The sequence below is a fragment of the Beijerinckia mobilis genome, from assembly GCF_000745425.1.
GTDB lineage: Bacteria > Pseudomonadota > Alphaproteobacteria > Rhizobiales > Beijerinckiaceae > Beijerinckia > Beijerinckia mobilis.
Genome location: NZ_JQJH01000016.1, coordinates 1 through 83,991 on the forward strand (window position 1 = coordinate 1; position 83,991 = coordinate 83,991).

Sequence of the window (83,991 nt, forward strand, 5' to 3'; positions counted from 1 at the left end):
ATGAATTCGAAAATGCCCTAACTGATTCAAGAGCGACGGCTAAAGCCTTCAAAACAGACCTTAGAACGCGTCGGCGAGACCCATACCGGGATCGCTGACCGTGTGACGGCCAGTCTCGACACGGCCGGCCAGGCGACGGGAGAAGCCCACGTCAGCGTCATTGGTCACGACGAAATCGTACCAGCAGCCGTTGGCGCCCAGATCCCAGAAAAGCTCAACCCGCCGGTGAGCCGGGACCGCCACCTGCCAGGAGGTCGTGGGGACCGGGCTCAGGGGATGCGCCGGAACGAAATCAGGAAGCGGAGCGACGAGCGGAATCGGGGCAAACCCAGAAGCCATCGGCTTGAACACAGGAACCGGGCAACCGAAGCCGACGAGCGATTCATAGATCTTGTTCGACTTCACCGTCAGATGTGCCGCACTGCCGCCACCGTTGCGGATCTGCATATAAAGCCCGCCACGCACGGCATCATAGCCGGAAGTGATTTCCGGATTAGCCGAATAGCCCGCCTTGGCAACGGAAATATTCCCCTTGAAGGAGCGGTGGAAACCGTTCGGGCCGAGCACCCAGAGGTCATAGGCGCCTTCTGACGACACCGTCCATTCGTCCTCAAGCACCTTTCCGGGTTCCACCGCATAGCGCTGTGGGAGGTTGGTGAGGTTCAGCTTGTCATAGACATGGAACACCGCACCGGCATAGCCGGTATTGGCGAACAGCAGCTTGACGGCATTTTTCGCCGGCTCGACGCAGGCCGAGGCATGCAGCGCATAAGGCAGAGAACGCGAGGGCCGAACACCCGTTACCTGCACCGGCAGGCCACGATCGGCAGCAGGCGTGATCTGCGGCAGGGCCTGCTGCGCCGCACGCAGCGCATCGGCCTCGGCCTTGGTCTTGCCGCCCGCAAGTGTGGGGAGCTGCTCGTTGTTCGGCGATACGAAGTTGAAAGCACTGGTGAGATCACCACAAACAGCACGGCGGAACGGGCCGATGAACGGATGTGTCACACCGAAGCGCGTCTCAAGGAAACGCAGGACCGAGGTGTGGTCGAAAGTCTGTGAATTGACCCAGCCTCCTCGGCTCCAGGGAGAGATCACGAACATTGGCACGCGTGGCCCTGGGCCATACACATTCCCGTCGGGTCCATGTGACGGCTGCGTGCTGGCGGCAAGACCCTCGGGTAGCGGATGGTTGTAATATTCGTAGCTCAGATCGTCGCTGCTCAGCGTGGCCTTGCCCGCATAGGTACCATCACCGCGTGGAGAAGGGGCCGAAGGCGACGGCACGTGGTCGAAGTAACCGTCGTTCTCATCATAATTGACGATGAACACGGTCTTGCTCCAGACCTCTGGCACGGCAGTAAGCGCGTCAAGGACCTGCTGGATGAACCAGGCACCCTGGACCGGGCTCGATGGTCCGGGATGTTCGCAATAGATTTCGGGCGGGACGATCCACGACACCTGCGGCAGCTTGCCATTCACAATGTCGCTGCGGAAACTATTCAACCAGGCGCCGGCGTCAGCCTCAGCCTGGCTCGACACCGGCATCGTATTGGCAATGCCCTTGACCAGGGGATTGCCAACGGCATCCGACGGCAAATAGGCCGGCTGGTCCGCGTAGCTGCCCGACGTCGAGATCTGGTGGGATGCGGGCAAAGCCTCATTGGCCTTGCGGTATTGCCGGAAGCACATCCACGGATTTTTATGGCTGTAGTCCGGGATATTCTCGTAGACTAACCAGCTCACGCCAGCATCTTCAAGACGCTCGGCATAGGTCTTCCACTGGAACCCCTCGGTGGATGGACCGGGAGAATACCAATAGTCGATGTTATTCACAAAGGCGACACCGGCTGCAGCCGGGCCGTTGGTGCCTTCCCACATGAAGTGACGGTTCGCATGCGTGCCGGTGTGGATGCCGCAATGATAGCTGTCACAGACAGTGAAGGCATTGGCCAGCGCGAACTGGAAGGGGATCTCGGCCTCCTCGAAATAGCCCATTGAGGCCGTGTTTTTGTAGCGCGGCCATTGATAGAGTCGTCCCCCATCCCAGGCATTGTGAGCATCGTCCCAGGAATGCGGTGTACCGGAAACACGCTGGGCATTACCCTGGGTCTCGTCGAGATGATAGGGCAATACGACATTGCCGTTGCCGTCGATCTGCTCCCAGACCTTGCGGCCATTGGGCTGCGGAATAGTGAAACGATCGCCGAAACCGCGGATACCTTTGAGCGTACCCAAATAATGATTGAACGCACGGTTTTCCTGCATCAGGATAACGACATGTTTGACGTCCCTGATGGTGCCGGTCTCGTTGAAGGCGGGGATGGCCAATGCGCGGCGGATGCTTTCCGGGAAAGCAGCCAGCGTCGCCGCCGCAATGCCGCCGGTGGCGGCACCTGAAAGAAATTGTCTACGTGTCGTCACGGTCGGTATCAACCTTTCATAAGACAAAATTGATCGCCGGCACACAATCCTCACTGTGTGCCTCGCGGATATCCGAAAAGAAATTGAAGCCCGACAAAACTGCCCGACCTATTATGATGCGGTCTCCAGGCAAGCCATAGTAAAGCCCTGTCTCCATGCATGCGCGGAGGCTGGCTACGACCACTTGAAAGGGAGGCCAAAGCACGCGGCACAATGGCCGCGACGATTGTCAGAAGTTTCGCACCAGCAAAAGCGGCCGATGAGCGCAGCTAGCAGCGGCAGAAGCAAAATGACATGCAGGCCATGCTAAGCAGCGAAGATGACAATTATTGGTAAGAAAAATTATCATATAATGACAATATATAACGACCGTGAGGCGCAAGGGTTATATAAAGAAATTGTGATCAGGAGCCTGGATATGAATGGGCGCGTTCGCCGAAATCATTATCATGCAGGGTGACGCCATTTGTAGCAATGGCTTCCCTCGACAGCCCGTGATGACCGGGGAAGGATGTAGCAATCACGTCCGGCATGACAGCGCCTCATTCGGCGAAAGCAGCTTGGGAGAGCGGTCTTGGATGCGGGTTTTGCCATTTCACCCGCTTTGTCGTCATGGCCCCTGCCCCGATTTCGATAGCTGGCAGCGGTCCCGCCCATTATAGTCTTGCGCCATGAACTGGCTCGACCCTTCGACGATTCTTACGCGGCTGCTGCCTCAAATCCATCCTCTGCCTTCGGCGGGAGGATCGGCTGCGCCAGCCGGTAGTGCCGTTTCCGATTCTGGCGGGCTCACTTTGCCGGAAGGAACCTGGGGTTTCGTCTTCCGTACCTGGCTTGCCGCGTCGCTCACCCTCCTCCTGTGCTTCTATCTCCAGCTCGAATATCCAGCGACAGCGATCGTAACGACCATCATCATCGCTCAACCTGTCGTCGGTATGGTGCTGTCCAAAGCGATCTACCGCTTCATCGGCACGATCATCGGCGCCAATGTCGCGCTGATCATGGCTGGCGCCTTCGTGCAGGACCGCACGATGATGCTGACCGCCTTCACGCTATGGATCGGGCTTTGCGCCGCCATAGGCACACTGCTGCGCGACTTTCGTTCCTATGCCGCGGTGCTTTCCGGCTACACGGTGGCGATCATCGCGATCGCTCATATCGATTCGCCGCTGCATATTTTCGACGCCGCTGTCGCCCGTGTCTCGGCGATCTCGATCGCCATCCTCTCGACCACCGTCGTCAATGAATTGTTCTCCAGCCACCATGCCTGGACCGATGTGCAGCGCGCCATCAAGCTGAATGTCGCGGGAATCAAATTACAGTTGCGCCAGACGCTCGATGAGGGAAGCCGCCCCGATGTACTGCGGCGGTTTTCCCTGGCGAGCACATTAATGCCGCTACGCAGCCAGCTCACTTATGCGGCGCCGGAGCTTTCCGACGGCAAATTGCGTATGGCCGGTGCCCGCAGCGTGATTCTCGCTTTGTTTGATATGGCCTCGGTCAATCAGGGTCTGGCGCTCGGCCTCGGAGAATTGCGCGAAAAGCGCATCTTCATCACCGAAGCCATCGCCATCGCACGCAAGGGGCTCGATCAGTCCTATCCGGAACATTTCCGTCCCGATCTTACAAAACTCATTCGCCGTCAACTCACCGCCGGTGATCTCACCCTCGAGGAAGCCTTCGTGCTCGACAGGCTCGACAGGCTGTTTGAACAATATGCCTTTCTGCGTGATGGCATGCGGGCGATGCGGCTAGGCCATCGGCCTATCCGCGACGTCTCTCTGCCCGTTCACCAGGATCCGATGACAGTTTTCCTGAATACTGTGCGCGTCGTTCTCGCAGTAGGGCTCACCTGTCTGTTCTGCGTCCTCTCCGGCTGGCCGGAGACGTCTTTCGCGCTCGTCAACACCGTATCCTTCATCGCGCTCGGGGCGGTGAGTTCCACGCCCATCCTCACCGGCCGCGCGGCATTGATCGGCTATCCCCTTGGAGTCTGCACGGCGACCCTTGGCTATTTTTTCCTCATCCCGTCGATCACTGGCTTTCCGCTGCTCATGGTCGTCGTCTTTCCCTTCATCGCACTTTCCTGCATCCTCATCGCCATCGGGCAATCTCAGATGGGCATGCTCTCCGGAATGGTCTTCTTTCTTTTGACCAATCCCGACAATCCTCAGACCTATAATCCTCAGCAGTTTCTCGATCACGCCATCCTTCTGGTCGTCGGCGGCGTCACCGTCTACATTTCGCTTTGGCTTGCTCTGCCCGTCTCACTCTCCCGGCGCATTTTGCGCGTCGCCTTCGCGCTCGGTGATGATCTCCATGCCATGCTACGCGGCGACGTCAGCATCACCGAGGAGAATGAAGTGAGCATCCAATATGACCGCTGGAGCCAGATCCATGGCTATGCGCAAGCCCGCAAGATGACTCTTGGGCGCAGAAATCTGTTGGAACAATTTGCCGCGATGGGCGATCTCAGCATCCTCATCCGCCGCGCCGAAGTCGCCCTGGCGCGCGCGTCAATTCCGTCAGCACTGCGGATGCAGGCGCAAGGAGCGCTTTTCAGCCTCGATCCGCAAGCCCTGCGACAGGCAGCGGAAGAACTCCTTGCGCATTCCAAACGCCATCCGGATTTGCATCATTTCACGATCCTGCGGACGGCGGCGAGCCTTTACTCGATCACCCTGCAACTGCGCAAGGCGGAGCGCTTCCTGCGTCATTTCAAGCTTTATGAATCCTGGGCGAGCCGGCCCGAAAGTGAAAGCCCCAGCGCCGCCTTACCCCCACAATCGGGTGGTAGTGGCTTGACGCCGCAACCGCTTGCATGATGATCAAGGCGGACATCGATTTTCGGCGGAGAGAAGACACACCATGCGCGAACTGGTTCTCGGGGAGATTCTCGTCGCCCCCTTCATCCGCTATGTCTTCTTGGCGCTATTCATCTTCGTGCCGCTGCGCCTGATCCTCGTGCGCGTCGGCCTCATGCGCGCCGTCTGGCATCCTCGGCTTGCCGAGGCGAGTCTTTACATCTGTATTCTCGCTCTGCTCAATCTCAGCGCATGAATGCGTCCTGAAGGTTTCTCCACCGATGTTCAAGCGTTATCGCGATTTCGTCCGCGTTTCGATTACCGTCATCTTGATGATTGCCGCCTGCGCCGGCCTCTATGGATTGTTTGTCCATTATATGTATGCGCCATGGACGCGTAACGGCAGGGTCCGCGTGCAGGTGGCTAATATCGCGCCGGAAGTGTCGGCGACGATCGTCGGCGTGCATGTCACAGACAATCAACTGGTCAAAAAAGGCGACCTGCTCTATGAAATCGATCCTGCGGAATTCAAGATTGCCGTCGATCTCGCACGCGCCGTCCTTGCCAGCAAACGGGCTGATGCCAGCCTGAAACTAACCCAGGCGGAACGGCGTGCTGCCCTGACCACCCTCGCCGCCTCCGATGAGGAAAAGCAGATCTATGCCGCTGCGGCGGCTGTTGCCGCAGCCGACACGGGCGCGGCGCAGGCAAGCCTCGACAGAGCCGAGCTCAACCTCGAACGCACGCGCGTCCACAGCACGGTCAATGGCTATGTCACCAATCTCCTCATGCGCGTCGGTGATTTCGCCTCGACAGGCAAGGCGAATATCTCCGTCGTGGACAGCGATTCCTTCTGGATCGACGGCTATTTCGAGGAGACCAAGATCGAGAATCTTCATCTCAACGATCCGGTCTATATTCAGCTGATGGGCTATCAGCCGCTGCTCACCGGCCATATCGAAAGTTTCACGCGTGGCATCAACACCGCGAATGCAACACCCGGAACACAAGGGTTGCCGGATGTCGATCCGATCTATACCTGGGTTCGTCTGGCCCAGCGTATCCCGGTGCGCATTCACATCGACGACATACCCGAGGGTATCCATCTCGCGGCCGGCATGACTTGCACTGTCTGGGTCAAGGAGCGCCCCTTATTGGAGCGGATCAGCAGCTGGTTTCAACGTCACTGAGCTTGTGCGGCGCCTGCCGGCGCGGTGACGTCAGTTTGTGCGGATGGTGCAGGCGTTGATCCCCCGGGAGCCGATGCGCCCCCTTGCGCCGCAGGAATAGACGCGGCCGGCTGCGAGGTGGGCGTGGGAGCGACGTTAGCGCCAACCGGCGCCAGAGGTGTCGAGGCAATCGTATTGTCGATCGGCCTTTCGCCGAGAACCGCCTGGACATTCGCATCTTCGACACGGCTCTTGCCGAGCTCCGCACCCATATTGCGCACAGCCACCGGAACGCTGGCATAATTGCCATGATGCAGCAGATCCATCGACTCGCTGGAAAGATCCACGACCTTCACGCCTAATGCATCAAGCGCCGCATGATCCTCAGGTTTGTGCGGGTCGAGCGCCCCCAGGCGAGGCCTGTCGCCGGCGAGGGTGCGCGAAAGGGATAAAGCCCGGTCGTTAGCGGTGACGATCACAACGAAATGGGAGGGGTCGAGCCGTGCCATCTGCTGCTTGAACACGTTCAGGTCAATATCTGGCGCCGCCAGCATGACATCGCCGAGGCGTCCATTGAGATCCGGGCTTCCGCCGATTGCATTTTCCCGCAGCGCTTCCATGGCAAGCCAGGTACCCATGGAATGAGCAAGAATATGCACGCGGCCGACATCCGGCAGGGCCCCGACTTGCTGAATGAGCCGCGTCAGGGAATCGCGTGAAATGGTCGCATTTTCCTTCGCCGCGCCGTAGTCGAGCAGATTATTGGCGGAGGGCCATGTGAAAAGCACCGGCACACCGCCAAAACGACCGTCTTCGACGATTTGCGCCAAGCGATAGCGCGCATCGTCATAGGACGTGTTGAAACCGTGGACATAAATCAGAATGTCGCGATTCGAGCCGATCCGCCCGGAAAGATGCATGGCGATCGTATGCAGGAACTCGTCTTCCGCCAGTGAACGCCGGCCGGCAAGGACGATGTCGCGGTTTGGATCCTCGTCGCCAAGCGTAGGTCGCTCCACCTGCCCTGCCTGATGCGATGGCGGCACCGTAATGCCCTGAAGGGAAAACCGCGTCTTGTCCCCGGCTTCTTCCGACGCATCGCCGCGTTCCCCCTTGCGGCGCGAGACGACGAAGACGGAAAGCCGGTGCGGGCCCGCCTTGGCACTGTCCGGAAAGAGGGACGCGAAGGCCGTTCCCGGCACAGACACAGCCGAGAGGCCGGAATCCGCGCAGCCGGCGAGTCCGAAAGAGACCAGCCCCAGGCAAAGGAAGCCGAAACGGCGGGCGCATCGGACCCGAAGGCTGCCATGAAGGCGCCTGTGCTGAACGAGATGAGTGCGGTTCATGGGCAAGCGCTGCAAGCTTCCAGTCCTTTCAGCAGCTTTTCCGTCTTCCTGCGGCAGCGGCTTTAAGAATATGTCTCGTTGATGCCGGTCAAACTTGGCCAGATTGGGACAGATTTTGAGCCCTTCGTCACTCCGGGCTTATGACGTCAGTCCCGTCGATGCGCTATGCTCAGCTCAGCGAGCTGAGCAGGAAATGAATATAGGGGTCCGGAAAAACCATGCGACAACAGGGTGCTCCCGTTAAAATCCTCGTGACCGGCTTCGGACGATTTCCCGGGGCGCCCTATAATCCTACAGAAGCCCTCATGCAGCGCCTGGCCGTTTACCGCCCTCGTCTGAGGCGGCTCGGCATTCATCTCGACTACGCCGTTCTTCCCGTTGTTTATGCCGAGTTGGCGGAACGGCTTGCAAGGCTGTTGCAAGACCACGAGCCTGACGGCGCTCTGCATTTTGGTCTCTCGTCGCGGCGTTTTCATTTTTCCATAGAGACACGTGCGCTCAATCGGTGCTCGCCATTACGGCCGGACGCCGCAGGAAAGAAGCCCTGGAACTCTGAATGTCCCAGGAGCCATTTCCTTCAGGCAGGTGGCCCCATGATGATGGCAAGCCGCTTCCCGGCGCGAATGATCGTCGCTGCCCTCGATCGGCGCGGCATCCCGACACGACTTTCTCAGGATGCTGGCGACTATTTATGCAATATGGCTCTTTATCAATCTTGCCGATCTGGAATCGCAGCCACAGGCTTCATCCATGTCCCGCTGCGCATTCATATGCCGCAAGGCATAGGAACCCGGCGGGTGACTGCGTCCATGCTCGATCAGGCGGCTTTGATGGCGATAGAACTGACGGCACATCATTTACGCAGCACCCGCCAGTATAAAGTGTGATCAAAGGAGCGAAGGAAGCAATCGAGCCATTCAATGTGTGGCTTCGGCGAGACTCCGCAAATGCTCCAGCCCTTCGGTATAGAAAGCATCGACCTGGTTGATGGCTGCGGTTCTGGGAATGCCTTCGCGAACCTTGAAGGCCGAAGTCCAGATGACGATCGTCTTGCCGCCCGCTCCCGCGAGAACCTTCATTGTCGCGCGAAAATCCTGAACCGGAAGCGGGGATGTCAGCACATCATAGCTGAAAACATGACCGGCTTCGCTGAGATTGGTCAGCCGCTCGATGAAGATCGCACCGTCCTGTGACATCAGCGTGCGGACGGACACGTAATTTTCGGTGTCGAGCACACAGGATTTAAAAGCCGGATGCCAATCCTTGATGGCGCAGAAATCGCGCAACTTGGCCCACACACGGTCGACCGGCGCTTCGATCTCGATGCGCCGCATCGCCTGATCCGCTTTGCTTTCCTGAGCGCAAAAGGCCGCGACGAGCAGGAAGAGAAAACGCAACGCAAGGGACAAAAAGCGACCTTTCCCCTTGCCTGCGAGAGAGGATTTCTGGTTCAGGAGCGTTCTCGCTGATCAGGATGGCAGCCAGAGCCCAAGGCGGGAGACCGCCTCCACCATATCCCGCTCCGGCCCGGCAAACGACAGGCGGATAAAGCTGTTGCCCCGATTACGGTCGAAATCAAGTCCCGGCGTCACGGCAATCCCGGTTTCATCCAGCATGCGCCGGGAGAAGTCGAGCGAGTCGTTGGTGAAGCGAGAGACGTCTGCGTAAATGTAGAAAGCGCCATCGACCGGGTGGAACTCGGAGAGGCCGATCTGCGGCAGGGAGTTCAGGAGAAAATTGCGATTGGCGGCATAGCCGGCTTTGATCAGCTGTAGCTCATCGCGCGCGTCGAAGGCTGCCTCCGCCGCCACCTGACTGAGATAAGGAACGGAAATCGCCAGATTCTGCTGCAGGCGCTCAATAGGACGGACGAATTCCTCGGGCACGATGAGCCAGCCGACGCGCCAGCCGGTCATGCAATAATATTTCGAGAAGGAATTGGCGACGATCACCCGGTCGGAAAATTTCAGCGCGGTTTCCGCCGGCTCGCCATAAGTGAGGCCGTGATAGACTTCATCAGACACGAAAGTGATGCCGAGCCGATCGCAGACCGCGCAGACAGCCTGCAGGTCCTCCGGGCTCATCATCGTACCGGTCGGATTGGCGGGGCTCATCAGAAGCAGGCCATCGAGCGGCTTTTCGGCATGGGTGGCTTCGATCATAGCCGCGGTGACGACATGGCGGCTCGCGCCATTGGTCTCGATGACCACCGCCTCGAGGCCCAGAGCATCGAAAATATTACGATAGGCCGGATAACCTGGCGATTGGACGCCGATACGCGCTCCGGCGTCAAATCCCGCCAGGAAGGCCAGCATGAAGCCACCGGAGGAACCAATGGTCACGGCAACACGCTCGGGCGGAACTTCGACGCCATAGGTTTCCCGATAATGACGTGCGATGCGGGCGCGCAGGCTCGGACGACCGAGCGCTTCCGTATATCCGATGCGGCCGCGGGCGAGTTCTTCCTGCACGGCCTCGCGCACCAGAGCGGGCGTCGCCGCTCCCGGCTCACCGACTTCCATATGGACGATATTCTGGCCTTCCCGCTCGCGCTGGGTAGCCTGATTGAGAATATCGAGGGCCAGAAACGGAGCCATGGCGGAACGGGAGGAACTACGTCCGCGCAGAAATTGCTCCATCAAGCCTGTCATCCTTCCGACCTTTCGTCCTGATGTCTCCGAGCCAAACGGCAAAGATTTTGCTTATAAGCCCTCGCGTCGAAGAGACGTGGCTTAAGCTTTGTTGGTGGCGCGGAGACGTTTCTATCCTTCGCAGTCGAGACCCTTCCGTCTCTCATGCAATCCTTGGCGCTAAAAATTGGAAGCGAAGCCTCAAGAGTGAAAGCTCATGAGAGTGAACACTCGCGGATTTCGCGGTAAAGTAAGAGCAGACCGGAATCTCTGGAATCCGCTCCTATTTCAAACTCCTGGTGCCCTGACCCCAATAGACAGAAGATTGACTCGGCGAAGACGATCAATCCGCGATCCGTTCGAACTCTCAAGAACGTGCCTCCCGGGTCACCGTTTTGCTTAAGAGTTCAGCAAAGCGGCGGCACATTGCCGGAACAATAAAGGCATGGCAAGAACTGTCTTTCCGGATCGCATCAATTATCCTGACGTCACGCCGGAATTTCCTGCTAAAAGCGGGAATACAGCCCATTGCCGATGATCCAATTTCAGACCTTTTTCTTCACTAAAGCATGAAGCTGTAATCAAGTTTGCGCTATTATGGCGGAACTTGCCCAAAATCGTATCAAAATAAATTGGAAATGGAAATCAATTCCGCTTTGTTGCTAAGGGCTGCGCCATTTGGAGACAATGATGTTCGACAAGGACCTGAAAATGTCCATGCGTTCCACCGCTTCGGTCCTGAGACGTTCGGCGCTCGCCGGCGCCACGCTGATGGCTTTTCTCGCGCCCGTTTTGACGGGCGTAGGGGCCAATGCGGCGGATGAATTCACCGCCGCGCAAAAGGCCGAGATCGGCACGATCATCAAGAGCTATCTCCTGGAAAACCCGGAAATTCTCCGTGATGCCCTGACCGAGCTTGAATTGAAGGAACGGGCCGCCGCGGCGGATGCCCGCGCGAGCATCGTCGCCGATCCGTCGAGCCCGCTCTACACCTCCAATACGGGAGCGGTCGTCGGCAATCCCGAGGGCAAGATCAGCCTCATCGAATTTTTCGATTATAATTGCAGCTATTGCAAACGCGCACTCGGCGATATTGCACAGCTCATGAAGAATAATCCGGATCTGAAGGTCGTTTTGAAGGACCTGCCGATTCTTTCCCCAGGTTCCATTGAAGCCGCCAAAGTCGCCGCCGCATTCCGCAATCAGTTCTCTGGCGACAAATTCTGGGCGTTTCATCAGAAACTCCTCAGTTCGCGTACGTCGGTTGGCCAGGCGCAGGCGCTCGCTGTTGCAAAGGAACTCGGCGCCGACATGGACCGGCTCGAAAAGGACATGGCGGCACCCGCGGTCATCGAAGGCATCAAGGAAACGGATCGGATCGCCAAGGAACTGGACATCAACGGCACGCCCTCCTTCATTCTCGGGCAGGATGTCGTCGTCGGCGCGGTCGGCGAGACGGAATTGCAGACAAAGATCGCCAACGTTCGCAAATGCGGCAAGGCGCTCTGCTAAAAGGCTCCTCCCATGAGGGAATGCATTGCCGTCAGGTGATGCGCCCCTTATGATCGGGGTGATTGCGGCAATCGATTTGATTCCCTCACCCCGGACCACGAGCAGTTCACCAAGCAGTAGCGATAAGGCCTGCTCGTGGATCGCTTCCATTGCTTGCTAGCCCGGATGCGCGAGCGGAAATACGGCCCGCTAATGGCTGGACCGACTTATGCTTTATGATGCTAGCAGGCAGCGGCAAGCTGCGAACCAGCACGGGTGCATGGCAGAAGCAAGGTTTCCCGGAAGGCATCGGCGTTCGATCCGACAGCGTCCAGGAACCCGCATTGGACCGAGTGAGACATTCCGCAAGGCAGTGTTCATTAGGCCCGATGTTGATGCGCGCTCGCTCCGATTTGAAGCTTTGAGAATGAATTCTGTCCAGGCGGCGGTGAGGGTCAATCGATGAATGAAGTAATCAAACGCAAGGAACCCATGAACAAGGCGATCGTCGATGTCGACGCCGATCTGTTCGTGAAAAGCCTTCCGGGCTGGCTTGAAGTGACGCATTTCGTCATGGCCCAACGCGCTGGCAATGCGAAGCCGCTGAACGAGGACGGCTCTCTCCCGGCGTTGAGCAAGTCCGATCTGAACACCAGCGGCACACAGAAGATCGCCAATGATTCCGTCTTCTCTTTCGCAATCGCGGCGTCCCTCAAGGGTGACAAGGCTGCTTTCGACAAGGTCGAAAAGGAATTGTTAGCGCTCTATGGCGACAATTTCCCCGGCTCCTTCGCCTTCTGGCATTTCAAGCAAGAGCCGGATGCCAAGCCCGAGACGCTCGACGATTATGTCGGCATGATCGGCAAGACCATGTTGGAGCATGGTCATTTCGAGCCCAAGGATACATGGAACGCCGGCGTGCGCTTCCTTGAGAAAATTCGCGGTTCGAATTTCGTCGTGGAATTGACCACGCCGCTCGCGCAATGGCATCGCGATACCTGGACCAAGATCATAACCCAACTGAAATCACAGCTCGTCGATGCGGACAACAACATTCCGCCGATCAAGAAAGAGCTCGAAGAGACGCGTAATGATCAATCTTTCATTGCCGCTCTGCTGCTTTCAGCCGTCGCCGCAGTCGATCAGGAACTGACTGAAGATTATCAGGGTCTCCTGAAATCCGTTTCACGCCGCGTATAAAAACCCCAGGCACCAGGACAGGTTCGATCCATGATGGTGCCCACTGATAGTCACCATCTAGTCAGTATCTAGAGCAGCATCGCCCGGGAATTCGCTTCACCGGGCGATGCTCAATCTCGATGACATTTTAGAGAATCATCATTCTGTTTGCGGATTTGAACAGGCACCGCCATCGCACTCGTTCAAATTTTTCCATAATGGAAACAAAGTCGCATCAAGTCGGCGCCGCAGTGGACCATTCCGAGACAGACCGCAAACCGCGCCCAAACACCACAATCAATATTGATTAGATTCCATAAGGTGCGGATTATCTCCACCGGCATATACACCAGCAACAGATTAATGATCGCGTGCCAACAGGATCATATCATCCGAGAATGGCGCATGGCTGCGTGCGTTTTTTCAACAAACTCACTCGTTCTTCATGTGTCATCGGCTCCCACGGGACCAGCTTGTCAGCGAGGACATCCAATCTACGCAAGAGCGTCATTTCAAAAAAGAGATCCATAAAATCAATGTCGCGAAACACCAGAGAACCAGATGTTCTCATACGATCGGCGAGACGATCAAAATGCGCGGGCATTTCAGTCCAATGAAGGCCGGCACCATGGTGGTGACAAAGGTGATAACCTTCATTCATGAAATTCACTTCATCCAGGACAGTTACAGTGTGTGCGAAATATTCATCCGGATGATCGGGATCGTAGAAGGCGTGTTGGACCCAATTGATAATCGCGGTGATAAAATTCATGGCAAGCAAAGGAATCAATAAATACAAGATTCCAATTTGCCAATTATATAAGAAAACCACAAAGAAAAATGAGTAATATCGGACCATTCCCGATAGCATTCTTCGTTCATTTTTCACTTGGCCCTTGGCCTTGAAATAACGATAGGAAGCTATACCCACCATCGTCCAAAAGTTCTTGGTTAAATAGCCTGAAAAAAAGTCCCAGCGGCTCGTCCGATCGAAACGACGGGAATCGGATGTATCGTGAGGTCCATTGTGTTCTTTATGGTGAAGACGAACATGAGAGGTTCGATCCAGTTCAGGAAGACTCCCATAGAAATAAGCAAGGAAGAATTCGACATAATGGCCGAAGATCTTGTCGTAGCGATCCGAGAAGAAACCTTGCCGTCGATGGGCTTCCAGATGTTTAACGCTGAACATCCTCACAAAGCGGTTGAACTTAAGGCCATAGAGAGAAAGATAGAAGGCGACCACGAGTAACAGGTTGACTTTGTATAACACGAGCTGAGCGACGAAAATCGGCACGGTTGTGAGGGTGATCGAGACCATGAGTCGCAGTGCCGGAGTATCGCGCGAGTCCCTCAATACACTCGGGCCGATCCGTTCCAGCACCTGATCGTATGTCGACGAGAGGAATGCGTAGCCTTTGACAAGAGGAGAGATTTTGCCCAGCAGGATCGACAGTCCGTAACCTGCGAAGGAAACGGAAGCTACAGCGAGAACGGCAATCGTGCTCAAGAGAGCCATAAGAAGCTCGAAACAATAAGTCAGCATGCGGCGCAGGGATCTCTCGTCCACGACCCCGTTAGAACTTCCCTGCAAGAGAGATAGAGATGCATTGTGCTGGGAAGCTGTAATGACTTCTGAAACCTCGGCTTCCATTTACATTTCCTCCGCCTGATGACAAATGCGTCACACACACTCAACGACACACCAGGAACTTCGCTAAAGCGAAACACTATCATGTCACAATTGTATGTTGTTTTTATATACCGCATTCTGAATTTTTTATGCGTCGCAATCATTTTCCCTACGACAATATTAAATAAAATACGAATGTCGCTTTTTCTGTAAATCTTGATATATAGTCATTATAGCTATGAAATAGATATGTATAATTATCGGCAAACTCATATCATTGCCCGTTAGAGCGTTGAGGATATGACCAGAAACGCGCCAATCAAAAAACCAGAGCATCGTCAAGATTATGGAATCCTGAAGCGATTCGGCATTTTCGGAAAACGCTCTTGGAGCCAAACCAAGTAACTGACATTATTTCGCGGTCTCGACTGCAATCAATCGAGACAATCAAGACGACCTGGCAAAACACTGTTGCCAGCTCCACATGCAAGATGAAAAAGAAGAACTACTTGTCGTGAAAAGCAGACGAGGTTAACCGAAAAGGCCATCCTCGGTGAAATGTCATATAATTAGACTCATACATCACCCCTGAATGCTCTATCACGAAGCACCCAGAAAGCTTCCTCTAACACTGAAAGGATTAAGCCTTCTCAAGGAAACACAATATCACACGAGACAATCATATGGGTATTTTATAAAAGCAAATTAGTACAATATGATAATTCAAATTGTTAACGTCGCATATATCAACCGGAATATACTTCAAGAGGCCTCCAATATGACGCCGCTATCACATTTTCGTTAATACGCCGACTTCCAGCTCAGATCAAGCAAATTTATTGACATTATCAGCGTATCTACCCGACGATAGATCCAACCACGAACCAAAAAAAACCGCATCTTCAAAAGAAATGATCAATCATGTAATAAATATTATTAAATAAATTATTTCATCATTCTATTCACAAATCAATATATTTCCTGTATATAATATGTATGCATTACAATATAATATGAATATGATCGCTTAGTGCTTAATATTATTAAGCATGTTCTTTTCTGATTTGCAAAAATACATTGAGTTATATGTGTCTTGCATTCATTTTGCGACTTCATACAAATTTGCATGTTTCACACAGACAATCAATTATAAGTAATTGATTTACGAAGATGGTCATCGGAAATCCCTGAAATCCCTTTCAATCGCCTGTGCAGCGGCTTTCGCCGCATTGGGGAGCCAACCCTGCGGACACCGTTTGAGATCGGCGAGGATCGCCATTCTGGCACCGTCCTGATTGGCTTGGCAATTGGCGATTTCATGACCCATGGCTTCGAGCATTTTTGTCTGGAGCAGCTCTTCCGTCGATTTACCAACCTCGATCTTGCGGCTGTTCGGCGAAATACGGCGGACGAGGATCATATCCACCAGCCGGTAATGGGGATCAGGCGCGCGCCAATGCCCGTCGGCAATTTCCATCATATGAATTCTCTTGCCCGTTGCACCATAGTGCCGCGACCAGGCGGAAAGCACGATCGCCTTGGCTTCGCGGATCAAAGGTCCTCCCTTCCATTCGAGACGCGCAACGAAACGCGGACGCCCAAGGCTGCCGGTTCCGGCCGTTCTCGCGGCCATCAATGGCATGCCACCGCTCTTCGGCATCGAGGAAATAAGAACCTGCTCATAATCGGCTGGCGGTTTCGTCTCCTGGAGCTCCGCGAAACCCTGCCAGAATTCCGCTCTTTCCACTTCTGGGAGCATGACAGCCTTGCGCAACCATTTATGATTGCGCTCGAGTACGAACGGACAAGGTTTATCGATACCCTTCCGATAACCTTCCAGAAGCGGGGTACAAATCTCCTCGGGCGATAGGCCGGTCTTGCCGCGCGCAAGCAGGGCGCTCGTCGCGAGACGAACCAGGTCGAGCGGATAGGGCATCACGGCGGCTTCGTCGAAATCATTGACACCCCAGATCAGGCGGCTCTCCGCATCACGCCAGGTGCCGAAATTTTCAAGGTGAATATCACCTATAGAAAGCACCTCTGGCGCACGGGCGAGATCAGGGCAGATCTGAAGGATCGTCTCGGCCCAACGCCAATAGGTTGCCCGCAGGAAGCAAAAGACGTTCTTCTGCATCTTGCCATGTTTGCGGTCGAGATCGGCTTCGACGAAAGCCGGACCTATCTGATCGCGCAACCAATTGTCGTAATCGCGCGTCGATGCCACGATTGATGGCATAGCATCACCGGCTTGAGGTAATGGAGCTTGATGCCCCCTCATCCTCGCAGCGTTGGATGACACTATGTTTGCGGCCGTAGAAGAAATAGATCACCAGCCCGATGAATAGCCAGATGATGAGACGGATCCATGTATCCTTCGGGAGTCCACACATTAGAAAGACGGCGGACAATACACCGAGCGGCGCGACCAGATAGACGGCCGGTGTCTTGAAGGGCCGGTGGATTTCAGGATGACGGAGACGCAAAATGAGAACGCCGGCGCAGACGACGGCAAAGGCGAAAAGAGTCCCGATACTCACCAGCTCCCCGACAAGACCAATCGGAAGCAGGGCCGAGAGAACGGCGATCACGAGACCGGTGATGATGGTGGTTATATAAGGTGTCCGGAAAGTAGGATGCAACTTGGCGGCGAAAGGCGGCAGCAGACCATCCTTGGCCATGGCATAGAAGATCCGCGGCTGGCCGAAGAGAAAGACCAGGATGACGGAACTGAGCCCCAAAATCGCGCCCAGCTTGATCAACGCGGAGAACCATTTGAGCCCGATCGTATCGACGCCGAGAGCAATCGGGTCCGGCACGTTCAATTGATCGTAAGGCACAATGCCGGTGATGACGAAACTGACCAACACATAAAGCACCGTGCAGAACAGGAGCGACCCGAGGATGCCGATCGGCATCGTCCGTTGCGGATCATGCGCCTCCTGCGCCGCCGTCGAGACCGCGTCAAATCCGATATAGGCGAAGAAGACGACACCCGCGCCGCGAATAACGCCGCTCCAGCCGAATTCGCCTTGGCCCGAGGATGGAGGAATGAATAATCCGTCCGGATTGCCGGGCGTTACCCAATTGGCATAGGAAACGAAACCGATGCCGGCGGCAATGAACAGAATGACGATCGCCAACTTGATCATGACGATGATATTATTGACTCTTGTCGACTCGCGAACGCCAAAAACCAAAATGACCGTCATGAACAGAATGATGAAAAGTGCCGGCAGATTCAGGAGAGCGCCGGTATGCAGCCAGGCTCCCGTGGCAGGATCATAATCGAAAGGCGCGCGAGAGAGGCTGTCGGGAATTGTCAGTCCAAACCCCTTCAGAAAACTTGTGACGTAGCCCCCCCAGCCGATCGCCACCGTCGCAGAGGCGACGGAATATTCGAGAACCAAATCCCAGCCGATGATCCAGGCAATCAGTTCTCCCATCGTCGCATAGGCATAAGTATAGGCGCTGCCAGCGACCGGCACGGTCGATGCCATCTCTGCATAGCAAAGTCCCGCAAAAAGACAGACGATGCCGGCGATGACGAAGGAAAGACTCACAGCCGGACCGGCATAGGAAGCTGCCGCATGACCGGTGAGAACGAAAATACCGGCGCCGATAATGCCGCCAATGCCGAGCGAAAGGAGACTGACCGTCGACATCGACCGATGCAGGCCTTCGGAATCGCCAAGGCTGTCTTGAGCCTCGGCCTTCAGCATGGCCATGGATTTTCGGACCCAGATATTGCTCATGTCATTTCTTTCTTCGCCGCATCTACGGCGGAGCGGGACCGCGCGCCGGTCGTCACAATCGCTGCCGCCAATATGTTACATGGTCACGATGATGCGGCAAGCCGGAGGCACCGAACCGCAATCGAAGTCTCATGCTAAAATCGGGCAGAAAGCCGAGTTGCAGGATTGGAACGGACGATGCCGCTTTCTGAGAATGACCATTTTGACGTTGCCGTGGTCGGCGCCGGCGCGGCGGGCCTTGGCGCCGCCTTGCGGCTCGCTGCCTCATCCGCCCGCTTCTGCGTTCTGGAGGCGCGGACGCGTGCCGGTGGCCGTGCCTATACTTTGACGGACACTCCCTACCCCATTGATCTCGGCTGCGGCTGGCTGCATTCGGCCGACCGCAATCCGCTCGTACCGCTTACCGAAAACAGAGGATATACGATCGACCGTACCCTGCCCGCCTGGGGCACGCAGACCCTTGATCTTGGTTTCAGCGCGGCGGATCAACAGGATTATCACGCCGCTTCCGACCGTCTTTACGCGCGATACGCAAATTTCGGCGTCGACGAACCGGACGTGCCGAGTTCCGCTTTGCTCGAACCCGGTTGCCGCTGGAACCCGCTGCTCGATGCGGTCAGTACCTATCTCAGCGGGGCGGCGCTCGATCGTGTCTCCGCACGGGACAATCAGAATTATCACGATACGGGCGTCAACTGGCGGGTCATCGAGGGTTATGGCCGGGTGCTGGCGGATTTCTGGCCGGCCCTGCCTCTCCGGCTCGGCTGCGCGGTCCTCGCCATTGATCATTCGGGTGCCAAAGTACGCATCGAAACCAACGAGGGAATGCTGACGGCGTCAGCGGTCATCATCACTTTGCCGACCAATCTTCTGGCACGTGAAGCGATTCGTTTTTCCCCGCCGCTCCCCGACAAAATCGAGGCCGCGGCCGCGCTGCCGCTCGGTTTCGCCGACAAGGTGCTCATGGCGCTCGATCAAGCGGAAGACTGGCCGGTCGATGGTCATTTATTCGGCTCGATCACGCAGACCGACACCGGCAGCTATCATCTTCGGCCTTTCGGAAGGCCCCTGATCGAAGGCTATTTCGGCGGCGCTCTCGCCGCCGATCTCGAGGCGCGAGGTCCCGGCGCCTTCTTTGATTTTGCGGTCTCCGAATTGTGCCAGTTGCTTGGCAACACCATGCGCCATCGCCTGAAATTGGTTGTGGAAACCGCATGGGGGCAGGATCCGCTGGCGATGGGATCTTATTCCTACGCCCTGCCCGGCCACGCCGATGCCCGTGCATGTCTTGCCGAACCGGTAGACCAGCGCCTGTTCTTCGCCGGAGAAGCCTGTTCGTCCCACGCATTCAGCACTGCCCACGGCGCCTTCGAGACCGGTGATCAGGCGGCCCTGCAGGCGATCACTGCCTTGCGGGATCCAATTGCAGCAAAGGCGATGACGCCTCGATAGATTGCTGCATATGGTTTCGATATTGCTTGCCGCCCCATCGGGCTCTGTCCATTGTCGTTAAGAGCTAAGACGGCATAGTCTTTTCGATTCATGCCCGCACCCAAAGCCCGAATGTGAGCCGATGACATCTCCCTATACGATTCACATCGTCCAGAAGATGAGCGAGATCGATCCCGACGAGTGGAACGCCTGCGCCAATCCCGAGATGCATGCGCCCGGTGGGATCGGTCAAGCGGGGTCGTCCGCGCAAGGGCTGCCTCTCGACATGCTCCAGGGGCTCGGTGAAGCAGAGGCTGCGGTATCGGCGGCACCCTCGAAACATGAGATCGAGCGGTTCAATCCCTTTATCTCACACGCCTTTCTCAATGCGCTCGAAACCTCGCGCTCGGTCGATCCACGGCATGGATGGACGGCGACTCACGTCATCATCAAGGACCAGGAGGGGCGGCTCGCCGCGGCGGCACCGGCCTATCTGAAAACCCATTCCTATGGCGAATATGTCTTCGACCATGCCTGGGCGGATGCCTACCATCGCGGCGGCCTGAAATATTATCCGAAACTCCAGATCGCCGTGCCCTTCACTCCGGTCACCGGACGGCGCCTGCTGGTCGCATCAAATCATGGCGAAGAAGCGCGGCAACGGCTCATCACCGGCCTGCGCGCCTGGCGCGAGAAGATCGAGGCTTCTTCCATCCATGTCACCTTCTCCACGCGGGAGGATTGGGACAGTCTCGGCCGCGCCGGCTTTTTGCAGCGCACGGGCCAGCAATTTCATTTCATCAACGAGAATTACGCCGATTTCGATGCTTTTCTCGCCAGTCTCGCCTCCCGCAAACGCAAGATGATCAAGAAGGAGCGCAAGGAGGCCTTGAGCGCCGGCATTGAAATCGAGCTTTTGACCGGCTCCGATCTCCAGGAACACCATTGGGACGCGTTTTTCGCCTTCTATATGGATACCGGCAACCGCAAATGGGGCACGCCCTATCTATCGCGCGAATTCTTCTCGCATATCGGCGCCACCATGGCCGACCATATTCTCCTCGTCATGGCCAAGCGCGAAGGACGTTACATCGCCGGGGCGATCAATTTCATCGGCAAGGATGCGCTCTATGGGCGTAACTGGGGCTGTATCGAGGAGCATCCCTTTCTGCATTTCGAGGTCTGCTATTATCAGGCGATCGAATTCGCCATCAATCGCGGACTCGCGCGTGTCGAGGCAGGCGCCCAGGGCGAACACAAGCTCGCGCGCGGCTATGGACCCGTCACGACATTCTCGGCGCATGACATACCAGACAAGCGCTATGCCCTTGCAATCGATGATTATCTCAAGAAAGAACGCGCCTATATCGATGAAGCCATCGAACATTACGGCGAACTGACACCTTTCAAGAAAGGTCCGTGAAATAGGCCCTACTTGACCCTCGCCCTATCCTCACGCATCACTCGCGTCACCGGACAGATGGATCCGGGATAGGGCCGCGATCAGCGATCCATTCAGGTTCGAGCGGCGCTTCCATGCGGGGATTTGCATGAGCACGACGGTCTACGACGACAACAATATTTTCGCCAAAATCCTTCGCGGGGAAATCCCCTGCACCAAGGTTTACGAGGACGATGTCGCTTTGGCCTTCATGGACATCATGCCCCGCGCCGATGGTCATGTGCTCGTGATTCCCAAGGCGCCCGGCCGCAATCTTCTCGATATTGATGCCGCTGCGCTCAGCCAGATGATGCCGCGTGTCCAGAAAGTGGCGCGCGCGGTCAAAAAGGCGGTGAATGCGGATGGCATCACCCTGCATCAATATAGCGAGAGCGCGGGTGGCCAGGTCATTTTCCATCTCCATTTCCATATTCTGCCGCGCTGGGCGGGCGTGGAACTGCGGCCGCATACGGGAGAGATGGCCAAGCCGGAAAATCTGGAGACACTCGCGGTCAAGATCAGGGCGGCGCTGAACGAGGCCGGCTGATCAAGCGGCACGACTTGATCGTGCTCCGAGTATTTTCAGGTAATGTTGATTCGCCGAGAGCGTTTCGGATTCATCCGGCAACGCTCCACCCAGAAAACAAGAGCATTGTCAAAGAAACGGCATCGCGAAGCGATTCAAACTGATCGGAAAATGCTCTAGCGATTCCGCGACTTGAAAACGGTCAGGCTGGTGAGCGCGCCGGCTTGACTGGCCCGACATCGACCTGAATCTCGTCCCCCTCGATCCGCAGCGGATAGGGGTGAAGCGTGTTGCGGACGAGATGCGTCACGCATTTTCCGTTCACGGCGTCAAATCCCCAATTATGGATCAGACACGTGACCTTCTTTCCGTCGAAAGTCGTATTATCGAGTGGCATGTCCGCATGCGGACAGCGCCCGCGATAAGCCTTGAGTTCGCCACCTTTCGGCCAGACCAGAAGCACGCTCTTGCGGCCCGCCTGGAACAGGCCCGTGTTCCCTTCGCTAATATCACCTGTGTGACAGAGTGCGGTGAACGCCATCAGGGTCGCTTTCCGAAACGAATGTCTTGCATGGAATATCCTGGCGGAGCCAGCAAGTTATGGACCAGCACAAGCCCATCCAATCGAAGCGTTCCCGCCACTCGCAAGCTCAACCCGGTCTTGACTTGAGCCTTGCATGATTCTCTCCTCCAGCTTCGTCGTACGAAACCTTCGGAGCCAGCGGACACCATGACAGAATTATACAATAGCTATCGCAAGGATATCTATACGGAGCCGTCCGGTGTCGACAAGGACACGTTGAAGAACCTTGGTCCGCTGCGTCCCATGGCGGGAATTTGGCGCGGATCGAAAGGGCTGGACGTCAATCCGAAACGGGAGGGACCGGAAACGCAGGCTTTCGTGGAAAGGCTGGAGCTGCAGCCTATCGATCCGCAGACGAACGGGCCGCAATTGCTTTACGGGCTTCGCTACCATCAGCATATCGTCAAACCCGGTGAGATCGAAACCTATCACGACCAGATCGGCTATTGGCTTTGGGAGCCCGCGACGGGCACGATCATCCAGACGCTCACCATTCCACGCGGACAGACCGCAATGGCGGTCGGCACCGCCGCTCCGGACGCGAAGGAATTCGAACTCGTCGCAACCCGGGGTCTCACCACCTATGGCATTTGCTCCAATCCGTTTCTCGAGCAGGCCTTCCGGACCGATGAATATCGCATCAAGATCACGATCAATGACGATGGAACATGGGCCTACGACGAGACCACCACATTGATGATCAAGGGTGAAATGCCTTTTGCCCATACCGATAAGGATACGCTGATCAAGATCGGCGAGCCCACCCCGAATGGCGTCGCACGGCCGCACGAGGCTTCGTGAGCCCGTTGCGATATCGGGCAAAATCATAGGCTAAGAGTATTATGGGGCCATTCGGATCATTCGAATGGCCCTATTGGCATGATGAAACGCATGTCCGGTGCCGCGATTATTACCGTTCAGAAAATTTTAAATTTAATTTTAATATAGTGACATTGAATGGTGCGCAGATACCGCCCGCCGCGCCGCCCAGGTCGGCGCAATAATGCGGGGGTAATTTATGAAATCGGATAATAAGACATCGCGCCCGTCCGAACGGAGCTCGATCGATAATGAAACCGCTGGCATCGACCGGCCTGGACTTCATCCTGATTCCACCGGCGGACGCGCCCATAACGAAACCTTCCAGACGATCCTGGCGCGCAATCTCGCGCGGCGCTCGTTCCTCGGAGGAATCACGGCCGCTCTTCCGGTCCTGATGACCGGTTCTTCTCTGTTGAGCCCCACCCCGGCCAAGGGATGGCCTTTGAGCGCCGGCGAGACGGAAAGTCTCGGCAATGGTCAGTTAACCTTCAAGGCAATCCAGCCGTCGCAGGAGGATGATGTCATCGTCCCGGAGGATTACGAATATAATGTCGTGCTGCGTTGGGGCGATCCGTTGACGCTCTTCGCACCCGAATTCGATCCCACCGCCCAAGCCTCATCGGCCCAACGCCAGCAATTCGGCTTCAACTGCGATTTTCTTGGCTTTTTCCCGGTCCATGGTGCGCCAAACCGGGCACTTCTCTGCGTCAACCATGAATATACGACTGGCGAGGATATGTTCGCCAGTTATGTGCCAGGCGCAAATAAGGAAGTCGCAGATATCGAAATCGCGGCACATGGGGGCGCCGTCGTCGAAATCGAGCTCAAGACCATCAAGGGCCAATCCGAGTGGAAATATCTGCGCCACTCCCCACTCAATCGACGCATTACCGGCGACACCCAGATGCTCCTTACCGGGCCAGCGGCTGGCCATCCGTTGATGCGCACGAGCGATGATTCTTCGGGCCGCAAGGTGCTCGGCATGCTCAACAATTGCTCAGGGGGCAAAACACCCTGGGGCACGTGGCTTACTTGCGAAGAGAACTTCAACCAATATTTTGCCAATAGGTCACAAATCTCTGATTCACAGATCAAAGCGGCTCATACCCGCTATGGCGTCTCCAGCGGAGCAACGGAGCGCCGCTGGGAAAACTTCTATCCCCGCTTCGATACGGTCAAAGAACCGAACGAACCATTCCGTTTCGGTTGGGTCGTCGAAATCGATCCCTATGACCCGCATTTCGTGCCGCGCAAGCGCACCGCGCTCGGCCGTTTCAAACATGAAAGCGCGACCACCGCGCTCGCCAAAAGCGGACAGGCCGTCGTCTACACCGGAGACGATCAGCAGTTCGATTACGTCTACAAATTTGTGTCGGAGGGGCGTTACAACCCGCGCAACCGATGGGATAATTTCGACTTGCTCGACAAAGGCACGCTTTACGTCGCCAAGTTCCATGACGATGGCACGGGCACCTGGATTCCACTGACGATCGATAATCCCGTATTGCGGGCGCAATTCGCCGACCAGGGTGAAATCCTGATCAAGACGCGGCTTGCCGCCGATGCTGTCGGCGCCACGGCGATGGACCGGCCGGAAGATGTCGAGCCCAATCCGGTCAACGGCAAGATCTATATGGCGATGACCAACAATAATGCGCGGACTTCCGTCGTCGCCGATACCGGAAGCGCCAAGGCCAATCCCCGCGTACCGAACCCCAATGGCCATATTATCGAACTGACCGAAGATCAGGACGATCACGGCGCCACCCATTTCACTTGGAACGTGTTTTTGCTCTGCGGCAATCCGGAACTCAACCTGTTGACGCAGGAAAGCCAGCTCAGTCCCGGCCTTCCATCAAACGCGACCTTTTTCGCGGGTTATGCCGAGGTGGACAAGCTTGGCAAGATCGCTGCGCCGGACAATGTCGCCTTCGACAAGAAGGGCAATCTCTGGATCGCCACCGACGGTCAACCGTCGTCAGCGGATATCGGGCGCCCCAATGATGCGGTCCATGCCGTTGCGACTGAAGGGCCGGAGCGCGGCTATCTGCGGCAGTTCCTCAGCAGCCCTTCCGGTTCTGAAGTATGCGGTCCGGAATTCTCGAACGATGGCAACACCTTCTTCTGCGCGATTCAGCATCCGGGTGAAGGTGGCGGCGTGCCCAATAGCAAAAGCAACTGGCCTGATCGGGCCTCCTATACGCGTCCGAGTGTCGTCGCCGTGCGGCGCAAGGATGGCCGCTCCATCGGCAAGTAAACAAAAATCCCCCGGTTTTGCCGGGGGATCAAGTTTAGGCTCACAATGAAAGGGTTGGCTGAACCCGATGGTTCAGCCAACTTATTTTGTTTCAGTTCTTCGGTTCCTCGCTGATCACCGGCTCGCCGCCTTCGCCGTCAGGAGTATCCGTGCGCTCGAGATCCTCGTCCGGGCTGGTCTCGTCCGACTTGCGGCGGCTTTTAGCACGGCGCACTTCCGGTTCGGGGCGCACCCGCTTCTTGCCGGCTTCGACGATCTCCTTGTCGGGACGCGGCAGGATCGGGCCCTCCGGGTAGACGAAGCCGAGTTTTTTGGCACCCGCCTCGTCTGTCGTGACAACGACCTTGACGGTCCCGCCATTCTTGAGCCTGCCGAAAAGAACCTCATCGGCAAGCGGTGTCTTGATCGTCTGCTGGATGACACGCGCCATGGGCCTTGCACCCATCTGCTGGTCATAGCCGTGCTCGACGAGCCAGTTGCGCGCCTCGTCGGTCAGCTCGATCGTGACGTTACGTTCGGCGAGCTGCGCATCGAGTTGCATGATGAACTTGTCGACCACCTTGACGATCACTTCCGGCGGCAGATGCCCGAAGGTGACGATCGCATCGAGACGGTTGCGGAATTCGGGAGCGAACAACCGGTTGATCGCCTCGATATCCTCGCCTTCGCGCTTGTTGGACGTAAAGCCATAGGCCGCGCGCTGCATATCGGCGGCACCCGCATTGGTCGTCATGATCAGGATGACGTTGCGGAAATCGACCTGCTTGCCGCTATGGTCGGTCAGTTTGCCGTGATCCATGACCTGCAACAGGATGTTGTACAGGTCCGGATGCGCCTTCTCGATTTCGTCGAGCAGCAGCACGCAATGCGGATGCTGGTCGATTGAATCGGTCAGGAGGCCGCCCTGATCGAAGCCGACATAGCCGGGAGGCGCGCCGATGAGGCGGGACACGGTATGCCGCTCCATATATTCCGACATGTCGAAGCGCACGAGTTCGACCCCGAGGCTCGTCGCGAGCTGGCGGGCGACTTCGGTCTTGCCGACGCCCGTCGGTCCCGAGAAGAGATAGGAACCGATCGGCTTTTCGCCGTCACGCAAGCCGGCGCGCGCCAGTTTGATCGCGGCCGTCAGGGCCTCGATCGCGCTGTTCTGACCATAGACGACGCGTTCCAGCGTCTCGGTCAAATGTTCGAGAACCTCGGCATCGTCCTTGGATACGGTTTTCGGAGGGATACGCGCCATCGTCGCGATGGTCGCCTCAATCTCCTTGATGCCGATCGTCTTCTTGCGCTTGCCTTCCGGCAGCAGCATCTGGCTGGCGCCGGTTTCATCGATCACGTCGATCGCTTTATCCGGCAGCTTGCGATCATGGATATAGCGGGCGGAAAGCTCCACCGCCGCTTTGACTGCTTCCGTCGTATAGCGAATCTTGTGGAATTCTTCGAAATAAGGCTTCAGCCCCTTGATGATCTCGATCGCATCCGGGACAGATGGCTCGTTGACGTCGATCTTCTGGAAGCGCCGGACGAGCGCCCGGTCCTTTTCGAAATATTGACGATATTCCTTATAGGTCGTGGAGCCGATGCAACGCAGCGAACCCTGCGCCAGAGCGGGCTTCAGCAGGTTCGACGCATCCATTGCCCCACCCGAGGTGGCGCCGGCGCCAATCACCGTATGAATTTCATCGATGAAGAGAATCGCCTTCTTATGCGTCTCGATTTCCTTCATGACCTGTTTCAGGCGTTCTTCGAAATCGCCACGATAGCGCGTGCCGGCGAGCAACGTGCCCATATCGAGCGCGAAGACCGTCGCCTCGGCAAGAACCTCCGGCACCTCACCCTTGACGATCTTGCGGGCGAGACCTTCGGCAATGGCCGTCTTGCCGACGCCGGGATCACCGACGAGCAGCGGGTTGTTCTTGTGCCGGCGGCAGAGAACCTGAATCGTGCGCTGAACTTCGGCTTCGCGGCCGATCAGAGGATCGATACGGCCATCCTTCGCCTTCTTGTTCAGGTTGATGCAATAAGCATCGAGCGCACCTTCTTTTTTCTTGCCATCGGCGTCCTTGGCATCCTTCCCTTCGCGGCCTTCGGCTTCTTCCTCGGCGCCGCGGGGTGCCTTTGACGGATCGGACATGCCGGGCCGTTTGGCGATACCATGGCTGATGTAATTCACCGCATCATAGCGGGTCATATCCTGTTCTTGCAGGAAATAGGCGGCATGGCTTTCCCGCTCCGCGAAGATCGCCACCAGCACATTCGCGCCAGTGACTTCTTCCCGTCCGGACGATTGGACATGGATGACGGCGCGCTGGATCACCCGCTGGAAGCCAGCGGTAGGCTTGGCATCCTCGCGGCCATCGCTGACCAGATTATCCAGTTCCTGATCAATGTAATCGCGCAGATTTTTCTTCAGAAGGTCGAGGTCGACGGAGCAGGCGCGCAGAACGGCCGCCGCATCGGCATCATCGGTCAGGCTCAAAAGGAGATGTTCAAGCGTCGCATATTCGTGATGACGCTCATTGGCGATTGCGAGAGCCCGATGAAGCGATTGTTCCAGATTGCGGGAGAAGGACGGCATAGGCTCCAACCTCTCATTTCTTTTCCATGATACATTGCAGGGGATGCTGGTGCTTGCGCGCGTAGTCCATCACCTGCGTGACTTTGGTCTCGGCGACTTCATAGGTGAAGATGCCGCATTCCCCGACGCCATGCTGATGCACGTGCAACATGATGCGCGTCGCTTCCTCAGGCCCTTTGTTGAAATATTTCTTCAAAACCGACACGACGAATTCCATGGGCGTGTAATCGTCGTTCAAAAGCAGGACGCGATACATGCTGGGCCGACGCGTCTGCGTTTTCGGGCGGGTGATGACGGCCGTGCCCGACCCGCCGTCTCCGCCTTTCTGGTGATCCTTGCCAGCTCCGCGTATCCGCAGACCGGCGATCACCGCCTGGCGTGTGAACAGGGCCGGGCGACGGACTGCGGACAAGAAACGTCCCTGCACCCGGAAATTCGATCGCCGAAGAAGTCCTGCCGTCACGCCTAAGTCCTCGTCTTCTTCTCATTGTCCCGCTCTGATGGTATGAGCGGGATTTTGCTGCCTAAGGCCAGAGGCCCATACCTACTAGTGAACAACGTCATCGAGTGCAGGGCAAGTTCCAATCCGAGATCCCATCAAAGCATCGGCCGCGCCACTTTCTCTGGTTTCTGATTTTAGTCTGCGGCCCAGAGATCGGCCACACGTGTTTTTGTGCAAAAGCGCCTTGTCGCATTAAATTCATGCCAATGCCCTGCACTAAAGTTCTAAAAAATAGGCAATTTCAGAAAATCCCTCGGCGCCAGAAGCCTTTTAGCCAAAGAAATGGCGGCTCCCCGGTACATGGACAAGGGGAAGATTCGCTTCCGCGCCAAGCTGACGAAAGAGACGATCGCGGCGGGCCTTCACCGCCTCCCGCGAGACCGCGTAGAAGCGCATCTGTCGGGATATCCCTGAATGACTTCGAACAGGGCGGTAGCCGCAATAAGCGACCCACGTTGTTGATCTTGATCAGGGCCATCAAGTTATGAATATAAGTTGATGGAATAATTATTATTTTAAAATATATCGTCTCGGACGATGCCAAAAGTTTTGCCTCTGCACATCCCGCCACCAGCAGAGGAGAGACAAGCTGCCGCATGCATAAGCTTGTCGATTTATCAATATCTTTAGACAATTTATGAAATTATTTTCCTAATAATATCGATCAACTAATTGATTAAAAAACGCAGGGATCTCCCGGCTTGAAACGGCAAGCAAATGGAAGCTTGTCTTTAAACCTTGAGGTCTGCACGAAACGATCAACCTGGCGAATAATAGGCTGCTGGATCGATGGGGCAGGCAAAAGACAACAAAAAACCCGGCATAGCCGGGTTTTTCAGTGCATAGGATTCTGATAGTCGGTCGCTACGATTAAGATAGGCCTTCGCGCCTTAGTGTAATGGTGCGAGCCTGAGACACTTATTCAGCGCGCGACTGCACCTTCGCGATCACCTTTTCCAGCGGCTGGAAAGCCTCCTTGGCGAGGGCGGTGTAAAGCTCACCGAACTTGGTCGCCTGCGCCACAAAGCCGGCATAGGAGGTCTTGGCGAATTCGGATTGAATTTGAATAGCGGTATCGAGGGTCTTCGCGCCAAGCAGCTTCTCGAAGAAGGCCGAGCTGTGATCGATCGAACGCTTGGAATAGTCAGACGCTTCGGTCGCGATCGCCTGAACGTTTTTAGCGAAAGCCGAAGCAGCGGTGTTCACCGCCTCAAAATGCTCTTTACCGAACTTCTGAAAGTCTTCCAACCCAACAGACATTATCAACTCCCCATGCGGAAAAAGCGCCTCCGTAAACTCGATCGGGACTGTCGGACGATTGAGCCGAACAGACGGCATCCGAAAAACTTCGGTCCACCGCGACCCAGTTTCCTCAATATCCCCGGCGCAAGAAAGGTATAGTGCATTGCACAATTAGGAGTCAAGCGCGATATTGCGGTGCAGCAATTCAAAACGATACAATCCGCGCGAATTTCAAAACCACGCTTAACCAAAGCGTAACCGCACACCCCTACCATGCTGTTTCTATATCACCCTCCTCCAACAGCAAATCCGATCAATGGCAGATCGAGGGCACAGGATGACGAAGTTTCCTGCGGCAAAATGTCGCTTTTTTTTCGCAGGCGCACGAGGCGATCTTCCACCGCTTGCCCGCATGAAAGCCTTTGCCGCAAATCAGTCTGTCTTCAAGACGCGGGTCGATTTAAAGGCTTTATGCACAAACCCTTTTTCCGCATTGAGCCTCGCCCTGATCCTCGGAAGCATCGCCGCTGATTCCGGACTGGTTTCGTCCGCCGAGGCACGCCTGCGCCATGCCCATCATTCTCATGCTGCGCTGCACCATCGTTCTACTGCAGCGCACCATCGCCCGCATGCTACGTCATCGGGCGATTCCCTCGGCGTGCCCGCCTCCATCGCGGCGATTGTCGTGGATGCCAATTCCAGCCACACGCTCTATGCGCGAAGCGAGCACGAATTGCGTCACCCGGCCTCGATCACCAAGGTCATGACGCTTTATCTGCTGTTCGAGCAATTGGAGAAGGGCCGTCTGCATCTCGACAGCAGGTTGCCGGTCTCTCGTCACGCGGCTGCCCAGAAACCGACCAAGCTCGGTCTGCATGCCGGGGCGACGATTAGCGTCGACGATGCCATCAAGGCTATCGTTACGCGCTCCGCAAATGATATGGCTGTGGTGATCGCTGAGGCAATCGGCGGAGAGGAAGGGACATTTGCGGATTTGATGACCCGCAAGGCCCATCAATTGGGCATGAGCCGGACGCATTTCGAAAATGCTTCCGGTCTCCCAAACGATGCCCAGGTGACGACCGCACATGATCTCGCCATTCTGGGACGTGCCATTCAGGATCGCTTTCCGCAATATTTCCCTTATTTCTCCACTCACGTCTTCAATTATGCGGGCCAGTCAATCCGCAACCACAACCATTTGCTCGAGCAGGTTTCCGGCGTCGATGGAATCAAGACCGGCTATACCCAGGCGTCGGGCTTTAATCTCCTGACCTCCGTCAAACGTGGAGGCCGTTCCCTCGTCGCCGTCGTCCTGGGTGGCGCGAGCGCTGCCGGCCGCGACCGCATCATGGCCCGGCTGATCGAAAACCAGATCAGCAATGGTACGACCTTCCGTACCGCCGGTCTGTTGACGGAGAACACCGCGCATGACCGGCTGGTGAATTCCGGAGAGGAATTGCCGCCTGAATTGCGGCGCATCAATATACCCATGCCCCCACGCGCCAGCTTGCTGGGAGACGACAGAACGGCGAACAGCAAGACTGACCCGTCACCAGAGCCCATCCGTGTCGCATCGGCGAGCAACGAGGTCCCAATTGTAAAGCCGCGTCCAGCTTATGTCGCCGGGACCCCTTCCCTTCCCGACCGCTCTGCCGGTGAACAGATCGCATCGAAATCCACCGATGGCTCGACCGCACATGCAGCCGCATCCACCGGCACGACGAAAGCGGCGGTCACGCCGGCGTCTGGCCGGTATGCCCGTGCTGAATTGACGCAAATTCTGAAGGCCGAAATGACCAAAGCGGCCCGCAGCGAATCCAGCGAGAGTGCGGCCGACAAAGCGGAGGAGGCACAAAGTCTCGCGAATTCGGCAGTCGCGCCTCGCGGCTGGGTGATCCAGATCGGCGCCACAAGCGATTTGGATCAGGCGACGGCTCTCTTGTCCCGCGCCAAGACGAAAGGCTCCAAGGCTCTGGCCAAGGCGCAGCCCTATACCGAAAAGATTCACAAAGGGTCCGAGACGCTCTATCGCGCGCGTTTTGTCGGACTGGGTGCCGAAAGCGCGGAAGAGGCCTGCAAGACCCTGAAACGCTCAGGCTTTTCTTGCTTCGCAACAAAAAATTAAAACCGGCTTGGATCATCCCCATTCGGATCATCCACAGAGAACCACTCAATTTCCGGGCGCGTCGCGGCTAGCAGCACGTCCGGAAAATGCATGCACTCAACCAGCAGAGCAAAGCGCTTCAATGTCGAACTCAACGTCAGGACCCGTTGCGACAGGGTCCGTTGAGGGGGGCTCACCCTGAATTTCCGGTGGGCATTAACATAAAATTCTCAGTAGAAAGAAAATATAAATCCTTTCTCGTCATAATGGCTTCGATCGCAATGGATCGATAAATAGCATCGATCGAAGGTATAGATGCTTTTATTACCTGCTCTCGATCGAGCATGACTTGTTGCGCGTGGTCCGCTCATAGATTTGGCTTCTTCTCGCGGCCATTCTCAAGACGGGCAGCGGCTCTCAAACCCCTATGTTTGATCGCATCAGGTCGCGAGCAAAGAGACTGGTATCGATCGTTTCGCGATGGTTTTTTCCGATCCTGTACCGCACCTGCAATGGACTAAGCCTGATGACGCCGCATCAGAATATCTCTGGCCTCATTGACCCTCGCCGCCAGATCAGTCGTCCCTCCAAGATCCGGATGCAGTTTTTTCATAAGCATGCGGTGCGCACGAACCAGGTCCTCACGCGTGGCACCCTTCTTAAGCCCCAGAATCTCATAAGCTTCATCTTCGGACATCGCGCCATCGCTCGCCGCCGCATGCCGCGTGTTTCGTTCACCCTCACCTGCTGCACGCCATCGGGAAAATCGGCTGTCGAAATAAGCTTCCAGTAAACGGGCACCGGCAGGATCATTGGCGAGGCAGAAATGATATAAAGCCTCGCAAGTCGGCCAGCTTTGCCGGTCGAGCCATTGCCCTTCATTCGGTCCGGCGAGGATCAAGCCGCGAATAGTGCCGGTCGTATGGTCGATTTCCATTTCGATCATCGCCGAACGCAGCCTCGAGATTCTTCCGGTCTTTCTCGAGCGGGAAGAATGGCCCTCAATCTTCTTTTCTTTATAGAGAGAAGCATAAAGACCGAAACCCAAAGCCGCGACAACCAGCGCGAAATCGAACCTTCCGCGAAGCATCAGGAGCAGCGCCAGGGCAAAGAAAAGCGTCGCTACGATTTGTTTCATCAAGCGTATACGAGCAGCAGGTTCAGCACGCACAAATTTCTGACGGAGGACCAAGCCCGTCAAAATAATAAGAAGCCCCGCTAAAACAAAAAGCATGGCCTGCCCCACGGCATATGAAAACCATTCGCATCACACCATAAATGACCGGCCATGAGCCAATTCCACCGGAAAAACAAGCGGGCGGAAAATATATCATACTCACGAAACTGGTCGGCGCGGCAGAATAGAATATCCTCGATCAAATAGGCAGAATTTTTGAAATGCCCTCCGGCTTTATCGAAAAGACCGGCAGCCGGCAGCGCATCGATAGCGGCAACGCTGGCGCTCCTCGCCTTTCCCAGAGCACCAGGAAAGACGACCTTCGCGACAAACAATGCAGTGCGCGGCGATAAGAAGCACATCGTTCACGCCGCGAGAGGTTCGGGCAAGGCTCTAAACGGCCTCATATTTTTCTATAAACCAGCTTTCCTGCGCCGCGCCCTGCTCCCAATCGCGCCACGCAGGAAGGGCCATCATCGCTTCCATGTAGTCTCGGGTCGGAGCGGAGACCGGGACCTCATAGATGTGGAAGCGATTGACGATCGGAGCGAACATAGCGTCAACTGCACTGAAGGCGCCCGCCAAAAATGGCCCATCCTGCCCAAAGCGCCCACGCATCCTCGCAAAAGCCTCTTCCAATCGCGCAACTTCCGCAACGACTTCCGGAGTCAATTCCTTTGCCGCAGGTTTACGCCGCATGTTCATCGGCAGCTGGCCACGCGTGCGAAGAAATCCCGAATGCATTTCAGCAGCAAAAGAGCGGGCTTCGGCGCGCGCCTTTTCATCACGCGGCCAGACGGCCAAGTCAGGAAACTTTTCTGCTATATATTCGATGATCGCGAGAGAATCCCAGATGACGAGATCATCAGCATGCAGGACAGGGCATTTGCCGGTTGGTGAGTAGCGCAGAAAAATCTCTGTCGTATCAGCCTGACCAAGCGGAAGCGTAATGTCCTCGAAGGCGATGCCAAAGTGCCGCATTAAAATCCAGGGCCTGAACGACCAGGAGGAATAGGCCTTATTGGCGATGATCAATGTTAAGGGCACGGAAGTCTCCAGCTGACATCTCGGCACGCCGGCCCGAGCAAATCTGAAAATAGCCTCGTGGAATCGGCTCCGCGATCAGAAACGACCACCGTCACTATCCAATACGCTATGGCGCGGGAAACAAAGCAGTGGTCTTGCCGGTCAGATAATAGACGACGAGCCCGATCCATTCCCGGATACTTGAATCGAGCGTCTGCATCCGCTCCTGCACCGTCGCATAAGTCGTCCAATCGAGATCATTGCCGAAGGTCCGATAATCGGCGTTGTAAGGAATGACGTCGAATCCGACTTTGCGAAAAATACCGACAGATCGCGGCATATGGACTGCTGACGTCACCAGAAGATAAACCTCTCCCGGCTTAGGCTTCACCAGATCACGGGTGAAGACGGCATTCTCCCACGTATTGCGGGACTCTTCCTCGAATTCCATCCTCTCCGGAGGAACGCCAAGGTCGAGCCATAATTGACGCACGGTGGTCGATTCGACCGGCACATTTCGGTTCAGCGTTCCATTGCCGCCCGTAAAGATCAGTTTCGCTTCCGGAAACATCCTCGACAAAGTGACCCCACTGGTCAGACGCGATCCGGAAGCCGCCAGCACCGGCACGCCGCGAGTCTGCGCACGCCAGGGATCGAGCGCACCGCCAAGCACGATAATGCCGGTGGGATGAATTTCGTGAAGATTGGGATTAGGAAACCGGTCTTCGAGCGGCCTCATCACCAGCGTCGGCAGGGGAGTCAGAAAGGCTATCGCCATCAGGAGAATCGCCGCCGCGACCAGCCGGCGGCCGGTGTCCTTCCACCAGGTACAGGTCAGTATAAGACCGACAAGAGCAAGCAGAAGCAGGAAATTGCCGGGCTCCGCGAGAGTCCAGAAAATCTTCGACAGAACGAAGAACATCGTAAATCCTGATGTTCGAGCGGAACCGGTTTCCCGCTTCGCTCAAGCAAACGATGGGTGGCTTCAAAACGGAGGCGGGATCCGACCGAGCGAATCCGGCCGTTCTGCTATGGGCCAGACCTTGACTGTTTGCAAGCCTGGCACGGCCATCGTTTACACTTCAACCCGAACGAGACCATTCTCTCGGAGGATCACGGCTGACGGGGATTCATTCATCAGCACTTTCTTCCCCTTCCGGCGATGGCACCGAAGACGAATCACCGGCCACGACATAGCTGCCACTCAGCCAGCGGTGCAGATCAATATCGGCGCACCGTTTGGAACAGAACGGACGATAGGACACCATCTGCGGTTTCCCGCAGATCGGGCATGGCCGGGAAGACGCTGCTTCCTGTCCTTTATTGGTCTCGTCTTTCGCCTTCATGGATCGCTCGACTGCATAGGCCAAAGAGACGTGGCGGCGAATATAGAATTAAGCAAGCCCCGTCTTCCATCCCGCATGAACAGGAAAGCCCTCACCCGCCAGCAAGGCCATAGTCTCGTATAAAGGCAGTCCGACAACGCTGGGATAGGAACCGGACAGTTTGAGAACGAAGGCACCGGCCAGACCCTGAATCGCATAACCGCCAGCCTTGCCGCGCCATTCTCCGGATTCAAGATAAGCCTCGATCTCGCGGCGCGACAGGCGTTTGAAACGGACACGCGTCTCCACGAGCCTATGCCGCGCGCCGCCATGCGGCGTGATCAGGGTGACGCCTGTATGCACCCGGTGGGCGCGTCCGGATAAAAGTTCAAGGCAGGTCTCCGCCTCTTCCACCAGTTCGCATTTCGGCAGAATGCGGCGGCCAACGCTTACGACCGTATCCGCTGCGAGCAGATAGGCCCCGACACCGTCCGCTCTTGTCTTGGCGATTGCGGCAGCCGCGACAGCTTTTTCCTCGGCGAGACGGCTCGCGAGCTTGCGCGGCAATTCCCCCTTTTCCGGCGTCTCGTCGAGATCGGCGGGAAGCAAAGCATCTGGCTCAAGACCGATTTGCTGCAGCAAGGCTACGCGGCGAGGCGAGGCGGAGGCCAATATGAGTTTCGGCCGCGCGTGCTGCCCTGCCTTGCTTTCATTTTCAGAGGCCAATTCGGAGACCAAGCAGACGCTCTCATTTTTGTCGCTCATCACGGCGCGGCGCCCACAAGCGGAGATCGAATCATTTGAAGCGATAGGTGATGCGACCCTTGGTCAGGTCATAAGGCGTCATCTCGACAAGAACCTTGTCGCCGGTCAACACGCGGATGCGGTTCTTGCGCATCTTTCCAGCGGTATGAGCGATAATCTCATGTTCGTTTTCGAGCTTGACACGAAACGTGGCGTTGGGGAGCAATTCGACGACGACACCGGGAAATTCGAGTAATTCTTCTTTCGACATTTGTTTCCTTGTTGCAGGCCGCCAATTGCTCAATGCTTTTCGCAATTGTGATAAGCGGCAAGATTTGTTTCAGACACCCAATGTTCAATACTGCGGAGGCGAACAATCGCATCCACAGCGTTCAGAACGATCAAAAGCCGGATCACCCACACCACCGCGGTCAAGAAACGGCTCGTGAAAGGCGCCGGCAAATCGGTCGAAGGCGCTCGACAGCGTCGATCGGCCCGTTTTGAATTCGGGGACCCTAATCGAGAATGGGGGATTTGTGAACAAGCGAAGGCCGCTGGTCGATAAGTTCGTACCTTTTCTTTATGGAGACGGTGACCGCCCGCTGTCCGAGCGTGCGTTCCGGAAACGCCGAGAGGGAATCCTATGCCGCAGGAGCTATGGATCGAAGTCGATCATTATATCAATGATCTCTTTATAAAGCCGGACAAGGAATTCGATACAACGCTCGAAAAAGTGCTGGCACGCAGCACAGCCGCAGGTCTGCCAGCCATCAATGTCGCGCCGAACCAGGGCAAGCTCCTCTCCCTTCTGGCACAGATGATCGGAGCACGCGCCATTCTCGAAATAGGAACCCTCGGCGCCTACAGTACCATCTGGCTGGCACGCGCCCTCCCGGCTGGCGGCTTTCTCATCAGTCTCGAAGCCAATGCGGATCATGCCGCGGTTGCGCGCGCCAATATCGAAGATGCCGGATTTCAGGACAAAGTCGAAGTGCAGCTCGGCCCGGCACTTGAAACTCTTCCGCGGATCAAAGCTGAAGGGAAAGGCCCCTTCGACCTCGTTTTCATCGACGCCGACAAGCCCAGCACACCGGATTATTTCCTGCAGGCGCTTCAGCTTTGCCGCAAGGGCGGGATCATCATCGTCGATAATGTCATCCGTGACGGAAAGGTGATCGATAAAACGAGTACAGACCCCAATGTCCGGGGAATCAGGAAATTCAATCAGCTGGTTGCCGCCGAACCACGGGTTACAGCCACGGCTCTGCAAACCGTAGGATCGAAAGGCTATGACGGACTTGCTCTTATTCAGGTGATCGGCTGAACTGACTGTGCGGGAATAAGCATTGGACAATCAAGCGATTGGAATGAAACAGCCATGGTTTGGAACCATCTCATTTCGCAGCGGAATTGGATATTCTAATTGAGCCATGCAGGCCGCACGCCCTTTGGTTTTTCCAACACTTTGATTGTCAGAGGATATTTACCTGTCACTTTCAGGATACCTCCGCTGAGGGAAAGAAACGGGCTCTCAATGACAGGCCGCTCGGCATAAGGCATGATCTGTCCGTCACGAAGGATTTCGGGAAGGGCTTTCCAATAGCCCGGATGTTCGACATCCGGATTAGGAATTATGAATCGAACTTCCGTATTCCCATAGCGAATGCTGGGATGTTCACGATCATACGTCGGAAGATCTGCCGTGACCCTCTCCTGAAACTCTTCAAATGAGTCCTTTTGACTCTCGACTGCAATAAAAATTGCGGTCTTCGGCTCGCGTATCTTCAGCACGATGAATTCATCATCGAGAGTTTTGGGTAGATCAATGGCCTGTTCGAACAGGCCATTGAGACTGACGAGCGCCATAAAAACTTTGTCCTTACGGATAAAAGCCAAATTATCCTTCACGAGTAGTTGATCGACGGTTTTTGGAATCCGGCACTGTACCAGTCGAAGCAGATGATCCTGATGCTGGTCACGCTCGTTCGGATAATGATCACGGCTAGTAAAAGCCTGTGTGTTCGGCCAAGGATCCTGCATCGGAATCGAGGTAAGCAACACGGCATGGTGCTCATCGAATCGCGCAGTTTGCAGAAACGGCGACCAGAAATCCGTCGTCCAGGCATTCTCCCCGGAATTGCTGCGCCAATAAGGGTGCTGGCATTCAATCATATTGCGGGCAGCATCGGACTTGAAGGCAAGTGCGAAGCTTTGATTATGGTCGCTATAACCGAAGGGATTGAAAACGAAATTTCCCGTTGCCAGAGCGTAGTCGTGGTCGAACCATGCGTCTCCATAGGCAATCGGGAACGTCGGATCATCCCATTTTGTGAAGGCCGGAGTCCTTACCCGCAGCGCATATCCCGTGTTGGGCAACGACCACGCCGTTTGCGGCGGGCGCCAGCCTGAAAGCGCAAGCATCAGAACAAAGTCATCACCGTGATGGTCGGCACCGGAGGGACCTCTCAGACTGAGCTTGGGTTCTCCAAAATAATACCATAGTATTTGTTGTGTTATTGCTTGGAAACTCGGCCAACTTTTATATTTTGATACGTTTAGCTCGTCAGTATTCCTTCGGGTCAGTGGAGGCAGGACAAGGCCATCAAAGGAATCCACTTTGAGCGTCAAGACCTCAAGTGCCGCCTGTTCTTTTGCCATCTGGACAACTTCTTTATCCGCCGCAAAATCAATCAAATTCAGCAATGGGACAAGATTGACGGCGGCGTAAGTCGTCGAAAGCATTTCGTCCATACCGGATTGAAACAATCGCCAATGGCGTCTTTGCAAAAGATCTTTCAACTTTGTCATCACCTCCTGAGAAGTGAATTTATGGCCCTTACTGTCAGTCCAGGTCCTTTCCGGAAATAATTGTGCAAGCAAATACCATGAGGATTCTTGTGTTATCATCATATTTGAGGTTCCATGCCCGAACAATGGTCTGTGTCTCGAGACCAGATCTGAAGAAACCTCCTCCAATTGTACGTCACTGAGGCAATTTTTATATGTAAATAAATATCTAACTAATGGTGGCAGAACGAATAGCTCATCCTTATACTGACCAAGCTGTAACTTTCCAAGATCGGTCATGTATTTTGTATGATCGCTATTTTCACAGCCGAGCTTCGATATAGCACCCAAGATATTATAAGCCTTGAATTTATCGGCATCAATTGGGGCTGCCGATGGATACATATTTATAACATTTACATGTCGATGTGCGATGCCAAGCTTAGTATCATTTACAGAGTTGACTGATATGTTCATTCCTACAGCGTCAGGATTCTTTGGATCAGCGATTACAATATCTGATGAAAACAAGATAGCTAATTGAAAATATATAACGGCAGCAGAAGAGCGGAATGTCATCATGGCCGGGTCTCTGAGATTGCATCGAAGGTCGAGTACCGAATTTGCGTGCTTGCCTCACCAATTTACTGCGACACAACCCCTGCTCGACAAAAAAATGTGATACTCGTTTTTTCGCTAAAGCAATATTGTGCTTTCGCATATGACACTTTATAAACGATCAAAAGCACTGGCTTGTATGACAATAGAGTTGTCAATTGCTTGATAATTTCATCAGGTAAAGAATCAACTCATATATCACTTATGTCATCTCAAAGAAGATATTTTCCTAACTAAACATAATGTTATTTGCGCAATTAAAATAACTTAGCAGCATGTATATGTATATGTATATGCCATAATAAATATACATTTCTATAAATAAAAATATTAAAAATAAAAACATTCGCATTTCTTGCCAGAATTTTATGAACCGATTCTATATTTTATTTACGATGGGACTTTATAATGCAGAAAGATGTTTTGCAAGACACTAATAAATATGCACCTATTTCGATGAAATGGTTTATATACTTTTTTTATTTACATTGCTTCCAATATTATATTCTATAAATTTTATTCTCGTTTATATTATATATATATTTATGCTTAGCGCGATAATATTTTTTTATTTGAATACAAATAGGAAGTTTTTTCTTGAAGTTCCCTTGTTGATTTCCTGTAAGTTTATTATTATCGCTTTTTTATTTGTTATATATGCCTATAATACTTCCAGCGTTATGAATTTAGCTGCGATTTTATTTGTTGAATTTCTTACTATGATCATTGTATCTGGCCTTATTAGCCAATATAATTACATCAAATTTTTCCGCTATCTTGCTGCATTCTGTATTGCAGATGTTGTATTATATTTCATACTTTCATTGATCTTCTCGAAATTCCTAGAGATCGAGAACCCGATTGAGGATTTCCTTTCAGGTGAACGCGTCCGTCTCCTCGCCTGGAAGACAGGTCATAGTATATTAATAGATCTTTCTTTTATTTGTATGCTAATCGCATTATCTAATATTGCGCAATTGACTATAAAGCAAAATATAGTAATTATGGCATTCTCTCTTATTTCGATAATCGTGGCCAAATCTGGGGGAGGCTATCTACTCGTTGCTGTTACATTTTTTGTTTTTGCTGTCGAAAATAGCTTTCTTCCACCAATCATAAAATCATTTATTTATCTCCCGCTCGTTTTATTCATCGTGGCCTATTTCGTTGAACCAGATCTGCTCAACGATATCCTGCTTTTCATAAGAGTTAATTTACAGAATGCAGACACCGCGCGATATACAAATAATGATTTTACAGCAGGGAGGGCCGATCTAAATTTGCTTCTAATTGAATCGATAACGAATCATCCATGGTTCGGAGTAGGGCATGAAGATCCACTGATTCAATATGGTGTGAATATTTATTCTGCGCTCAGACTCGATGTGGGAAGAAACGCAACTACCGAAAGCGGTCTGCGCAACGCCGCAAAATATGGTTTGATTTACTTTACAGTCATAACTCTTTTCATGTTTCAACCACTCTTAGCGATCTTTCAGACCACAACTCGATCTATCCGTGTTTTTTCGGTCGGCCTTTCATTTGGTCTATTAACACTTTCCGCTGTCAATTCCCAATTCGAGGTCCCTCACGAACCTCAGCACATGATATATCTGGGGTTGATTACGTTATGTATCTTCATGCAGAAATTCGATCGAACAATGCCTTGCTCGGAAACAATGGTCTCACCCGGCACAAGGCGGCTTCAGCTCGCATATGAACGCTTTCTCAAATCCCAATCGCTTCATGACGTGAAATAGGTATAATCTACAGTTGATATCATACACGATTCATTGCTTCTTCAAAAGGGGAGTAACGCCTGAACATGGACACTTTCAGAAACCGGTGTTTTCCTCGACTTGAATTGATGAAGACCCTTTTCATGGTGGTTATTACCTGACTTCATGCGCCTATCGAGTGGCCTTTTCAAACATTATGAGGCCAGTTTCTGACCTTACGGACCTCGGGCAGACGCAATTCTCCTTTCGAGTATCCAGCAATTCATGTTGTAAGTTCATGGAAGCGATGTAGGCGGGATCAATCAGGCCTTCGCGCAAACACGACTGTCAAGAGCAGCAGTGTCTATGAATTTACACTGCTTCGGGCGGGAAACCAGCATGGCATCTAGGATCTATCCCGACCTGGACATAACACCAGCGGCGCTGATAACTGGCCGCGACATGCGCATAGATCGTCCAGAGTTCTCACCAAAAGCAACAGTTAAAACAAGCCTTCGATATTCCCTGCTGCATCCACGCCGATATGCCAAGCGGCCGGCTGGCGAGACAACCCCGGCATGGTCATAACATCCCCGCAGATCATCACGACAAAACCAGCTCCGGCAGAAAGCCGTATCTCACGGATCGGCACGATATGGCCCGTTGGCGCACCAAGGAGCTTCGGATCGGTCGAGAAGGAATATTGCGTCTTGGCGATGCAAACAGGAAAATGACCAAACCCTTGCGCCTCGATGTCCGCGAGTTGTTTCTTCGCTTTGCCGTCTAGGGAGATATCGTCCGCGCCGTAGATCTCTCGGGCAATGACGCGCATTTTCTCGATCAGCGGCAGCTGATCCTCATAGAGCATTTTAAAGTCCGCCGCGCCGCCTTCGGCCATGGCAATGACTTTTTCGGCGAGCGTCAGGGCCCCTTTGCCGCCTGCCGCCCAATGCCGGCATTCGATGGCCTCAACGCCGAATTCGTCGCGGCAGACATCTGCAATCAATCGCTGTTCCGCATCGGTATCACTGACGAAATGATTGATTGCCACCACAACCGGAAGGCCGAATTTCCGCACGTTGGCGACATGGCGGCCGAGATTGGCGAGCCCTGTCCGCAAGGCATCGAGATTTTCCTTGTTGAGATCCGCCGCCGCGACGCCACCATGCGCCTTCAGAGCGCGCGCTGTCGCCACGACGACGACAGCCGAGGGTGTAAGCCCCGCCTGGCGGCATTTGATATCGAAAAACTTTTCGGCACCGAGATCCGCTCCAAACCCCGCCTCCGTCACGACATAATCACCAAGCTGCATGGCGGCTTGCGTCGCCATCACTGAATTGCAGCCATGGGCGATATTCGCAAAGGGACCGCCATGCACGAAGGTGGGGGTTCCCTCGAGTGTCTGGACCAGATTCGGCATGAGCGCATCCTTGAGCAGCACGCTCATGGCGCCGACGGCCTGCAACATAGCCGCATTGACAGGCTTCTTATCGCGATCCTGTGCGACGATGATTTTCGCCAGCCTTTGCTGCAAATCCTCGAAATTCCTCGCGAGGCAGAAAATCGCCATGATTTCGGACGCGGCCGTGATATCGAAGCCCGTTTCACGTGGATATCCATTCCCCGCGCCGCCAAGGCCGATGACGGTCTGGCGCAAGGCCCGATCATTCATGTCGAGAACGCGTTTCCAAGCGATCCGGCGAGAATCGATCGGCGGCTCAGCATTCCAGTAGAGATGATTATCAATCAGGGCGGCGAGCAGATTATGCGCCGTCGTAATGGCGTGGAAATCGCCGGTGAGATGCAGATTGATGCGTTCCATCGGGACGATTTGCGCGAAACCACCACCCGTCGCGCCGCCTTTGGTGCCGAAACACGGACCGAGCGAGGGTTCACGCAAGGCGATCACGCAATTTTTCCCGAGCCGCCGCAAAGCATCACCAAGCCCGATCGTGGTGGTGGTCTTTCCTTCTCCGGCAGGTGTCGGATTGATGGCGGTGACGAGGATGAGCCGCGCTGGCTGTTCGGACTTCGGCAATAAGGACGTATCGACCTTGGCGACATGAACGCCATAAGGATGCAGCGCTTCGGCCGGGATCTTCGCCTGTTCGGCTATGGCTGTGATGGGCCGAAGCTTTGCAGCACGGGCAATTTCCAGGTCGGTCGGCACGTGAATCCCTCCTTGCGGCTCACAAGCAATGGCCCGCATCTGCGATTTATGGGCCGAACTGATCGCATATTTCGCGCAAGTCGGAAATTATTTCCAGCCACCACCCGACCGGCCGTCAATTTTACCGCGCTCCCACGAAATCAGAGCGTTTTCAAATATTCCACGAGGTCACGACGCTCTTCTTCCGAGAGGCGTCGTCCAATAACGCCTCCTCCGAGTGGTTTATCATCGAAGACATGTCCCTGATTGGAATTGCCGGCAATTGTCGTGTCGATCGGAGTCCCTCCAGGAAGAATATCATAGACAATTCCAACATTAACCGGATCGAATTCCCGGTGGCCGAGTGTGAATGATTTAGGCCTCTCCTTGTCTGTGTCCGGAGACAACAGAGCATAGAGTGTCGGCACGGAACCATTGTGGAGATAGGGTGCAGTTGCCCAAATCCCGTCGAGGGGACGTGCCTTATAGGCCAAGGGTGCCTGGATCAGATTGCCCCGGAAGCCATTCATCCAAGCCCGGACATTCTTCGGCACATTTCTGTCATCATACCAGCGGTTGACCGTCTTCTCGACGAGAACACCCAGCGCCTCACCAAAGCCCGTCTGATTGATCTCAAGCATGGGTGGCGTCGTGACCTTGCGCTTGTGCATGCCATCAGCCTGCGCGGGATCCGTACCCACTTCATCAAGTGAGATCAATTTGAGACGAAGATAGGATTCTCCGACGCCATTCGGCGCGGTCCAGAGATCAGGTGCATAAAATGCCGAGCTTCCAACCGGCGGTAAATGACAACCCTGGCAAAGTTCCTTGTAAAGTTCCGCCCCTTTCGCCGCGCGCGCGCGGTCTATCTTTGGCAGAATATTTTCGGGCCATTGCGGGGCTTTCAGTCCGGAAAACCCCTGGGCGCTATCAGGCTGTTTTCCAGCAAGCAAGCTCTCGATCGAAAACAGGCCGGCAACATTCACGGTGGAAGCAAACAGCGGCGGGTCGTTGGTGACCAGATTGACCAGAGCGCGTAGACCGAGCGCCTCCCCGGCATTCCGGACCATCGGCTGCATGATCGATCCGTTATATTGAACCCAATCAAACCAGGACGCATCCCAGACAGGCGGATAACGCACCGGAGCGCTTGTCGCCGCGTAATTGGCATTATTATCGAGATCGAGGCCGAAAACCTGGTTACCAATGCGATTCAAGGCATCAAGCCGGCCGAAACCTTCAGTCACCGATTGTTTTTCGACAGAAGCGTCCAGCTTTTGCACTTTTTCGACTTTGCGCAAGACTTCGAGAAGCCGGGTCCGTGTATCCGTCTTCGCCTTTTTGAGAGTCCCTTCCCCGAACAGACGCGTGACGAAACGGTCGAAACGGAAGGGAACATAACGCGTATAAAATAGCGAAATGGCTAGTGCCTTGCGCAGTTTGTCGAGCTCGATACGGGCATTCGCGCCATCAATATAGATTTCAGTTCCTTTGTATGTCAGGCGTCCCGTATGGCAGGCGGCACAAGTGAGGCCGAGGAATTTCATGGGTGCGCCGGTACGCGGATTGAGCCACGGCTTTTTCGTGGTGGGATCGACGTAATCTTCGCCCTTCGCAAAACCGACGGGAAGTTCCTCGTTTGGAGAGGGAATGAAACCGAACCGATCAAGATAGTCCTGATCTTTCAGAAGACCGGTTTCGCCAAGAGACAAGACGGGCTGTTCCAGCGCGACGAACCATTCATAAGGTATCCCGAAAGTAACGGAGCCCTGATCGGCATGATGATACCAATCGCGTTCCTTAGGGGTCCAATTCTGTTCGAGCCAAAGCGTTCGCTCTGGTTTCGGATAATCGGGAGTGACGATCCTCAATTTCTCCAGTTTATTGTAAAGAAAGATTGCGGCTCCGGTAGCCAGGACCAGCCCGACAAGAATCAAAATACGCCTAGCCTGCGTCATGGAAGAGAACCCTGTCAATTTGCTTCCGGCAAAGAAACCACAATCTGAAACTCACGAATACCGGACACTGAACGGAAAAACGAAACCCATCATCAAGACATGAATCATGCACTGCGCGTATTGACGCGAGCAAGTGACAACCCACAAGATATTATCTAACCTCACAATGGTACCTGATACCCAGACAATCGGATGATTGTCAAAAATTATGACATACACACCAACATGCAGAGCTCCCAGGAGAATATTAGCTCTTATCTAATAATATCAAGACAAATACTTGTTCCGAAGCATCTATACCATGCTAAAATTAACACCGCAATATAACGTACGCAAGTCAGCTTAAGATTGATTTCAAAAGATATACTTGAAGAGTCTCTTTCAAAGGCCATGGGGAAGGTCATTCCATGAAAGAATCGGAGCACACTGAATTTCACATCGGATTGACGATGTCGGGAGCCATATCGGCTGGAGCTTATACGGCCGGCGTATTCGATTTTTTGATTCAAGCCCTGGAAGAATGGGAACAGGCAAAACAAGCCGGCGCGCCGACGCTTGCGGCATCCGAGGAAAAAATCCCGCCCTACAGGGTCGGTATCAAGGTCATGTCAGGGGCTTCCGCAGGAGCGATCACAGCCGCGATCGGCGCTGTCGCTCTTGCCGACGCCAAGCAATCGCCCATTTTCTTCAAGGATCCCGCCACCGGAAAACAAAAAATCAAATGCTATCTGCCGAAGCTTTATGAAACCTGGGTTGAAAAACCCACGATGGTTGCATCCCAACAAGGCGATATTGATTTTCTGAGTTTCGAGGATCTCGACCCGACCCAGTTCGCAGGCGAAGCCGATTTTTCTCACACATCGGATTCCCGAGCATCGAACGCCACTATAGACAGCGTCGGACAGCCAATCGTTTCACTCCTCAACTCCCGGCTGCTCGATGTCATCGCCGGAACGGCCATTGATGTCGATACCATCAAATCGCCTCGTCCTTATCTGGCGAAGACTCTCCATCTCTATATGACGTTGTCGAACTTGCGCGGCATCCCCTACAAGGTGCCGTTTGACGGCGGTAATTACCATATGATCTCACATGCCGACCGCGTTCATTATGCCATTGCCGGCTTGGGAACATGGGATACACAAAGCGCCTTCGCAGATAATGATCAATACCGATTGATCAATGTGGATTCACTCATCAATCACCATCACCTAAAATATAGATGGAAGGATTATGCGATCTGCGCCCTCGCATCGGCAGCCTTTCCGATAGGCCTCGCGCCACGCGATATCGGAGCGACACTTGGTGCCGCCACCGCGACAGATGCCTTCAATAACGAATACAGCAATCGGCGCTTTCCGCTTGAACAATTGGTCGACAAGAATGATATCGCGCCTGATTGGCTTCAATCCGTTCTTGGCAGAACCCCGTTCTGGTTCACAAGTGCCGACGGGGGCATCATCGACAACGATCCCTTTGAATATGCCCGGTTCTCATTGAAAAGAAATACGTCTGAATTGGACCGTCCGATTGAAAGCGACCTCAGAAAAGCTGATCGTGCCGTCATCATGATCTCGCCATTTCCAGAATTGAAGCCTATCCGTTCAGAAGGTCAGCCGGCTTCCGATATCGTCAGCATCTTGAAAGCGCTTATGCCTTCACTCATCAATCAAGTCCGGTTCAAACCCAGCGAACTCGTGCTCGCTGCTGATCCGGTCCATGGTAGCCGATTCCTGATCGGTCCCAAAAGGATTGTCGCTGACGAAAAGGAAGAGCGCTATGCCATCGCCAGCGGGCTACTCGGCGGTTTCGGCGGCTTCCTGGCACATTCCTTTCGCGACCATGATTTTCAGCTTGGCCGGCGTAATTGTCAGCGGTTTCTACAGAAGACATTTGCACTTCCCGATGAGAATCCGCTGAATCGGAACTGGCCGGACCAAAATCTCAAAGAGATTTTTAAGATTCCACCGGGCCCGGGCGATGAAAACACGGACTTTTATCCAATCATTCCACTCTTCGGCTCTGCCCACGACGAAATTTCTCTCCAAAATTGGCCACAGATTTGTCATTCCGACATTGAAAAACTGCTTGAGCGGATCGGCGATCGATTCGACCGTATTGCTCCGGCCTTGATCAACAGCAACGTCAAAGGATTCCTGGGCTTTCTCTTTCAGCTTCCCTTGCAGCCAGGCCTCAAAAACCTTCCATTTCTCATCCGCAGCAGAATTTTGAAATTTGTGAAACTTATCATCCTCGCCGATCTCGTACGGCGTGATCAAATCCAGGGGTGGGATCTGGGAAGCCTGCCAGAGGAAACTGGCATGGATTGTGACGACATTCGCGCAATTCTTGCCGAACTCATCAATCCCGCCTACGATCAAAGAAATATTGAAGGCCTTGTCGTCGCTATAAACAATTCACGTCCGGTGGGTTCTGTCGCCGCTGTTGTCGATGCGAAGCAGATCGCGCATGTTCTCACTCTATGTGAAAATGCAAAAGGCAAAGCCTATGAGGTCTGGCGCGCTCCCTGGAAGGATAAAAATGGCGCGGAGCTTTTCACCCTGGCAAGCAGGGTGCCCAATCTGGCTGAACGTCTCATCATCCAAAGCGGCCGTGCAATAGCACATTCACCCCTAGCCGCTATCGGACAGCTTTTTCCCCAGCCGACGATTGATTTTCCCGGTTTCTGAGTAAGAGCGAAATGCTGCTATCGAGAGGCAGCCGTCGCTTATGAGAGTGGCTCTTTCTGGAGCTCAGATACAGATGTCAGCCTGATAGAGCGATTGGCTTTGCGGCAGCACGCAAAGCCAATGATATCGCATTTGCAATTGTCCTGTTACAATGCCAACGCATTCAAAATACGCGCCCAGCTCCTTGTTCCCTTGTGGAAAGATGACAATTCATATTTCTCATTCGGTGAATGTGCGCGATCGTCATCCAGGCCGAAGCCCACCATGAGACTATCCATACCAAGGTCCTGCTTGAATGCGCCCACGATCGGAATCGACCCCCCAGAGCCGGCCAAAACTGCTTCCTTGCCCCATTCGGCTTGAAGTGCACGGCGCGCGCGCGACAAGACTTCAGAACTGAACGGCAATTGCAGCGCCGGCGAGGCTCCGTGAGAAATGAACTCCGCCTTGCAATCGGCAGGCAGACGTTCAAGGACAAAAGCACGAAATGATTCCGCGACTTTTTCAGGCTTTTGTTGACCAACGAGACGAAACGAAAATTTGGCGCTTGCTTGCGCCGGCAAGACGGTTTTGGAGCCCTTGCCGGTATAGCCACCGATAATCCCGTTGACGTCGCAGGTCGGACGAGACCAGATCATTTCCAGGACGCTACGGTCCTTTTCTCCGACGGGAATCGACACACCCACGTCTTTTAAGAAATGGTGTTCATCAAAAGGTAATTCGCGCCATTGCTTTGCCACATCCTTGGGCAGCTCCGTCACGCCTTCATAGAACTCTGGCAGCGTCACATGCCCCTCGGCATCGTGCAGGTCGGCGATGATTTTCGACAGGACATGGATCGGATTCACCACCGCTCCGCCAAACATGCCGGAATGGAGGTCGCGAGTGGCACCATGGATCACCACTTCTTCCAAGACCAGACCGCGTAGCATGGTCGTAATCGCGGGCGTTTTGCGATCCCACATGCCAGTGTCGCAAATCAGGGCAAGGTCTGCTTTCAGTTCAGCTTTGTTCTCGGCAAGAAAGCCGGGCAATGAGGGAGAACCGCTTTCCTCTTCTCCTTCAAAAAGGATCGTAATATTGCAGGGAAAGTCGCCGGTCTCCTTGAAAGCACGGCAAGCTTCAACAAAGGTCATTAACTGGCCCTTGTCATCCGTTGCACCGCGCGCGACGATTATCTTATGCGATGGTTCCGGTTCCGCCAGCCGCGGCTCAAAGGGAGGAGTTTGCCAAAGCTCAAGCGGATCCGCTGGTTGCACATCATAATGTCCATAAAACAGGACATGCGGGACGTCAGGCCGCGCAGCCTTAGCCTTTCCAACGACGATAGGATGCCCCGCCGTTGGCCGCAAACCGGCTTCAAATCCAAGTTCCTGCAGCTGATCGACCAGAAACTGCCCGGCTTTCACACAATCGTCGGTATAGGCTGGATCGGTCGAGACAGACTTGATCGCCAGCAATTGGAACAAACGCGCGAGTGCCTGCTCTTGATTATCGTCGATCCGTTCAAGAACTTTTTCGAGCGCGGCCATAAAAATTCTCCCAAATTCGCATCGCGGCCATACAATCCATTTCCACCGAGGGTTTGAATCGATGCAATGCGGTCCGATAAGAGATTTTATCGAGCTTGGCTTATGAAAGCGAGATCGCGCGGATGAAGCCTCTCGCCGCATGGTTCAGTTTTTTGGCGGGAGCGCCATCCCCTTCTGGAAAACCACCCAGATTGTCCCTTGATTTCCATGATCGAGATGGGCTTCTCAAGTAACGAAACGACCCTATTTTATGCGCATTACAACTGACTTCTGGGCATCAGCCTATCTGCGCCGCTGTAATAGTGCCGGCGTCTCCGCCGTCTTATTCCGGCGCGGGGCTTTACAGGCTGGCGCAGTCCTGGTCCGGCTAGATCGACTTGACGGACGTGTCACATTGTTTGGCCCAGCACCTAACAGTGAACCGGATTCCCTAGGGGAACGACGCTTCATCCGCCTGCATCAATCGGAATCGATCAATTATGGCGACGCCCAGGAACGCCTGCAGCGTCAGATTGCCTTCGATCCCGATTTATGGATCATCGACATCGAAGATCGCGAAGGGAGGCATTTTCTCCCCCTGGTTGAACAACTATAAGGGTTTTGCGGCGTCTCATTGATTATATTTGAAACTTCTGACGAGATTCCGCGTGGACACCACTACCTCATCTCCGCAAGGTTCGGAGACGATCGCTACAGGTGAGATCGATCCATCAATCAATTGGTCCTTTTTCAGATTTGGTTTCATCCGTTCCAAATATTGAAGCCTACGCGAATCGACGACCTTGAAAAATCGCCAACCTCCTATCGCGCATAAGTTGTTAATCTCAGAAATGGAAAATTGCGCGGCTCGATTGTCTCATCAAGCAAGGTACTGTACAGTTCGTAAATCATTATGCGTACAGTACCTTGCTTGAGCCTGACTTTCTTTCTCCATTCATAAAACGTCCCTGGAAATTCATGCAGCAGCCCTTCGAAAGATTGCAGATCGCACGGCAGCGCGCCGGTTTTGAAAGCGCGACAGAGGCTGCCCGGGCATTCGGCTGGAATGAAAATACTTATCGAAGTCACGAAAATGGAGAACGCGGGCTCCGCCTCACGGTAGCTGAACGTTATGCAAAGGCATTCAATATATCAGCTGCATGGCTGTTGACTGGCGAAAATGACGAAGAGGGGCAGAAGCCCGACGAGCCGCCGAAATATACCGTGCGCCTCGTCGGCCGAATTGGTGCGGGCGCTGTTATCGACTCGGAATTCGAACAGGAGCCCCCCGAAGGCTTTGATGAAATTGAGATTCCTTATCCCGTTCCAGCCGGAGCCGTTGCTTTTGAGATCGTCGGGGACAGTATGTGGCCACGCTACGATCCGGGCGATATCGTGATCTGCTGGAAGGTTGCTCAGACGCGAACGGAGGCGGATGGTTGGGAAGCCGCTGTTCGCCTGACGGATGGGCGCCGCTACCTGAAAACCATTAGGCGCGTAAGCAAGGATCGCTTTGACTTGATCAGCCATAATGCAAGCCCAATTCGTAACGTACAGATCGAATGGGCGTGCAAGGTTTTCGGTAATATCCGCGCTGGTGAATGGACGCTTGTCGAACATAATCCAGGTAAGAAGAAGCACATTTGACAAAAATATAGTTCACAATAGATGTGCTTTCATACCATTTAATTATATTTATTATATTGAATACAAAATAATTTACAAAAAATACAGATAAGTATCAAATCTTAAACGCTAAAAGGACAGCTTTATTGACACATCGTCAAAAGCACAATGATCTATGCCGACTGCGACGAGCACGATTTCTTGGGATTGACCCTCTTTTAAATTCAATCACCGTAAAGACACATCTTTCATTGGTTCTTACGGGCAAAGTTCCGGAATGACCGGAGTCAATTAACCCGCAGTTCGAATATATTGCGAGTGGAAAGCAGCAAAACGTACAAACTCCCAATTGCTGTACGTTTCGTGTTGACGGCGCATTGTACTTAACGTACTGTACGAACATCGAGACGACAACAATTGGAATTTCTCCATGATTGATCCGGAAATTGCCTTGATCGAAGCACTTTATGCTCAGGCTGACGCCGCGGCCGCAAATGAGCGCTCCCAGATCAATCGGCTTTATGCGATGGGAGATTTGGGCCTTTCGAAACAGCTTCAGTCGACACAGGCGTGGCGTAGCGTCAACTCGAGACCGATCTCGGAAAAAACTGCCATTGCGCACGCGTCTTCTTACGTTGGCCAAAAACTCGGTGAATCTGCCATTGGCCTGCCCGCCCGGTAATGGCCACTAAAGACTCAGCGGAGCATCCCAACCGATCATCGAGTTTGCGGTGCAGCAAGATTTATAGCAAATAGGAAAAGACAGGAGGGCTTTCAGGATTAATCCCAACATTGTGGAATTATCCGAGCGTTCGGACCTAAACACCTAATGCGGGATCTTCAAAGCCATCAAATCAACCGGGATCAGCGATCGATTCCTAAGATCACTGGTAGGACCAAGTACAAAACGACTCATTCGCCACTATCCGAGCCAGGATCGGACACCCGCTGGCAGGCAGAAAAATCCAAAGACCGCCGCATCGGTCTTTGTGAAAACCGACGCTAGATTTTGATTTTCTTTGGTGAGCGCGATGGGATTCGAACCCATGACCCTCTGATTAAAAGTTAAAATTGGTGGGTAAAAATGGCCTGACGTGACAGGACACGTTGGCAACGATCAGCCAATGATTATTCTTGAGATTTACCTCTTTGTCCGGCATTGTCTAAGACACTGGGTAACATTCGAAGACAGACATAAATGATTACCCCTATTAGCCGGGGTAACAATGTCCAAGGTTTTAACCGCCCAGGGTATCAATTCACTGCTTCGCGTTACCCCCGCCTCTCGGAGAGAGGTTCCTGATGGTCGGGTGCGCGGACTGTACTTCATCCAGCAACCGAGCGGCAAAGCCTCATGGGCTGTACGATACCGCTCGAAGGCCGATGGCAAGCCCGTGAAACTCACTCTTGGCGCCTGGCCAGCCTTGGATCTTGTGAACGCGCGCGCGAAAGCTATGGCAGCTCTTGCGGCCGTGGAAACTGGAGAAGATCCAGCCTCCGAGAAAAGACGGGCTAAAGAAGAAGCAAAAGCCACAAAGTCGGCCTCTCTCGATCGCATCGATTCGGTTGTCGAGACTTTTATTGTCCGACACGCCCAGGCCAAGAATCGTTCCTGGGCCGAAACAGACCGCATCCTAAAGAAAGAAGTCCTGAGCATCTGGAGCGGCCGCAGCCTGTCGAGCATCTCACGGGCTGAGGTGCATGACCTTCTGGATGGCATTGTCGATCGAGGTGCGCCGGTCATGGCGAATCGCGTGCTGGCGGCGCTGCGCAGGCTTTGCAATTGGGCCATTGAACGCGGGATTATCGAAACGTCGCCCTGCTCCGGCATTAAAGCGCCGTCTTCCGAACGTAGCCGTGATCGCATCCTCGACGACACCGAGTTGGCGGCCGTCTGGCAAGCTTCTGAAAAACTTGGATGGCCGTTTGGTCCCATCGTTCAGCTTTTGATCCTGACCGGCGCCCGGCGGGAAGAGGTCGCGGCCATGCGCTGGAACGAAATCGACCTCGAGCAAAAGCTTTGGACCCTACCGGCAAGCCGCGCGAAGAACGGCAAAGAGCATGTGATTCCTCTCTCGCCCCAGGCAATTGCGATCCTTGAGGCTCTGCCAAGGATCAAATCGGGGAAGCATCTTGTCTTCACCGTCACCGGCGAGACGGCGGTTTCCGGTTTCACGCGTGCCAAGGAACGGATCGATGCCTTCCTGCCGGAGGGCATACCACATTGGACGCTGCATGACCTACGCCGAACGCTGGCGAGTGGATGCGCGCGGCTTGGCGTAGCGCCACAGGTTGTCGAGGCCATCCTCAATCACAAGAGCGGCACCATTCGCGGCGTAGCAGCCGTTTACAATCGCTACACATATGAAACTGAAAAACGCGCCGCTATGTATGCGTGGGCGAACCATGTGAATGCGGCGGTTATCTAATCGGATGATTCGCATTATCACTCACATAATCCACACAATTCACCTAATTCACTATATCCACAGATTCAACATATCGACAATGTAAATTTTTAGAGCAGTCGAGATGGCGCAATTCATCGGTTTCCACCGAAAAATTCGGTCACAATTCTCTCGAGAAAAGGTACGGTTTCAGCGTTTCAGGAAATGGCGCGCCATTTTTTTTCTTGTCCCACCGCGCCTGTTTTTGGCACGATTCGTCGTGTCACCACTGGAGTTTCAAAACGTGCATACACACACAAATACGCAAACGAACATAAACACGGACTCAATGTCTTTGATAGCGCACCAAAAGGCCGCGAAGGTGTGCGGTATTTCGGGTCGCACGTTGACACGTTGGGTCGCCGCAGGGACGTTCGCCTCGCCGATCAACATCAATGGGCGAAAGTATTATCGCATACTGGATCTGAATGATTTTTTGAGCGGAAAGCAAAATGAGAAATGAAGTTGTAATTCCGAAGAGTTCGCGATCGGAATTCAGAATAAGGAAAGTATTCGATGATGGGGCGGAAAAAATTGAGATGCGATTATATTGTAAAAATGGAAAACGAGAGTTCGTTCCGACTGGGTCGGGTCTGAAATTTTCTGCGGAAATGGTGCCGAAAATTATTCAAGCGATAGAAGCGGCGGCCGCGTCTGGGGCTGGAAATCTCGACGTGACCGCCGCCGATGATGGCCATTCCGGCATCAGGCCGGTCCGGCAAATGTCAAGTTGACCTGTAAAGGATCACAATGACCAATGAAACTTTGGCGCAAAATGCGGCCGTTCGTCAAGGGCGGCGCACGCCGACCTGTGCAAAAATCCACCTCTGGCATAATCGCCGCCGCCCCATCGTGCAAGTGGGAGGCGCTGCATGAGTGCTTCCCTTTTTCTGGGCGTCGACATAGGTGCCCAAGGTGCGATTGCGATCGTCACGGCCGACGGCAAGTTGCTCGACATCCAGGACATGCCGGTTCTCCGTGATGGACCGGCCAACCGCCGTGCAGTGAATGGGCCGCTGCTCGTGGACATCATTTTCAAATCGCACGCGAACTGCGCATTTGTCGAGCACGTGGCCGCCAGACCTGGCGAGGGAGCCGTTGGTGCGTTCGCGTTTGGCCGATCGAGGGGCGTCATTGAAGGTGTGCTGGCAGCCGCCGGTATTCCCGCGACGTTCATCGCACCGGCTTCATGGAAGCGTTCGGTTGGGCTGTCGATGGCATCAAAAGATGCCGCCAGAGCGGAGGCGATTCGCCGTTGGCCTCGGCACGCCGAACTCTTCGCCCGCAAGAAAGACGATGGCCGGGCCGAGGCGGCGCTGATCGCCGTGGCCGGAATCTTGAAAATGGAGGGTGCGCGATGACTCGTTCGCCTCTCCGCTCTCGCCGCGCATCGGAGATTATCGACTTTCGCCATGATGGCCTGCGCTATACGGCGAGCGTGAGTTTCTTTGATGACGTGCGCCTTGCTGAAGTTTTCCTTGATGCTGAGAAGATTGGCACTGCGGCTTCTGTTATTGCGCGCGATCTCGCCGTCACGGCATCGCTGGCACTCCAATATGGCTGCCCGGTAGCTGTCCTGCGCAAGGCTCTTACTCGTGATGCTCGCGGAATTGCCGCCGGCCCGCTTGGTACGCTGCTCGACCTCATCGAGGGAGGCGTTGATGAGTCATGACCTTACACCCGAGCGAATCGACGAAGAAGCGCAGCGAATTTATGAAAAATTGGGGTTTATTCGCATACATGCCGAGAATGCGCAACGGTCGATGCAAATTGGCGATCGCGTTGGAGCGCAATGGGCAATGCGCTCGCTTGCTGCGAATACGCGTGATGCCGTCGACCGCTGGAATAATTTACGCAGGCAGGTGAGGGAAACACGGCAGCGACATCTGGAAATGGAGGCGCCTGACCATGCAGCCTCCACCCCTTGACGCGGATTATCTCAATTCACTAATGGCGTTTGGCGAACCAATTTTTGACAATGACCATGTAAAGCCGTTTTTGAAAAAGGTCAAGCGCGGCAGCGACTTTCTGTCTGAATATCGGCCGATTCATTATGTCGTTGATGGCGTTTTGCCGTCCGGATCGCTGTATGCCATCACCGGCAAACGGGGAACCGGAAAAACCGCATTTTTGATCGGTGTCACGATGGCGATCATCACTGGCCGGGCCGACCTGATCGGCTTCCCCGTCGAGGCCGGTCGCGTGGCTTATGTCGCGCTGGAAAATCCAACTGACATCCGAATGAAAATGTCGGCAAACGCATTCGTCGCGAATGTCGATCGCGAGCTGTTGAATGATCGGCTTGCCGTCATCGATGGGCGCCTTCCGCTGCCGGAAATCGCCGAGCAGCTTACCGTTGACATCGAGGAGAACGGCGAATTTCAGATTGTGCTTTTTGATACCTTCCAAGCAGGTTTTGCTGGTGGCGACTTTAATGATAACGCTGCTGTGCTCGCGTATGCGAGGCACCTACGCGGACTCACAGATTTGCGCGGATCGCCGGCCGTGCTGGTCGCGGCGCATCCTACGAAGTCGGCAGGAGAGGACAATCTTGAGCCTTATGGCGGCGGTTCCGTCATGAATGAACTCGATGGCAATCTTACCCTTTGGGCCGCAGACGGTCAGATCAAACTGTCGTTCAACAAAGTCCGTGGACCGGAATTCGAGCCCCGTCACTTTCGGGTTGAGAAAGTGTCCAGTCCCGACATTCTCGACAATCGGGGACGCGAAATTCTTCTGCCCCGGATGATTCCTGTCAGCGCGGAAGCTGCGGAAGAGCGGGCTCAGCAGGGCATTAACACGACGCGGGCCTTGCTCAAGGCCATGGCGGAAAATCCCGGCGGCTCGCAGCGCGAATGGGCGGCGGCCATTGGGCGGGCAGTCGGGCTTGTGAACAAGAACCTCCAAAAGCTTAAGGATCAGCGACTTGTCGAAGATGTCCTCGGCAAATGGAAGCTGACCGCAAAGGGCGAAAAAGAGGCTCTGAATGGTTAAGCTCAAGTGTTCACCGATGGTGAACAAGACCGCCTTTTTTGTTCACCCCTTTTTGGTGAACAAAATGGTGAACAGTGAACAGCTTATCACATTGAAATAGTTTATGTTCACCGGTGAACACTTGAGGTGAACGAACCGTGTTTTGTTCACCGTTCACCGCCCGCGCTTTCTTTAGAAAGCGGGCGGGTGAACACGGCTGGGCTTCCGAGTGAACGCCTGACTGCAATCGCGCGCTGCGATCGAAGGCTGGATGTTGTGTGGGTATCCGCCCCGCCAAGCCGCTTGCCCCATCATTCCGTCGATTTCGGGACATATTTTTCTGTTTACTGATTGGAAGTCAGAAAATTTATTTTATAAATAATTGTTTTTACTATATTTTATAATCAATATCGCACGAGGGTAACGCCAGGGGTGGCGGAAGTTGCGCCGAGACGAAAATTTTCGTATTATAATTTGGTCGATCGAAATCGACTGCTGATGGGCCTTACGGCAGCCGGCGCAAATTCCTAGTGAAGGAAAGCGCGTGGCATGGTGCCCGAAATCTCCCTAAATTTATTATCTAGCTTTCACGCACGCCGCCTCGAACTCGAACGCAGGCTGGAAACGAACGCCCGCGCCCAAGCGAAATTGCGGGCGGCCGACGATGCCGAGGCAGCCGCGATGGTCGAAATCCGCGAAATCGCGGATGCCGACGCCACCGCCTTGCGCGCATGGGCTGCCGATGGCTGCCACGGCAATCCGCCTTCGCCGGACATCGCGGCGCGGCGCGGCCCTGCGGAGCGGCTTGCCGCGGCCCATGCGGCCCAGGCGGCGGTGGAACGGGTGGCCGGCGAACTTTCGGCCGAGGCAGCGCGGTTGCGCACCGAGTTGGTAAGCCTGCAGGCACAAATTGAGGCTGCCGCTCTCGACGCGGCTCGCGGGGAATGGCGGGAGGCGGTTGCTGATGCTTGCAAGGCCGCCGATGGCTTCCGCGTCGCATATGCTCGCGCCATCGCCCTGCGCGGCTTGCTGCACGCCCAAGCGTCATCGCCGCGCCTGTCGGCCTCGCAGGAGGCTATAGCCATGCACCGAACGGCCGACACATTCACTCCGCCAATTTTTGACCTCGAACCATCGCCAGCGGATCGCGCTGCCGCGATGGCGGCCTGGGATGCCCGGCTTGCTGAGCTTGCAGGGGGCACAGCATGAGCCTGACCGCCGCTCTCGAAAAACTGAATGCCGCATCGGCGGCCTTGCAAGCATCGGCAACCGCCGTGCGCGCTGCAAGCGCAGGTAGACTACCGGAAATCGAGAAAGGCCACGCCACCGGCCTCGCCGACGATTTAACGAAGGCCATTGATGCTGATCGGACTGCCGGCGCAGCTCTGATCGAAGCAGCAGAGGATTTGGCACGGGAACTCCGATCCCTCGCGGGTGGCCCGATTCCGTTGATCCGACAGATCGTGAAGGCCGATGATCCCGCGCCCGCTGAAGTTCGAGGCTTTTTCATCGATCTTGCCGCTGCAATCAATCGAAGCGGAAATCTTTCGACTGATGAAGAGGCCGAACTTTTTCGCCGCATGTTCGATGAATGTGATTTCTCTGCCGGCACGCGGCACATGATCCGATACGCATTGGATCGCCTTGGCGGCCTGCAATGAGTTGGCGGCTCCGCCGGCTCGAGGGCGCAAAGTCAGCTTCATTCATCCTTGGCAAGCGCATCGATCCCGATGAGCAAGGCTATGTAACTGTCGACGGCGAAGATGGGCGAATACTGAGTGCAGCCGGATGGAGCGTGATTTCGATGCAGGTCGATGAGCCGACTGCGCTAGACGCCATCAAACTCGCCAAGCCATTGACACTACAGAAGCTTTTTCGAGGAAATTGATCATGACACTTATTCGATCGGTTGCCGGCGGATTGAGTTCGGACAATCCCAATGACCCCTATGCGCCGAATCCATACACAGCCGCCTCGGTGAAGACCTTCGGGACAGGTCCAAAGGGCACCCAATGCTTTTTTGCGTATATGCCGCAAGGCACCGGCCTGTCATCATTGAATGGCGGTTCGCCAGTGATGCCGCTGAAAGGCTCGACCACCTATGAGGTGTGGGCCATTCCGATTGTTGATCGGCGCGATTACGTCGCCTTTCCATGGGCGATTATCGGCGAGGCAAACGCAAGCCCATTCACCATCACGCAGGGTCCGCAATCGAAGCGTCCTGCGGTTGCTGCTGGCCTCTATTTTTACAACCTTGACACCGGCCGAATGAATGTGCCGAACGCTGGCGTTACGGCGTGGGTTGACTACATCACTGGCGCGGCGGCCTGACATGGCGAAGCGGGGCCAATGCCAAGTCTGCGCGCATCATGAGCGGGAGCGCATTGAATTTCTGCGCGCCGCCGGGGTAAGCTTTGAGGATCTAGCAATAAAATTCAGCCTCCAAAGCAACGCCATCTGGCGGCACTGGCACAAGCATGTCTCGCCGGAACTCAAGGGCCGCTTGCTCATGGGGCCGGCGCAGCTCGAGGAATTGCGCCTCAATGCAATCAAGGAGACAGGCAGCGTCCTCGACCACCTGTGCATCCTGCGGTCGGCGCTGATGGCCCAACTCAGCGTCACCGGGGAGAGTAATTCGCCGATGGCTTTGAGCCGTGTCGCCGATACGCTTCTGCGGGTCTTGACGGAAATCGGCAAGATCAATGGCGAGGTCTCGCGGCTCGCGCCGATCGTGAACATTCAGAACACAACAAACATACTCAATTCGCAGCCCATGGTCGAACTGCAGGGGGCGATCCTCACGGCCCTTGCACCGTTTCCTGAGGCGCGAAAGGCAGTCGTCGCGGCGCTGCGCGGGCTGGAGGCGCCCCAACCTTCATCCTCGGAGCCGCGGCGGCTGCCGGCACTGATCGAGGGCGAGTGCAGCAATGCTTGATGGTGCGGCGATCTTCCGGCGCATGGCCGATGCGCTCGAACGGGATTGGCGGGCCATTGCGAGGCCCGAGCAATTGCCGCCGCATGGCGATTGGACAGTTTGGTTGATTAAGGCCGGGCGCGGCTGGGGCAAGACGCGGACGGGCGCGGAATGGGTCCGCTCGATGGTCGAGGCCGGCGCTCGGCGCATTGCTCTGATCGGGCCGACGACAGCGGACGTTCGGAAGACCATGATCGAAGGCGAGTCAGGGTTGCTGGCGATTTCGCCCGAATGGAACCGCCCGAATTATGAACCGTCGAACCGGCAATTGACATGGCCGAACGGCGCGATTGCGACGACATACAGTGCAGAAGAGCCGGAACGCTTGCGAGGCCCGCAGCACGATGCAGCGTGGTGCTGGATTGGCGGCACGAAGGTGTCAACGCCAAACGGTGATTGCTCAATTGAAAATATTCGTCCCGGCGATTTGGTATTAACCAGATCCGGACCATCGCGAGTTGTTGCCGTCAAATCTCACCTCGACCAAATTGGCGAGATGACGATCGGCAATGCAATTCTCACCGGCACTGCAGAGCATCCGATCTACCTAAATGGGGAGTGGATCAGAGCGGATCGAGCCAAGATTGGGGACACTGCATGTGTAATCAATGTGTCGAATGGAACGGGAAGTTCTGGCATCGATATGGTAATGATCGTGGCTCTTATTACGAGCGTACAGATAAGTCGGTTCGGCCTAAAACTCGCCGGCTGCATCGCGAAATGTGGATCGATACTTTTGGGGCTATTCCAGCCGGATACGAGGTCCACCACAGAGATGGCGACAAATCTCACAACGCCATCGATAATTTCGAGCTGCTCACAAAGAGCGGGCATCGTAAGCATCACTTTTGCGCGATGCCAATTCCGGCCAAGGATTGGACGAAGCCACCAACAATCCGGCTATGCTGTTCAGCATGTAATACACAAATTATGCGGCGTCGCAGAACAGTGCACCCACTATGTGAGAAATGTTTGGCGAGAACTGTGGAACTGCGGCGGCGCAACAAGCTCGTTAGATATTGCGAGCAATGCGGAGAATGTTTCCAAACTCGTTCCGCCCACTTCTGCAGCCAGCGTTGTGTCAACCTGGCAACCCGCGGGGGAACAAGAAGTATTTTGCCTGACAGTCGAAGGCGCGCATGAATATTTTGCAAACGGGATTCTCGTTCACAACTGTGATGAATTGGCGGCATGGCGCAATGCTCAGGAAACCTGGGATCAAATGTTGTTCGGCCTTCGCCTGGGCATGGATCCGCGCATTTGCGTGACGACGACGCCGAAGCCGACGAAGCTTGTCCGCAACCTTCTCTCGCGCGTCGGCAAGGATGTCGTTTTAACGGGCGGCTCGACTTTCGAGAACAGGGAGAACCTGGCGCCACCGTTCCTTAATGCCATCGTTGGCCGCTATGCGGGCACGCGGCTCGGCCGGCAGGAGTTGGAAGCCGAACTTCTTGAGGACACGCCTGGCGCGCTCTGGAGCCTTGCCATGATCGAGGCGGCGCGCATCGAGCCGCGCGAACTGCCGCTCATGCGGCGCGTCGTGGTGGCGATTGATCCAGCGGTCACGGCCAATGAGGATTCTGACGAAACCGGCATCATCGTCGCAGGCCTTGGCCAGGATGGACACGGCTATGTGCTGGAGGATGCGTCCGGCAAGATGACGCCGACAGAATGGGCGCGCAGGGCGGTGTCTCTGTATCATCGCTACCGGGCCGACCGGGTGATTGCGGAAGTGAACCAGGGCGGCGCTCTGGTCGAGAATACCTTGCGCGTGATCGATGAGAATGTAGCTTTCCGGGCGGTGCATGCGACGAAGGGCAAGATCCTGCGCGCCGAACCTGTTTCCGCTCTGTATGAGCAAGGCCGCGTACATCATGCCGGTACGTTTCCCGAGCTTGAAGACCAGATGGTAACATTCGCCGGCGGCTCTGCGGATTCGCCCGACAGACTCGACGCCTGCGCTTATGCGCTTACGGATTTGATGGTGGGCATCGCCGATGGAACGGGCATCATCGAGTTCTACCGGCGCCAGGCCGAAGGGCAAGCGAAGGATGGGCTCGCATTCGGTTATTCGATCGGCGCGCAGGAAGGAACTCGCGACGTTGCGCTTTATGCGCCTGCCGGGCTGTTCGGGATCGTTACAGGCGGCGCAACTGGTCGGCCTTATCAAATCGATCCAGATGGCATCGTGACCGTCGCGGCTGAGGATGTGGCGCTCATGCAGCGCGCAGGATTCCGCAAAGTTGAAGGAGCATCATCATGAGCAGGGTGAAAATGCGCGCGCCGGCCGGCATGACCGGCGGGATCAATGGACTGCCTGGCGTGTATATTGTTGATGGAATGATCGAAGTCGAACAATCAGCCGTGGCATCATTACAGAAATCGGGCTTCACGGTGCATGTCGATGGCTCTCTTGAAAGCGCCACGACTGTTGCCGATCTCATTCCGGTCATTCAATCGCTGCAGGCGGATAATGCTGCCATCAAGGCGGAAAATGAATCTCTGCGGAAGATCGTGAATGAAATCGTGACGCGCGCCAGCAGTGCCATGAAGGTGGCATTCGGCTGAATGGCATCTCTTCCACCGCGGGCAACAAAAAAGGGGCGATAAAGCCCCTTTTTGATATGCCTGAGCCAGGATGCAACCCCTGGATCACTTTCTGACCATTTCAGGCGTGGCGGTCAGCAGTTCCGCCCTCAGCAGGCACAACGGCAACATAATCCCCCTTTCATCCATCAACAAGACGGAATCCCCATGGTGCGACGCGGCAGGCCGAGAAAAGCTGGACCGAGAGAAGCGAACGGCCAATTGCAGCGGCCGAGCACGATCGAGCGAAGGGAGCGCGCGGCGAGAGAAGCCGAATGCGTGATGGCGGTTGCTCTGAGGCAGCCGCACCGGCGCGGCGATTGTGACCAGGCCCTTGGCGATGCCCTCGGGCGTTTCGTGCGCGCCCATGGCCTGCGGCAAGAATTGATCGATGCCGGCGAAACCTATGCCCGCCTTCTACGGCGATGGCGGCTCGAGAACGCTGTTCCTCTTTTTGAGAATCGCACTTCCCACGGTCCCGCACCCGATCCATTGAGCCGCGGGGAGAACGATGACCTGCGGCGCCAGGTGGTTGCGATGGAAATGGCGATGCACCGCGCTGGACCCGATGCCCTGGCTGCCGTCAAGCGGCTCGCGGTCGAAGGGAAAGACATCGACGGCTCGCAGGTCAGAGCGGCGATGGATGGCTTGATGGCGCTGGCCACGCATTTGAGGATGGTGCGAGCACAAGCGTAAAAAAGAAAACCTACGCCAACGAATAGAAGCAAGATCAGGCATAAGTTCTGATTGATTCAAGATAGCGTATATGTTCAGCGGGAGATGAACATATTAAGATGAAGGCTCATGCGGAAATAAGGTGACACCTATTTCTCGAGTGCTGCGGCAGACACGACGAGATGCAAGGGGGTCTCAGGACCCGCCTTTACCAAAGATAAATTTCTTACTTGGACTATGCCGGAAGGGCTAGCCTCGGCCGGATTAGGCCCCGCTATCAATGCAGCAAACCCAAATTCAATAGAGACCGTCCAATTGCCCTCTGAAATTCCTTGCTCTTTAAGTAGAGCGGTGATCACTTCTTGTAATGAAAACTGATAAGCGGTTGGTTCAGCCATTGCAGACTTCCGCGTAATTTTCACATTGCGCTATTGGTTGCGGGGAAGTAGGCGATGTGGCGCGTACAAAACCCCTAATTTCTGTTAAATACTTTGTGCTAGCTTCATAGCTGGGCGTTACGCTTACGGTCCGTGTGACCTGTTGTGGATTGTGAACTGTCCATACTGCCGTTGCAGCTGCACGCGTTGCCATTTCTGCGTAGACACTCGCAGACGAAAGCAAACAGATGACATATTGATTGAGGCTAACTTCTTGCAATTTCGCCTGTCCAGCTAATCTAGCGTGCAGATCTTTCGGCATTCGAAGAAGCAGCTTACCGCTGTATTCAGCAGGACTCGGTGCAGGAGAGGGCGGAGGAATGGGATTTCCTGCCTCATTAGCTGCCTGAACCCAAGCCTCCATCGCATCCTTAAGCTCTACCAGCGCCTCAGCACGATTCGCTCCCCATGCGGAACATCCGGGAAGGTCTGGGGCGAGCGCAATGAATCCCTCATCGTCGTCGCTCCAAAACACTTGGGAGGGGTAGCGATCCAGATTATTCATCGTCTTCATCCTCCGGGATGATCCCATAGCCATATTTATCAATAAAACCAATTAACTGCATCGCTTGATAAGGAAGAATCTTCCCGTTGCGATTCTGGAAATTTAGCGAGTATGGTTCGCCGGGCCTTTGAAAAACGCAATGGCTCCCTTTACCGCCCTTCCCGATAAAACCAAGGCGTTCCGCGATTTTCAACGCATCCTCAAACCGAACATCCTTCGGATTGTTCCGGATGGACGCTATTAGCTTAGAGAGCTTACTCAAGGCTTGATACTATATGTAGTAGCAGATGGACATGCGAAAATATGGGCATATGAGGAAATGCTGAGCATGATAGGGCATTTTTCTATATACCTCTGACCAAAAGGCAGTTTTGAATCGTATCAGTGGCCTTGCCGTTATCGAAGCCACCCATTTCTAAAATCTATGCGTGAAATTCTTCACGCAGACCATATAACAGTTGTCGCTTAAAATGCCGATGCACGTCGTCCCATCGTGACTCAAGTCATCAAAATCGCGGAAAAGATCCTACAAACTAATGCGCATCTAGTGCAGGCCTGGGCGAGCGGAACGGTAAAATGCCTTACCCTTTTAGGTAAAACTCACTTCCCGTCCTTCCGCATCTGCACACCAAGCCCACCGCCATTCCCCGTGATGAACTCCACACCGGCGGATCAATCGGTTCCCTCTGGCGCCCATCGGATTAACAATCGCACGCCAAGCCAGAGGGTGAATTCCACACCAATGCATAGGCCAAAGAGTGCTGCAGAAATGAATTCTAACAAAGCTGACGGGTCCCTGTTCGGCAATTTCAGGAGCGCCCAGAAGGCGACATAGAAAACTGTCAGGGTGACTGCCCCACCAGCAACCAGCGTGGCCGCGGTGCCAATGACCACTTTCCCGATGATCAAGAAAATTCTGACCGCTTGATTCACCGCTTCCGCTGCCTCACCCCTGCACCCTACTATCGCCGTTGTACTTTCTGAGTCCAATCGCTTTGAAAAACCAAAATGTGAATGCCAGACCGGCGAAGGCTCCCATGGGTGCAGCGGACATCATCGCGAATATAATCGGAACCCCTTCTGCGATGCTCAAGTCATTGATGGCTTTCAATTCTGGCAGCGTAAACCAGCTTGCGATCAGGAATGCTATCGCCGCGAAAATCGTCGCGCCGATCAGGGCGGCAACAATCCAGAGACCCATCAGTGCCGTGCTTTTCCCGATTCTCGCAGCGATCGTTGATAATCGGTTCACTTCCCTGTCCTCAACCTCATGCCCAGGCCCCCGCCGCTACCGGCTTGGATTACCGTTCCCTGGACCATGTCGAGCGTCGAAATCGCCGAGCTGTGCGCGAAGCGGCACGGGGATGTGATCCGCTATATTAAAAAGATGTGCCTCGACCTCTATAGCGTCGATATTTCCAAAAAAGATGACGCAGATTTTCGTTATCAAGGAATTTCAATGGCTTACGATGATCACGGCTATATTGAGCATGTCGATCTCGACCGGGCAAATTCCTACACTCCGGTGACCGGATCAGTGGTTCGCCGCAAGCGGGTGATCGATCGCTGGATGCTCAGGGAATCACTTGGTCAAGCCAGTCTGTAAAGCTTTCAGAACAAAAGGAAAAATTCAACTGTTGGCATATGTCAACGGTTGGGGCCGACGGCAAATCTCGCGAAATGCTCTGCATGCCGGTCGAGAAGCTTCCGTTCTACCAACAGGTAGAAAATGCCATTGAATTAGTCACTCTGCCGGGTCGTGGTGATGTTTTTCCTGCCGCTCACTGATCAGCACAAATCCCCAGGCTGTCCCGAGAGCTATGGCCGGGACGATGATAAACGCGACGATCCAAAGCCCTGTCATTTAACCAATATCGTGACGAACAAGCCAATAGACACAGGCCGTAACGACTAGGCCGGCAATCGGAACGAACAATAATGCAGCGATTTGCGAGGCGGTCATGGGATCAATCCTTTAAGGATTTTCCTTGCAACAAAATGAATGGCGATGCTCGATATAAGAGCAATCCCGGCAATTGCGAATGATACCACATGGCTTGACCCATCCCAATTGCTGAAATTTGTGACGGCTGGAGCCAGGACGCCCACGCCAAATATGGCGACGGCGATTCCGTTGAGATAGGTCGCGGTCAGCTTTGTCCGTTCATTCTGAATCAGGCTCATTTCCCCTTCCGCAGCCTGACGCCTGGGCCTTCCCCATTTTCCTCGACGAAGATCACGCCGGCGGATTCGAGAGCCTGACGGATGGCGGCGACATTATTCATCATACCAGCGGCTGGGCCTGGACTGCTTTCCATCCTTCGTAACGTGGCGATTGAGATGCTGGCTGATTTCGCGAGCTGATCTTGCCCCATTCCCAAAAGTGCCCTTGCCGCAGCAATCTGCCTTCCGGAAATGTGAGTGATTTCGCTCATACTGATTGATACCTATTGACATGCGCGCGGGATGAGCGAAATATATCACTATACGCGAAACCAATCAAACCGGAAAACCCAATGCCGAAACCCACCATTCCGGCAAACACTCGAACTTTGCCGTCTTCCTGCCGGTCTATTCCTGCCCGGAATTCAGCCCGTTCCCAGGCCGAAGAACTTGAGGCTCTGGCGCGTGAGATGCGCGCGGCGACCTATGCCACAGCGGCGCGCATCGAAGCTCTCCGGCAGAAGGAGGCGCAGCATTGAGTACGTCACGCCGCTTATTCCAATGTCGGGGTGCCCAGGCCATCGTCTCGGCTCTGCCGGGCCTTCCCACGATTATCCGCTCATGGCTGGCCCGCGGTTGCTTCGCGCTTGCCGCAGGCTTCGCCGAACTGGGGCTGATTCTCAACCGCCGACCAAAGAGGAAAAACACCAATGTTTGATGACCTGCCGAACCATCTCGATCCGCATCATACGATCAACATGGTGCTCGGTCTTGCCCGATCGGGCGAGCTTGCCGCGCGCCGGATGGCCGAAGGGGATGGCTGCGACGACTATAATGCGCGCGCCATGGAAGCGATCTTCGACGCCATCCAGATGCACCTGCTGCCGATCAGCAGACACTTCGAAGAGCAAGAGAAGCAAGCCGACGCCGCCATCCAGGGGAACACTTCGCAATGAGCTTCCAGGCCGTCGTCACGGCGATGTTGAAGGAGGGATGCACCGCCGAGCAGCAAGCCCCGGCGGTCATTGCCGTAGAGCAAGCGGAAGAACGCGCCAAGGAAACACGGCGGGAGAAGGAAGCCGAGAAAAAGCGGCTTCAACGTGCCCGGGCCAAGGGTCTGTCTGACAATGGATGCCGCCCATGAGTCTCGACATTATCGCCAAAGCCTTGCTTGAGAAGGGATGCACGGCCGAACAGATCGTTGCGGCGGTGCAGGCATCTGTTCAGGCAGAAGAACGTGCAAAAGCCGAGCGCAGGGCCAAATGGGCTGAGGCAAAAAGGCGCCAGCGCGCGCGGGCTAATGAAATGTCTTCATTTGTCTCGAGGACTCTTGAAGACCCTTCCCCTGATAAAGAAAGGTCCCCCACACCCCCTAAAGAAAATAACCCTAACCAATCCCCCTCTCTCCCGACGCGCCTGCCGGCGGATTTCGAACCTTCCGGGGAGGACCGGGCTTTCGGCGCGGCCGAGGGCCTGACCAAAGCCGAGATCGGCCGGGCCGTCGAGGACATGCGACTTTGGGCAGCCGAGGCCGTTGGCGAAAAAGCTCTGCGGCAGGACTGGCACGCCACAGCCAGGCGGTTCATGCGCCGCGATGCCGACGCCAAGCGCGCTGGTAGGCTCAAGGGGTTCGAGAAGGGCGCAAAGCGGCTCGATTTCCGGCCGCCAAGGGAAACGCCCGCAAAGGACGCCACGCCGCTCGTTCACGTCAAACGCGACTCACCGCAGGGGGAAGCCTGGGCGGCATGGTGGCGGACGACGAAGGGCGGATCACCGCCAATAGATCGGGCTGGCGGCTGGCACTTTCCGAGCGAATGGCCGCCGGGTGATTCCAGAACTGTGCGGCAGACTGTCGCATCTTCGGGGTAAATCCGTCACTAGGAGGCTTTTACCCCTATGTTACCCGGCAGAAATTTGGTTTGCTGCAGAACTTCAAGAAATCCTGTCTAACTATTTGATTTATTTGGTGAGCGCGATGGGATTCGAACCCATGACCCTCTGATTAAAAGTCAGATGCTCTACCGACTGAGCTACGCGCTCCCGTGAAGCCAGCCTCACGGATGTGTTGGAAGTAAACGGATCATTGCCCAGGGTCAATAGAGGAATGGCAGATCCACGTGTTTCGCACGTGCCACTTGCGCTTTATTGCTCGTAATATGCAAGTACGACGACGATCGCGAAAACGATACAGGTGACAAACGTGGTCCAGGCGATTTTAGACCAGAAGTGCAAAGCGACCGGCGCTCCCGGATCCGTCCCCGGTACCACCTCGCCTGTTTCATGCTGTGAGCGGATTCCGAACGGCAGAACCGCAAACAGGACAATAAACCAGGTGGTAAAAAAAATCGCGCAAGCAGTTGGTATCGGAAAGGGAAGCTGCATAAATCACCAAAGCAGAATCAGGTGAGAAAGGAACATGGAACGGGGTGGAACTCTTCCTCTCGGAAATATTTTCTCATGGGACCCACCCTGCTCTATCGTCAAACGCCTTAAGCCAGTCACCTTAGGTACTGGGGTCTGTGCCAGCAAGAAGGTGCGGAATATTCCTGTTGCCCAGTGATCACAGAATATGAATTTCCATTTCCAGCCTATTGTGCAGCGCGAAAAGGATTGCCACGAGTTCATTATGGCAGGATTATGATAATTCATTCTGCCTTTTCTTCTTTATTCGCTTTGGCGAAATCTATCCTGGAGGTGGTCGCATGGATCGCTTTCGTTCAGCCCTTGGCGGGGCCGCCATAATACTGCTTTCGTCCACCTGCGTCTCGACCGCGCAGGCTAATGACCATGATGATTATGAGCTCACGGCCCAACCTGCTCCCTCGGGAACCTATGCCAATCCCGGCATGGAGGGCCGTCCCCAGGCCGTCGCACCGGCGCGGGAAACTGTCTCTTATTCAACACATTATTCGCCAGGAACGATCGTTATTTCAACGGATCAACGTCGCCTCTATTACGTCCTTCCGAACAACCAGGCCATTCGCTACGGCATTGGAGTAGGTAGGCCAGGGTTTGAATGGCACGGCGTCAAGAAAGTCGCGATGAAACGGGAATGGCCGTCCTGGTCCCCACCAGCACAAATGCTGCGCCGGCGTCCGGATTTGCCCCGCCATATGGCTGGAGGGCCGGAGAATCCGCTCGGCGCACGCGCCCTTTACCTTGGCGGCTCCCTATACCGCATCCATGGATCCAACGAACCGGAGACAATTGGACAAGCGGTGTCGTCGGGATGCATTCGCATGACGAATGAGGATGTGACCGATTTATATGATCGCGTTAAAGTAGGGACGCGTGTCATCGTCGAATAAGGACGATCCCGGCTTTTGGGAGGTTCGCTCTGCAATAGGGTGAGACGAAGACCGATGAGTTCCCAGTTGCAGCCCTATGAGACCTGGAAATAAATAAGGATAAATCAGTCCCTTACTGATTTATCCTGAAAGTCTCATTGGATGTTCAGAATACCGAACAAGTCGCGGCGGCCAACTAGAGCATTTTGCATTGCCGTTGAATGTCTTCGTGATCCCATAGCCTTGAAAACACTCTAGTTTTTTTAGTGAAGCGTTTCTGGATATATCCGAAACGCTCTAGGAGCTTCGTAAATCTTTGCTGCAATCAGGGCAGGCTTTAAGCGATCGGGCTCAAAGCTGGCCCGGCCTATCGCGCGAGAGGCCCTTGGCCGCGAGTTCTCCGAGATAGAAATTCCACTTTTCCTCATGCTGGCTGCCAAGCTCATGGAGGAAAGTCCATGAATAGATGCCCGTGGAATGCATGTCGTCGAAGGTCAGGCGCACCGCATAAGTGCCAACCGGTTCGACGCCTATAATGCGGCATTTCTCCTTGCCGCCCACGGTCACGCGCTCCTCGGGACTATGACCCTGAACTTCCGCACTTGGGCTCATCACCCGAAGATATTCGGCCGAAAGATCATAAGCATCGCCATTGTCGAATGCCACCGACAAGGTCTTGCCACTATCCTTGAGCCGAATTTCAGTCGGCCATTGTCCACCTTGATCCATCATGGGTTCAACCTCGGCCTTCCGCTTCCATTTCCATTCTTCTGCAGCCGTGTCGCTGGAGCATTAAAGTCGATACAAGTTCATCGTTTGATGCATGTTGGCCTATCAAACTGACCTTTCAGCACCTGCTACACCGCGAAATCATCGCCCGATCCAGCTTCGTATTTTAAAACCAAATCAACGAGCTGACGACTTATCATCCTCATTTACAAAACAAAATTCCTGAACACGTCTTCGTTAGGCTCTTATGTGGTCCGATCGGTTGGATTATATGGTGAGCCATGACGCTTCTGATGCCGAACGACGCAAAATCCGAACCAGAGCTTTCCCAAACGGGCCTACCTACGGAACAGCGGAAACCGCTCATCGATCCGTTCGGAAGACGTGTGAGCTATGTGCGTCTTTCGGTCACCGACCGATGCGACATGCGCTGCACCTATTGCATGGCGGAGGAAATGCAATTCCTGCCACGCGCAGAGCTTCTGACACTGGAAGAACTTAACCGGCTTTGTACGGCCTTGATAGAGCGCGGCGTCGAAATCTTGCGGATCACGGGCGGAGAACCCTTGATCAGGCAAAATATCATGAGTCTTTTCAAGGCTCTTTCCAGACATCTCTCGACGGGTGCGTTGCGGGAATTGACTTTGACCACCAACGGGTCACAGCTCGCCCGTTTCGCCAGCCCACTCGCCGATTGCGGCGTCCGCCGTATTAATGTGTCGCTTGATTCGCTCAACGCCGACAAATATCACGCCATCACGCGCTTCGGCCATCACGCTGAAGTGCTTGCCGGAATTGAAGCTGCCCGTAAGGCAGGTCTCAAGATCAAAATCAATATGGTTGCCTTGCGCGGTGTCAATGACGATGAAATCGTCCCCATGCTCGAATGGGCACATGGCTATGGCATGGATCTGACTTTGATCGAGGTGATGCCGATGGGCACAATCGGTGCGGACCGGGCGGATCAATATCTACCACTCACACAGGTTCGGTCCGATCTCGAAAGCCGTTACACTTTAAAGACCAGCAGCCATAAAACCGGCGGTCCTGCCCGTTATGCCGAGGTCCAGGAGACCGGTGGGCGCATCGGCTTCATCACACCTTTGACCCATAATTTCTGCGAGGGCTGCAACCGTGTCCGCGTGACCTGCAAAGGTACGCTTTTCATGTGTCTCGGGCAGGAAGATGCAGCCGACCTGCGCGCACCTCTGCGGGCTTCAACTTCCGATGATCTGCTCCATCAGACCCTTGATGAGGCCATTTTGCGCAAACCCAAAGGCCACGATTTCGATATTGGACGGCACCATGCACACCCCGCCGTCCCGCGTCATATGAGCATGACCGGCGGCTAGAGCGTTTCGACTTATCCGAAAACGCTCTACTCAGAAATCGAGAATATTTTCAAGACCATGGAATCGCAAAGCGATTCAACATTATCGGAAATGCTCTAAAGGATCGAGGCGGAGAGCGCAGACAGCGGTTGCCGCTTTCACGGCCAGCCACCCGCCCTACCCGATCATTCAATCACGATTTTCGGCGCGACGCGCTGCTGGCCCTTTTCGAGCATTTCTTTAATCTGACCTGCTATATCCATGTAAATCTTGGCATAAGCACTGTCAGGTTCAGAAATGACCACGGGCTTTCCGGAATCCGCGCGCTCACGAATCGTCATATGCAGCGGAACCTCTCCCAGAAAGGGTACGCCAAGACGCTCGGCTTCGGCCCGCGCGCCGCCATGGGCGAAAATATCCGACCGGCCGCCGCAATGCGGGCACAGGAAATAACTCATATTCTCGACAATGCCGAGCACAGGCACATCAACCTTGTTGAACATGGTGATGCCGCGCCGCGCGTCGATGAGTGCAAGGTCCTGAGGCGTGGAAACCACGACCGCCCCAGCCAGCGGGACATTCTGCGCCAGCGTCAATTGGGCGTCGCCAGTGCCGGGCGGCATATCGACGACGAGGCAATCGAGTTCACCCCAAGCCACATCGCGCAGCAATTGTTGCACGGCCGCCATCACCATGGGGCCGCGCCAAATCATCGGATCTTCTTCATCGACCATAAAGCCAATGGAGATCGCCTTGACCCCGAAAGCCTCCAGAGGCTTCATGAAGCGGCCTTCCGATTCCGGCTGGCCGCTGAGGCCGAGCAGACGCGGCAAAGAGGGGCCGTAAATATCCGCGTCGAGAATGCCGATTTTCCACCCGAGCTTGGACAAAGCGAGAGCAAGATTGACCGAGGTCGTCGACTTGCCGACGCCGCCCTTGCCGGAGGAAACGGCGATGACACGGGCAATACCGGGAATGGCGATGCTGCGCGGCGCCTGCGGCTTCGGAGGAGCCGGCGGCGGCGCGGCTGGTTTTTCGGCGGTCAGGCTGACCAAGGCATTGGCGACCCCGGACAGTTTCCGCACCGCGGTTTCCGCAGCCACTCGCATGGGCTCGGCGGTCGCAGCCTGTTGCGGATCGATCGCGATGGAAAGATAGACTTTATCGTCCTTGATCGAAAGGCCGGCGATCGCGCCTGATTGCGGCAGCGGTGTCTTCCCATCAGGCCCGGCGACCGTGCCGAGCGCGCCGAGAACATCTTGCTCGCTGACCATATGACTCGCTCCTGTCGAGGTCCATTTCGCTTCGCCGGCTGCTTCTAAGGATCACAACCGCCAGAAGCAGATATTCCACTTCCATAAGCCTGCAACACCAGCGCGCGCCCGAGGCTTATAGGCGTCCGTTCCCATTGCTTCAACAGCGATCGAAACATCCTTGAACGACACGATCATAGCAAGAGCCACGCCATAGATAGGCACGCAAAGGCCGTCGCACACCGCATCGAACCTCCACGCTTTGCTTCCTAATTCAACGAAATTATATGGAGTTACAAAATATTTTTAAAGGATTTTTGGAAAAAACAAGAGCAAACTTCCAAACGTCTCGAGTTTAATCCTAAAGCAAGGCGATCCTCTTTGTGCATTTCTCTCCGGGATTGCCCGAAACCGATCGAGATTTTGTTTGCGATAGGGCTCCAACACCTCGTATCAACGAGAAATCTTCAAGCGTGAGGCCTTGCGCTCCTTGCCCAATATTCAAGCACAAGCTAGACAGAAACGGCATTCTCCTCGTTTCCGGCGTTCGCAATGACCGACGCCTTTCTCACCGCCGTCTGCCTCATGAAGCATATGAAGGAACGGGACAAATCAGCGTTTTGGCAGGTCGCAGCGGCGATTTTCTTTGTCTTCGGCCTTTTTGTAGCGGTTGGAATGGCCCGAGCCGAAGACAATATTCCGGACGTGATCCGCATCGCCAGTGAAGGTGCCCGGCCCCCCTACAATTACCTCGAGAACAACGATCTCGCCGGTTTCGAGATCGAGCTTGGCCGCGAGCTCTGCGCGCGCATGAATGTCACCTGCACCTTTGTCACGCAGGATTGGGACAATCTCATTCCCGGCCTTCTCGATCATCACTATGATGCGATCATGGCAGCGCTGAACATAACCGAAGAAAACCGGGAAAAACTCGCCTTCAGCACGCCCTATGTTCGGATGCCGCTTGCATTCCTTGGTCGCCGCGACGAACCGATCGCTGGCGTGAGCGCCGAGGCACTCGCCGGCAAGAAAATCGGCGTTATCGCCAATACAGCCTTTGAGGCCTATGCCGAGGACCACTTCCCCAAGGCACAAATTCAAAACTATGCGAGCCTGGAAGAAGCCATTCTCGATCTTGGCGAGAAACGCGTCGACCTCGTTCTCGCCGAGAAGGCCGATCTCAATGATTTCCGGACAAACCGGCGCGAAGCGCAAAATACCGTCATCATTGGGGATTTACCGCGCGATCCAGCCTATTTCGGCGAAGGAATTGGCATCGGGTTGCGCAAGGGCGACACCGCCTTGAAAGCCAAATTCGATCAGGCGCTTGAGGAAATCCGTAAGGATGGAACGTTCCGCAAGATCCGCGAACGTTTCTTTCCTTATGAGATAGAATAATTTGGCGGCAACCTGCCTCTCAACCGGCCGCCGCAGCGGGCATAGCACAAGAGGCAAAGCCCGAGCGCCGGCCAGCCAACTGGGCCGAGTCTTGCTCGCCAAACGGTTCACGAACGGGATGCTTTGAGGATCTTCAATGGCAAAAGTCGCCTTCCTTGGTCTTGGCGTCATGGGCTATCCCATGGCTGGGCATCTCGCGAAAAATGGGCATGAGGTCAAAGTCTATAATCGCACCAAGACCAAGGCCGAGAAATGGGTCGCGCAATTCGGCGGTCAGGCCTCCGACACGCCGGCTGCGGCGGCGGAAGGCCGCGACATCGTCTTCGCCTGCGTTGGTAATGATGACGACGTGCGCTCGGTGACCCTTGGCGAGACTGGTGCCCTCGCCACGCTCCCTTCAGGAGCTGTTTTTGTCGATCACACGACGGCCTCCGCGGCCCTAGCCCGCGAGCTTGCCGCCAAGGCTGCGGAAAAAGGTCAACATTTCCTCGATGCTCCCGTTTCAGGCGGTCAGGCGGGGGCAGAAAACGGCGTCCTGACGGTCATGTGCGGCGGTGATGAAACTGCCTATCACATCGCTGAACCCATTATCGGCGCCTATGCCAAATCCTGCCGTCTGATGGGACCCGCCGGCGCTGGCCAGTTGACCAAAATGGTCAATCAAATCTGCATCGCCGGCCTGGTTCAGGCGCTTTCCGAAGGGTTGCATTTTGCCCGATGCGCCGGACTCGATGGCGCGGCGGTGATCGAAGTCATTTCCAAGGGCGCGGCGCAATCCTGGCAGATGGAAAACCGCTATAAAACCATGCTCGAAAACAAGTTCGACTTCGGTTTCGCAGTCGAATGGATGCGCAAGGATCTCTCTATCTGTCTCGACGAAGCCCGCCGCAACGGCGCAAGCCTGCCGGTCGCCGCTCTCGTCGATCAATTTTATGCGGAAGTGGAAAAACTCGGCGGGGCGCGGTGGGATACCTCAAGCCTGATCGCCCGGTTGCAACCAAAGAGTGTCTGATCGGAAATTCCGGTCAAGTTCTTCCGGCGACGATCCCGCTAAAAGGCGGCGGTGCGGGCGTCTGCGATAGAATCGGAGCTGCCCGATACGGCACCAGGCCGAAAATGCTCCGTTTTGAGTTCAAACGCTCTAAAGGCCGGTTGGATAGGTTTCCTCAAGTTCTCCGGCATCCCATTCCGATGTCCGTTCCAGCGGCTCGACCGCTCGGGTCTCGTCGAAATGCAGCACCGCGTCGAATTGCGCCGCGAGATTGGCATGGAAATAATGACTGGCCCTCTCCGTCTCGGGCCGATAGATGACGCCGATCGCTCGCTCCAGCAGTTGTCGCGGGAGACTTTCGCCGTCCTCCCGCAGATCGAGAGCGAAACGATCGCAAGAGATCGCATGGAACAAGGCCTCGTAACTTCCCGGCAAGGCGGCGAGGACATTCTTGCGATCCGCCCGGCCGCCCCAGTCTGACGCGGCGGTCACCGTGCCACGATGCGTGCTGAAGCCGATGAGAAAAGCCTCTCGTCCGTGTGTTTCGCGGATGAGTTGCCCCAGATTGAGCTCTCCCTGTCGGCTTCGATCTGTCGCCCGCGCATCGCCGAGATGGGAATTATGCGCCCAGACGACGATTTTCGCCGGTCGGTCGCGCCGAGTAAGGTGCGTCGCGAGCGCTTCGAATGTCTCCGCCATATGCCGATCGCGCAGGTTCCAGGTTGATTCGACCACCAGGAACATCGCGCGATAATAGGCCTCCGCGTTCTTGACCAGGCGGGCATTCTGCTGTGCCGCGAAGAGTTCGTCTTCGCGAACGTCTCCTTCCGACTCGGCCGTCAGGGGGCGCCGTTTCAGCATCTCCACCAATTGCGTCACCACGGCATCCTCGCAGGATTTCGCAATTTTGTTGCCCGCGACGAAGCCGTAGACTTGCGGATCCGGTCCGAAATGGTCGAAACAGGCATAGCGGTGGCGCGCCGCCTCCGCCGCGCCAGGATCGACCTTTTTGAGATAATGCAGCACCGCTTTCATCGCGCCGTGCAAGGCATAGAGGTCGAGCCCATAAAACCCGGTCTTCGGCTGCCCCTGGCCGAGCGTTTCGTTATGCCGGCGCAGCCATTCGACAAAATCGACAACGACCCGGTTTCGCCACATCCATGTCGGGAAACGCCGGAAGTCCGTCAGCGCCTCTTCGGCGTCCAAATCCTCGCTCACATTCTGGACATAGCGATTGACCCGATAGGCATCCGGCCAGTCGGCCTCGACCGCGACGCCAGCGAAACCCTTCTCCTCAATCAGCCGCCGCGTGATCCGCGCGCGCTCTTCATAGAACTCATGCGTGCCATGCGAAGCTTCGCCGATCAGCACGAAACGCGCCTCACCGATCGCCTCCAGAAGCCGGTCATAGTCCTCATTGCCCCCGGAGAGCCGGACGATGCGTTTGCGCAGCGCACTCGCGGCCTTATGTTCGGCCGAATCCTCTTTCGAGCCAAAAACCGGTCCAACCCGGGAATCGGAAGGAGTGGACGTGGTCCCTGAGGGCTTCGTAAGCGTCGACCCGGCGAGAAGCGTGCGGACCTCCTCATCGCTGGTCTGAGAAAAATCTTCATACCAGCGCCCGACGCCAAGGAGTGGCTGTGGCGTCGCCACACAGACAATTTCATCCGCGATCGCGCGCATCATCTCGCAAGTCTCGGGGCTGCCGACCGGGATGGCGACGACGATACGGGTCGGGTGGCCGTCCCGCAATGCCTTGATGGCAGCCGACATGGTGGATCCCGTCGCAAGGCCATCATCCACCAAAATTATGGTTCGCCCTTTCACCTTTAGCGGCGGGCGTCCGCCACGATAGAGGCGCTCGCGCCGCAGAAGTTCCTTCTCTTCCTTGGCCGTGACCGCATCGATGAGATGAGGCGGAATGGCAAGAGCCTGAACAATCTCATCGTTCAGGACGCGTACGCCGCCGGTTGCAACCGCCCCCATAGCCAGTTCTTCGTAACCTGGAACCCCGAGCTTGCGCACCACGAAGACATCGAGCGGCACTCCGAGAGCTCGTGCGACTTCGTAGCCAACAGGCACCCCACCCCGCGGCAGCGCCAATACGGTTACATCATCGCGCCGCGCATAATGGGTAAGCTTGCCGGCAAGGCGTCGTCCTGCCTCGCGGCGATCTGAAAAAACAATGGTCATGGCCTTGCGTCCGAATGCATGGGCTTCAAGCTTGCGCGAAGCCGCTTTGTCCAGCGCGATTGCAGCGGGACACCCGTCCTTGCGATGACAGATTTAGGCCCCGGAACCGACCCGCCGTCGCCACGATTTTGGAACTCACCTCGCGCTCTGGTGTTCCAAAATCGGTTTCAAAGAGAAGCAAGGGAGCAAGCCGATCATGGCATTCACGCTTGAAAGCCCAGCCTTCCACGATGGCGAAAAAATTCCGGACAAATATGCCCGCAAAGGGAGGAATCTGTCTCCTCCACTCATCTGGAAAGACGCCCCCCAAGGCACCAAGAGTTTTATCGTGGTCGTGGAGGATCCCGATGCCCCTTCCGGAATCTTCCGCCACTGGGGTGTCTATGACATCGACCCTGAGTGCGATGGCCTATTGGAAGGTGCCGTGAACGGTGAGGCCAAAAGCCTCGTTTATGGCATCAATGATTTCGGCAATTCGCATTATGACGGACCGCAGCCGCCAAAAGGCCACGGTATCCACCATTATCACTTCCGTCTCGCGGCTCTCGACGTCAAGGCGCTGCATTGCGGCAGGAATGCCAAAATCTCCGACCTTCTGGAACGGGCAAGGCCGCATATCATCGCAGAGACCGAACTCGTCGGAACCTATGAAAACCGGTGAAAGCATGCTTTCCGGAAGGCTTGGCGAAAGTCTCTACCCGGCTCCGCCTTCAGCTTGTCCGGCGAACCACGTCAGGGCGAAATAGAGACAAATCAGAATGCCGTTGACGACGATCCAGAGCGGCGAGAAAAACGGACGCACGAGCAGCGCCGTCGAAATTTGCGCCAGGGCGGCGAGGAGCCACAGCACCCCGCCCCATGGTGTCGCCAGCCAGAGGCCGACAGCCGCCACGAGATCAAAAACCGCGAAGAAGATGATTCCCGCGCCGGTGATCCAGTCCGTATGATTGAACAGCGGTTCCAGCGGCGTCAGGATAGTGACCCATTGCATAAGGCCCTGCGCCATCCAGATCATGGCGAGCAATCGCATGAAAATGACGAGTATCTTGCTCCACGGCGCGGCAAACGTCTCCGCGCCCGGTCTTTCAGTGAGCGAGATCGCAGCCTCGCTGTTGAATGAGCGCATGAGAACGCCCTGTTGCAACAAACGCGCGCGACGACGGAAAACCAGCCATTTCATCGTGCGATCAGGCCGTCCGAACAAAGTTCAAATCGGCCTCACCCGCCGGTAATGGCGCGAAAAAGGGTTCGATATCGGCGGGTTTCACGGCCTCGATCTCCTTGAAGCTCCACTTCGGCTTATGATCTTTGTCGACAAGGACCGCGCGGACCCCTTCACGGAAATCGGGGCTCTGCAGAATATGGCTCACGACACGAAATTCCGTGCGCAAAGCATCTTCGAGATCGAGCTTGCTGCCCATTTGCACGAGTTTGAGAGCCAGATTCACACTGAGCGGTGACCGTGTGCAAATGAGATCATAGGTCTCCATGGCAAAACCAAGCCCGCCATAGCCCGCTTCGTCGATTTCTTCGAGAACGGCAGATACTGTCGCAGCGCCGAAACAGCCATCGACGAAATGTTTCAGCTTGGCGAGTTCCGGTTCTGGCGGCGTGGCGGCCAGACCAGCGATTGCGGCCCCCGCTTCCTCGCCAGACGCAAGCTTGGCGATCAGGGCCTCATGCTGCGCCACCGGGATGAAAGCCGTGGCAATGCCAAATGCGACGCCGTCGCCGCATTTAAGCCGGGCTCCTGTCATCGCAAGATAGGCGCCGAGTTTTCCCGGCAGACGCGGTAGAAAATAGGTCGCGCCGACATCGGGAATGAATCCAATGGCGGTTTCCGGCATGGCGAAAAGAAAATTCTCTCCCGCAACCCGGTGCGGTCCGTGTACGGATATGCCCGCGCCGCCACCCATGACGATGCCTTCGAGCAGGGAGACATAAGGCTTGGGAAAACGGGCGATACGTTGATTGAGCTGATATTCCTGGCGGAAAAATTCCATTTGCTGGGCATAATTGCCGGCGCTGCCTAGCTCATAGATGAATTTCATATCGCCGCCGGCGCAAAAAGCCTTGCCGCCCGCGCCTCTCACCAGCACCGTCTTGACGCCAGGCTCCTTTTCCAACTGGTCGAGCGCCGCGTTGAAAGCGAGAATCGTTTCCGTATCGAGCGCGTTCAGCGCCTTCGGCCGGTTCAAAGTGATGATGCCGCAGGCACCTTGTTGTTCAGTCAGGATAACAGGATCGCTCATAATGCCTCCACTCGCCGCGCATTATGAGCAAAATCTTCGCCGTGGAAATGGTCTGTCGCACTGGAAGCCGCTTTTCCGGTGGCATTCCAGTACTCATACGACGGGACACGCGCCGATCGTCTATTTCGCACAGGCCTGCTGCGGCAGAAGCTCGAGGCTCGACAAATCCCCGCCGAGGACGAAATCGCCATAATCCAGCCGAAGCGCACGCGAAATGCCGTTTTCATAAAGGTCGAAAGACAAAGTATAGAGCGGACTCTCGTCCTTCTGCGCATTCTCGAAATAGGCGATCGTGACGGGCCAGCGCCGCAACCCTTCAAGTGCCGGAAGCTTGATCGCCGTTTCTTGAGCGGGTTTGCGGATCTCATCGCCGATAATCGTCGTGGTCTCAAACAGTTTGTCGCCCTTTTCCGAGCCGTCGTAGACCTTGACCTCGAGAATATGCTTGCCAGCTTTGGCCGAGGCCAGGATGCGGCGCAGATGCTCGGTGGGAAACACCGTATCGGCGGCGAGATCGAATTTGCTCTTCCTGGGCTTGGCGAGATCGACAAGAACCGGCCCGGAACCCGCCCGGCGTGCCGCCTTGCCATCGACCAGTTCTCCGGCGCCTTGGTCGTTCGACGTCTGAATCTTGAAGGTGAAATTACGGCCGTCGCCGTCTTCAAATGTGGCGGAGCGCATATCGGAGACGCGCACCGGCCCTTCCACCGGCTGCAGCTCGGTAAACTGACGGAAATTCTGAGCGTAACCTTCGCACGACGAACCGGAGAAATCGAAAGCAATCTGACCTTGAGCGGAAATCGGGCTTTTCGCTCCCGTGGAGCGCAACATGGTCAGATCGTAAACGGCGCGATGCGCAGCGAGAGGAATTTCCGCCGCGAGTTTCGTGATACCGTCACGCGTTTGTGGTTCCGAGGAAACATTGCTCTGATTGGGCGCAGCCGAAAGGCATAGAGGAGCCAGCGGCATTGCAGCACCCAAAAGGGCGGCCATCGCCTGTGCAAGCCAAGCGCGGTCGGAAGGTCGAGACATAGACTTTGCCTTTCTGGCAATGCCTGCCTCACGCAACATTTCCCGGATCCAGCAGGCGCATTTGACTTAATCCTTTTAGTGTATGATCCGGCCTGCGCCCTTGCAAGAATCCTCTGCACATAGATTCAAGGAATTTTCCCGCATGAATCAAATCGAAACCCGGCTGAAGGAAATGGGAATCACCTTGCCGACACCAGCCGCTCCGGTGGCCAATTACGTCCCCTTTGTCCTCACCAAATCGCTGTTGATCATTTCCGGCCAGGTCGCCTTTGGAGCCGACGGTGCGATCGCACCCGAACACAAGGGCAAAGTCGGCGGATCGGTCTCGCCGGAAGCGGGACAGGCGGCGGCGAAAGTCTGTGCCATCAATGTTCTGGCTCAGGCAAAGGCGGCGCTTGGCGATCTTGAACGCATCAAAGCCTGCCTGCGGCTCGGTGGCTTCATCAATGTGGCGCCGGGCTTTTCCGCCATTGCACCGGTCATGAACGGCGCTTCCGATCTCCTCGTCGATGTGCTTGGCCACAAGGGTCGCCACGCGCGTTCGACGATCGGCGTTGCCGAACTGCCGCTCGATTCCGCCGTTGAAGTCGAAGCCATGTTCGAGTTCGAATGATGCCCATGCGTGAGATGGCGCGTGAGAAAGTCGCTGTCCCCGCCTGGCTGACGGCGCAGCCGATCGCCCATCGCGGCCTGCATGACGAAACGTCAGGCCGCGTTGAAAATTCGCTGGCCGCGGCCAGGGCAGCAGTCGCTTGGGATTATGCCATAGAATGCGATATCCAGCTCAGTAGCGATGGCGAAGTGATCGTCTTTCATGATGTCCTGCTCGACCGCCTCACTTTCGCCGAGGGCAGGCTCGACCAGCGGTCACGCGCCGACCTCACGCATGTCGCTTTCCGCCACGGAAACGAAACCATCCCGGCGCTCGCCGACCTGCTTGCGGTCGTCGCTGGCAAGGTTCCGCTGATCGTCGAGCTCAAAAGCCTTTTTAACGGCGATACCCGCCTTGCCGACGCCGCCCTCACCTGCGTCGCTTCCTACGCGGGACCGCTTGCCTTCAAGAGTTTCGATCCTGATCTGCTTCGTCGTCTTCGCGACTGTAATGCAAGCCAGCCATTAGGGCTCGTTGCCGAGGCTCTCTACGCGCCCGCCGAATGGCCGGAATTGACGCCGGAGCGCCGAGCCGGCCTTTTGGCCTGGGAATTCTTCCCCGATATACGGCCGGATTTTCTGTCCTGGCACGTGAATGACCTTCCACATGCGGTCCCGCGGCTCTGCCGCGACGGGCTCCATATGCCGGTGATGAGCTGGACCGTGCGGACAGAGGCGCAAAAGGAACTCGCCACCCGCTATGCCGACCAGATCGTCTTCGAGGATTGCACCTCCTGACGGCCGAAAACAGAATGCCCGTTGAACCTTCGCCGCATCCATCCGTTCCTTGAACGGAGCCGCGGCACCGGGTTCACTCCATGAACTGTCGCCGACGTTCCTTCTTCTGTCTATGAACGAGGCCGCTATGGCGAGTGTCATCCAATATGTCCTTGAAAGGCTCAAGGCGATCGGAATTTCGGATGTCTTCGGTGTTCCGGGTGATTATTCCTTTCCGGTGAATGACGCCATTTGTAACGATCCAGATTTACAATGGATCGGCTGCTGCAACGAACTCAATGCCGCCTATGCCGCTGATGGATATGCCCGCCTCAAGGGTGCCGCCGCGCTTTGTACGACCTATGGTGTCGGAGAATTGAGTGCGCTGAACGGCATTGCCGGCTCCTATGCCGAACATCTGCCCGTGTTCCACCTCGTCGGCACACCGTCCATGGCCGTCCAGTCCGCACGCGCGCCGGTGCATCATACGCTCGGCAATGGCGAATATGATCTTTTTCGGCGTATGACCGAACCGGTCGTCTGCGCTTATGCGGTGATGACGCCGCAGAATGTCGCATTCGAGACGGAGCGGCTGATCGCCGAGGCACTGTATCACCGCCGCCCTGTCTATATGGCCTTTCCCGCCAATCTCGCCGATCAGCCGGTTCTCAGCGCCGCAGCACCGATCACCCTGCCGCACAGCGATCCGCAAACACTCGCACAAGCGACGGATGCTATTCTGACGGCCCTCGCGGAAACGGATACAGCCTGCATCTTGCCGGGCAATCTCATTCACCGTTGTGGCTTGCAGACGGTGATGCAAAGTATCATCAACCACTCCGGCCTGCCCTTCGCGACCATGTTCATGGACAAATCCGTTCTCGATGAACATCACCCTTCCTTCGCCGGCATGTATGATGGCGCCTTGCTGAATGAAGACGTCCGCCAGTTCGTCGAAAATGCCGGCCGCATTCTCTCCATCGGCACACTCATGTCCGACCTCAATAGCGGCGCCTTCACCGCGCGTCTCGACCCGGAGAGGACGATCACCATCGCCCATCACGCGGTTTCCATGAATGGCAAGACCTATGCGAATGTCGAGATCGGCGATGTGCTGCAAGCTCTATCCGAACGGATCAAGCATCGCGACTGGCCCTGCATGAAGGCCCATGCTTTGGGCGAGGCCAAGGGCGCCGACAAGGATCCGATCGATGTCGACGCTCTTTATCCGCGCTGGCAAATTTTCCTGCAGCCTGAGGATATTGTCGTCGTCGAAACCGGAACGGCCTCAATGGGCCTCGCCTTCGCCCTGATGCCGAAAGGCGCCAATTTCTATAATCAGACGCTTTGGGGATCGATCGGCTGGGCGACGCCTGCCGCGCTCGGCGCCGCTGTTGCCGCCCCGCAGCGCCGCCTGGTTCTGATCACCGGCGAAGGCTCCCACCAGATGACGGCGCAGGAAATCAGCCTGTTTGGACGCCTCGGCCTCAAACCAATTATTTTCGTTCTGAACAATGACGGCTATCTGATCGAACGGCTGCTCTGCAAGGATCCCGAAATCGCCTACAATGACATTGCGCAATGGCGCTACAGCGAATTACCGCATGCACTTGGCTGCAACGATTGGTTCACCGCCAAAGTGACGACGTGCGGAGAGTTCGATGCGGCGCTCGCCAAGGCCGCACAGACGGATACCGGCGTCTATATCGAAGTCGTCACGGATAAATACACGGCCTCGCCCTTGGCGAGGAAACTTCATGAAAACATGAAGTCTCTTTACAAGGCCTGAGCCCCGCCTCGATCCTCACCACCATCGTGATGGTCATGCAGCCTTGTGTGGCTAGGGCCTGTTAGTTCTTGAATTATTCCCTATATCTGATTGATGAGCACGGACAAGAGCTTACAAGTCTTCACGGATGAAGCCTGGGCGATCTGGGAGCCTCTGATCCAGGCGGTACAGCCGCATGGTAAAACGCCTTTGCAGAACCTGCGTCGGACCATTACGGCGATCTTCTGGCGGCACACCAACGGTGCCAAATGGCGCAGCATTCCGCCGGAGCTTGGTCCGTGGTGGAAGGCGGCGCAGACATTCATCCGCTGGTCGAAGCTCGGGGTCTGGGAACGGCTGCTTGCCCTGGTCCAGAAGCAGAA

Annotated in this window: 84 protein-coding genes, 1 tRNA gene and 2 pseudogenes; 49 read left to right on the forward strand and 38 right to left on the reverse strand. The window is 55.3% G+C overall.

The features are described 5' to 3' along the window. Window positions 1–60: 60 nt before the first annotated feature. Both DL88_RS12675 and DL88_RS20960 read right to left on the reverse strand, forming a co-directional pair. The gene (locus DL88_RS12675; RefSeq protein WP_034996759.1) at window positions 61–2,421 is read right to left on the reverse strand and encodes a phosphocholine-specific phospholipase C; all 2,361 of its coding nucleotides are present in this window, start codon (window positions 2,419–2,421) and stop codon (window positions 61–63) included. A 404-nt stretch (window positions 2,422–2,825) separates the two neighbouring features. Then, window positions 2,826–2,954 carry a hypothetical protein gene (locus DL88_RS20960; RefSeq protein WP_280949205.1) on the reverse strand — a complete coding sequence of 43 codons (129 nt, stop codon included), beginning with the start codon at window positions 2,952–2,954 and terminating at the stop codon, window positions 2,826–2,828. Window positions 2,955–3,092: 138 nt separating this feature from the next. On the opposite strand from DL88_RS20960, the gene DL88_RS12680 reads away from it, so the two are divergent. Genes DL88_RS12680 through DL88_RS12690 form a run of 3 tightly spaced genes read left to right on the forward strand, consistent with a single transcriptional unit; the run spans window position 3,093 to window position 6,415 of the window. Next, window positions 3,093–5,246, forward strand: a complete 2,154-nt coding sequence (locus DL88_RS12680) for an FUSC family protein (protein ID WP_034996608.1) — start codon at window positions 3,093–3,095, stop codon at window positions 5,244–5,246. 43 nt (window positions 5,247–5,289) lie between these two features. Then, a complete protein-coding gene (locus DL88_RS12685; protein ID WP_034996610.1) occupies window positions 5,290–5,481 on the forward strand; it encodes a DUF1656 domain-containing protein in 192 nt (63 codons plus the stop codon). A gap of 25 nt (window positions 5,482–5,506) precedes the next feature. Further along, complete coding sequence (locus DL88_RS12690; protein ID WP_034996612.1) at window positions 5,507–6,415, forward strand: HlyD family secretion protein; 909 nt, start codon at window positions 5,507–5,509, stop codon at window positions 6,413–6,415. On the opposite strand, the gene DL88_RS12695 is transcribed toward DL88_RS12690, so the two are convergent. Then, window positions 6,409–7,755: an alpha/beta fold hydrolase gene (locus DL88_RS12695; protein ID WP_245270829.1), complete on the reverse strand. Its 1,347-nt coding sequence runs from the start codon at window positions 7,753–7,755 to the stop codon at window positions 6,409–6,411. The two genes, DL88_RS12690 and DL88_RS12695, sit on opposite strands and share 7 nt — an antisense overlap. 203 nt (window positions 7,756–7,958) lie before the next feature. Here DL88_RS12695 and DL88_RS19935 point away from each other — a divergent pair, with 203 nt between their 5' ends. Beyond that, on the forward strand, window positions 7,959–8,627 hold the full coding sequence (locus DL88_RS19935) for a pyroglutamyl-peptidase I (protein WP_084705167.1): 669 nt from the start codon (window positions 7,959–7,961) through the stop codon (window positions 8,625–8,627). Window positions 8,628–8,657: 30 nt separating this feature from the next. Here DL88_RS19935 and DL88_RS19455 read toward each other — a convergent pair whose 3' ends face one another. Further along, entirely contained in the window at window positions 8,658–9,149 is a 492-nt protein-coding gene (locus DL88_RS19455; RefSeq protein WP_051955955.1) for an SRPBCC family protein, read from the reverse strand. 60 nt (window positions 9,150–9,209) lie between these two features. Then, a complete protein-coding gene (locus tag DL88_RS12710) occupies window positions 9,210–10,379 on the reverse strand; it encodes a pyridoxal phosphate-dependent aminotransferase (protein WP_034996772.1) in 1,170 nt (389 codons plus the stop codon). Window positions 10,380–11,081: 702 nt separating this feature from the next. Here DL88_RS12710 and DL88_RS12715 point away from each other — a divergent pair. Both DL88_RS12715 and DL88_RS12720 read left to right on the forward strand, forming a co-directional pair. Further along, window positions 11,082–11,882, forward strand: a complete 801-nt coding sequence (locus DL88_RS12715) for a DsbA family protein (RefSeq protein WP_034996773.1) — start codon at window positions 11,082–11,084, stop codon at window positions 11,880–11,882. 441 nt (window positions 11,883–12,323) lie between these two features. After that, window positions 12,324–13,061, forward strand: a complete 738-nt coding sequence (locus DL88_RS12720) for a hypothetical protein (RefSeq protein ID WP_034996614.1) — start codon at window positions 12,324–12,326, stop codon at window positions 13,059–13,061. Between the two features lie 367 nt (window positions 13,062–13,428). Here DL88_RS12720 and DL88_RS12725 read toward each other — a convergent pair whose 3' ends face one another. From DL88_RS12725 to DL88_RS12735, 3 genes are all read right to left on the reverse strand, one after another. Then, window positions 13,429–14,694: a fatty acid desaturase gene (locus DL88_RS12725; protein WP_084705168.1), complete on the reverse strand. Its 1,266-nt coding sequence runs from the start codon at window positions 14,692–14,694 to the stop codon at window positions 13,429–13,431. A 1,153-nt stretch (window positions 14,695–15,847) separates the two neighbouring features. Next, the gene (locus DL88_RS12730) at window positions 15,848–16,909 is read right to left on the reverse strand and encodes a DUF2252 family protein (RefSeq protein ID WP_034996618.1); all 1,062 of its coding nucleotides are present in this window, start codon (window positions 16,907–16,909) and stop codon (window positions 15,848–15,850) included. Between the two features lie 4 nt (window positions 16,910–16,913). Next, the gene (locus tag DL88_RS12735) at window positions 16,914–18,425 is read right to left on the reverse strand and encodes an amino acid permease (RefSeq protein WP_034996620.1); all 1,512 of its coding nucleotides are present in this window, start codon (window positions 18,423–18,425) and stop codon (window positions 16,914–16,916) included. A 177-nt stretch (window positions 18,426–18,602) separates the two neighbouring features. On the opposite strand from DL88_RS12735, the gene DL88_RS12740 reads away from it, so the two are divergent. The 3 genes from DL88_RS12740 (at window position 18,603) to DL88_RS12750 (ending at window position 21,844) form a co-directional block, all read left to right on the forward strand. Continuing rightward, window positions 18,603–19,877: a flavin monoamine oxidase family protein gene (locus DL88_RS12740; protein WP_034996623.1), complete on the forward strand. Its 1,275-nt coding sequence runs from the start codon at window positions 18,603–18,605 to the stop codon at window positions 19,875–19,877. A gap of 121 nt (window positions 19,878–19,998) precedes the next feature. After that, complete coding sequence (locus tag DL88_RS12745) at window positions 19,999–21,279, forward strand: GNAT family N-acetyltransferase (RefSeq protein ID WP_034996625.1); 1,281 nt, start codon at window positions 19,999–20,001, stop codon at window positions 21,277–21,279. Window positions 21,280–21,406: 127 nt separating this feature from the next. After that, entirely contained in the window at window positions 21,407–21,844 is a 438-nt protein-coding gene (locus DL88_RS12750) for an HIT family protein (RefSeq protein WP_034996628.1), read from the forward strand. Between the two features lie 181 nt (window positions 21,845–22,025). On the opposite strand, the gene DL88_RS12755 is transcribed toward DL88_RS12750, so the two are convergent. Continuing rightward, window positions 22,026–22,364 (reverse strand): Rieske 2Fe-2S domain-containing protein, encoded by a 339-nt coding sequence (locus DL88_RS12755; protein ID WP_034996630.1) that lies wholly within the window; start codon window positions 22,362–22,364, stop codon window positions 22,026–22,028. A 189-nt stretch (window positions 22,365–22,553) separates the two neighbouring features. Here DL88_RS12755 and DL88_RS12760 point away from each other — a divergent pair, with 189 nt between their 5' ends. Both DL88_RS12760 and DL88_RS12765 read left to right on the forward strand, forming a co-directional pair. Continuing rightward, on the forward strand, window positions 22,554–23,207 hold the full coding sequence (locus DL88_RS12760; protein WP_034996633.1) for an FABP family protein: 654 nt from the start codon (window positions 22,554–22,556) through the stop codon (window positions 23,205–23,207). A gap of 217 nt (window positions 23,208–23,424) precedes the next feature. Then, window positions 23,425–25,485 (forward strand): PhoX family protein, encoded by a 2,061-nt coding sequence (locus tag DL88_RS12765; RefSeq protein WP_084705169.1) that lies wholly within the window; start codon window positions 23,425–23,427, stop codon window positions 25,483–25,485. Window positions 25,486–25,576: 91 nt separating this feature from the next. On the opposite strand, the gene clpA is transcribed toward DL88_RS12765, so the two are convergent. The 4 genes from clpA to DL88_RS12780 form a co-directional block, all read right to left on the reverse strand. Next, window positions 25,577–28,066: an ATP-dependent Clp protease ATP-binding subunit ClpA gene (gene clpA / locus DL88_RS12770; RefSeq protein ID WP_034996635.1), complete on the reverse strand. Its 2,490-nt coding sequence runs from the start codon at window positions 28,064–28,066 to the stop codon at window positions 25,577–25,579. A 13-nt stretch (window positions 28,067–28,079) separates the two neighbouring features. Next, a complete protein-coding gene (gene clpS, locus DL88_RS12775) occupies window positions 28,080–28,433 on the reverse strand; it encodes an ATP-dependent Clp protease adapter ClpS (RefSeq protein ID WP_034996779.1) in 354 nt (117 codons plus the stop codon). 405 nt (window positions 28,434–28,838) lie between these two features. Then, window positions 28,839–28,964 carry a hypothetical protein gene (locus DL88_RS20965; protein WP_280949206.1) on the reverse strand — a complete coding sequence of 42 codons (126 nt, stop codon included), beginning with the start codon at window positions 28,962–28,964 and terminating at the stop codon, window positions 28,839–28,841. A gap of 522 nt (window positions 28,965–29,486) precedes the next feature. Continuing rightward, complete coding sequence (locus tag DL88_RS12780) at window positions 29,487–29,828, reverse strand: phasin family protein (RefSeq protein ID WP_034996783.1); 342 nt, start codon at window positions 29,826–29,828, stop codon at window positions 29,487–29,489. Window positions 29,829–30,147: 319 nt separating this feature from the next. On the opposite strand from DL88_RS12780, the gene DL88_RS12785 reads away from it, so the two are divergent. Then, window positions 30,148–31,938 (forward strand): D-alanyl-D-alanine carboxypeptidase, encoded by a 1,791-nt coding sequence (locus DL88_RS12785; RefSeq protein ID WP_245270830.1) that lies wholly within the window; start codon window positions 30,148–30,150, stop codon window positions 31,936–31,938. A 496-nt stretch (window positions 31,939–32,434) separates the two neighbouring features. On the opposite strand, the gene DL88_RS12790 is transcribed toward DL88_RS12785, so the two are convergent. The 6 genes from DL88_RS12790 to infA all read right to left on the reverse strand — a co-directional run bounded on the left by DL88_RS12790 (window position 32,435) and on the right by infA (window position 36,460). After that, window positions 32,435–33,055, reverse strand: coding sequence for a DnaJ domain-containing protein (locus DL88_RS12790; protein WP_245270832.1), 621 nt, complete (start codon window positions 33,053–33,055; stop codon window positions 32,435–32,437). A 432-nt stretch (window positions 33,056–33,487) separates the two neighbouring features. Then, the gene (locus DL88_RS12800; RefSeq protein WP_034996644.1) at window positions 33,488–34,141 is read right to left on the reverse strand and encodes a glutathione S-transferase family protein; all 654 of its coding nucleotides are present in this window, start codon (window positions 34,139–34,141) and stop codon (window positions 33,488–33,490) included. A 106-nt stretch (window positions 34,142–34,247) separates the two neighbouring features. Further along, complete coding sequence (locus DL88_RS12805; protein WP_034996646.1) at window positions 34,248–35,042, reverse strand: YdcF family protein; 795 nt, start codon at window positions 35,040–35,042, stop codon at window positions 34,248–34,250. 208 nt (window positions 35,043–35,250) lie between these two features. Next, entirely contained in the window at window positions 35,251–35,466 is a 216-nt protein-coding gene (gene yacG / locus DL88_RS12810; RefSeq protein WP_034996648.1) for a DNA gyrase inhibitor YacG, read from the reverse strand. A 48-nt stretch (window positions 35,467–35,514) separates the two neighbouring features. After that, window positions 35,515–36,210 (reverse strand): Maf-like protein, encoded by a 696-nt coding sequence (locus tag DL88_RS12815; RefSeq protein ID WP_034996650.1) that lies wholly within the window; start codon window positions 36,208–36,210, stop codon window positions 35,515–35,517. A gap of 31 nt (window positions 36,211–36,241) precedes the next feature. Then, entirely contained in the window at window positions 36,242–36,460 is a 219-nt protein-coding gene (gene infA, locus DL88_RS12820; RefSeq protein WP_012384664.1) for a translation initiation factor IF-1, read from the reverse strand. A gap of 372 nt (window positions 36,461–36,832) precedes the next feature. Here infA and DL88_RS12825 point away from each other — a divergent pair, with 372 nt between their 5' ends. Beyond that, on the forward strand, window positions 36,833–37,513 hold the full coding sequence (locus DL88_RS12825; protein ID WP_034996653.1) for an O-methyltransferase: 681 nt from the start codon (window positions 36,833–36,835) through the stop codon (window positions 37,511–37,513). A gap of 95 nt (window positions 37,514–37,608) precedes the next feature. Here DL88_RS12825 and DL88_RS12830 read toward each other — a convergent pair whose 3' ends face one another. Then, window positions 37,609–39,558 carry a hypothetical protein gene (locus DL88_RS12830; protein WP_156971088.1) on the reverse strand — a complete coding sequence of 650 codons (1,950 nt, stop codon included), beginning with the start codon at window positions 39,556–39,558 and terminating at the stop codon, window positions 37,609–37,611. Between the two features lie 644 nt (window positions 39,559–40,202). On the opposite strand from DL88_RS12830, the gene DL88_RS12835 reads away from it, so the two are divergent. Beyond that, entirely contained in the window at window positions 40,203–41,354 is a 1,152-nt protein-coding gene (locus tag DL88_RS12835; protein WP_156971089.1) for a hypothetical protein, read from the forward strand. A gap of 460 nt (window positions 41,355–41,814) precedes the next feature. On the opposite strand, the gene DL88_RS12840 is transcribed toward DL88_RS12835, so the two are convergent. Together DL88_RS12840 and DL88_RS12845 are read right to left on the reverse strand one after the other, a co-directional pair. Beyond that, a complete protein-coding gene (locus DL88_RS12840) occupies window positions 41,815–43,482 on the reverse strand; it encodes a formate--tetrahydrofolate ligase (RefSeq protein WP_034996660.1) in 1,668 nt (555 codons plus the stop codon). Between the two features lie 140 nt (window positions 43,483–43,622). Then, window positions 43,623–45,419, reverse strand: coding sequence for a di-heme-cytochrome C peroxidase (locus tag DL88_RS12845; RefSeq protein WP_034996663.1), 1,797 nt, complete (start codon window positions 45,417–45,419; stop codon window positions 43,623–43,625). Between the two features lie 407 nt (window positions 45,420–45,826). Here DL88_RS12845 and DL88_RS12850 point away from each other — a divergent pair, with 407 nt between their 5' ends. Next, window positions 45,827–48,109 carry a patatin-like phospholipase family protein gene (locus DL88_RS12850; RefSeq protein ID WP_034996665.1) on the forward strand — a complete coding sequence of 761 codons (2,283 nt, stop codon included), beginning with the start codon at window positions 45,827–45,829 and terminating at the stop codon, window positions 48,107–48,109. Window positions 48,110–48,255: 146 nt separating this feature from the next. Here DL88_RS12850 and DL88_RS12855 read toward each other — a convergent pair whose 3' ends face one another. Further along, entirely contained in the window at window positions 48,256–49,641 is a 1,386-nt protein-coding gene (locus tag DL88_RS12855) for a M20/M25/M40 family metallo-hydrolase (RefSeq protein ID WP_034996667.1), read from the reverse strand. A 250-nt stretch (window positions 49,642–49,891) separates the two neighbouring features. Between DL88_RS12855 and DL88_RS12860 the strand changes: the two genes are divergently transcribed. From DL88_RS12860 to DL88_RS12945, 19 genes and pseudogenes are all read left to right on the forward strand, one after another. Further along, window positions 49,892–50,236, forward strand: coding sequence for a DUF1491 family protein (locus DL88_RS12860; protein WP_034996670.1), 345 nt, complete (start codon window positions 49,892–49,894; stop codon window positions 50,234–50,236). A 362-nt stretch (window positions 50,237–50,598) separates the two neighbouring features. Then, entirely contained in the window at window positions 50,599–51,267 is a 669-nt protein-coding gene (locus DL88_RS12865; RefSeq protein WP_051955956.1) for an XRE family transcriptional regulator, read from the forward strand. Window positions 51,268–51,676: 409 nt separating this feature from the next. Continuing rightward, entirely contained in the window at window positions 51,677–51,928 is a 252-nt protein-coding gene (locus tag DL88_RS12870) for a hypothetical protein (protein WP_034996678.1), read from the forward strand. Window positions 51,929–52,472: 544 nt separating this feature from the next. Further along, entirely contained in the window at window positions 52,473–53,675 is a 1,203-nt protein-coding gene (locus tag DL88_RS12875; RefSeq protein WP_034996681.1) for a tyrosine-type recombinase/integrase, read from the forward strand. A 470-nt stretch (window positions 53,676–54,145) separates the two neighbouring features. Continuing rightward, complete coding sequence (locus DL88_RS12885; protein ID WP_034996686.1) at window positions 54,146–54,427, forward strand: hypothetical protein; 282 nt, start codon at window positions 54,146–54,148, stop codon at window positions 54,425–54,427. A 138-nt stretch (window positions 54,428–54,565) separates the two neighbouring features. Further along, window positions 54,566–55,054, forward strand: coding sequence for a RuvC family protein (locus DL88_RS12890; protein WP_034996688.1), 489 nt, complete (start codon window positions 54,566–54,568; stop codon window positions 55,052–55,054). Further along, window positions 55,051–55,365: a hypothetical protein gene (locus tag DL88_RS12895; protein ID WP_034996690.1), complete on the forward strand. Its 315-nt coding sequence runs from the start codon at window positions 55,051–55,053 to the stop codon at window positions 55,363–55,365. Before DL88_RS12890 ends, DL88_RS12895 begins: the two co-directional genes overlap by 4 nt. Beyond that, window positions 55,352–55,621, forward strand: a complete 270-nt coding sequence (locus DL88_RS12900; protein ID WP_156971090.1) for a hypothetical protein — start codon at window positions 55,352–55,354, stop codon at window positions 55,619–55,621. Before DL88_RS12895 ends, DL88_RS12900 begins: the two co-directional genes overlap by 14 nt. Then, window positions 55,602–56,687 (forward strand): AAA family ATPase, encoded by a 1,086-nt coding sequence (locus tag DL88_RS12905; RefSeq protein ID WP_034996695.1) that lies wholly within the window; start codon window positions 55,602–55,604, stop codon window positions 56,685–56,687. Before DL88_RS12900 ends, DL88_RS12905 begins: the two co-directional genes overlap by 20 nt. Window positions 56,688–57,215: 528 nt before the next feature. Further along, window positions 57,216–57,875, forward strand: a complete 660-nt coding sequence (locus DL88_RS12910; RefSeq protein ID WP_034996697.1) for a hypothetical protein — start codon at window positions 57,216–57,218, stop codon at window positions 57,873–57,875. Continuing rightward, the gene (locus tag DL88_RS12915) at window positions 57,872–58,327 is read left to right on the forward strand and encodes a hypothetical protein (RefSeq protein ID WP_034996699.1); all 456 of its coding nucleotides are present in this window, start codon (window positions 57,872–57,874) and stop codon (window positions 58,325–58,327) included. Before DL88_RS12910 ends, DL88_RS12915 begins: the two co-directional genes overlap by 4 nt. Then, window positions 58,324–58,554: a hypothetical protein gene (locus DL88_RS12920; RefSeq protein ID WP_034996701.1), complete on the forward strand. Its 231-nt coding sequence runs from the start codon at window positions 58,324–58,326 to the stop codon at window positions 58,552–58,554. The genes DL88_RS12915 and DL88_RS12920 overlap by 4 nt, the downstream gene beginning before the upstream one ends. Beyond that, the gene (locus tag DL88_RS12925) at window positions 58,551–58,997 is read left to right on the forward strand and encodes a hypothetical protein (protein WP_156971091.1); all 447 of its coding nucleotides are present in this window, start codon (window positions 58,551–58,553) and stop codon (window positions 58,995–58,997) included. Before DL88_RS12920 ends, DL88_RS12925 begins: the two co-directional genes overlap by 4 nt. A gap of 1 nt (window position 58,998) precedes the next feature. Beyond that, window positions 58,999–59,601 carry a hypothetical protein gene (locus DL88_RS12930; protein WP_034996703.1) on the forward strand — a complete coding sequence of 201 codons (603 nt, stop codon included), beginning with the start codon at window positions 58,999–59,001 and terminating at the stop codon, window positions 59,599–59,601. 22 nt (window positions 59,602–59,623) lie between these two features. Next, window positions 59,624–59,986: pseudogene (locus DL88_RS21060) on the forward strand (terminase large subunit domain-containing protein); the annotation flags it as partial. Window positions 59,987–60,360: 374 nt separating this feature from the next. Next, window positions 60,361–60,783 carry an HNH endonuclease signature motif containing protein gene (locus tag DL88_RS21065; protein WP_370736395.1) on the forward strand — a complete coding sequence of 141 codons (423 nt, stop codon included), beginning with the start codon at window positions 60,361–60,363 and terminating at the stop codon, window positions 60,781–60,783. Continuing rightward, window positions 60,755–61,903 (forward strand): annotated as a pseudogene (gene terL / locus DL88_RS21070) (phage terminase large subunit); the annotation flags it as partial. The gene DL88_RS21065 and the pseudogene terL, both read left to right, overlap by 29 nt. Next, window positions 61,900–62,208 (forward strand): hypothetical protein, encoded by a 309-nt coding sequence (locus tag DL88_RS12940; protein ID WP_034996709.1) that lies wholly within the window; start codon window positions 61,900–61,902, stop codon window positions 62,206–62,208. The pseudogene terL and the gene DL88_RS12940, both read left to right, overlap by 4 nt. Before the next feature lie 300 nt (window positions 62,209–62,508). Further along, window positions 62,509–62,922 carry a hypothetical protein gene (locus DL88_RS12945; protein WP_210165313.1) on the forward strand — a complete coding sequence of 138 codons (414 nt, stop codon included), beginning with the start codon at window positions 62,509–62,511 and terminating at the stop codon, window positions 62,920–62,922. Between the two features lie 128 nt (window positions 62,923–63,050). On the opposite strand, the gene DL88_RS12950 is transcribed toward DL88_RS12945, so the two are convergent. The 5 genes from DL88_RS12950 to DL88_RS12965 form a co-directional block, all read right to left on the reverse strand. Continuing rightward, complete coding sequence (locus tag DL88_RS12950) at window positions 63,051–63,299, reverse strand: hypothetical protein (protein WP_034996713.1); 249 nt, start codon at window positions 63,297–63,299, stop codon at window positions 63,051–63,053. Beyond that, window positions 63,292–63,843, reverse strand: a complete 552-nt coding sequence (locus DL88_RS19940; protein ID WP_169741574.1) for a type II toxin-antitoxin system HicB family antitoxin — start codon at window positions 63,841–63,843, stop codon at window positions 63,292–63,294. The genes DL88_RS12950 and DL88_RS19940 overlap by 8 nt, the downstream gene beginning before the upstream one ends. After that, window positions 63,836–64,036, reverse strand: a complete 201-nt coding sequence (locus DL88_RS12955; RefSeq protein ID WP_210165314.1) for a type II toxin-antitoxin system HicA family toxin — start codon at window positions 64,034–64,036, stop codon at window positions 63,836–63,838. Before DL88_RS12955 ends, DL88_RS19940 begins: the two co-directional genes overlap by 8 nt. A gap of 479 nt (window positions 64,037–64,515) precedes the next feature. Continuing rightward, a complete protein-coding gene (locus tag DL88_RS12960; RefSeq protein WP_034996717.1) occupies window positions 64,516–64,776 on the reverse strand; it encodes a hypothetical protein in 261 nt (86 codons plus the stop codon). Window positions 64,777–64,789: 13 nt separating this feature from the next. Further along, window positions 64,790–65,095: a hypothetical protein gene (locus DL88_RS12965; RefSeq protein ID WP_156971092.1), complete on the reverse strand. Its 306-nt coding sequence runs from the start codon at window positions 65,093–65,095 to the stop codon at window positions 64,790–64,792. Between the two features lie 66 nt (window positions 65,096–65,161). Between DL88_RS12965 and DL88_RS12970 the strand changes: the two genes are divergently transcribed. Both DL88_RS12970 and DL88_RS21075 read left to right on the forward strand, forming a co-directional pair. Beyond that, window positions 65,162–65,449 (forward strand): Rha family transcriptional regulator, encoded by a 288-nt coding sequence (locus DL88_RS12970; protein ID WP_034996721.1) that lies wholly within the window; start codon window positions 65,162–65,164, stop codon window positions 65,447–65,449. After that, complete coding sequence (locus DL88_RS21075; RefSeq protein ID WP_370736396.1) at window positions 65,425–65,631, forward strand: phage antirepressor N-terminal domain-containing protein; 207 nt, start codon at window positions 65,425–65,427, stop codon at window positions 65,629–65,631. Before DL88_RS12970 ends, DL88_RS21075 begins: the two co-directional genes overlap by 25 nt. A gap of 171 nt (window positions 65,632–65,802) precedes the next feature. Here DL88_RS21075 and DL88_RS12975 read toward each other — a convergent pair whose 3' ends face one another. Both DL88_RS12975 and DL88_RS21080 read right to left on the reverse strand, forming a co-directional pair. Then, window positions 65,803–66,027 carry a hypothetical protein gene (locus tag DL88_RS12975; protein ID WP_034996724.1) on the reverse strand — a complete coding sequence of 75 codons (225 nt, stop codon included), beginning with the start codon at window positions 66,025–66,027 and terminating at the stop codon, window positions 65,803–65,805. Further along, window positions 66,024–66,161 (reverse strand): hypothetical protein, encoded by a 138-nt coding sequence (locus tag DL88_RS21080; protein WP_370736394.1) that lies wholly within the window; start codon window positions 66,159–66,161, stop codon window positions 66,024–66,026. Before DL88_RS21080 ends, DL88_RS12975 begins: the two co-directional genes overlap by 4 nt. Before the next feature lie 198 nt (window positions 66,162–66,359). Here DL88_RS21080 and DL88_RS12985 point away from each other — a divergent pair, with 198 nt between their 5' ends. The 4 genes from DL88_RS12985 (at window position 66,360) to DL88_RS13000 (ending at window position 67,875) form a co-directional block, all read left to right on the forward strand. Further along, the gene (locus tag DL88_RS12985) at window positions 66,360–66,545 is read left to right on the forward strand and encodes a hypothetical protein (RefSeq protein ID WP_034996730.1); all 186 of its coding nucleotides are present in this window, start codon (window positions 66,360–66,362) and stop codon (window positions 66,543–66,545) included. 171 nt (window positions 66,546–66,716) lie between these two features. Beyond that, window positions 66,717–66,962, forward strand: a complete 246-nt coding sequence (locus DL88_RS12990; protein WP_034996732.1) for a hypothetical protein — start codon at window positions 66,717–66,719, stop codon at window positions 66,960–66,962. Beyond that, on the forward strand, window positions 66,959–67,150 hold the full coding sequence (locus DL88_RS12995) for a hypothetical protein (protein ID WP_034996735.1): 192 nt from the start codon (window positions 66,959–66,961) through the stop codon (window positions 67,148–67,150). Before DL88_RS12990 ends, DL88_RS12995 begins: the two co-directional genes overlap by 4 nt. Further along, entirely contained in the window at window positions 67,147–67,875 is a 729-nt protein-coding gene (locus DL88_RS13000) for a hypothetical protein (protein WP_034996738.1), read from the forward strand. Before DL88_RS12995 ends, DL88_RS13000 begins: the two co-directional genes overlap by 4 nt. A gap of 95 nt (window positions 67,876–67,970) precedes the next feature. On the opposite strand, the gene DL88_RS13005 is transcribed toward DL88_RS13000, so the two are convergent. Together DL88_RS13005 and DL88_RS13010 are read right to left on the reverse strand one after the other, a co-directional pair. Continuing rightward, window positions 67,971–68,046: transfer RNA gene (locus tag DL88_RS13005), tRNA-Lys, on the reverse strand. 102 nt (window positions 68,047–68,148) lie between these two features. Beyond that, on the reverse strand, window positions 68,149–68,388 hold the full coding sequence (locus DL88_RS13010; protein WP_034996740.1) for a DUF1467 family protein: 240 nt from the start codon (window positions 68,386–68,388) through the stop codon (window positions 68,149–68,151). Window positions 68,389–68,852: 464 nt separating this feature from the next. Here DL88_RS13010 and DL88_RS13015 point away from each other — a divergent pair, with 464 nt between their 5' ends. Continuing rightward, entirely contained in the window at window positions 68,853–69,314 is a 462-nt protein-coding gene (locus DL88_RS13015) for a L,D-transpeptidase (protein WP_156971093.1), read from the forward strand. A 330-nt stretch (window positions 69,315–69,644) separates the two neighbouring features. On the opposite strand, the gene DL88_RS13020 is transcribed toward DL88_RS13015, so the two are convergent. Then, complete coding sequence (locus tag DL88_RS13020; protein WP_034996742.1) at window positions 69,645–70,025, reverse strand: gamma-butyrobetaine hydroxylase family protein; 381 nt, start codon at window positions 70,023–70,025, stop codon at window positions 69,645–69,647. A 278-nt stretch (window positions 70,026–70,303) separates the two neighbouring features. Between DL88_RS13020 and moaA the strand changes: the two genes are divergently transcribed. Next, complete coding sequence (gene moaA / locus DL88_RS13025) at window positions 70,304–71,374, forward strand: GTP 3',8-cyclase MoaA (RefSeq protein WP_084705172.1); 1,071 nt, start codon at window positions 70,304–70,306, stop codon at window positions 71,372–71,374. Window positions 71,375–71,538: 164 nt separating this feature from the next. Here moaA and apbC read toward each other — a convergent pair whose 3' ends face one another. Next, on the reverse strand, window positions 71,539–72,627 hold the full coding sequence (gene apbC / locus DL88_RS13030) for an iron-sulfur cluster carrier protein ApbC (protein WP_034996744.1): 1,089 nt from the start codon (window positions 72,625–72,627) through the stop codon (window positions 71,539–71,541). A 531-nt stretch (window positions 72,628–73,158) separates the two neighbouring features. Between apbC and DL88_RS13035 the strand changes: the two genes are divergently transcribed. Beyond that, window positions 73,159–74,004 carry an ABC transporter substrate-binding protein gene (locus DL88_RS13035; RefSeq protein ID WP_084705173.1) on the forward strand — a complete coding sequence of 282 codons (846 nt, stop codon included), beginning with the start codon at window positions 73,159–73,161 and terminating at the stop codon, window positions 74,002–74,004. A 136-nt stretch (window positions 74,005–74,140) separates the two neighbouring features. Next, window positions 74,141–75,016 (forward strand): NAD(P)-dependent oxidoreductase, encoded by an 876-nt coding sequence (locus tag DL88_RS13040; RefSeq protein ID WP_034996747.1) that lies wholly within the window; start codon window positions 74,141–74,143, stop codon window positions 75,014–75,016. A 129-nt stretch (window positions 75,017–75,145) separates the two neighbouring features. Here the strand turns inward: DL88_RS13040 and DL88_RS13045 are convergent, their stop codons facing one another. Further along, window positions 75,146–77,188 (reverse strand): erythromycin esterase family protein, encoded by a 2,043-nt coding sequence (locus tag DL88_RS13045; RefSeq protein WP_034996750.1) that lies wholly within the window; start codon window positions 77,186–77,188, stop codon window positions 75,146–75,148. Window positions 77,189–77,384: 196 nt separating this feature from the next. On the opposite strand from DL88_RS13045, the gene DL88_RS13050 reads away from it, so the two are divergent. Beyond that, window positions 77,385–77,849: a YbhB/YbcL family Raf kinase inhibitor-like protein gene (locus DL88_RS13050; protein ID WP_034996751.1), complete on the forward strand. Its 465-nt coding sequence runs from the start codon at window positions 77,385–77,387 to the stop codon at window positions 77,847–77,849. Between the two features lie 33 nt (window positions 77,850–77,882). Here DL88_RS13050 and DL88_RS13055 read toward each other — a convergent pair whose 3' ends face one another. The 3 genes from DL88_RS13055 to DL88_RS13065 form a co-directional block, all read right to left on the reverse strand. After that, window positions 77,883–78,368, reverse strand: a complete 486-nt coding sequence (locus DL88_RS13055; RefSeq protein ID WP_245270834.1) for a DUF6163 family protein — start codon at window positions 78,366–78,368, stop codon at window positions 77,883–77,885. Window positions 78,369–78,375: 7 nt separating this feature from the next. Continuing rightward, window positions 78,376–79,440, reverse strand: coding sequence for an enoyl-CoA hydratase/isomerase family protein (locus DL88_RS13060; RefSeq protein WP_034996753.1), 1,065 nt, complete (start codon window positions 79,438–79,440; stop codon window positions 78,376–78,378). A 120-nt stretch (window positions 79,441–79,560) separates the two neighbouring features. Then, complete coding sequence (locus tag DL88_RS13065; protein ID WP_051955958.1) at window positions 79,561–80,472, reverse strand: cell envelope integrity EipB family protein; 912 nt, start codon at window positions 80,470–80,472, stop codon at window positions 79,561–79,563. Window positions 80,473–80,614: 142 nt separating this feature from the next. On the opposite strand from DL88_RS13065, the gene DL88_RS13070 reads away from it, so the two are divergent. The 4 genes from DL88_RS13070 to DL88_RS13085 all read left to right on the forward strand — a co-directional run. Then, the gene (locus tag DL88_RS13070) at window positions 80,615–81,085 is read left to right on the forward strand and encodes a RidA family protein (RefSeq protein ID WP_034996800.1); all 471 of its coding nucleotides are present in this window, start codon (window positions 80,615–80,617) and stop codon (window positions 81,083–81,085) included. After that, window positions 81,082–81,861 (forward strand): glycerophosphodiester phosphodiesterase family protein, encoded by a 780-nt coding sequence (locus DL88_RS13075; protein ID WP_245270835.1) that lies wholly within the window; start codon window positions 81,082–81,084, stop codon window positions 81,859–81,861. The genes DL88_RS13070 and DL88_RS13075 overlap by 4 nt, the downstream gene beginning before the upstream one ends. 127 nt (window positions 81,862–81,988) lie before the next feature. Then, window positions 81,989–83,629 (forward strand): alpha-keto acid decarboxylase family protein, encoded by a 1,641-nt coding sequence (locus DL88_RS13080; protein WP_034996756.1) that lies wholly within the window; start codon window positions 81,989–81,991, stop codon window positions 83,627–83,629. A 93-nt stretch (window positions 83,630–83,722) separates the two neighbouring features. Further along, on the forward strand, window positions 83,723–83,991 hold a 269-nt coding region (locus DL88_RS13085; RefSeq protein WP_034996757.1), incomplete at its 3' end, for a transposase.

Bases quoted from the DNA above. Each gene is read 5' to 3' on its own strand.
- DL88_RS20960 (WP_280949205.1), bottom strand. From the start codon at position 2,954: ATGCCGGACGTGATTGCTACATCCTTCCCCGGTCATCACGGGCTGTCG.
- DL88_RS12680 (WP_034996608.1), top strand. From the start codon at position 3,093: ATGAACTGGCTCGACCCTTCGACGATTCTTACGCGGCTGCTGCCTCAA.
- DL88_RS12685 (WP_034996610.1), top strand. From the start codon at position 5,290: ATGCGCGAACTGGTTCTCGGGGAGATTCTCGTCGCCCCCTTCATCCGC.
- DL88_RS12690 (WP_034996612.1), top strand. From the start codon at position 5,507: ATGTTCAAGCGTTATCGCGATTTCGTCCGCGTTTCGATTACCGTCATC.
- DL88_RS19935 (WP_084705167.1), top strand. From the start codon at position 7,959: ATGCGACAACAGGGTGCTCCCGTTAAAATCCTCGTGACCGGCTTCGGA.
- DL88_RS12710 (WP_034996772.1), bottom strand. From the start codon at position 10,379: ATGGAGCAATTTCTGCGCGGACGTAGTTCCTCCCGTTCCGCCATGGCT.
- DL88_RS12715 (WP_034996773.1), top strand. From the start codon at position 11,082: ATGTCCATGCGTTCCACCGCTTCGGTCCTGAGACGTTCGGCGCTCGCC.
- DL88_RS12720 (WP_034996614.1), top strand. From the start codon at position 12,324: ATGAATGAAGTAATCAAACGCAAGGAACCCATGAACAAGGCGATCGTC.
- DL88_RS12725 (WP_084705168.1), bottom strand. From the start codon at position 14,694: ATGGAAGCCGAGGTTTCAGAAGTCATTACAGCTTCCCAGCACAATGCA.
- DL88_RS12730 (WP_034996618.1), bottom strand. From the start codon at position 16,909: ATGCCATCAATCGTGGCATCGACGCGCGATTACGACAATTGGTTGCGC.
- DL88_RS12735 (WP_034996620.1), bottom strand. From the start codon at position 18,425: ATGAGCAATATCTGGGTCCGAAAATCCATGGCCATGCTGAAGGCCGAG.
- DL88_RS12740 (WP_034996623.1), top strand. From the start codon at position 18,603: ATGCCGCTTTCTGAGAATGACCATTTTGACGTTGCCGTGGTCGGCGCC.
- DL88_RS12745 (WP_034996625.1), top strand. From the start codon at position 19,999: ATGACATCTCCCTATACGATTCACATCGTCCAGAAGATGAGCGAGATC.
- DL88_RS12750 (WP_034996628.1), top strand. From the start codon at position 21,407: ATGAGCACGACGGTCTACGACGACAACAATATTTTCGCCAAAATCCTT.
- DL88_RS12755 (WP_034996630.1), bottom strand. From the start codon at position 22,364: ATGGCGTTCACCGCACTCTGTCACACAGGTGATATTAGCGAAGGGAAC.
- DL88_RS12760 (WP_034996633.1), top strand. From the start codon at position 22,554: ATGACAGAATTATACAATAGCTATCGCAAGGATATCTATACGGAGCCG.
- DL88_RS12765 (WP_084705169.1), top strand. From the start codon at position 23,425: ATGAAATCGGATAATAAGACATCGCGCCCGTCCGAACGGAGCTCGATC.
- clpA (WP_034996635.1), bottom strand. From the start codon at position 28,066: ATGCCGTCCTTCTCCCGCAATCTGGAACAATCGCTTCATCGGGCTCTC.
- DL88_RS20965 (WP_280949206.1), bottom strand. From the start codon at position 28,964: ATGCGCTTCTACGCGGTCTCGCGGGAGGCGGTGAAGGCCCGCCGCGAT.
- DL88_RS12780 (WP_034996783.1), bottom strand. From the start codon at position 29,828: ATGTCTGTTGGGTTGGAAGACTTTCAGAAGTTCGGTAAAGAGCATTTT.
- DL88_RS12785 (WP_245270830.1), top strand. From the start codon at position 30,148: ATGACGAAGTTTCCTGCGGCAAAATGTCGCTTTTTTTTCGCAGGCGCA.
- DL88_RS12790 (WP_245270832.1), bottom strand. From the start codon at position 33,055: ATGAAACAAATCGTAGCGACGCTTTTCTTTGCCCTGGCGCTGCTCCTG.
- DL88_RS12805 (WP_034996646.1), bottom strand. From the start codon at position 35,042: ATGTTCTTCGTTCTGTCGAAGATTTTCTGGACTCTCGCGGAGCCCGGC.
- yacG (WP_034996648.1), bottom strand. From the start codon at position 35,466: ATGAAGGCGAAAGACGAGACCAATAAAGGACAGGAAGCAGCGTCTTCC.
- DL88_RS12815 (WP_034996650.1), bottom strand. From the start codon at position 36,210: ATGAGCGACAAAAATGAGAGCGTCTGCTTGGTCTCCGAATTGGCCTCT.
- infA (WP_012384664.1), bottom strand. From the start codon at position 36,460: ATGTCGAAAGAAGAATTACTCGAATTTCCCGGTGTCGTCGTCGAATTG.
- DL88_RS12825 (WP_034996653.1), top strand. From the start codon at position 36,833: ATGCCGCAGGAGCTATGGATCGAAGTCGATCATTATATCAATGATCTC.
- DL88_RS12830 (WP_156971088.1), bottom strand. From the start codon at position 39,558: ATGATGACATTCCGCTCTTCTGCTGCCGTTATATATTTTCAATTAGCT.
- DL88_RS12845 (WP_034996663.1), bottom strand. From the start codon at position 45,419: ATGACGCAGGCTAGGCGTATTTTGATTCTTGTCGGGCTGGTCCTGGCT.
- DL88_RS12850 (WP_034996665.1), top strand. From the start codon at position 45,827: ATGAAAGAATCGGAGCACACTGAATTTCACATCGGATTGACGATGTCG.
- DL88_RS12855 (WP_034996667.1), bottom strand. From the start codon at position 49,641: ATGGCCGCGCTCGAAAAAGTTCTTGAACGGATCGACGATAATCAAGAG.
- DL88_RS12860 (WP_034996670.1), top strand. From the start codon at position 49,892: ATGCGCATTACAACTGACTTCTGGGCATCAGCCTATCTGCGCCGCTGT.
- DL88_RS12865 (WP_051955956.1), top strand. From the start codon at position 50,599: ATGCAGCAGCCCTTCGAAAGATTGCAGATCGCACGGCAGCGCGCCGGT.
- DL88_RS12870 (WP_034996678.1), top strand. From the start codon at position 51,677: ATGATTGATCCGGAAATTGCCTTGATCGAAGCACTTTATGCTCAGGCT.
- DL88_RS12875 (WP_034996681.1), top strand. From the start codon at position 52,473: ATGTCCAAGGTTTTAACCGCCCAGGGTATCAATTCACTGCTTCGCGTT.
- DL88_RS12885 (WP_034996686.1), top strand. From the start codon at position 54,146: ATGAGAAATGAAGTTGTAATTCCGAAGAGTTCGCGATCGGAATTCAGA.
- DL88_RS12890 (WP_034996688.1), top strand. From the start codon at position 54,566: ATGAGTGCTTCCCTTTTTCTGGGCGTCGACATAGGTGCCCAAGGTGCG.
- DL88_RS12895 (WP_034996690.1), top strand. From the start codon at position 55,051: ATGACTCGTTCGCCTCTCCGCTCTCGCCGCGCATCGGAGATTATCGAC.
- DL88_RS12905 (WP_034996695.1), top strand. From the start codon at position 55,602: ATGCAGCCTCCACCCCTTGACGCGGATTATCTCAATTCACTAATGGCG.
- DL88_RS12910 (WP_034996697.1), top strand. From the start codon at position 57,216: ATGGTGCCCGAAATCTCCCTAAATTTATTATCTAGCTTTCACGCACGC.
- DL88_RS12915 (WP_034996699.1), top strand. From the start codon at position 57,872: ATGAGCCTGACCGCCGCTCTCGAAAAACTGAATGCCGCATCGGCGGCC.
- DL88_RS12920 (WP_034996701.1), top strand. From the start codon at position 58,324: ATGAGTTGGCGGCTCCGCCGGCTCGAGGGCGCAAAGTCAGCTTCATTC.
- DL88_RS12930 (WP_034996703.1), top strand. From the start codon at position 58,999: ATGGCGAAGCGGGGCCAATGCCAAGTCTGCGCGCATCATGAGCGGGAG.
- DL88_RS21065 (WP_370736395.1), top strand. From the start codon at position 60,361: ATGTGGATCGATACTTTTGGGGCTATTCCAGCCGGATACGAGGTCCAC.
- DL88_RS12940 (WP_034996709.1), top strand. From the start codon at position 61,900: ATGAGCAGGGTGAAAATGCGCGCGCCGGCCGGCATGACCGGCGGGATC.
- DL88_RS12945 (WP_210165313.1), top strand. From the start codon at position 62,509: ATGGCGGTTGCTCTGAGGCAGCCGCACCGGCGCGGCGATTGTGACCAG.
- DL88_RS12950 (WP_034996713.1), bottom strand. From the start codon at position 63,299: ATGGCTGAACCAACCGCTTATCAGTTTTCATTACAAGAAGTGATCACC.
- DL88_RS19940 (WP_169741574.1), bottom strand. From the start codon at position 63,843: ATGAATAATCTGGATCGCTACCCCTCCCAAGTGTTTTGGAGCGACGAC.
- DL88_RS12970 (WP_034996721.1), top strand. From the start codon at position 65,162: ATGTCGAGCGTCGAAATCGCCGAGCTGTGCGCGAAGCGGCACGGGGAT.
- DL88_RS12975 (WP_034996724.1), bottom strand. From the start codon at position 66,027: ATGAGCCTGATTCAGAATGAACGGACAAAGCTGACCGCGACCTATCTC.
- DL88_RS21080 (WP_370736394.1), bottom strand. From the start codon at position 66,161: ATGGAAAGCAGTCCAGGCCCAGCCGCTGGTATGATGAATAATGTCGCC.
- DL88_RS12985 (WP_034996730.1), top strand. From the start codon at position 66,360: ATGCCGAAACCCACCATTCCGGCAAACACTCGAACTTTGCCGTCTTCC.
- DL88_RS12990 (WP_034996732.1), top strand. From the start codon at position 66,717: ATGTTTGATGACCTGCCGAACCATCTCGATCCGCATCATACGATCAAC.
- DL88_RS12995 (WP_034996735.1), top strand. From the start codon at position 66,959: ATGAGCTTCCAGGCCGTCGTCACGGCGATGTTGAAGGAGGGATGCACC.
- DL88_RS13000 (WP_034996738.1), top strand. From the start codon at position 67,147: ATGAGTCTCGACATTATCGCCAAAGCCTTGCTTGAGAAGGGATGCACG.
- DL88_RS13010 (WP_034996740.1), bottom strand. From the start codon at position 68,388: ATGCAGCTTCCCTTTCCGATACCAACTGCTTGCGCGATTTTTTTTACC.
- DL88_RS13015 (WP_156971093.1), top strand. From the start codon at position 68,853: ATGGAGGGCCGTCCCCAGGCCGTCGCACCGGCGCGGGAAACTGTCTCT.
- DL88_RS13020 (WP_034996742.1), bottom strand. From the start codon at position 70,025: ATGATGGATCAAGGTGGACAATGGCCGACTGAAATTCGGCTCAAGGAT.
- moaA (WP_084705172.1), top strand. From the start codon at position 70,304: ATGACGCTTCTGATGCCGAACGACGCAAAATCCGAACCAGAGCTTTCC.
- apbC (WP_034996744.1), bottom strand. From the start codon at position 72,627: ATGGTCAGCGAGCAAGATGTTCTCGGCGCGCTCGGCACGGTCGCCGGG.
- DL88_RS13035 (WP_084705173.1), top strand. From the start codon at position 73,159: ATGACCGACGCCTTTCTCACCGCCGTCTGCCTCATGAAGCATATGAAG.
- DL88_RS13040 (WP_034996747.1), top strand. From the start codon at position 74,141: ATGGCAAAAGTCGCCTTCCTTGGTCTTGGCGTCATGGGCTATCCCATG.
- DL88_RS13045 (WP_034996750.1), bottom strand. From the start codon at position 77,188: ATGACCATTGTTTTTTCAGATCGCCGCGAGGCAGGACGACGCCTTGCC.
- DL88_RS13050 (WP_034996751.1), top strand. From the start codon at position 77,385: ATGGCATTCACGCTTGAAAGCCCAGCCTTCCACGATGGCGAAAAAATT.
- DL88_RS13055 (WP_245270834.1), bottom strand. From the start codon at position 78,368: ATGAAATGGCTGGTTTTCCGTCGTCGCGCGCGTTTGTTGCAACAGGGC.
- DL88_RS13060 (WP_034996753.1), bottom strand. From the start codon at position 79,440: ATGAGCGATCCTGTTATCCTGACTGAACAACAAGGTGCCTGCGGCATC.
- DL88_RS13065 (WP_051955958.1), bottom strand. From the start codon at position 80,472: ATGTCTCGACCTTCCGACCGCGCTTGGCTTGCACAGGCGATGGCCGCC.
- DL88_RS13070 (WP_034996800.1), top strand. From the start codon at position 80,615: ATGAATCAAATCGAAACCCGGCTGAAGGAAATGGGAATCACCTTGCCG.
- DL88_RS13075 (WP_245270835.1), top strand. From the start codon at position 81,082: ATGATGCCCATGCGTGAGATGGCGCGTGAGAAAGTCGCTGTCCCCGCC.
- DL88_RS13080 (WP_034996756.1), top strand. From the start codon at position 81,989: ATGGCGAGTGTCATCCAATATGTCCTTGAAAGGCTCAAGGCGATCGGA.